100 protein-coding genes, 2 tRNA genes and 6 pseudogenes (2 of these 108 running past the window's edge) are annotated in these 114423 nt (G+C 70.2%); 68 read left to right on the top strand and 40 right to left on the bottom strand.

The window, feature by feature from the left end; translation table 11 throughout:
• The 6 genes from ACZ6QQ_RS20885 to ACZ6QQ_RS20860 form a co-directional block, all read left to right on the top strand.
• Positions 1–2441, top strand: the 3' portion of a protein-coding gene (locus ACZ6QQ_RS20885) for a ThuA domain-containing protein (protein WP_465878161.1). It extends 1510 nt beyond the left edge of the window; the window shows 2441 of its 3951 coding nt (coding positions 1511–3951); its start codon lies beyond the left edge, outside the window; its stop codon occupies positions 2439–2441.
• A 123-nt stretch (positions 2442–2564) separates the two neighbouring features.
• Positions 2565–3701, top strand: coding sequence for a serpin family protein (locus ACZ6QQ_RS20880; RefSeq protein ID WP_465878160.1), 1137 nt, complete (start codon positions 2565–2567; stop codon positions 3699–3701).
• 90 nt (positions 3702–3791) lie between these two features.
• A complete protein-coding gene (locus ACZ6QQ_RS20875) occupies positions 3792–4943 on the top strand; it encodes an acyl-CoA dehydrogenase family protein (protein ID WP_465878159.1) in 1152 nt (383 codons plus the stop codon).
• A gap of 53 nt (positions 4944–4996) precedes the next feature.
• On the top strand, positions 4997–5668 hold the full coding sequence (locus ACZ6QQ_RS20870) for an SIMPL domain-containing protein (protein ID WP_465878158.1): 672 nt from the start codon (positions 4997–4999) through the stop codon (positions 5666–5668).
• Positions 5669–5680: 12 nt separating this feature from the next.
• Complete coding sequence (locus ACZ6QQ_RS20865) at positions 5681–6319, top strand: nucleoside/nucleotide kinase family protein (RefSeq protein ID WP_465878156.1); 639 nt, start codon at positions 5681–5683, stop codon at positions 6317–6319.
• Between the two features lie 206 nt (positions 6320–6525).
• The gene (locus ACZ6QQ_RS20860) at positions 6526–9627 is read left to right on the top strand and encodes a putative bifunctional diguanylate cyclase/phosphodiesterase (protein ID WP_465878154.1); all 3102 of its coding nucleotides are present in this window, start codon (positions 6526–6528) and stop codon (positions 9625–9627) included.
• Between the two features lie 139 nt (positions 9628–9766).
• On the opposite strand, the gene ACZ6QQ_RS20855 is transcribed toward ACZ6QQ_RS20860, so the two are convergent.
• A complete protein-coding gene (locus tag ACZ6QQ_RS20855; RefSeq protein ID WP_465878152.1) occupies positions 9767–10324 on the bottom strand; it encodes a sugar O-acetyltransferase in 558 nt (185 codons plus the stop codon).
• A 275-nt stretch (positions 10325–10599) separates the two neighbouring features.
• Between ACZ6QQ_RS20855 and ACZ6QQ_RS20850 the strand changes: the two genes are divergently transcribed.
• On the top strand, positions 10600–13965 hold the full coding sequence (locus ACZ6QQ_RS20850; RefSeq protein WP_465878151.1) for a S8 family serine peptidase: 3366 nt from the start codon (positions 10600–10602) through the stop codon (positions 13963–13965).
• Positions 13966–14027: 62 nt separating this feature from the next.
• Here ACZ6QQ_RS20850 and dapD read toward each other — a convergent pair whose 3' ends face one another.
• Complete coding sequence (dapD, locus tag ACZ6QQ_RS20845) at positions 14028–14987, bottom strand: 2,3,4,5-tetrahydropyridine-2,6-dicarboxylate N-succinyltransferase (RefSeq protein ID WP_465878150.1); 960 nt, start codon at positions 14985–14987, stop codon at positions 14028–14030.
• 105 nt (positions 14988–15092) lie between these two features.
• On the opposite strand from dapD, the gene dapE reads away from it, so the two are divergent.
• On the top strand, positions 15093–16166 hold the full coding sequence (dapE, locus tag ACZ6QQ_RS20840) for a succinyl-diaminopimelate desuccinylase (RefSeq protein ID WP_465878148.1): 1074 nt from the start codon (positions 15093–15095) through the stop codon (positions 16164–16166).
• A 68-nt stretch (positions 16167–16234) separates the two neighbouring features.
• On the opposite strand, the gene ACZ6QQ_RS20835 is transcribed toward dapE, so the two are convergent.
• Positions 16235–16417, bottom strand: a complete 183-nt coding sequence (locus ACZ6QQ_RS20835; protein WP_465878147.1) for a hypothetical protein — start codon at positions 16415–16417, stop codon at positions 16235–16237.
• A gap of 170 nt (positions 16418–16587) precedes the next feature.
• Between ACZ6QQ_RS20835 and ACZ6QQ_RS20830 the strand changes: the two genes are divergently transcribed.
• From ACZ6QQ_RS20830 to nudC, 13 genes are all read left to right on the top strand, one after another.
• Positions 16588–17433 carry an LOG family protein gene (locus tag ACZ6QQ_RS20830; RefSeq protein ID WP_465878146.1) on the top strand — a complete coding sequence of 282 codons (846 nt, stop codon included), beginning with the start codon at positions 16588–16590 and terminating at the stop codon, positions 17431–17433.
• A gap of 4 nt (positions 17434–17437) precedes the next feature.
• Positions 17438–17983: an LOG family protein gene (locus tag ACZ6QQ_RS20825; RefSeq protein WP_465878142.1), complete on the top strand. Its 546-nt coding sequence runs from the start codon at positions 17438–17440 to the stop codon at positions 17981–17983.
• A gap of 95 nt (positions 17984–18078) precedes the next feature.
• The gene (locus tag ACZ6QQ_RS20820; protein WP_465878141.1) at positions 18079–21513 is read left to right on the top strand and encodes an ATP-dependent helicase; all 3435 of its coding nucleotides are present in this window, start codon (positions 18079–18081) and stop codon (positions 21511–21513) included.
• A complete protein-coding gene (locus tag ACZ6QQ_RS20815) occupies positions 21510–24971 on the top strand; it encodes a UvrD-helicase domain-containing protein (protein WP_465878138.1) in 3462 nt (1153 codons plus the stop codon). Before ACZ6QQ_RS20820 ends, ACZ6QQ_RS20815 begins: the two co-directional genes overlap by 4 nt.
• A 225-nt stretch (positions 24972–25196) precedes the next feature.
• Positions 25197–25400: a transcription antiterminator/RNA stability regulator CspE gene (gene cspE / locus ACZ6QQ_RS20810; protein WP_326562658.1), complete on the top strand. Its 204-nt coding sequence runs from the start codon at positions 25197–25199 to the stop codon at positions 25398–25400.
• A 194-nt stretch (positions 25401–25594) separates the two neighbouring features.
• Positions 25595–26902, top strand: coding sequence for a DEAD/DEAH box helicase (locus tag ACZ6QQ_RS20805; protein ID WP_465878137.1), 1308 nt, complete (start codon positions 25595–25597; stop codon positions 26900–26902).
• Positions 26903–27083: 181 nt separating this feature from the next.
• Positions 27084–27293 carry a hypothetical protein gene (locus ACZ6QQ_RS20800; RefSeq protein ID WP_465878135.1) on the top strand — a complete coding sequence of 70 codons (210 nt, stop codon included), beginning with the start codon at positions 27084–27086 and terminating at the stop codon, positions 27291–27293.
• Positions 27294–27374: 81 nt separating this feature from the next.
• Positions 27375–28283 carry a hypothetical protein gene (locus tag ACZ6QQ_RS20795; RefSeq protein ID WP_465878134.1) on the top strand — a complete coding sequence of 303 codons (909 nt, stop codon included), beginning with the start codon at positions 27375–27377 and terminating at the stop codon, positions 28281–28283.
• A gap of 166 nt (positions 28284–28449) precedes the next feature.
• Positions 28450–29985 carry an FAD/NAD(P)-binding protein gene (locus ACZ6QQ_RS20790; RefSeq protein ID WP_465878133.1) on the top strand — a complete coding sequence of 512 codons (1536 nt, stop codon included), beginning with the start codon at positions 28450–28452 and terminating at the stop codon, positions 29983–29985.
• Between the two features lie 187 nt (positions 29986–30172).
• Complete coding sequence (locus tag ACZ6QQ_RS20785) at positions 30173–31303, top strand: LLM class flavin-dependent oxidoreductase (RefSeq protein ID WP_465878131.1); 1131 nt, start codon at positions 30173–30175, stop codon at positions 31301–31303.
• Positions 31304–31312: 9 nt separating this feature from the next.
• Positions 31313–32623: a M16 family metallopeptidase gene (locus tag ACZ6QQ_RS20780; RefSeq protein ID WP_465878130.1), complete on the top strand. Its 1311-nt coding sequence runs from the start codon at positions 31313–31315 to the stop codon at positions 32621–32623.
• A complete protein-coding gene (locus ACZ6QQ_RS20775; RefSeq protein WP_465878129.1) occupies positions 32620–33942 on the top strand; it encodes a M16 family metallopeptidase in 1323 nt (440 codons plus the stop codon). The genes ACZ6QQ_RS20780 and ACZ6QQ_RS20775 overlap by 4 nt, the downstream gene beginning before the upstream one ends.
• A gap of 11 nt (positions 33943–33953) precedes the next feature.
• Positions 33954–34889 carry an NAD(+) diphosphatase gene (nudC, locus tag ACZ6QQ_RS20770; RefSeq protein ID WP_465878403.1) on the top strand — a complete coding sequence of 312 codons (936 nt, stop codon included), beginning with the start codon at positions 33954–33956 and terminating at the stop codon, positions 34887–34889.
• A gap of 144 nt (positions 34890–35033) precedes the next feature.
• Here the strand turns inward: nudC and ACZ6QQ_RS20765 are convergent, their stop codons facing one another.
• The 3 genes from ACZ6QQ_RS20765 to ACZ6QQ_RS20755 form a co-directional block, all read right to left on the bottom strand.
• The gene (locus ACZ6QQ_RS20765; protein WP_465878128.1) at positions 35034–35333 is read right to left on the bottom strand and encodes a hypothetical protein; all 300 of its coding nucleotides are present in this window, start codon (positions 35331–35333) and stop codon (positions 35034–35036) included.
• A gap of 327 nt (positions 35334–35660) precedes the next feature.
• A complete protein-coding gene (locus tag ACZ6QQ_RS20760) occupies positions 35661–35936 on the bottom strand; it encodes a DUF397 domain-containing protein (RefSeq protein WP_465878127.1) in 276 nt (91 codons plus the stop codon).
• Between the two features lie 70 nt (positions 35937–36006).
• Positions 36007–36960, bottom strand: coding sequence for a helix-turn-helix domain-containing protein (locus tag ACZ6QQ_RS20755; protein WP_465878125.1), 954 nt, complete (start codon positions 36958–36960; stop codon positions 36007–36009).
• Between the two features lie 257 nt (positions 36961–37217).
• Here ACZ6QQ_RS20755 and ACZ6QQ_RS20750 point away from each other — a divergent pair, with 257 nt between their 5' ends.
• Positions 37218–37865, top strand: coding sequence for a winged helix-turn-helix domain-containing protein (locus ACZ6QQ_RS20750; protein WP_465878123.1), 648 nt, complete (start codon positions 37218–37220; stop codon positions 37863–37865).
• 33 nt (positions 37866–37898) lie between these two features.
• The gene (locus tag ACZ6QQ_RS20745) at positions 37899–39158 is read left to right on the top strand and encodes an MFS transporter (protein ID WP_465878122.1); all 1260 of its coding nucleotides are present in this window, start codon (positions 37899–37901) and stop codon (positions 39156–39158) included.
• A 140-nt stretch (positions 39159–39298) separates the two neighbouring features.
• On the opposite strand, the gene ACZ6QQ_RS20740 is transcribed toward ACZ6QQ_RS20745, so the two are convergent.
• Positions 39299–39544: a mycoredoxin gene (locus ACZ6QQ_RS20740; RefSeq protein ID WP_465878121.1), complete on the bottom strand. Its 246-nt coding sequence runs from the start codon at positions 39542–39544 to the stop codon at positions 39299–39301.
• Positions 39545–39620: 76 nt separating this feature from the next.
• On the opposite strand from ACZ6QQ_RS20740, the gene ACZ6QQ_RS20735 reads away from it, so the two are divergent.
• The 3 genes from ACZ6QQ_RS20735 (at position 39621) to ACZ6QQ_RS20725 (ending at position 42671) form a co-directional block, all read left to right on the top strand.
• Entirely contained in the window at positions 39621–41789 is a 2169-nt protein-coding gene (locus tag ACZ6QQ_RS20735) for an ATP-dependent DNA helicase UvrD2 (RefSeq protein ID WP_465878120.1), read from the top strand.
• 126 nt (positions 41790–41915) lie between these two features.
• Positions 41916–42173 (top strand): hypothetical protein, encoded by a 258-nt coding sequence (locus tag ACZ6QQ_RS20730; RefSeq protein WP_465878118.1) that lies wholly within the window; start codon positions 41916–41918, stop codon positions 42171–42173.
• Between the two features lie 132 nt (positions 42174–42305).
• Entirely contained in the window at positions 42306–42671 is a 366-nt protein-coding gene (locus ACZ6QQ_RS20725; RefSeq protein ID WP_396815825.1) for a WhiB family transcriptional regulator, read from the top strand.
• A 411-nt stretch (positions 42672–43082) separates the two neighbouring features.
• Here the strand turns inward: ACZ6QQ_RS20725 and ACZ6QQ_RS20720 are convergent, their stop codons facing one another.
• From ACZ6QQ_RS20720 to ACZ6QQ_RS20710, 3 genes are all read right to left on the bottom strand, one after another.
• Positions 43083–44486: an ABC1 kinase family protein gene (locus ACZ6QQ_RS20720; RefSeq protein WP_465878117.1), complete on the bottom strand. Its 1404-nt coding sequence runs from the start codon at positions 44484–44486 to the stop codon at positions 43083–43085.
• Positions 44487–44621: 135 nt separating this feature from the next.
• Positions 44622–45695: a ThiF family adenylyltransferase gene (locus tag ACZ6QQ_RS20715; protein ID WP_465878116.1), complete on the bottom strand. Its 1074-nt coding sequence runs from the start codon at positions 45693–45695 to the stop codon at positions 44622–44624.
• A gap of 240 nt (positions 45696–45935) precedes the next feature.
• On the bottom strand, positions 45936–46103 hold the full coding sequence (locus ACZ6QQ_RS20710) for a DUF5679 domain-containing protein (protein WP_165436864.1): 168 nt from the start codon (positions 46101–46103) through the stop codon (positions 45936–45938).
• Between the two features lie 513 nt (positions 46104–46616).
• Between ACZ6QQ_RS20710 and ACZ6QQ_RS20705 the strand changes: the two genes are divergently transcribed.
• A complete protein-coding gene (locus tag ACZ6QQ_RS20705; RefSeq protein ID WP_465878115.1) occupies positions 46617–47147 on the top strand; it encodes a M48 metallopeptidase family protein in 531 nt (176 codons plus the stop codon).
• Positions 47148–47176: 29 nt separating this feature from the next.
• Positions 47177–47776, top strand: a complete 600-nt coding sequence (locus ACZ6QQ_RS20700) for a hypothetical protein (protein ID WP_465878113.1) — start codon at positions 47177–47179, stop codon at positions 47774–47776.
• Between the two features lie 25 nt (positions 47777–47801).
• Here the strand turns inward: ACZ6QQ_RS20700 and ACZ6QQ_RS20695 are convergent, their stop codons facing one another.
• Entirely contained in the window at positions 47802–49103 is a 1302-nt protein-coding gene (locus ACZ6QQ_RS20695; protein WP_465878112.1) for a zinc-dependent metalloprotease, read from the bottom strand.
• 112 nt (positions 49104–49215) lie between these two features.
• Here ACZ6QQ_RS20695 and ACZ6QQ_RS20690 point away from each other — a divergent pair, with 112 nt between their 5' ends.
• From ACZ6QQ_RS20690 to ACZ6QQ_RS20665, 6 genes and pseudogenes are all read left to right on the top strand, one after another.
• Positions 49216–50232, top strand: coding sequence for a YlbL family protein (locus tag ACZ6QQ_RS20690; protein WP_465878111.1), 1017 nt, complete (start codon positions 49216–49218; stop codon positions 50230–50232).
• A gap of 109 nt (positions 50233–50341) precedes the next feature.
• A complete protein-coding gene (locus tag ACZ6QQ_RS20685) occupies positions 50342–53371 on the top strand; it encodes a UPF0182 family membrane protein (RefSeq protein ID WP_465878110.1) in 3030 nt (1009 codons plus the stop codon).
• Positions 53372–53609: 238 nt separating this feature from the next.
• A tRNA-Met gene (locus ACZ6QQ_RS20680) sits at positions 53610–53683 on the top strand.
• A gap of 849 nt (positions 53684–54532) precedes the next feature.
• Entirely contained in the window at positions 54533–54808 is a 276-nt protein-coding gene (locus ACZ6QQ_RS20675; protein ID WP_465878108.1) for a hypothetical protein, read from the top strand.
• 6 nt (positions 54809–54814) lie between these two features.
• A complete protein-coding gene (locus tag ACZ6QQ_RS20670; RefSeq protein ID WP_465878106.1) occupies positions 54815–55072 on the top strand; it encodes a hypothetical protein in 258 nt (85 codons plus the stop codon).
• A 107-nt stretch (positions 55073–55179) separates the two neighbouring features.
• Positions 55180–55266, top strand: a pseudogene (locus ACZ6QQ_RS20665) (acyl-CoA dehydrogenase family protein); the annotation flags it as partial.
• Positions 55267–55459: 193 nt separating this feature from the next.
• Here ACZ6QQ_RS20665 and ACZ6QQ_RS20660 read toward each other — a convergent pair.
• The 11 genes and pseudogenes from ACZ6QQ_RS20660 to ACZ6QQ_RS20610 all read right to left on the bottom strand — a co-directional run bounded on the left by ACZ6QQ_RS20660 (position 55460) and on the right by ACZ6QQ_RS20610 (position 68648).
• Positions 55460–58150 (bottom strand): helix-turn-helix transcriptional regulator, encoded by a 2691-nt coding sequence (locus tag ACZ6QQ_RS20660; RefSeq protein ID WP_465878105.1) that lies wholly within the window; start codon positions 58148–58150, stop codon positions 55460–55462.
• A gap of 210 nt (positions 58151–58360) precedes the next feature.
• Positions 58361–59161, bottom strand: a complete 801-nt coding sequence (locus tag ACZ6QQ_RS20655) for an MBL fold metallo-hydrolase (protein ID WP_465878104.1) — start codon at positions 59159–59161, stop codon at positions 58361–58363.
• Positions 59158–59958 carry an alpha/beta hydrolase gene (locus ACZ6QQ_RS20650; RefSeq protein WP_465878103.1) on the bottom strand — a complete coding sequence of 267 codons (801 nt, stop codon included), beginning with the start codon at positions 59956–59958 and terminating at the stop codon, positions 59158–59160. The genes ACZ6QQ_RS20655 and ACZ6QQ_RS20650 overlap by 4 nt, the downstream gene beginning before the upstream one ends.
• Before the next feature lie 2 nt (positions 59959–59960).
• Positions 59961–60794, bottom strand: a complete 834-nt coding sequence (locus ACZ6QQ_RS20645) for an alpha/beta fold hydrolase (protein WP_465878101.1) — start codon at positions 60792–60794, stop codon at positions 59961–59963.
• A gap of 64 nt (positions 60795–60858) precedes the next feature.
• On the bottom strand, positions 60859–61617 hold the full coding sequence (locus tag ACZ6QQ_RS20640; protein ID WP_465878099.1) for an alpha/beta fold hydrolase: 759 nt from the start codon (positions 61615–61617) through the stop codon (positions 60859–60861).
• A gap of 310 nt (positions 61618–61927) precedes the next feature.
• On the bottom strand, positions 61928–65026 hold the full coding sequence (locus tag ACZ6QQ_RS20635; RefSeq protein WP_465878098.1) for a helix-turn-helix transcriptional regulator: 3099 nt from the start codon (positions 65024–65026) through the stop codon (positions 61928–61930).
• Between the two features lie 22 nt (positions 65027–65048).
• Positions 65049–65267 (bottom strand): annotated as a pseudogene (locus tag ACZ6QQ_RS20630) (IS701 family transposase); the annotation flags it as partial.
• A 360-nt stretch (positions 65268–65627) separates the two neighbouring features.
• Positions 65628–67205 (bottom strand): multicopper oxidase family protein, encoded by a 1578-nt coding sequence (locus ACZ6QQ_RS20625; RefSeq protein WP_465878097.1) that lies wholly within the window; start codon positions 67203–67205, stop codon positions 65628–65630.
• On the bottom strand, positions 67202–67588 hold the full coding sequence (locus ACZ6QQ_RS20620) for a hypothetical protein (protein WP_465878096.1): 387 nt from the start codon (positions 67586–67588) through the stop codon (positions 67202–67204). Before ACZ6QQ_RS20620 ends, ACZ6QQ_RS20625 begins: the two co-directional genes overlap by 4 nt.
• Positions 67589–67614: 26 nt before the next feature.
• Positions 67615–67902: an antibiotic biosynthesis monooxygenase family protein gene (locus ACZ6QQ_RS20615; RefSeq protein WP_465878095.1), complete on the bottom strand. Its 288-nt coding sequence runs from the start codon at positions 67900–67902 to the stop codon at positions 67615–67617.
• Between the two features lie 65 nt (positions 67903–67967).
• Entirely contained in the window at positions 67968–68648 is a 681-nt protein-coding gene (locus tag ACZ6QQ_RS20610; RefSeq protein ID WP_465878094.1) for a DUF3159 domain-containing protein, read from the bottom strand.
• 103 nt (positions 68649–68751) lie between these two features.
• Here ACZ6QQ_RS20610 and ACZ6QQ_RS20605 point away from each other — a divergent pair, with 103 nt between their 5' ends.
• Positions 68752–69228 (top strand): MarR family winged helix-turn-helix transcriptional regulator, encoded by a 477-nt coding sequence (locus ACZ6QQ_RS20605; protein ID WP_465878092.1) that lies wholly within the window; start codon positions 68752–68754, stop codon positions 69226–69228.
• Between the two features lie 48 nt (positions 69229–69276).
• Positions 69277–70527, top strand: coding sequence for an FAD-dependent oxidoreductase (locus ACZ6QQ_RS20600; RefSeq protein WP_465878091.1), 1251 nt, complete (start codon positions 69277–69279; stop codon positions 70525–70527).
• Positions 70528–70886: 359 nt separating this feature from the next.
• Here the strand turns inward: ACZ6QQ_RS20600 and ACZ6QQ_RS20595 are convergent.
• Positions 70887–71045 (bottom strand): annotated as a pseudogene (locus ACZ6QQ_RS20595) (IS982 family transposase); the annotation flags it as partial.
• Between the two features lie 28 nt (positions 71046–71073).
• On the opposite strand from ACZ6QQ_RS20595, the pseudogene ACZ6QQ_RS20590 reads away from it, so the two are divergent.
• Positions 71074–71160: pseudogene (locus tag ACZ6QQ_RS20590) on the top strand (acyl-CoA dehydrogenase family protein); the annotation flags it as partial.
• Between the two features lie 487 nt (positions 71161–71647).
• On the opposite strand, the gene ACZ6QQ_RS20585 reads toward ACZ6QQ_RS20590, so the two are convergent.
• Positions 71648–72646, bottom strand: a complete 999-nt coding sequence (locus tag ACZ6QQ_RS20585) for a hypothetical protein (RefSeq protein WP_465878090.1) — start codon at positions 72644–72646, stop codon at positions 71648–71650.
• 309 nt (positions 72647–72955) lie between these two features.
• Here ACZ6QQ_RS20585 and ACZ6QQ_RS20580 point away from each other — a divergent pair, with 309 nt between their 5' ends.
• Positions 72956–74806 carry a hypothetical protein gene (locus tag ACZ6QQ_RS20580; RefSeq protein WP_465878089.1) on the top strand — a complete coding sequence of 617 codons (1851 nt, stop codon included), beginning with the start codon at positions 72956–72958 and terminating at the stop codon, positions 74804–74806.
• A 272-nt stretch (positions 74807–75078) separates the two neighbouring features.
• Here ACZ6QQ_RS20580 and ACZ6QQ_RS20575 read toward each other — a convergent pair whose 3' ends face one another.
• The 4 genes from ACZ6QQ_RS20575 to ACZ6QQ_RS20560 all read right to left on the bottom strand — a co-directional run bounded on the left by ACZ6QQ_RS20575 (position 75079) and on the right by ACZ6QQ_RS20560 (position 76596).
• Positions 75079–75237 (bottom strand): hypothetical protein, encoded by a 159-nt coding sequence (locus ACZ6QQ_RS20575; RefSeq protein ID WP_465878088.1) that lies wholly within the window; start codon positions 75235–75237, stop codon positions 75079–75081.
• Between the two features lie 72 nt (positions 75238–75309).
• Positions 75310–75480, bottom strand: coding sequence for a hypothetical protein (locus ACZ6QQ_RS20570; RefSeq protein ID WP_465878087.1), 171 nt, complete (start codon positions 75478–75480; stop codon positions 75310–75312).
• Positions 75458–76009 carry an RNA polymerase sigma factor gene (locus ACZ6QQ_RS20565; RefSeq protein WP_465878085.1) on the bottom strand — a complete coding sequence of 184 codons (552 nt, stop codon included), beginning with the start codon at positions 76007–76009 and terminating at the stop codon, positions 75458–75460. Before ACZ6QQ_RS20565 ends, ACZ6QQ_RS20570 begins: the two co-directional genes overlap by 23 nt.
• 356 nt (positions 76010–76365) lie before the next feature.
• The gene (locus ACZ6QQ_RS20560; protein ID WP_465878083.1) at positions 76366–76596 is read right to left on the bottom strand and encodes a hypothetical protein; all 231 of its coding nucleotides are present in this window, start codon (positions 76594–76596) and stop codon (positions 76366–76368) included.
• A gap of 307 nt (positions 76597–76903) precedes the next feature.
• Between ACZ6QQ_RS20560 and ACZ6QQ_RS20555 the strand changes: the two genes are divergently transcribed.
• Positions 76904–76978 (top strand) — tRNA-Met (locus ACZ6QQ_RS20555).
• 491 nt (positions 76979–77469) lie between these two features.
• Here ACZ6QQ_RS20555 and ACZ6QQ_RS20550 read toward each other — a convergent pair.
• Positions 77470–78069: a TetR/AcrR family transcriptional regulator gene (locus tag ACZ6QQ_RS20550; RefSeq protein WP_465878082.1), complete on the bottom strand. Its 600-nt coding sequence runs from the start codon at positions 78067–78069 to the stop codon at positions 77470–77472.
• An 86-nt stretch (positions 78070–78155) separates the two neighbouring features.
• Here ACZ6QQ_RS20550 and ACZ6QQ_RS20545 point away from each other — a divergent pair, with 86 nt between their 5' ends.
• Positions 78156–79172: an aldo/keto reductase gene (locus ACZ6QQ_RS20545; protein WP_465878081.1), complete on the top strand. Its 1017-nt coding sequence runs from the start codon at positions 78156–78158 to the stop codon at positions 79170–79172.
• Between the two features lie 417 nt (positions 79173–79589).
• Positions 79590–79939 (top strand): annotated as a pseudogene (locus tag ACZ6QQ_RS20540) (IS21 family transposase); the annotation flags it as partial.
• Positions 79940–80074: 135 nt separating this feature from the next.
• Here the strand turns inward: ACZ6QQ_RS20540 and ACZ6QQ_RS20535 are convergent.
• Complete coding sequence (locus tag ACZ6QQ_RS20535) at positions 80075–80566, bottom strand: ISAs1 family transposase (RefSeq protein ID WP_465878080.1); 492 nt, start codon at positions 80564–80566, stop codon at positions 80075–80077.
• Between the two features lie 677 nt (positions 80567–81243).
• On the bottom strand, positions 81244–81693 hold the full coding sequence (locus ACZ6QQ_RS20530) for an SRPBCC family protein (protein WP_465878079.1): 450 nt from the start codon (positions 81691–81693) through the stop codon (positions 81244–81246).
• A 92-nt stretch (positions 81694–81785) separates the two neighbouring features.
• Here ACZ6QQ_RS20530 and ACZ6QQ_RS20525 point away from each other — a divergent pair, with 92 nt between their 5' ends.
• A complete protein-coding gene (locus ACZ6QQ_RS20525) occupies positions 81786–82319 on the top strand; it encodes a TetR/AcrR family transcriptional regulator (protein ID WP_465878402.1) in 534 nt (177 codons plus the stop codon).
• A 203-nt stretch (positions 82320–82522) separates the two neighbouring features.
• Here the strand turns inward: ACZ6QQ_RS20525 and ACZ6QQ_RS20520 are convergent, their stop codons facing one another.
• On the bottom strand, positions 82523–82708 hold the full coding sequence (locus tag ACZ6QQ_RS20520; RefSeq protein ID WP_465878078.1) for a hypothetical protein: 186 nt from the start codon (positions 82706–82708) through the stop codon (positions 82523–82525).
• A gap of 500 nt (positions 82709–83208) precedes the next feature.
• Positions 83209–83790 (bottom strand): NADPH-dependent FMN reductase, encoded by a 582-nt coding sequence (locus tag ACZ6QQ_RS20515; RefSeq protein ID WP_465878077.1) that lies wholly within the window; start codon positions 83788–83790, stop codon positions 83209–83211.
• 90 nt (positions 83791–83880) lie between these two features.
• Here ACZ6QQ_RS20515 and ACZ6QQ_RS20510 point away from each other — a divergent pair, with 90 nt between their 5' ends.
• The 6 genes from ACZ6QQ_RS20510 to ACZ6QQ_RS20485 all read left to right on the top strand — a co-directional run bounded on the left by ACZ6QQ_RS20510 (position 83881) and on the right by ACZ6QQ_RS20485 (position 90173).
• On the top strand, positions 83881–84372 hold the full coding sequence (locus ACZ6QQ_RS20510; protein ID WP_465878075.1) for a MarR family winged helix-turn-helix transcriptional regulator: 492 nt from the start codon (positions 83881–83883) through the stop codon (positions 84370–84372).
• Positions 84373–84893: 521 nt separating this feature from the next.
• A complete protein-coding gene (locus ACZ6QQ_RS20505) occupies positions 84894–85388 on the top strand; it encodes a (2Fe-2S)-binding protein (protein WP_465878074.1) in 495 nt (164 codons plus the stop codon).
• A 1-nt stretch (position 85389) separates the two neighbouring features.
• Positions 85390–86400 (top strand): FAD binding domain-containing protein, encoded by a 1011-nt coding sequence (locus ACZ6QQ_RS20500; RefSeq protein WP_465878072.1) that lies wholly within the window; start codon positions 85390–85392, stop codon positions 86398–86400.
• Positions 86397–88607, top strand: a complete 2211-nt coding sequence (locus ACZ6QQ_RS20495) for a xanthine dehydrogenase family protein molybdopterin-binding subunit (RefSeq protein ID WP_465878071.1) — start codon at positions 86397–86399, stop codon at positions 88605–88607. The genes ACZ6QQ_RS20500 and ACZ6QQ_RS20495 overlap by 4 nt, the downstream gene beginning before the upstream one ends.
• 427 nt (positions 88608–89034) lie before the next feature.
• Complete coding sequence (locus tag ACZ6QQ_RS20490) at positions 89035–89232, top strand: hypothetical protein (RefSeq protein ID WP_465878070.1); 198 nt, start codon at positions 89035–89037, stop codon at positions 89230–89232.
• 794 nt (positions 89233–90026) lie between these two features.
• Positions 90027–90173, top strand: a complete 147-nt coding sequence (locus tag ACZ6QQ_RS20485) for a hypothetical protein (protein ID WP_465878069.1) — start codon at positions 90027–90029, stop codon at positions 90171–90173.
• Positions 90174–90257: 84 nt separating this feature from the next.
• Here ACZ6QQ_RS20485 and ACZ6QQ_RS20480 read toward each other — a convergent pair whose 3' ends face one another.
• Genes ACZ6QQ_RS20480 through ACZ6QQ_RS20465 form a run of 4 tightly spaced genes read right to left on the bottom strand, consistent with a single transcriptional unit; the run spans position 90258 to position 94541 of the window.
• Complete coding sequence (locus ACZ6QQ_RS20480; protein WP_465878068.1) at positions 90258–91265, bottom strand: PDR/VanB family oxidoreductase; 1008 nt, start codon at positions 91263–91265, stop codon at positions 90258–90260.
• Positions 91262–92128, bottom strand: a complete 867-nt coding sequence (locus tag ACZ6QQ_RS20475) for a fumarylacetoacetate hydrolase family protein (RefSeq protein WP_465878067.1) — start codon at positions 92126–92128, stop codon at positions 91262–91264. The genes ACZ6QQ_RS20480 and ACZ6QQ_RS20475 overlap by 4 nt, the downstream gene beginning before the upstream one ends.
• A 2-nt stretch (positions 92129–92130) precedes the next feature.
• Positions 92131–93225, bottom strand: a complete 1095-nt coding sequence (locus ACZ6QQ_RS20470) for a cupin domain-containing protein (RefSeq protein ID WP_465878066.1) — start codon at positions 93223–93225, stop codon at positions 92131–92133.
• 17 nt (positions 93226–93242) lie between these two features.
• On the bottom strand, positions 93243–94541 hold the full coding sequence (locus ACZ6QQ_RS20465; RefSeq protein WP_465878065.1) for an FAD-dependent oxidoreductase: 1299 nt from the start codon (positions 94539–94541) through the stop codon (positions 93243–93245).
• A 151-nt stretch (positions 94542–94692) separates the two neighbouring features.
• On the opposite strand from ACZ6QQ_RS20465, the pseudogene ACZ6QQ_RS20460 reads away from it, so the two are divergent.
• From ACZ6QQ_RS20460 to ACZ6QQ_RS20415, 10 genes and pseudogenes are all read left to right on the top strand, one after another.
• Positions 94693–94836 (top strand): annotated as a pseudogene (locus tag ACZ6QQ_RS20460) (helix-turn-helix domain-containing protein); the annotation flags it as partial.
• Between the two features lie 74 nt (positions 94837–94910).
• Complete coding sequence (locus ACZ6QQ_RS20455; protein ID WP_465878401.1) at positions 94911–95216, top strand: IclR family transcriptional regulator domain-containing protein; 306 nt, start codon at positions 94911–94913, stop codon at positions 95214–95216.
• Positions 95131–95442: an IclR family transcriptional regulator domain-containing protein gene (locus ACZ6QQ_RS20450; RefSeq protein ID WP_465878400.1), complete on the top strand. Its 312-nt coding sequence runs from the start codon at positions 95131–95133 to the stop codon at positions 95440–95442. Before ACZ6QQ_RS20455 ends, ACZ6QQ_RS20450 begins: the two co-directional genes overlap by 86 nt.
• Before the next feature lie 142 nt (positions 95443–95584).
• Positions 95585–96709 (top strand): Rieske 2Fe-2S domain-containing protein, encoded by a 1125-nt coding sequence (locus tag ACZ6QQ_RS20445; RefSeq protein ID WP_465878064.1) that lies wholly within the window; start codon positions 95585–95587, stop codon positions 96707–96709.
• A gap of 96 nt (positions 96710–96805) precedes the next feature.
• Positions 96806–97906, top strand: a complete 1101-nt coding sequence (locus ACZ6QQ_RS20440) for an ABC transporter substrate-binding protein (RefSeq protein ID WP_465878063.1) — start codon at positions 96806–96808, stop codon at positions 97904–97906.
• Positions 97907–97924: 18 nt separating this feature from the next.
• A complete protein-coding gene (locus ACZ6QQ_RS20435; protein ID WP_465878062.1) occupies positions 97925–98722 on the top strand; it encodes an ABC transporter ATP-binding protein in 798 nt (265 codons plus the stop codon).
• Positions 98719–99573 carry an ABC transporter permease gene (locus ACZ6QQ_RS20430; protein ID WP_465878061.1) on the top strand — a complete coding sequence of 285 codons (855 nt, stop codon included), beginning with the start codon at positions 98719–98721 and terminating at the stop codon, positions 99571–99573. The genes ACZ6QQ_RS20435 and ACZ6QQ_RS20430 overlap by 4 nt, the downstream gene beginning before the upstream one ends.
• Complete coding sequence (locus ACZ6QQ_RS20425) at positions 99570–100361, top strand: alpha/beta hydrolase family protein (protein ID WP_465878060.1); 792 nt, start codon at positions 99570–99572, stop codon at positions 100359–100361. Before ACZ6QQ_RS20430 ends, ACZ6QQ_RS20425 begins: the two co-directional genes overlap by 4 nt.
• A complete protein-coding gene (locus ACZ6QQ_RS20420) occupies positions 100358–101077 on the top strand; it encodes an alpha/beta fold hydrolase (RefSeq protein ID WP_465878059.1) in 720 nt (239 codons plus the stop codon). Before ACZ6QQ_RS20425 ends, ACZ6QQ_RS20420 begins: the two co-directional genes overlap by 4 nt.
• Positions 101074–101358 carry a muconolactone Delta-isomerase family protein gene (locus ACZ6QQ_RS20415; RefSeq protein ID WP_465878058.1) on the top strand — a complete coding sequence of 95 codons (285 nt, stop codon included), beginning with the start codon at positions 101074–101076 and terminating at the stop codon, positions 101356–101358. Before ACZ6QQ_RS20420 ends, ACZ6QQ_RS20415 begins: the two co-directional genes overlap by 4 nt.
• A 17-nt stretch (positions 101359–101375) precedes the next feature.
• Here the strand turns inward: ACZ6QQ_RS20415 and ACZ6QQ_RS20410 are convergent, their stop codons facing one another.
• Positions 101376–102059 carry a GntR family transcriptional regulator gene (locus tag ACZ6QQ_RS20410; RefSeq protein WP_465878057.1) on the bottom strand — a complete coding sequence of 228 codons (684 nt, stop codon included), beginning with the start codon at positions 102057–102059 and terminating at the stop codon, positions 101376–101378.
• Positions 102060–102249: 190 nt separating this feature from the next.
• Between ACZ6QQ_RS20410 and ACZ6QQ_RS20405 the strand changes: the two genes are divergently transcribed.
• The 7 genes from ACZ6QQ_RS20405 (at position 102250) to ACZ6QQ_RS20375 (ending at position 108383) form a co-directional block, all read left to right on the top strand.
• Positions 102250–102975: a PIG-L deacetylase family protein gene (locus ACZ6QQ_RS20405; RefSeq protein ID WP_465878056.1), complete on the top strand. Its 726-nt coding sequence runs from the start codon at positions 102250–102252 to the stop codon at positions 102973–102975.
• Complete coding sequence (locus ACZ6QQ_RS20400; RefSeq protein WP_465878055.1) at positions 102972–103661, top strand: 4-carboxy-4-hydroxy-2-oxoadipate aldolase/oxaloacetate decarboxylase; 690 nt, start codon at positions 102972–102974, stop codon at positions 103659–103661. The genes ACZ6QQ_RS20405 and ACZ6QQ_RS20400 overlap by 4 nt, the downstream gene beginning before the upstream one ends.
• Before the next feature lie 10 nt (positions 103662–103671).
• Entirely contained in the window at positions 103672–104805 is a 1134-nt protein-coding gene (locus ACZ6QQ_RS20395) for a DODA-type extradiol aromatic ring-opening family dioxygenase (RefSeq protein WP_465878054.1), read from the top strand.
• 606 nt (positions 104806–105411) lie between these two features.
• The gene (gene pcaH, locus ACZ6QQ_RS20390) at positions 105412–106167 is read left to right on the top strand and encodes a protocatechuate 3,4-dioxygenase subunit beta (RefSeq protein WP_465878052.1); all 756 of its coding nucleotides are present in this window, start codon (positions 105412–105414) and stop codon (positions 106165–106167) included.
• A complete protein-coding gene (gene pcaG, locus ACZ6QQ_RS20385; RefSeq protein ID WP_465878051.1) occupies positions 106167–106745 on the top strand; it encodes a protocatechuate 3,4-dioxygenase subunit alpha in 579 nt (192 codons plus the stop codon). Before pcaH ends, pcaG begins: the two co-directional genes overlap by 1 nt.
• Before the next feature lie 360 nt (positions 106746–107105).
• The gene (locus ACZ6QQ_RS20380) at positions 107106–107255 is read left to right on the top strand and encodes a hypothetical protein (protein WP_465878050.1); all 150 of its coding nucleotides are present in this window, start codon (positions 107106–107108) and stop codon (positions 107253–107255) included.
• 33 nt (positions 107256–107288) lie between these two features.
• Positions 107289–108383, top strand: coding sequence for a maleylpyruvate isomerase family mycothiol-dependent enzyme (locus tag ACZ6QQ_RS20375; protein ID WP_465878049.1), 1095 nt, complete (start codon positions 107289–107291; stop codon positions 108381–108383).
• A gap of 660 nt (positions 108384–109043) precedes the next feature.
• On the opposite strand, the gene ACZ6QQ_RS20370 is transcribed toward ACZ6QQ_RS20375, so the two are convergent.
• Positions 109044–109493: an alpha/beta fold hydrolase gene (locus tag ACZ6QQ_RS20370; protein WP_465878048.1), complete on the bottom strand. Its 450-nt coding sequence runs from the start codon at positions 109491–109493 to the stop codon at positions 109044–109046.
• A gap of 30 nt (positions 109494–109523) precedes the next feature.
• The gene (locus tag ACZ6QQ_RS20365) at positions 109524–110906 is read right to left on the bottom strand and encodes an FAD-binding oxidoreductase (protein ID WP_465878047.1); all 1383 of its coding nucleotides are present in this window, start codon (positions 110904–110906) and stop codon (positions 109524–109526) included.
• A gap of 258 nt (positions 110907–111164) precedes the next feature.
• Here ACZ6QQ_RS20365 and ACZ6QQ_RS20360 point away from each other — a divergent pair, with 258 nt between their 5' ends.
• From ACZ6QQ_RS20360 to ACZ6QQ_RS20350, 3 genes are all read left to right on the top strand, one after another.
• A complete protein-coding gene (locus ACZ6QQ_RS20360; RefSeq protein WP_465878046.1) occupies positions 111165–112070 on the top strand; it encodes a helix-turn-helix transcriptional regulator in 906 nt (301 codons plus the stop codon).
• A gap of 339 nt (positions 112071–112409) precedes the next feature.
• Entirely contained in the window at positions 112410–113582 is a 1173-nt protein-coding gene (locus ACZ6QQ_RS20355) for an ice-binding family protein (protein ID WP_465878045.1), read from the top strand.
• Positions 113583–113726: 144 nt separating this feature from the next.
• Positions 113727–114423, top strand: the 5' portion of a protein-coding gene (locus ACZ6QQ_RS20350) for a DUF695 domain-containing protein (protein WP_465878044.1). 329 nt of this gene lie beyond the right edge of the window; only the first 697 of its 1026 coding nucleotides appear in the window; its start codon is at positions 113727–113729; its stop codon lies beyond the right edge, outside the window.

Below are 114423 nucleotides of genomic sequence, written 5' to 3'. Positions count from 1 at the left end.
AGGCCACCGGCGTGGTCTACCTCGGCGACTACGGGCCGGACGCGGGCACCGCCGACCCGAACCGGGGACCGGCGGGCAACGTGGAGTTCGCCCGGATCGCCCAGCCCGGCTTCTACGGCTGGCCGTACTGCACGGCGCGCAACGACGCGTACAACGAGTACACCTTCCCGAGCGGCCCGTCGGGTGCGAAGTACAACTGTGCCGGCGGCCCGATCAACAACTCGCCGAACAACACCGGCCTCACCCAGCTGCCGCCGGCCATCCCGGCCTGGCTGCCGTACGGCGGCTCGGGCAGCCCGCCGGAGTTCACCGGTGGCGGCCTGTCCCCGATGGGTGGCCCGGTCTACCGGTACAACCCTGCCTCCACCTCGGACGTGGCGTTCCCGCAGTACTACGACGGCACCTACTTCGCCGGTGAGTTCGGCCGCCGCTGGATCAAGAACATCAAGCTCGACGCGGCTGGCGAGCCGCTGAAAATCAACCCGTTCCCGTGGACCGGCACCCAGGTCATGGACATGGAGTTCGGCCCCGACGGCGCCCTCTACGTACTCGACTACGGCACCGGCTGGTTCAACGGCGACGCGAACTCGGCGCTCTACCGGATCGAGTACGCCCGCGAGGGCCGGGCACCCATCCCGAAGGTCACCGCGACCCCCACCAGCGGGGTGGCACCGCTGACCGTGGCATTCTCCTCGGCCGGCACCCTCGACCCCGACGGCGACCCGTTCACCTACGCCTGGGACTTCGACAACAACGGCACCACCGACTCCACCGCCGCGAACCCGACCTTCACGTACACCACCAACGGCGTACGCAGCCCCACGCTGACGGTGCGGGACACCACCGGCAAGACGGGCACCGCGAGCGTGGTGGTGACCGTCGGCAACAGCGCCCCGGTCGTCACCGTGAACACCCCGCTCAACGGCTCGACGTTCAGCTTCGGTGACGCGGTGCCGTTCAACGTGACCGTCACCGACGCCCAGGACGGTGCGATCGACTGCGCCCGGGTCAAGGTGAACTACGTCCTCGGCCACGACTCGCACGGTCACCAGCTCGGCAGCGTGCAGGGCTGCACCGGGGTCATCCAGACCTCGGCCGACGGCGAGCACGACACCGCGGCGAACATCTTCGGCATCATCGACGCCGAGTACACCGACCTCGGTGGCGGCGGCCAGGCACCGCTGACCACGCACACCCAGGCGGTGCTGCAACCCCGTACCCGTCAGGCCGAGCACTTCGGTGACTCCAGCGGCATCCAGGTCACCGCACCGGGCAACGCGCAGGGCGGCGGCGCGATCGGGTACATCGACAACAACGACTGGATCTCGTACACCCCGTACAACCTGGCCGGCGTCCAGTCGTTCAGCGCCCGGGTCGGCGCCCCGGCCGGCGGTGGCGGCACCCTCGAACTGCGGGTCGACTCACCCACCGGACCGCTGGTCGGTTCGGCCACGGTGGTCCCGACCGGCGGGTACAACACCTGGGCGACGGTCACCGGCGGCGTCACCGCGCCGACCGGCACCCGGACGCTCTACCTGGTGTTCAAGGGCACCGGGCCGTACTTCGACGTGGACGAGTTCACCCTCTCCACCACGCCGGGCGGTCCCGGACCGGACCCGGACCCGGATCCCGAACCGGAGCCGGGCGCCAACCTGGCGCTGAACAAGCCCGCCCGGTCGTCCAGCGTCCAAGACGCCTTCGTCGCCGCAGGCGCCTTCGACGGGGTCGCCGGCACCCGCTGGGCCAGCGCGTTCAGCGACCCGCAGTGGATCGACGTCGACCTCGGCGCCTCGTACAACATCAACCGGGTCAAGCTGACCTGGGAGGCGGCGTACGGCAGCGCGTACCAGATCCAGACCTCGCCCGACGGGGCCACCTGGACCACCATCCGGAGCGTGACCGGCGGTGACGGCGGGGTCGACGACCTCACCGGCCTGACCGGCACCGGCCGGTACGTACGCCTCAACGGCACCACCCGGGGCACCGGCTGGGGCTACTCGCTGTTCGAGTTCGAGGTGTACGGCAGCACTGGCGGTTCCAACCCGCAGCCCACCACCAACCTGCTGCTGAACAAGCCGACCCTCGTCTCCAGCAGTGAGGGAGCCGGCATGTCCGGCGCCCAGGCGGTGGACGGCAGCCTCACCACCCGCTGGTCGTCGCTGTTCGCCGATCCGCAGTGGCTCCGGGTCGACCTCGGCACGCCGACCGCGATCGGCCGGGTCAAACTGACCTGGGAAGCGGCGTACAGCAGCGCGTACCAGATCCAGACCTCCAACGACGGCACCACCTGGACCACCGTGCGCTCGGTGACCGGTGCCAACGGCGGGGTGGACGAACTGACCGGCCTCGGCGCCAACGCCCGCTACATCCGGGTCAACGGCACCGCGAGAGGCACCGGCTACGGCCACTCCCTCTGGGAGTTCGAGGGGTACGCCAGCTAGCTCAGCACCACCACCGAGCATGTGGCCGGTACGGGATCTCCCGTACCGGCCACATTCGGTTCCCGGCCGGTGGCGGCGAGCGGGTACCGTGCGGGATCGCCGTCCGATGACCGGGGAGCCGTTGTGAGTGTCCGAGCCGCCAACACCCTCACCGCCCGATGGACGTCCCGGCTCGACGGGCGGCAGACGGTGCTCTCCGGCGCCGGTGTCTACCCGCTGCTGGCGCTGCTGGCCCCGTACGCGACCGGTCCCGCCCGTACGGAACTGCTCTCCGTCGCCGCCAGCCCGGCCGACTTCGACCTCGACGACTCACCGACCACCCGGCTCGCCCTCGGCTTCTGGTCCAGGGCGGAGCTGCCGTTGACCGAAGAGTGGCTGCGCGCGGTGCCGGAGCCGCTGCGCGGGGAGCTGACCGGTGATCCCGAGGTGGATCAGCCGGTTCTCGACCGGTGGGCGGCGGAGCAGACCGAGGGACTGATCCCGACCATGCCGGTCGCCGTGGACACCGAGACCCTCATGTTGCTGGCCAGTGCGCTGCTGGTGGTGACCGACTGGGTCGAGCCGTTCGATGAGGACCCCTGCACACCGCAGGCGGGCCCGTGGCGGGGCCGGAGCCTGGTCGGACTGTATCGCACGACGCACGACCTGAGCCTGCTACGGGTAGTCGACACCGAGGCCGGACCGGTGACCCTGTTGACTGTCGCCGGCCGCGACGACGTCGACGTGGTACTTGCCCTCGGCGACCCGGCACGTGCCGCCGCGGAGGTGCTGCCGGCCGCGATCACCGCCCTCGCCGGACCGTCGGCGCCGGCCGTCGAGGCCGGACCCGGTGTACGGACGGAGATCGTGTCGGCGGACGATGACCGACCTGAGCTGGTCACGTCGACGGTCGCCTTCACCGTCACCGGTGAGCACGATCTGTCGGAACACGCCGCGCTGTTCGGTCTGCGCAGCGCCATGGACGGAAACAACGGACACTTTCCCGGAATCAGCCCGATGCCGGTGGCCGTGTCGCAGGCTCGGCAGAGCGCGACGGCAACGTTCAGCGGCACCGGGTTCAAGGCCGCCGCCGTCACCGCGATCTCCTGGCTGTGCGGGTCCGCCAGGCCGGTGGAGACCAAGCGGAAGCAACTCGTACGCGTCGACTTCGACCGTCCGTTCGGGTTCCTCGCCGTGCACCGGGCCACCGGCCTGGTTCTCGTCGCCGGCTGGGTGACCGACCCCGAGCCGTACCCGGACGAAGCCGTTTTCGACAGCTGACGTCCTCGCTGCCGGTGCCGACCGGGGCGCCGCGCGCCGCAGCCGGCGTCGATGGCTTCGGCCGCCGAGCCCGGTTCTATGCTGGCGGCCATGCCGCAGGCGTCGATCGACGAGGTTCGTGCTCTCTCCACCCGGATCGCGGCGCTCGCGCCGCAGATCGAGAACGACCGGGCGCTGCCGGAGGAACTGCTCTCCGAGCTGACCGCGCTGGGGCTGTTCCGGCTCGCCGTGCCGCAGGAGGCGGGCGGGACGGAGGCCGACCCGCTCGCCATGTTCGAGATCTTCGAGGAACTGGGCCGGGCCGACGGCTCGGTGGGCTGGTGCACGATGATCGCCGCGATCACCGGATTCACCCTCGGCTACCTGGACGAGCCCACGGCGACGGAACTGCTCGCCGACCCACGGTTCGTGATCGCCGGGGTCGCGGCGCCCTCCGGCCGGGCCACCGTCGTGCCCGGCGGCTACCGGGTACGCGGCCGCTGGTCGTTCGCCAGCGCCAGCCGGCACGCAACCCACCTGGTCGGCGGATGCGTGGTCGTCGACGACACCGGCCCGGTCCCCGGACCGGGCGGGATGCCACAGGTACGGCACGTGATCATGCCGGTGGCCGACGTGACCATCCACGACAACTGGGACGTCGTCGGGCTCGCCGGCACCGGCAGCCACGACATCGAGGCGGTGGACGTCTTCGTCCCGGAGGCGTACTCGATCTCGCTCTTCGGGCCGGCGCGGGTCGACCGGCCGCTCTACCGGTTCCCGGTGTTCGGGCTGCTGGCGTACGGCATCGGCGCGGTCGCGCTCGGCATCGCCCGGGCCGCCCTCGACGAGTTCGCGCGGTTGGCGGGGGAGAAACGCGACCCGTTGACCGGGCAGCCGCTGGCCGGCAAACCGATGAGTCGGGTCGTGCTGGCCGAGGCGGAGGCGATCCTCGGCGGCGGGCGGGCGTACCTGGTCGGCGAGATCGCCGAGTGCTGGCGACTGGTGTCGGCCGGCGAGCAGGTGCCGGTGCACCGGCGGGCCCGGCTGCGACTGGCCATCGCCCACGCGACCGGAAGCGCCGCCCGGGCCGTCGATCTGGTCTACCACGCCGGTGGCGGGACCTCGATCCGCCGGGCCAGCCCGCTGCAACGCTGCTTCCGGGACGTGCACGTGGCGACCCAGCACGCACTGGTCGGCTCCGACGTGTTCGAGATGGTCGGCGGGGTGCTGCTCGACCAACCGGTTCCCACCGTACGGCTGTGATCCGCCGAGCCGATCGCTCGCCCGATCGACCGGCGACGCCTAGGGTTGGGGACATGGTCGATGGTCCGGTGGTCGCGGTACGGGGCGAGGCGTTTCGTGAGGTGCCGCCGGAGCTGGCGCGCTTCCAGGTGACCGCGACCGCGCGGGACAAGGACCGGCAGGCCACCCTGACCCGGCTGGCCGAACGGGCCGAGGGCGTACGCGCGCTGATCGACTCGTACGGCGCCGCGATCGAGCGTCGGGAGAGCGGCCAGTTGCAGGTGTACCCGGAGGTCAAACGTTCCGGCGAGCGGGTGGTGGCGTACCACGGCAGCGTGAGCACGACGGTGACCGTCACCGACTTCACCGTGCTCGGCGAACTGATGCTGCGCCTCGCCGACCGGGACCAGACGCAGATCGCCGGGCCGTGGTGGGAACTGCGGCCGGGCAGCCCGGTGTACCGGGAGGCGCGTCGGGCCGCGATCGGCGAGGCCGTCGAGCGGGCCCGGGAGTACGCGGACGCGCTCGGCGCGCGGGTGACCGCCCTGGTCCAGTTGGCGGATGCCGGTTCCGAGCAGCCCCGGCCGATGATGATGGTCGGCTCGACGCAGAGTTTCCGGGCCAAGGGTGCGATGGACGGTGTGCCCGAACTCGACCTCGACCCGCAGATGCAGAGCATCCAGGCCAGTGTCGAGGCGCGGTTCACCATCAGCGAGCCGACGGTGCTCGCGCAGCCGCGCGACTGAGCGGGTCCGGTCGTGGCGGTACCGGCGCAGCCGTACACCTTCGAGGAACTTGTCGCGCGGGCCGGTGCCCTCGTCGGCGCCGGTCCCCGGCGGCTGCTCGGCATTACCGGCGCACCGGGCGCCGGTAAGTCCACCCTGGCCGGTCGGTTGGTGGCCGCGCTCGGCCCGACGGCCGCGCTGGTGCCGATGGACGGGTTCCATCTTGCCGAGGCCGAACTGCACCGCCTCGGGCGGCACGGCCGCAAGGGCGCGATCGACACCTTCGACGGCGCCGGTTTCGTGGCCCTGGTGCACCGGCTGCGTACGGTCGTCGACACCACCGTGTACGCGCCGGAGTTCCGCCGCGACCTGGAGGAGTCGATCGCCGGGGCGATCGGGGTGCCGCCGGAGGTGCGGCTGGTGGTCACCGAGGGCAACTACCTGCTGGTGCCGACCAGGCCCTGGGGTGAGCTGCGCGGGCTGCTCGACGAGGTGTGGTTCCTCGATCTCGACGCGGGCGAGCGGCTGCACCGGCTCACCGAACGGCACATCGGCTTCGGTCGCCCGGTCACCGAGGCGGCCGCTCGGGCCCGTGGCACCGACCAGGTCAACGCCGACCTGATCGAGACCACGGCGGTCCGCTCCGATGTGGTCGTACGACTGTCGGACTGACCCCGCCGGGCCGGGTCACCGGGCGTCCGATGCTCTGCAAGGCGAATATTCCTCTCGTAGAGTCGGGTACCCGACGCTGAGACCCATCGTCGTGAACCACTACCCGGCGGGGTGATGGCGAAGCGGATCGAGGACTGGTAAACCGGGCGCACAACGGCGTTTCGGCGGGTTCGGGACGTTGACATTCCATCATCGACAGGAGGCTCGTGTCCGCACGGAAGGTATTGGCCTGGTATGCCGTCGTCATGGGCGTACTGGTCGGCTGTTTCTTCGTCGTGCCGGTGCTGCGTACCGTCCTGTTCGCGGTGGTGGGACTGGGTGGGGCGGTGGCCGTCGTGGTTGGCGTACGGTGGCACCGCCCGCGCCGTGGATACACCTGGTGGCTGCTTTCCGCCGGCATGGTGCTACTGGCCGTCGGCGATGTTCTTTACAGTGTCGGCACGGATCTGCCGAGCGACGCGCCGGCATCGGCGGCAGATGTTTCCTATCTGTTGATGTTCCCCCTGATCGGCGCGGGACTGCTCGGCCTGACGAGATCAAACATTGTCGCCCGTGACCGCTCCCAGTTCCTCGACTTTCTGATCTTCAGCACCTCGGCCGGATTCCTTCTGTGGATCTTCGTCCTCGCTCCCCACCTGACCGGACCCGGAGTGAATCCGTTCAGCAGCTCGACGCTGGCCGCGTTCGCCCTGGCCGACCTGCTGGTGCTGGCCACCACCGTCCGGCTGCTGACCGCCACCCGGACCAACCCGGCCGCCGTGCTGCTGGTGATCGGTGCCGCCGGCATGCTCGCCGCCGACATCGGCTACGGCATCGCCCTGCTCGACGACGGCTGGCAGCCGGGTGGCCCGATCGAGCTGGGCTGGTTCACCTTCTCCGCCTGCTGGGGTGCAGCGGCCCTGCACCCCGCGATGCCCCGGCTCACCGAACCGGTGCAGCCACGGCACAACGAAATCGGGCGGCTGCGGCTGGTCCTGCTCGGACTGGCCGCCGTACTCGCCCCGGCGGTGCTGCTGTTGGAGGCCGTCAGCGGCGACGTACGCGACGGCACCGTGATCGCGGTGGTCTCCGGGGTGATGTTTGTGCTGGTGCTCAGCCGGCTCGGCGACGCCGCCGACGCGCACCGGCTGGTCGTGGCCCGCGAACGCAGCCTCCGCAAGGCCGCCGCCGACCTGGTCTCGGCGACCGCCGCCCGCGAGGTCGACCGGGCCGTACGCGCCGCCGTCGCCCAGTTGGTGCCGAAGCACGCCGCACACCGGGTGGTGTTCACCGTCAACCGGGCCGACGGGGTGCCGGCGGTGGCAACGAGCATCTGGGGCCCCGCCGTCACTGAGCCGTCCGCGTACTACCCGGCGCCGAGCGCGGCGACCGCGCGCCGGACCCGGGTGCTGCGCGTCGGCGCGCTCCAACCGGCCCTCGCCGAGCAGTTGGGACAGTTCAAGACCGCCGTGCTCTGCCCGCTCGTGCTCGACGAACGGGCCACCGGGCTGCCCCGGGTCGGTGCCCTGCTGGTCGCCGCCGACGCCGACGTGCTCGCCGGGCTGCGCGACTCGCTGGAGGTGCTGGCCGCACAGGTGGCGCTGGCCCTGGAACGGATCGGGCTCAGCCAGGAGATCAGCCGGCGGGACAGCGAGGCGTACTTCCGCAGCGTGGTGCAGAACGCCACCGACGTCATCCTGGTCGTCGACGACGACCGGTCGATCCGGTACGCGAGCCCGTCGGTCCGGACCGTGATCGGCATCGAGCCGACCGACTGCACCGAGCTGACCTCGGTGGTGCACCCCGACGACCACGAGATGCTCGACGACCTGCTCGAACCGGCCCGCGCGGCGGCGGGGGAGTGGGCCGACTGGACCGTACGGCGCCCCGACGGCGAGCGGATCCACCTGGAGGTGAGCTGCCGGGACCTGCGCCGGGACCGGACCGTCCGGGGGCTGGTGGTGACGATGCGGGACATCACCGAGCGGCGCCGGCTCGAACGCGAACTGACCCACCGGTCGATGCACGACGTACTGACCGGGCTGGCGAACCGGGCGGCCTTCCAGGACCAGGTGTACGCCGCGGTCGGCCACGCCCGGCGCAGCGGCCGTACGGTCGGGGTGCTCTGCGTCGACCTGGACGAGTTCAGCTCGGTCAACGACGCGCACGGGCACGCGGTCGGCGACGGGCTGCTGATCGCGGTCGGCCAGCGGCTGCGGGAACTGGTGGGGTCCACCGGGCTGGTGGCCCGGCTCGGCGGTGACGAGTTCGCCGTCCTTGTGCCGGATGCGGAGAACCCGGAGCAGGCCGAAGCCCTCGCCGACGAGATCATCCGGGCGCTCGCCGAGCCGCTCGCCGTCGGCGACACCCTGGTCAACGGATCGGTCAGCGTCGGCGTGGCGACCAGCGCCGACGCCACCGACGCGGGCGAGCTGCTCAAACACGGCGACCTGGCACTGTACGTGGCGAAGGGCGCCGGGAAGGGCCGCTGGTGCCGCTACCAGTCCGAGCTGCACACCGCCATCGTGCAGCGGCTCGAACTGCGTACCGCGCTGGCCGAGGCGGTGCAACGACGCAGCTTCGTGGTCGAGTACCAGCCGATCGTCGACCTATACAGTGGCGCCGCCGCCGGCTTCGAGGCGCTGGTCCGCTGGCACCATCCGGGCCGGGGAATGGTCCCGCCGGACCAGTTCATCGCGCTGGCCGAGGAGACCGGCCTGATCGAGCAGATCGGCGACTGGGTGCTCCGCCAGGCGGTCGCCGCCGTCGGCCGCTGGCGCCAGGACCGGCCACCGGCCACCACGCCGTACGTGAGCGTCAACGTCTCCGCCCGGCAACTGCGCGCCGGTGGGTTCGTCGACCGGGTACGCGACGCGTTGTCGACCGCCGACGTACCGCCGACCCTGCTCATGCTGGAGATCACCGAGAGCCTGTTGCTCCGCGACGACGACCGGGTCTGGGCGGAACTGACCGAGCTGCGGACCCTCGGCGTACGGGTGGCGATCGACGACTTCGGCACCGGGTTCTCGTCCCTGAGCTACCTGCAGCAGATGCCGGCCGACGTACTCAAGATCGATCGGTCGTTCACCGCCACCGTGACGTCGTCCCGCCGGCAACTGCTGCTGCTGGAGGGCATCATCCGGCTCGCCGGAACGCTGAGCCTGGACATCGTGGCCGAGGGAGTGGAGACCGAGGAGGTACGCACCCTGCTGATGGACCTGGGCTGCGTCTCCGGCCAGGGCTACCTCTTCTCCCGTCCGCTGGCCGAGGACGCCGCCAGCCGCTGGGCCCCGCACCTGCGTACCCCCGCCCCCACCCAACGCGCCTGACCGCCGTACCCACGTCGGCCGACCCCCTCGTTGATCTAGGGCAAATACGTGCTAGTTGATCTCCAGTCACCACCATTCGCCCTAGATCGACGGGTGGGGGTGGGTGGGGTGGGGGCGGGGTGGGGGCGGGGTGGGGGGGTTAGGGGAGGGGGCGGAGGGGGTGGGTGGGGTTGCCGGTGGCGATGATGTTGGCGGGGAGGTCGCGGGTGACGACCGCGCCGGCGCCGACCACGGTGTTCTCGCCGATGGTGACACCGGGCAGCACGATGGCGCCGCCGCCGAGCCAGACGTTGTCGCCGATCACGATCGGTCGGGCCGCCTCCCATTTGGCCCGGCGCGGCTCCGGTTCGGTCGGATGGGTCGGGGTCAGCAGTTGTACGTTCGGGCCGATCTGTACGTCGGCGCCGATCGTGATCGACGCGACGTCGAGCATGATCGCGCCATAGTTGACGAAGGTGCCGGGACCGATGGTGATCCGGTAGCCGAAATCGCAGTAGAACGGCGGGCGTACGCCGACCCCGTCGCCGACCTGGCCGAGCAACTCGGTCAGCAGTTGGTGGCGCAGTTCCGGTTCGGCGGCGCTGCTCGCATTGAAGCGTTCCATCAGCAGTGCCGCCCGCTGCGCGTCCGCGACGATCTCCGGATCGTCGGCGAGGTAGAGCTCGCCCGCGAGCATCCGTTCCTTCTGCGAGGTCATGGCCTTCCTTCCGGGCGAGCGCCCACCGGCGATGCCCGGAGGGTGCGGACCACCGTCGACGCGTCGGAGATCGTATTGGTGCGTCATGAGCAGTGCCTGGGGTGATCGACTCCGTCGAATGTGGGTGGAGTGCCGGAAATGATCACTAGCTATGAGATGGTCGAATTGTCGATGGTCTCAGGGGTATCAGATGCATACCCAGTATGCAATGCTGACCGGTGTCCATGCAGGACCTGGCATCCGTTGGATGTCGACCGGGGAGGTTTGCGTTGCACATGCCGAGGAGATTGACCGCGGTCGTACTGGGGGCGGGGTTGGTGCTCGGCACCGGCTCGGCCGGCCTGGCGGCACCCGTACCGACGGCGGCGAAGCCGCAGCCGGCGGCGCCGACCGCACGGGCACAGGCCCAGCCCGTCACCGTGACCCTGCTGACCGGTGACCGGGTCACGCTCGCGTCGCCCGAGGCCCGTACCGGTGCGGTGCAGCCGGGCAAGGGACGCGAGAAGATGCAGTTCGTCGCGAACTACGAACCGGACGGGCTGTACGTGATTCCGCGGGACGCGTCCCGGCTGATCCGGTCGGGACAGCTCGACCGGCGCCTGTTCAACATCACCGGGCTGGTGCAGGCCCGCTACCACGATGCCGCGCGGGACAATCTGCCGCTGATCGTGACCTACCGCGCCGGAGCCGTGGCCTCCGCCACCGGCACGCTGCGCGGTGTCGGCGCCAGCGTCACCCGGGAACTGCCCGCCATCGGCGGGGCCGCGGTCGCCGCCACCAAGGCCGGGGCCGGTGCCTTCTGGGCCGGCGTCACCACCGGTCAGGGCAGCGCCGCCCGCGCCGACACCGCCGGTGGGATCGAGAAGATCTGGCTGGACGGCAAGCGGCAGCTGAACCTCGACCACAGCGTGGCGCAGATCGGCGCGCCGGCCGCGTACCAGGCCGGTTTCACCGGTCGGGGCGTCACCGTCGCGGTGCTCGACTCCGGGGTCGACGTGAACCACCCCGACCTGGTCGGCAAGGTCGCCGAGGCGCGGAACTTCAGCGAGGAGGCCGAACCCGGCGACATCGTCGGCCACGGCACCCACGTCGCCTCGATCATCGCCGGCACCGGTGCCGCCTCCGGTGGCAAGTACCGGGGCGTCGCGCCCGACGCGACCCTGGTCTCCGGCAAGGTCTGCGAGGCCTACGGCTGCACCGAGTCGGCGATCCTGGCCGGGCTCCAGTGGGCGGCCGTGGACAAGCAGGCGGACGTGGTCAACATCAGCCTCGGCGGCTACGACACGCCCGAGATCGACCCGCTCGAAGAGGCGGTCAACACCCTCACCGCGCAGACCGGCACGCTGTTCGTGATCTCCGCCGGTAACGACTACTCGGACGCCTCGGTCGGCTCGCCGGGCAGCGCGGACGCCGCCCTGACCGTCGGGGCGGTGGACCGCGACGACAAGCTCGCCGAGTTTTCCAGCAAGGGCCCCCGGGTCGGCGACGACGCCGTGAAGCCGGACATCACCGCGCCCGGCGTCGACATCGTCGCGGCCAAGGGCGCCGGCACCGAACTCGGCGCCCCGGTCGGCGACCACTACGTGAGCCTCTCCGGCACCTCGATGGCGGCCCCGCACGTCGTCGGAGCGGTCGCGCTCCTGAGCCAGCAGCACCCGGACTGGAGCGCGGCACAGTTCAAGTCGACGCTGATGGCCTCGGCCAAGCCCGACCCGACGCTCACCGCGTACCAGCAGGGAGCCGGCCGGGTCGACGTGGCCCGCGCCATCACCCAGCCGGTGACCACCGACCCGGCCAGCCTCTCGTTCGGCCGCGCCAGCTGGCCGCACGCGGACGACGAGGCGGTCACCCGGACCGTCACCTACCGCAACCCCGGCAGCGCCGAGCTGACCCTGGAGCTGGCGCTCCAGATCGCCGGCCCGGACGGGGCGACCGCACCGGCCGGCCTGTTCCGGGTCAGCGCGGACCGGGTCACCGTGCCCGCCGGCGGCCAAGCGGCGGTCACCGTGACCGCCGACACCAGCGTGGCCAGCGCGGACGGCTACTGGTCCGGCCGGCTCACCGCCACCGCCGGATCGACCGTGGTGACCACGCCGGTCGGGGTGCACAAGGAGGTCGAGAGCTACGACCTGACGCTCACCCACATCGACCAGGTCGGCAACCCGGCCGTCGAGTACAGCACCCTGCTGGTCGGTCTCGACCGTTACCTCTTCACCAGCCTGTACGAGGAGGACGGCACCCTGACCGTACGGCTGCCCAAGGGGCGGTACGGGCTGAACGCCAACCTGTTCCGCGAGCGGGCCGAGGAGGAGTACGACACCACGATGCTGGTGCAGCCGGAGTTGGTCGTCAGCGGGAACACCTCGATCACGCTCGACGCCCGCCGAGCCCGGCCGGTCCAGGTGACGGTGCCGAAGCGGTCCGCCGCACCGGCGCTGATCGACCTCACGGCGAACTGGCTGACCGACGACGGCGGCTTCGGCACCAGCACGCTGGCCTTCTCGTTCGAGAACCTCACCGCCGGCCCGATCGGTAGCGGTACGGGGCCGGAGGGCTTCAGCGCCCAGATCGGTCACCAGTGGGGCGAGCCGGGTCCGGACGAGGACTTCGCCAACAGCCCCTACCTGTACGCGCTCGCCGACTTCTTCCCCGGTCGGTTCCCGAACGGGTACGTCCGCCACTACCGGGACCGGGACCTGGCGACGGTGCGCAACGACTTCCGGGGCACCCTGAACGGGCAGGAGGCCTACCGTCTGGTGTTCCCGGAGTTCGAGGCGAACACCGGGGGCTGGGCGATCGTCCTGCCGGTGAAGGTGCCGGGGCAGCGGGTCGAGTACGTCAGCACCGACCCCGGCATCCGCTGGGAATCGGCACTGGAGTTCACCGTCCCGAGCGACGACGGCTTCCCGCAGACCCAGGCGGTGCTGGAGTCGCGGCCGACGGCGTACCAGGCCGGGCGGGACTACCAGCGGGTGTGGAACTCCGCGCCGTACGGGCCGTCGTTCCCCGAATCGCGGTGGCCGGGCGAGGGTCTGGTCCGGCAGGGGAACCTGATCGGGGTCGGCGTGTCGATCTACAGCGACGCCGCTGGGCACGGCGGCGGTTCGCTGACCAGCACCGCCCGGACCGCGCTCTACCGCAACGGCAAGCTGGTCGGCGAGAGCCCCGATCCGGGCTACGGCGAGTTCGAGGTGCCGGCCGGTAAGGCCGACTACCGGTTGGCCGTGTCGGCGACCCGGACGGTGGCGGAGCTGGCCACCTCGACCGAGGTGGCGTGGACGTTCCGCTCCGGGGAGGTGCCCGGTGACGAGTTCGCCAAGCTGCCGGCGATGGCGATCCGGTACGCGCCGAGGCTCGACGTGACCAACGCGGCTCCGGCCGGTCGGCAGTTCGACATCCCGGTGACCGTGCAGCGGCAGCCCGGTGCGCCGGACGCGCAGGTGCGGCGGCTGACCGTCGAGGTCTCGTACGACGACGGGCGTACCTGGCGGGACGCGGATGTCCGGTCCGTGAGGTCCGGTTGGGTGGCGGGTGTACGGCACCCCGCCGGGGCGACGTACGCGTCGCTGCGGGCGAAGGCGACCGACTCGGCCGGTAACACGGTCACCCAGCAGGTCATCCGGGCGTACAAGCTGAAGTAGGCGCTCGGCGACGAGGGCGGGGTGTCGGCTCGGTCGAGCCGGCACCCCGTACCCGTCGGGTGTCAGTCGTTGGCGTGCAGGGCGGCGTTGAGTTCGATGCCGTGGCCGGTGCGGGGCCGGGCCTCCAGGGCGCCGGTCACCGAGTTGCGCCAGAACAGCAGCCCGGCCACGCCGGAGAGTTCGCGGGCCTTGACCACGGTCCCGTCCGGCAGGCTGATCTTGGAGCCGGCGGTGATGTAACAACCCGCCTCGACCACGCAGTCGTCGCCGAGCGAGATGCCGATTCCGGCGTTCGCGCCGAGCAGGCTGCGTTCGCCGATGCGGATCTTCTCCTTGCCGCCGCCGGAGAGCGTGCCCATGATCGAAGCACCGGCGCCGACGTCGGAGCCGTCGCCGACGACCACCCCGGCCACGATCCGGCCCTCCACCATCGAGGTGCCCAGGGTGCCGGCGTTGAAGTTGCAGAAGCCCTCGTGCATGACCGTGGTGCCGGGCGCCAGGTGGGCGCCGAGCCGGACCCGGTCGGCGTCGGCGATCCGGACCCCGGACGGCACCACGTAGTCGGTCATCCGGGGGAACTTGTCCACCCCGTACACGGCCAGGTGGCGGCCGGCGGCCCGTTCGATCACCCGCAGCTCGTCCACCCGCTCCGGCGGGCACGGCCCGGCCGAGGTCCAGGCCACGTTCGCCAACTGCCCGAAGATGCCGTCGAGGTTGAGCTCGTTGGGCCGCACCAGGCGGTGGGAGAGCAGGTGCAACCGCAGGTACGCGTCGGCGGCGTCCTTGATCGGGTCGGCCAGCGAACCAATTTCCGTGATCAACACCACCGTACGCAGACCGGGCAGCGCCCGTTCGCCGACCGCTCCCGGCGGCAGGTCGAGTACGTCCGCCTGCTCCTCGCCGGGGACCAACGGCAGGGCGCCCAAGCCCAGCTTGCCGGTCGGGTACCAGGTGTCGAGCACCTGGTCGTCGGCGGTGACGGTGGCCAGTCCGATACCCCAGGCGGGCTGCGCGGAAGTCATCGAGTCATCCTTCGTCTCGGAAGCTGCGGGGCCCTGCGAGTCATGGACAGCACAGCTCGGCCGCTCGGTCCGCGCCCGCACAATCCTGACGGTACCGTGCCGGACATGGAGAACCCGCTGACCCCCGAGGTGTTGGCCGATCCGGTCGCGTTGACCCGCGCCCTGGTCGACATCGAGTCCGTCTCGCTCAACGAGAAGGAGATCGCGCACCACGTCGAGGAGGTGCTGCGGTCGGTTCCCCACCTGGACGTGCGACGGCACCAGAACACGGTGATGGCCCGTACGGAGCTGGGCCGGTCGCAGCGGGTGGTGCTGGCCGGGCACCTGGACACGGTGCCGTTGAACGACAACTTCCCGTCGACCCGGGAGGGCGACCTGATCTACGGCTGCGGCACCTCGGACATGAAGTCCGGCGTGGCGTACGCCCTGCACCTGGCGGTGAGCCTGGCCGAACCCCGGTACGACGTGACGTACCTGTTCTACGAGGCGGAGGAGATCGAGAGCCGCTACAACGGGCTGAACCTGGTCGCGAAGGAGCACCCGGAGTGGCTCACGGCCGACTTCGCGGTGCTGCTCGAACCGACGTACGGCGTGGTCGAGGCGGGTTGCCAGGGCACCCTGCGGGCGATCGTGGCGACCACCGGCCGGCGGGCCCACTCGGCCCGGTCCTGGCGCGGGCACAACGCCATCCACGCGGCCGGTGCGGCGCTCGACCGGTTGGCGGCCTACCAGGCCCGCACGGTCACCATCGACGGCTGCGTCTACCGGGAGGGTCTGAACGCGGTCGGCATCCACGGCGGGGTCGCCGGCAACGTGGTGCCCGACCGGTGCGAGATCGAGGTCAACTACCGGTTCGCGCCGGACCGGTCGCCGGAGCAGGCGGAGGCGCACGTACGCGAGGTGTTCGCCGGTCTGGAGGTGAACCTGGTCGACGTGGCCGCCGGGGCGCTGCCCGGCCTCGGTGCCGCGCCGGCCCGCGAGTTCCTGACGGCGGTCGGCGAGGAGCCGGTGGCGAAGCTGGGCTGGACCGATGTGGCCCGGTTCGCCGCGCTCGGCATCCCGGCGCTGAACTTCGGTCCGGGTGACCCGAACCTCGCACACGCGCCGGACGAGCACGTCGAGATCGGGAAGATCCGCGACGGGGCGGCCACCCTGCACCGCTGGCTCGCGCCGGTCTGATCGGGCGGCTCGTCGGCGCTGGCCGGGCCGGATCGGGCCCGGCCGGCCCAGCCGCTGATCAGTCCGACCTAGCCGCCGACCAACGAGTTGTCGGCGGAACCGGTGGGCGTTTCCGACGGCACCGTCGAGTGGTCGAACGTGTTGTCGTCGGCCGGGTCCTGCTGGCGGGCCACGCGGCGTTCGGCCACCACGGCACGGATTCGCTGGTGCATCTGTCGCCGGAGCCGGATGATCTCGTTATTGTTGATCACGGTGCGCCTCCCCCAAAGGCGTCCGACGGCGCTGCCGGACCCCCTGCATACCCGGTATGTGAATAGTAAGACGCATCCGAGCGCGGTTAGGTTGCACTCGGGCCCGTGCACTTTTCCGACAGCCGGGGTGAGTTGCCGACGGGGCCGGGCCGCCCCACTACCGTGGACGCATGAGCCACAGCAAGGGACGTAGCGGTCGGGTCCGGGGGCCGGAACGGCACGGCGGCGGGGTCACCCTGCGCCGCGACGCCATCCCATCCAGTACGGCCGACCAGCGCCTCCTCGACTCCCGCAGCCGGGCCGACTGGAAGACCAAGGACGCCTGGCGGGCGCTGCGGATCCTCTCCGAGTTCGTCGAGGGCTTCGACACCCTGGCCGACCTGCCGCCCGCGGTGAGCGTCTTCGGCTCGGCGCGCAGCCTGCCCGACAGCGACGAGTGCAAGCTCGCCGAAGAACTCGGCGCCGCGCTCGCCCGCGCCGGGTACGCGGTGATCACCGGCGGCGGCCCCGGCGTGATGGAGGCGGCGAACCGGGGCGCCACCGACGCCGGCGGTCTCTCCGTCGGGCTCGGCATCGAGCTGCCGTTCGAGCAGGGCATCAACGACTGGGTCGACATGGCGATCGACTTCCGCTACTTCTTCGCCCGCAAGACCATGTTCGTCAAGTACGCCCAGGCGTTCGTGGTACTGCCCGGTGGGTTCGGCACCATGGACGAACTCTTCGAGGCGCTGACCCTGGTCCAGACCGGCAAGGTGACCCGGTTCCCGGTGGTGCTGATGGGCGAGGCGTACTGGAGCGGGCTGCTCGCCTGGCTGCGGGACACCCTCGCCGCGACCGGCAAGATCGGTGCCGCCGACCTCGAATTGATACTGGTCACCGATGATGTGACGACCGCGGTCGGGCATATCATCGACGCAGACGCCGCGCTCGCCGCGGAGCAGGAAGCGCTCCAGGAGACGGCCATCGCCCAGGCGGGTGCCGACCAGCAGGCAGCTTCCACCACTCGCGAAGGGTAAGTCGATGGCCGCCATCTGCGTTTTCTGCGCCTCCTCCCGTACCCTCGACCAGCGCTGGCTCGACCTCGCCACCGAGACCGGCGGTGAACTCGCCCGACGCGGCCACACCCTGGTCTCCGGCGGCGGCTGCGTCGGCATGATGGGCGCGGTCGCCGACGGCGCCCGCGCCGCCGGTGGTCACACCCTCGGCATCATCCCGCAGGCCCTGGTCGACCTGGAGGTCGCCGATCGCAACGCCGACGAACTCGTGATCACCGACGGCATGGCCAGCCGCAAGATCGCGATGATCGACAAGTCGGACGCGTTCCTCACCCTGCCCGGCGGGCTCGGCACCCTCGACGAACTCTTCGAGGTCTGGACCCTGGGCACCCTGGCCGTGCACCACAAACCGGTGGTCCTGCTCGACCAGGACGGCTTCTACACCGGGCTGCTCGACTGGCTCACCGGGCTCGCCCCCACCCACTTCGCCCACCAGCGGGCGATGAACCTGCTGGTCGTGGTCGACTCGGTGGCCGCCGCGCTGGACGCCATCGAAGGCCGCCTGCACTGACCGCAACCACCCGGTCACCCGGTCGGGGCGCCTGACGTCAACAGGCGGCCCCTACCTACCCGGCAGCGTCGGGGCGGCATGGTGTGATGGGCGGCGTGCAGGCGTACCAGCTGGTTCGTCGGCCGGCCGAGGCCGTGCCGGCGCGTGTCGCCGACCCCCGGCAACAGCAGGTCGTCGAGCACGTCGACGGGCCGCTGCTCGTACTCGGCGGGCCGGGCACCGGCAAGACCGGCACCCTGGTCGAGGCGGTGGCCGCCCGGGTGACCGGGGGAGTCGACCCGGAACGGATCCTCGTCCTGACCTTCGGGCGGCGGGCCGCCACCGCGCTGCGCCACCGGATCGAGGCCCGGGTCACCGGCATCGGCGCCCGGGTGATGCACGAACCCCTGGTACGCACCTTCTCCGGTTACGCCTTCGGCCTGCTCCGCCGGGCCGCCGCCGAACGCGGCGAGCCGTCACCACGGCTGCTCACCGGTCCCGAGCAGGACCTGATCATCCGTGAACTGCTCGACGTGGTCGGCGAGGACGGCCCGGCCGACCCGGACCCGTCGACCGACCGGATCGGCTGGCCCGAACAACTCCGGCCGGCGCTGCGGACCAGGGCCTTCGCCGGACAGCTGCGCGACCTGATGCAGCGGGCCGCCGAACGCGGGGTCGGACCGGTCGAACTGGCCCGGCTCGGCGAGCGCCTGGGCCGGGCCGACTGGCCGGCCGCCGCCCGCTTCCTGCGTGAGTACGTGGCCGTCCTGGCGCTGCGCGACGCGACCGGCCGGGGCTCGATCGCGTACGACCCGGCGGAACTGGTCCGGGCCGCCAGCGGGCTGCTCGCCGACGACCCGGAGCTGCTCGCCGCCGAGCGGCGCCGGCTGACCCACGTGTACGTCGACGAACTCGCCGACACCGACCCGGCCCAGCTTGAACTGCTCACCCTGGTCGCCGGGGGAGGCAAGCCACTGGTCGCGTTCGGCGACCCGGACTCCTCCACGTACGCGTTCCGGGGTGCCGACCCGGCCGGCGTCGCCGCCTTCCCGCACCGGTTCCGTACCGCCTCCGGCGCCCCGGCCCGGACGATCCTGCTCGGCACCGGTTACCGCAGCGGCGCCGGACTGCTCGGTGCCGCCGCCCGGGTGGCCCGCCGGCTGCGCGGACCGATCGCGCACCGGCAACTCGCACCGCTGCCGGACACCGAACCCGGCACCGTCGAGGTCCGTACGTTCCGCTCCGCTACCGGCGAGTCGGCGTACCTGGCGCACGCGTTGCGCGCCGCCCACCTGATCGACGGGGTGCCCTGGTCCCGGATGGCGGTGCTGGTCCGTTCGGCGCCCCGGCAACTGCCCTCGTTGCAGCGGGCACTCCAGGCCGCCGGGGTGCCGACCGTCGTACACGCAGAGGACCTGCCGCTGCACCTGCAACCGGCGGTGGCGCCGCTGCTGCTGTTGCTGCGCTGCGCGCTGGAGCCGGACCGGCTGGACGAGGAGGCGGCGGTCGCGCTGCTGCACTCGCCGCTCGGCGGGGCGGACCCGCTGGCCGAACGGCGGCTGCGGCAGGGCCTACGCGCCCTCGCCCTAGCCGCCGGAGACCGCCGGCCCTCGGGGGAGCTGCTGGTCGAGGCGCTGCGCGACCCGGCCGAACTGGCCGCCATCGAACGACGCTGGGCGGCACCGGCTCAGGCGGTCGCCGGGCTGCTCGCCACCGCCCGGACCGCCGCCGCCGCTCCCGGAGCCACCGCCGAACAGGTGCTCTGGGCGGTCTGGCAGGACAGCGGGCTGGCCGAGCGGTGGTCCGGCGCGGTCAGCCGGGGCCAGACCGCCACCGGCGAGGGGGAGAACGCGCCCCGCTGGCGGGCCGCCGCCGCCGATCGGGACCTGGACGCGATCGTGGTGCTCTTCGACGCCGCCGCCCGGTTCGTCGACCGGCTGCCGGGTGCCCGTACCGAGGTGTTCCTCGACCACGTGCTGGGGCAGCAACTGCCCGCCGACACCCTGGCACCGAGCGCCGATCCCGGCGAGGCTGTCCGGCTGCTGACCGCACACGCGGCCAAGGGGCTCGAATGGGACCTGGTCGCGGTGGCCGGCGTACAGGAGGGGACCTGGCCGGACCTGCGGTTGCGCGGCAGCCTGCTCGGCTCGGAGCGGCTGGTCGAGGTGCTCGCCGGCCGGTCCGACGGCAGCGGGCTGGCGGCCAGCCTGGTCGGGCAGACCTCGGCGTTGCTGGACGAGGAGCGGCGGCTGTTCTACGTGGCGGTCACCCGCGCCCGGCGCCGGCTGCTGGTCAGCGCGGTCGCCTCGGCGGCGGTCGGTGGGATGGACCACGAGGAGCAACCGAGCCGGTTCCTCTACGAGCTGGCCCCTCCCGCCGACCCCGGCTCCCGCCCGGTCGGTTCCGACCCGGACCCCACCCCGCCCCCCGATCCGCACGGCTCGCCCCCGCACAATCCGGCGGAAGCCGGGCCGAGCGGAGACGAGCCGGCGGAGGAGGAGTCGACGGAACTGCCGGTCGAACGGGCACCCCGGGCGCTCACCCTGCCGGCGCTGGTCGCGGAGCTGCGTACGGTGGTGATCGACCCGGCCGCGTCCGACCAGCGGCGCCAGGGCGCGGCGGCCCAACTCGCCCGGCTCGCCGTCGCCGGGGTGCCCGGCGCCCACCCCGACGACTGGTGGGGCCTGCGGGCCCTCTCCGACGACCGGCCGCTGGTCGACGAGGGCGAACCGGTCCGGGTGACCCCGTCCAGCATGGAGAGCGCACTGCGGTGCAGCCTGCGCTGGCTGCTGGAACGGCACGGCGGCGCGGCCCCGGCCAGCGGTGCACAGGGGGTCGGCAACCTGGTGCACGCCGCCGCGATGCTGGCCGAGGACGCCAGCGCCGACCGGTCCCAACTCATCGAGTACGTCACCGCCCGGTTCGACGTGATCGACCTGGCCGCCCGGTGGATGGCCGGTCCGGAGCGGCAGCGGGCCGAGGCGATGGTCGACAAGCTGCTCCGCTGGCTGGCCAGCAACCCGCGCCGGCTGCTCGCCATCGAGCACGAGTTCGCCGTCCGGCTGGACGACCCGGTCCGGCCGATCGAGCTGACCGGCCGGGTGGACCGGTTGGAGGTCGACGCCGACGGGCGGCTGGTCGTGATCGACCTCAAGACCGGCAAGTCCACCGCCGTCACCGGCACCGAGCTGGCCGAACACCCGCAGCTCGGCGCTTACCAGGCCGCGGTCGAGGCGGGCGCGTTCGCCGAGTTCGGCGAGGAGTCCGGCGGGGCGGCGCTGGTGCAGCTCGGCACCGGCGCCAAGGACGCCAGGGAACAGGGGCAGGCCCCGGTCGGTGCGGGCGACGAGGCCGGCTGGGCGCGGGCGATGGTCCGGCGTACCGCCGATACGATGGCCGCTTCGACCTTCGCCGCGGTCGCCAACAGCAAGTGCCGGGTCTGCCCGGTCCGGACCAGTTGCCCGGTCTCCGGCAAGGGCCGCCAGGTGGTCGAACCACCCGCCCGGCGGCCGGGGATGACGCCGCCGACCCAGCGTGGAGAGCAGGATTGAGCCAGTCGTCGCTGTTCGCCGCGCCGGCGCCGCCGCCGTCGCGGACAGCCGACGCCGGCCCGCGCTACACCCCGGTCGAGCTGGCCAAGCTGCTGCGGTTGCACGCACCCACCCGGGAACAGGCGGCGATCATCGCCGCGCCGGTCGAACCGCTGCTGGTGGTGGCCGGTGCCGGCTCCGGCAAGACCGAGACGATGGCCGCCCGGGTGGTCTGGCTGGTGGCGAACGGGTACGCCCGACCCGAGCAGGTGCTCGGGCTCACCTTCACCCGCAAGGCGGCAGGGGAACTCGCGCACCGGATCCGTACCCGGCTCGACCAGTTGGTCCGCCGGCTCGGGCGGGACGGTCGGGATCCCGACGGCGACCAGTTCGGCGGTGAGCCGACGGTGGCGACCTACCACTCGTACGCGGCGCGGATCGTCACCGAGCACGGGCTGCGGGCCGGGTACGAGCCGTCCACCCGGCTGCTCACCGAAGCCTCCCGGTGGCAGCTCGCCGACCTGCTGGTGCGCACCTACGACGGGGACATGTCCGACGTCGACCGGATGCCGAGCACCATCACCGACGCGGTGCTGGCCCTCGCCGGTGAACTGGCCGAGCACCTGGTCACCCCGGACGAGCTGGCCGCCTGGACCGGGCGGTTCTACGCCGAGGTCGGTTCCCGGCCGGGCCGGATCTACGCCGACGTCCGCAAGGCGCTCACGATCCAGCAGATCCGGCTCAAGCTGATGCCCCTGGTCCGCGCGTACGACCAGCGCAAGGACGACTTCGAGGCGATGGACTTCGGCGACCAGATGGCTCGGGCGGCGCGGGTGGCCCGGGACCACCCGGAGGTCGGGGCGATCGAACGCGAGCGTTACCGGGTGGTGCTGCTCGACGAGTACCAGGACACCAGCCACGCCCAGGTGGTGCTGCTGCGCGCGCTCTACGGCGGCGGGCACCCGGTCACCGCCGTCGGCGACCCGTGCCAGTCCATCTACGGCTGGCGCGGGGCGAGCGCCGGCACCCTGGACCGGTTCCCGAGCGAGTTCACCCACGGCGGTGGCCGTCCCGCCCGCGCCCTGACGCTCACCACGAGCTGGCGGAACCGGCCGGAGATCCTCGGCGTGGCCAACGGGCTCGCGGTGCCACTGCGGGCCGCCGGGGCCCGGGTGAGTGAACTGGCCGCGGCGATGCAGGTGAAGGACCCGATCCCCGGTCGGACGGCGCGCGGGGCGGCCGGCGGGACCGTGCACTGCGCGCTGCTGTCCACATACGAGGAAGAGGCCGACTGGATCGCGGACAGCCTGCTCGCCGCCTGGCGGGGGGCGGCCCGGATGCCGTCGGCGCTGCCCGAGCACATCCCGGTCGAGCGGCGGCCGACCAGCGCGGTGCTGGTCCGGGTACGCAGCCAGATCCCGGCGATCGAGGCGGCCCTGCGTGAGCGGGGACTGCCGGTCGAGGTGGTCGGCCTCGGCGGCCTGCTGGACACCCCCGAGGTACGGGACGTGGTCTGCACCCTGCGCGTGCTGGCCGACCCGACCGACGGTGCCGCCCTGCTCCGGCTGCTCACCGGTGCCCGCTGGCGGATCGGCCCGCGTGACCTGGTGGCGCTGCACAAGAGGTCCCGGGCCATCGCGGCCGCCCGCCGGGAACTGCCCCGCAGCGACGGCGAGCCGGAGATCAGCACCGACCGGTTGGACGACGCCACCCTGGTCGAGGCGTTGGCCGACCTGGGCCCGGCGCAGTTGTACTCGGCCGAGGGGTATGCCCGGCTGCGCGCGTACGGCCTGGAACTCGGCCTGCTGCGGCACCGCCTGGACCAGTCCCTGCCCGACCTGGTGGCGGACGTGGAGCGGACCATCGGCCTGGAGGTGGAGGTCGCCGTCCGGGCCGGTACGGACGGCCGGGGCGGTGACGCCGGCCTGGCCCGAGGCCACCTGGACGCCCTCGGTGACGTCGCCGCCCGGTTCTCCGGTGACTCGACCAACGCCTCCCTCTCCGGCTTCCTGGCCTTCCTCGCCGCCGCCGAGGAGGAGGAGCGGGGGCTGGCACCGGGCGAGCTGGAGGTGATGGAGGGCGCGGTGCAGATCGTCACCGCGCACGCCGCGAAGGGCCTCGAATGGGACGTGGTCGCGGTCGCCGGGCTGACCCGTGGCGTCTGGCCGGGGCCGGTGCGCAACTCCGACCACTACCTGCTCGGCCTGGGGGTGCTGCCGTTCCCGCTGCGCGGTGACGCGGACGGGCTGCCGGTGCTGGACCTCGACGAGGTGGCCGACCAGAAGGGCGTGATGAAGGCGCTCACCGCCTTCACCGAGCGGTGGCGGGCGCACGACGAGCGGGAGGAGCGGCGGCTCGCGTACGTGGCGGTGACCCGGCCCCGGCGGCTGCTGCTCTGCTCCGGTTACTGGTGGGGTGACGGGGCGAAGCTCGCTCGCGGTCCGTCGGTCTTCCTCCGCGAGGTGTACGACCGCTGCCTGGCCGGCGACGGATACGTGATCGACGCCTGGGCGCCGGAGCCGGCCGGTGACGCGGTCAACCCGACCACCGAGGTGGTGCTGAAGGCCGAGTGGCCCGCCGATCCGCTCGGCGGTCGACGCCCGGCGATGGCCGACGCGGCGGCCCTGGTCCGCCAGCAGATGGCCGCCGGCACCGCCCCGCCGCCACGACTTGGTCTTCCGGCTGTCGGTGGTGGTGTCGACGGAGAATCCACCGCCGATTCGGATCCCGGTCCGAGTGCCGGTCCGAGTGCCGGTCCGAGTGCTGGCCCGGCTGCCGGTCCGAGTGCTGACCCGGATCTGGACCGGTGGCGGCGGGAGGCTGATCTGCTCCTCGCCGAGCGGGCCGAGCTGGCCCAGCGGGTCGGGCCGATCGAGGTCGCGCTCCCCGGACACCTCTCCGTGTCGCAACTGGTGGCGCTGCGTCGCGACCCGCACACGCTGGCCCGTACGCTGCGCCGGCCGATGCCGAACCGGCCGGACCCGTACGCCCGCCGGGGGACCGCCTTCCACGCCTGGCTGGAGCAGCGGTTCGGGGCCGGTCGACTGCTCGACATCGACGAGCTGCCCGGCGCGGCCGACGAGGACGCCGCCCCGGACGAGGCGCTGGTGGAGTTGCAGCAGCGGTTCCTGGCCAGCGAGTGGGCCGACCGGGTGCCGGCCGAGGTGGAGGTGCCATTTGCCACAGTGGTCGCCGGGGTGGTGGTCCGGGGGCGGATGGACGCGGTGTTCAGCGGGCCGGGCAGCCGGTTCGACGTGATCGACTGGAAGACCGGGCGGGTGCCGGAGGGACCGGCGGCGGATGCGGCGGCGGTGCAGCTGGCGGCGTACCGGCTGGCCTGGGCGGAGCTGGCCGGGGTGCCGTTGGAGCAGGTCCGGGCCGCTTTCCACTACGTACGCGAGGGCGCCACCGTACGTCCGGTCGACCTGCTCGACGCCGACGGTCTGGCGGCTCTGATCACCGCACTGCCGGTGGCTTGATAGCCGTTGCGTCAGGTACGTGCTAAGCTGACCAAGTTGCAGTTTTGGTTCCCAGAGACTCTGTGTGCGCCTGCGGGATTGTAACCCAGGCGCTCTTTGTTATGTCCGGAGTTCTCCGGGCGGGGCGACCAGGGGGCGACACCGATCCGCGCCTGCCGGGCGCGGGCGATTCTCTTCGGCCCGCAAAAGTGCGGGACCGATCGTTCCGTCAAGGAGACGAAACAAATGGCAATTGGCACCGTCAAGTGGTTCAACGCTGACAAGGGCTTCGGCTTCATCACCCCGGACGGCGGCGGCGCCGACGTCTTCGCCCACTTCTCGGCGATCCAGTCCTCCGGCTACCGGAGCCTGGACGAGAACCAGCGGGTCGAGTTCGAGGTGACCCAGGGCCAGAAGGGCCCGCAGGCCGAGAACATCCGGCTGATCTGAACCCAGTTACACCCCACTGCGCCCGCCGGGCGCGGTGACGTGACCGGCCCGCGCCATGACTGGCGCGGGCCGGCCCCGCGTATTCCCATCGGTTCGTGCTTGCGATCGCTGGTGGAGCCCCGACGGGCTCCCCGCGGCCAGTGCCCCACGGGCACCTTCCTCGACACGTGCCGCCCTTGAGGAAGGTGCTACCCATGACCCATGCCATCGCGTCGTTCACCGACGCCCTCGCCCCCGCGCTGCGTACCGCGCTGGTGGCCAACGGCATCACCGAGCCGTTCCCGATCCAGTCCGCCACCCTGCCCGACTCGCTCGCCGGGCGGGACGTACTCGGCCGGGGCCGCACCGGATCCGGCAAGACCCTCGCCTTCGGGCTCCCGCTGCTCTCCCGTACCGCCGGTCGCCGGGCCCGCCCCGGTCAGCCGCTGGCCCTGGTCCTGGTCCCGACCCGCGAACTGGCCCAGCAGGTGACCACCGCGCTGGCCCCGTACGCCCGCGCCGTCAACCTGCGCTGCGTCACCGTCGTCGGTGGCCTCTCCCTCCAGCGCCAGGCGGACGCCCTGCGCGCCGGTGCGGAGGTCGTCATCGCCACCCCGGGTCGGCTCGCCGACCTGACCAACCGGGGTGACTGCCGGCTCGACCAGGTCACCATCACCGTGCTCGACGAGGCCGACCAGATGGCCGACATGGGCTTCCTGCCCCAGGTCACCCGGCTGCTGGAGCAGGTCGCGCCGAACGGGCAGCGGATGCTCTTCTCCGCCACCCTGGACCGGGGCGTCGACCGGCTGGTCCGTCGCTTCCTGACCGACCCGGTGTCGCACTCGGTCGACCCGGGCACCGCCACGGTCACCGCGATGACCCACCACGTGCTGCACCTCGACGCGGCCGACAAGGCCGCCACCACCACCCAGATCGCCGCCCGCGAGGGCCGGACGATCCTGTTCACGGGTACGAAGCACCGCGCCGACCGGCTGGCCCGGCAACTCCTGGCCAGCGGCGTACGCGCCGCCGCGCTGCACGGGGGCAAGTCGCAGCCGCAGCGGACCCGGGTGCTGGAGCAGTTCCGCAACGGCCAGGTGACCGCGCTGGTCGCCACCGACGTGGCGGCCCGTGGCATCCACGTCGACGGGCTGGACCTGGTGGTGAACGTGGACCCGCCGACCGAGGCGAAGGACTACCTGCACCGTGGCGGTCGTACCGCGCGGGCCGGTGAGTCCGGCGCGGTCGTCACGCTGGTCACGCCCGACCAGCGCCGGGACATGGCCCGGTTGATGGCGACGGCCGGGATCCGGCCGGAGTCGGCGCAGGTCCGACCGGGTGACGCGGAACTGGTCCGGGTGACCGGTGCCCGCGTCCCGTCCGGCGTACCGGTGACCGTCGCCGCCCCGAAGCCCGCCCAGCCCGCCCCGGCCCAGCCGGGTGGCGCGTCGCCCCGAGCGCAGCACCGCGGCTCGGGTCGTACCCGCCGGCCTCGCCGCCCCACCACTGCCCGCCCCGCCTGAGCCGTCTCGTTCATCCTCCCCGGGGCCGCAGGGTCCCGGGGAGGCCCTTCGGGGAGGGGATGGGAACGATCGGGTGTGGATTGCGTCCGATGGATGACTGTGTTGTTTCCGGTCATGGGTGATCCTGTTCCCTGGGGAGCTGGCGGGTTGGTCGACGGGTTCCCCGATGGGGGAGGTCGTCATGATCTTGACTGCCGGTCCGGGGGCGGTACGGGAATTCCTCGTCGTGCTCGCCGTTGCCCTCGGTGGACTGCTCCTCGCCCTGATCGCCGCCTTCACCCCGTGGTACGACGCGTCGACCGGACCCGGCCGCCCGCACGTGGTCGAGTTGCAGGCCCCGCCGCCCCGCGCGGCTGACAGCGTCGAGCCGAACCTCGTCGGCTCCGGCTGAGCAGCGGGAGCCCGGCTCCGATCCGACTCGAAGGCCGGGGCTGGTCGGCAACCGGGCCGCCGCTGGTGTTCACTAGAGGAGATGCCTGCCCCGATGCCACCCGAGCCGCCGCCCCGGCCCACACCGGGTACGGCATGGGCCGCCGGTCCGGTGACCCGGCTCGGTGGTCCGCCCGTCCTCGACCAGCCCGCGACGGCACTGCCGGCACCCGCACAGCGGGCACGGCAGGAGCGGCAGCGACTCTGGTGGTTCGGTGGAGCAGCCGGCGCGGTGCTGGTGACCGGCCTGGTGGTGGTCCTCACGATGACCCTCGGCTCGGACCCGCAGCTGTTCGGTGACGACTTCTCCGCCCCGGCCGACACCAGGCCGCAACTGGCCCGCAGGTGTCCACCGTCGACCGCCGCGCCGTCGGCGATCACCCCGGCGCCCCAGGTCAGCCCGCCCCCGGTGACCGCGTCACCGTCGACCGGTCCGCGCACGGTGGACGAGGAGGCGGGCATCTCCTACACCGCGTACGGGGCGCCCTGGCTGCCGTGGGAGACGGTGTGGAACGCCGGCACGCTGGAGGTGCCGTACCGGACGGGGCAGCACTTCGTCACCGAGACGGCGTACGACGGGTTCAGCGACTACCACGCGTCGATCCTCTCCGCCGCCGTACCGGCCGCCGAGAACGATGCCCTCACCTTCGACCTGGAGTGCGTCGGCCGGCAGGTGGCCGCCGACGTACGGGCCGAGTACTACCCGCAGCCGAGTCGGATGGAGCTGTTCCGCGACGAGCGGACCACGTTGGGCGGCCGGCCGGCCTGGGTGACCGTGTTCCGGTTGCACTTCAGCCGACCGGGGCTGCGGGCGACCGACGAGTTGGCCGCGGTCGCCTGCATCGATGTCGGCCGTTCCACCGCCGCGATCTTCTACGTCTCCATCCCAGGCACCCACCGACAGCTGGACTGGGTGGTGGACGACGCGCTCGCCTCGGTCCGCCCGACCTGACCCCGCGCCGTCGTCGACCCGCCCGAGGGAACGACGCGCCGCCGTCCGGAGTGTCCGGCATTCGTCTTCGGATCCCGCCGAATATGTCACGTCCGCTAGCGGACGAGGTCGATGATCTCCTACTTTCATCATAGGATTTTGCGGATCAACAGCGAGGGGCTGCGGGATGGGCCGGACGGTGCTGGTGGTGGGCGGCGGCTGTGGCGGCGTGCTGGTCAGCCGGGAACTGCTGCGGCACACCGCCGCGTCGGTGACGCTGGTCGACCCTTCGGCGTCCCCCGGTACGGGGGTGGCGTACGGGCCGGCGGCCCGACCGTGGCACCTGCTCAACTCCCCGGCCGGGACGATGAGCGCCGACCCGGACGCGCCCGGCGACTTCCTCGACTGGTGTCGGAACCGCCGCCCCAGCGTCGCCGCCGGTGACTTCATGCCCCGCAGCTGGTACGGCGACTACCTGCGGGACGTCCTCGACGCGACGGCCCGGTCCGCGCCCGGACGGCTGCGGATCGTCCGCGACCGGGTCACCCGGATGGTCGGCACCGGTGCGTGGTCGGCCCGGGAACCCGAAGCCCCCGGTCCGGTCCGGATCGAACCCGAGCCCGGTGAACGGGTCCAGGGCGAACCCGAGGCCCGTGAACGCATCCAGCGCGAACCCGAGCCCCGTGAACGGATCCAGGGCGAACCCGAGCCCCGTGAGCGGGTCCGGGCCGAGCTCGGGTCCGGCGAGTGGTTGGTGGCCGATCGGGTCGTACTCGCGATCGGGCCGCCCGCCTCGGCGGACCCGGTGGCCCGCTGGCCCGCCGCGGGTGGGCCGGGCTCGGGTTACGTCCGCGACCCGTGGCTGCCCGGCGCGCTGGACGCGGTCCCGGTCGACGAGCCGGTGCTGCTGGTCGGGACCGGTCTCACCGCGGTCGACGTGGCGCTGAGCCTGGCCGCCGCCGGGCAGCGCGCGCCGATGGTCGCCGTCTCCCGGCACGGTCTGCTGCCGAACGCCCAGCACCGGCCGGGCCCGCCGGTGGCCGTGCCGACCGCGCTGCCGCCCTCGGCGGAGTCGTTGCGCCGGCTGGTCCGGCAGGTACGTGCCCTGGTCGAGGCGGGTGCCGACTGGCGGGCCGTGGTCGACGGACTGCGCCCACGGCTGGACACCTACTGGTCCGGCCTCTCCCCGGCGGACCGGGACCGTTTCCTGCGGCACCTGGCCCGGCACTGGGAGGTGCACCGGCACCGGATGGCTCCGGAGATCGCCGACGAGATCGGGCGGCTGCGGGCGACCGGACGGCTGACGGTACGGGCGGCCGTGGTCGAGGCCGTCGAGCCGAGACCGGAGGGCGGCCTGGACGTCCGGCTCGGGCACCGCAACCCGGGCGACGGTGACGACCGCCCCGTCGGGTACGGCGCGGTGGTCAACTGCACCGGTCCCGGTCGGCTGCCCGGTTCGGCGGACGCCCTGGTGGGGCAGTTGCTGGCCGACGGGCTCGCCCGGCCCGGCCCGTACGGGCTTGGGCTGGACGTGGACGACACCGGTGCGGTACGAGGCCGGGACGGTACGTGCACCGCGCCGCTCTGGACCCTCGGGTCACCGCGCCGGGGCCGGCTGTGGGAGACCACGGCCGTACCGGAGATCCGTGCCCAGGCCAGGCAGATCGCGACCCGGTTCGCCGCGCTCGACGGCGAGACCAGCCCACTCGTCGCCACCGCCTGATCCGCGCCGCCTCTTCCGGCAACCCGGCGGTTCGCGCCGCCCGGTCGCCGCCCCGGTCGCCGGCCGGGTGCCAGCCGGGTCCGACAGCACGAATGAGTCTGGACAAGATCCCTATCGAACCAGTAGGACTTAGTGGGACAGGGATCCGACCACCGAGCGCGCCCCGAGCGCGGGAGGCGAGCAGACCGTGACCTTCCACTGGTTCCTCCCCACCTCCGGTGACGGCCACCAGGTCGGCGCCGCGACCGTACGCGCGGGAGCCGCCCGGCACGACCGGGTCGCGACCGTGGACTACCTGAGCCGGGTTGCCGCGGCGGCGGAGGAGTCCGGCTTCAGCGCCGCCCTGACCCCGGTCGGCTCCGGCTGCCCCGACCCCTGGATCGTCTGCGCCGCCGTCGCCCGGCACACCAGCCGGCTGCGGCTGCTGGTCGCGGTCCGCGCCGGCTTCGCCCTGCCGACCCTGCTCGCCCAGCAGGCCGAGGCGTTCCAGGCGATCTCCGACAATCGGCTGGCGATCAACATCGTCACCGGCGGCGACCCGGCCGAGCAGCGGGCGTACGGCGATTTCCTCGACCACGACGCGCGCTACGCCCGGACCGCCGAGTGCCTGGAGGTGCTCCGGCTGGCCTGGCGGGGTGAGCCGTTCGACTACTCCGGCGAGCACTACCGGATCGAACGCGGTGGCCTCTCCACCCCGCTGGCCGAGCCGCCGCCGATCTACTTCGGCGGTGCCTCTCCGGCCGCCGAGGCGGTGGCCGCCCGGCACGCCGACGTCTACCTGATGTGGGGCGAACCGCCGGCCGCCATCGCCGACCGGGTCACCCGGATCCGAGAGCTCGCCGCCCGGCACGGCCGGGTGCTCCGTACCGGTCTGCGGCTGCACGTCATCGCGCGGGAGAGCGCCGAGCAGGCGTGGGCCGAGGCGGACCGGCTGCTCGCCGGGATGTCTCCGGACCGGATCGCCGCCGCGCACGCCCGGTTCGCCCGGATGGACTCGGTCGGGCAGGCCCGGATGGCGGCCCTCAACGCCGGGAACACCACCGGGCTCACCATCGCACCGAATCTGTGGGCCGGGGTCGGCCTGGTCCGCGAGGGCGCCGGGACCGCGCTCGTCGGCAGCTACGCCGAGGTCGCGGCCAGGATCGACGAGTACGCCGCGCTCGGCGTCGACGAGTTCGTGCTCTCCGCCTGGCCGCACCTGGAGGAGGCGTACCGGGTCGGCCGGGAGGTGCTTCCGCTCACCCGCCTCGGCGCGGCGGCCGATCCCCGGCCCCCGGTCGGGGCAACGGCGCCGCACGCGGGTGTGGGGACGCGCTAGGGTCGGGTCGTGGCGGCGCGGAGATCAAAGATTCCAGCAACGAAGTATCCGGTCGAGCGGTTCACCCTCGACAACGGTCTGCGGGTGGTGCTGACGCAGGACCGCAGCGCGCCGGTGGTCGGTGTGGCCGTCGTCTACGACGTCGGCATCCGATCCGAACCGGAGGGCCGGACCGGCTTCGCCCACCTCTTCGAGCACCTGATGTTCCAGGGCTCGGCGAACCTGGAGAAGCTGGCCCACTTCAGGTACGTGCAGGGTGCCGGCGGGACCTTCAACGGCTCCACCCACCTCGACTACACCGACTACTTCGAGACGTTGCCCAGCAACGCCCTCGAACGCGCGCTCTTCCTGGAGGCCGACCGGATGCGCGGTCCCCGGCTGACCGAGGAGAACCTGCGCAACCAGGTCGACGTGGTCAAGGAGGAGATCCGGGTCAACGTGCTCAACCGCCCGTACGGCGGTTTCCCCTGGCTGCGACTGCCACCGATCATGTTCGACACGTTCCCGAACGCGCACGACGGCTACGGCTCCTTCGACGACCTGGAGAGCGCCACCGTCGAGGAGGCGGCCGACTTCTTCGACCGCTACTACGCCTGCGGCAACGCCGTGCTCGCGATCGGCGGGGACCTGGACGTGGCGCAGACCCGCGAGCTGGTCGCTCGGCACTTCGATTCCGTACCGGCGCGACCGGCGCCGATCCGGCCCAGTTTCGCCGAGCCGGACCTGACGGCGGAACGGCGGCAGTCGTACGCGGACCGGTTGGCGCCGCTGCCCGCGGTCGCCGCCGCGTGGCGGGTGCCGGACCCGGTCGCCGACCTCGCCGGCTACCTGCCGTACGTGGTGCTGGCCGAGGTGCTGACCGACGGCGACGCCTCCCGGCTGGTCGAGCGGCTGGTGCTGCGCGACCGTACGGTCACCAGCATCGGCGGCTACCTCGGCTTCATGGGTGAGCCGTTCGGCGTACGGGACCCCACCGCGCTGCTGGTGGAGGCACACCTGCCGCCCGGCGGTGACGTGGAGAAGGTGCTGCGCACCATCGACGAGGAGACGTCGCGGGTGGCCGTGGACGGGCTGGTCGACGGTGAGTTGGCCCGGACCCAGGCCCGGATGGCCACGCACCTGCTGCGGGGCACCGACGCGGTGCTCGGCCGGGCGTTGCAGATGGCCGTACTCGAACAGCAGCGCGGCGCACCCGACCTGCTCAACGACCTGCCCCGGTTGATCGGCGAGGTCACCGAGGAGCAGGTACGCGCGGCCGCCGCCACCCTGCGGCCCGAGCGTCGGGCGGCCGTCGAGGTCATCCCCGGAGGAGCGAAGTGACCCTCACCCTGCCCGCGTTGGGCCCGACCCGCAAGCTCAAGGTGCCGACCCAGGGGGAGCGGACGCTGCCCAACGGGCTGACCGTGATCGCCGTCCGGCGGCCCTCGGTCCCCCTGGTCGAGGTGCGCCTCTGGGTGCCGTTCGGGCGGGCGCCGCTGGCCCGGGCGGTGCTGCTCTCCCAGACCCTGCTCGCCGGCACCGGCACCATGTCCAACCTGGACATCGCCGCCGAGTTGCAGAAGGTCGGCGGCGGGCTGGCCGCCGGTGCCGACCCGGACCGGTTGATGGTTTCCGGGAACGGGCTGGTCACCGGCCTGGACCGGATTCTGGAACTGCTCGCCGAGGTGCTCACCGACGCGGCCTACCCGTCCGACGAGGTGGCCAACGAGCGGGACCGGATGATCGACCACATCCAGGTCGCCAAGAGCCAGCCGTCGCACGTGGCCCGGGAGGCGCTGCTGCGCCGGATGTACGGCAAGCACCCGTACGCGGTGCAGACGCCGGAGCCGGAGCAGATCCGGGCGGTCCGGCCGGGCCAGTTGCGTACGCTGCACGCCGACCGGGTGCACCCGAACGGGGCGGTCCTGGTGATCGTCGGTGACGTACGCCCGGAGCGGGCGCTGGACGCCGCCGAGGCCACCCTCGGCCGGTGGAAGGGTGCGGGGCGGGCACTCGAACTGCCACCCGCTCCGCCGCTGGCGCCGGGGCCGTTGGTGCTGGTCGACCGCCCGGACTCGGTGCAGTCGTCGTTGCGGATCGCGTTGCCGGCGGTGCCGCGTACCCATCCGGACCATGCCCCGCTGCACCTGGCGAACCTGATCTTCGGCGGTTACTTCTCGTCCCGCTGGGTGGAGAACATCCGGGAGGACAAGGGCTACACGTACGGGCCGCACTCGGTGATCGAGCACGGTGTCGCCGGGTCGGCGCTGATCGTGGCGGCGGACGTGGCGACCGAGGTGACCGGTCCGGCGCTGCTGGAGACGATCTACGAGTTGGGCCGGCTGGCGTCGTTGCCGCCGAAGGACGACGAGCTGGAGCAGGCCCGCCAGTACGCCCTGGGCACCCTGCAACTCGGTGTGTCGACGCAGGCCGGGTTGGCCGCCGTGGCGAGCGTCTACGCCGGTTACGGGCTGCGGCTGGACTTCCTGGCCGAGCACTCGGCCCGGTTGGCGCGGGCCACCCGGGACGAGGTTGCCGCCGTGGCGGCGAAGTACCTGGCCCCGGCGGGCGCGGTCACCGTCGTACTCGGTGACGCGGCGCGGATCGCCGGGCCGCTGGCGGCGCTGACCCCGGTCGAACCGGCGGACGCACCGTCGTGACCTGGATGGAGATGGCCGACGGGCCACCGTTGGCGCGTACGACGTTGGACCGGGCGGCGCACCGGCGGGCCGATCCGGAGTGGTTGGCGTCCGCGTGGGAGCGGGCCCAGGTGCTGGTGGTGGACATCGCCGGTGGTGGACGGGCGCTGGTCGGCCCGGATCCCGGCCGCCCGGCGCTGGTGCTGCTGGCCGCCTCGGAGGTGCCGGAGCACGCGACCGGTCGGCTCTTCCTCGGGGTGGAGCCGGACGGCACCCCGGTCTTCGCGGTCGACGCGCCGCTGCCGGTGCTGCCGGAGACCCGGGCGGTGTCGCTGCGCGACGTGGGGCACCTGCTCGGTGACTCCGACGCGGGGCTGTTCACCACGGCGGTGGCGCTGGGCAACTGGCACGCGCGGCACGCGTACTCGTCGACCACCGGGCTGCCGACGGCGGTGATCGAGGCGGGCTGGTCCCGGGTCGACGACAGCGGCAACCACGTCTGGCCGCGTACGGACCCGGCGATGATCGTGCTGGTGCACGACGGCAAGCCCGGTCCGGAGGGGCTGTGCCTGCTCGGCAACAACGCTGCCTGGCGTCCCCGCGACGGGGTCCGCCGGTTCTCCTGCCTGGCCGGCTACGTGGAGCCGGGGGAGTCGGCCGAGGCGGCCGTGCACCGCGAGGTGACCGAGGAGGTCGGCATCGGCCTGGACCACGTCGCGTACGCGGGCAGCCAGGCGTGGCCGTTCCCCGGCTCGCTGATGCTGGGCTTCCTGGCTCGGGCCGATCCGGCGCAGCCGGTGCGGGTGGACCCGACCGAGATCGCCCAGGCCCGCTGGTTCAGTCGGCGGGAGATCACCGACGTGATCGCCGGTGGGCTGGTTCCCGCCGATGCCGATCTCCGGGTGGGGCTGCCACCGGCGTCGTCGATCGCCCTGTACCTGATCCACCGCTGGCTGGAAGAGGCCTGAGGCTGGTCCCGAGCGCCCGGTAGCACAATCTTGGCCCGTGACCGTCGTTGCCGCGGCGGTCACGGGCCAAGATCATGAACCGTCGAGGCCGGTTGTGGCGTGATGCACGGCGGGGGAGCCGGACCGGCGTACGACGGTCGTCCATCAGGTGGGGCGTGGTGGTTGGCCGATCGCCGGCCGCTCCCGCCACTCGGTGTGGGACGTGCGCTCGGCGTCGCGCAGCGGCACCACCTTGACCCGCTGCCGGCCGGAGCGGACGGCTCCGACGGTGGAGAGCGCGCGGGCCAGGATCAGGGCGGCGTCGAGGTCGTCCGCGCGGACGATCTGACGGCGGTGCTCGGGCGAGGTCTGTTCGTCGCGGAGCCGGCCGCCGCCGGCCCAGATCGTGGCCAGGTCGTCGTCGGCCGCGGTACGGATGTCGGTGCGAACGATCAGAAACCGCATGGGCGTCTCCGGATGAACCGTGACGGATGAGGATCGTATAACTACTGTGTGGAGTCGATCCGTGGAACTTCCACGTAGTTCCACTCGTCATGTTACGCACCGGAGCGCTCCCGGCAAGTGATACGCGCTGATTGGTTTGGCGGGTCATCCGAACGGGTGATGCCTGCTCAGTGCCGGTGTCACTGTGGATCGACGAGGGGCCGGGACCCCCCGGGGCCCGGCCGGAAGCCGGATTCGTTGCCGTGGAAGGTGACTCAGCGCTCCGGAGACACCGAGGGCCGCCGGCTTGCGCGGTTACGCAAGCGGGCGGCCCTCGGCGACGGGACTTCAGTTCAGGTCGAACTCGCCGTCCTTCGTGCCCGCGATGAAGTCCAACCACCGGGTACGGGCGAACACCAGCACCGGCCCGCCGCGGTCCTTGCTGTCGCGCAGTGCCACCGGTGCCCGGTCATCGCCGAGCGGCGCGACCTCCACACAGTTGGACGTCTGGCTGCGCGAACTGGTCCGCCAGGCGGCGCCGGCCAGGTGCTCGACGCCTTCCGGTACCCGCCGGGCGCGCTCGCCGAGCGGGTCCGGCACCGGGAACGAACGGACTGTGTCCATGGTCAGCTCCTACCTGACAGGTGCATCGTGACGGGTGGCCGTCCCTCCAACGGCGTCCGGCCCCGATGGGTCACTGCTCGGTCAGGCGTTCGGTCCGCCGACGCTGGATCGGCGGCGTCGGGCCACGGGTCGAGGTGGACCGACTCGGCTCGCCTGATCCCCGCCCAGCCGCCTCGGCCAGCCAGGACAGGGTGTCCTCGGCGGTGAGCGCGGCCGACTGGAGCCAGTCGAAGACCACTGTGTAGCGGTCCAGTTCGTCGCGGTCGGTGAGCACCTGGTTGGTCGAGTGGCCCTCGATCGCCAACGTCTCCGGGTCCTGCGGATCGGCGAACCGGTAGAGCGAGAAGCCGGTGTGCGGCAGGTACCAGTTGGCGATCCGCGCCTCGCGCGGCAGCACCTGCAACGTCACGTGCGGCAGCGCGGCGAGCTTGCAGAGTTGGTTGAGCTGGCCGCGTACGACCTCCGGCGGGGCGGCCCGCCGGCTCAGCGACGCCTCCTCGATCACGGCCGAGTAGCGGGGCGGGTGGGTCTCCTGGATGAGCCGCTGCTGCCGGGCCATCCGGGCCTCGACCTCGGTCTCCGGATCCTCCACATCCGACTTCTCGGCGTCGGTGGAGTGGCTGCCGAGCGGACGGAACGAGATGATCCGGGTCCGGGCGTACTCCCTGGTCTGCAACAGGCCCGGCACGACCACCGGGCTGTACTCGCGAATGTCGGCGCAACCGGCCTCGAACTCCGCGAAACTGCGCTGGCGCGGTGTCATCACCGGGTACGAGCGCAGCCAACTCCGTACGTCTCCGGCTTCGCGGGTGATGCCGGCGAGTTCGTCGCGCAGGGGTCCGGTGACCCCGTAGAGCTCCAACAGGACTTCGACGTCGTGCGGGTCGGGTCGGCTGCGGCCGTTCTCCAGCCGGGACAGTTTCGATGCGGACGCCCAGCCGATCTGTTCGATGACCTGGTCCCCGGTGAGCCGGGCAGACTCACGCAGGCGGCGCAGTTCGGCACCGAGCCGGCGGCGTCGCATCAGCGGGCTGGGTGTGGGCGACTTGGATTCGGCCGAGTTGGACTGAGTTGGAGGCAACGGGTCCTCGCTCTCGATCGTTTCGAGCCCGGCGGGTGCCGGACACCGTGTCGAGCCCGGCGATGCCGGGCGATGACCGTTTCAGACTGCCCCCCACGGTCAGTATGCCGTCCGTCGCACTCCGGCGTGGAATTGGGTCCCGGCGTGTTCAACAAAGGATCTCTTTCCAAAGAAAGCTTTCGAAAGCTACGCTTCCGGCCATGCCGCAACCGGCCGTCCGGGACATCCGGGATCCACGGATGCTGCGAGCCATGGCCCATCCGCTGCGGCTGCGCATCCTCGACGCGGTCGCGATCTCCGGCCCGGCCACCGCGACGGAGATCTCCGGACAGGTCGGCGAGAGCCCGGCGAACTGCTCCTGGCACCTGCGCCAGCTGGCCCGCTACGGCTTCGTCGAGGAGGCCGGTGGCGGCACCGGCCGGCAACGGCCCTGGCAGATCGTGCTCCAGCGGTACCGCTGGGGACCCGGCGGTGCCGAACACGCTGTCGTCTCCGGCGGTGGCGACCCGGAGTCGGCTCGCGGCGCTTCCGGATCGGACTCGCGGATCGGTGCCGCCGCCCACCAGGTACTGCTCGACCTGGAGTACCGGGCGTTGCGCGAGTGGCTGGGCGTACGGCACGAGGAGACTCCGCAGTGGCGTGAAGCGGGCTTCCTCGCCCAGTCGATGGGCTGGTGCACCCCCGCGCAGCTCGCCGAGATCGGGCAGTCGATCAGCGAACTGCTGGCCCGCCGTCTGCCGAGCCTCACCGACCCCGAAGCCCGACCTCCCGGTTCGCGACCGGTCCGCTTCATCGCCTGGGGCGTGCCGGCGCGGCCAACCGAGCGGTTCGTCGCCGACGACGGCTAGCGCCGCTCCCCGCGCACGAAGGGACCCCTCGCCATGCGTGCCATCCTCCGCCGACCCGACTTCCGACTCCTCTTCGGAGGGCTCGTCGCCAGCATGGTCGCCGAGTCGATCCTGCTCCTGGCCCTCGCCATCTGGGTCAAGGACCTGACCGGCTCCGACGGCATGGCCGGGGCGACCATCTTCGCGATCGTCGCGCCGATGGCGCTCGCGCCGCTGGTCGGGTGGATGGTGGACCGGTTCCGACGACGCGCCTTCTTCGTCGCCGTCAACCTGGGCACCGCGGCACTGCTCACACCGCTCTACGCGGTACGGGACCGGGGCGACGTGTGGATCATCTACGCGGTGAGCGCCCTCTACGGCCTCTCCTACGTCGCGCTCAGCGCGACCCTGATCGGGCTGATCAAGGAGATCGTCCCGGTCGACCTGCTGGCCGAGGCGAACGGGGCGTTGCAGACCGTCAAGCAGGGGCTACGCCTGGTCGGCCCGCTCGCCGGGGCGGCCCTGTACGCGGGTGTCGGTGGCTGGGCCCTGGCCACGCTCGGTGGGCTCGGATTTCTCACCGCGGCCGCCGCGGTCAGCCGGATGCGCGTACGCGAGAACGCCCCCGCCCCCGCCCAGCCGGGCTGGCTGGCCGAGATCGGAGCCGGCGTACGGCACATGTTCGACGACCCGGCGCTGCGACGGGGCGTACTCGGCACCGCCCTGACCATGCTGGTGCTGGGGTTCAGCGAGTCACTGATCTTCGCGTACGTCGACCGGGGGCTGGGTCATCCGCCGGCCTTCGTCGGCGTGCTGCTGACCGTGCAGGGGGTTGGCGGTCTGCTCGGTGGCCTGTCGTCGGCGACGATCGTCGGGCGGCTGGGCGAGGTTGGCGCGCTGGCCACCGGTGTGGCGATCTTCGCGCCGGCGGTGCTCGCCCTCGTTCAGCCGCATCTCCTGCTCGGGTTCGTGGCGATGGTGATGGCCGGGTTCGCCCTGCCGATCGTGATCGTCTCGCTCAACACGCTCACCCAACGGCGTACCCCGGTGCCCCTGGTGGGTCGGGTCGCGGCGGCGTCCGAGGCGCTGATCAGCGGCCCGCAGTCGCTCTCCATCGGGCTCGGCGCGGTGCTGGTCGGCGTGGTGAACTACCGCCTGCTCTTCGCCCTGATGGCGGCGGCCCTGCTGGCCGTGGCCCACTTCCTCTGGTCCGGTCGTCACCTCTCGCCACCGTGCGGAACCGCCCCCACGATTCCCCTCGACGCCCTACCCGACGTCCGCGTCCCCACCCCCACCCCCGGCCCCACCACCTAACTGCCCCGCCCCCCGCCCCCGCCCCCCGGCGCCCCCGCCGGGACCTTCGTTGATCATGAAGTTGGCGCACCGCCGATCGGCGTATCGTGTCGCCAACTTCATGATCAACCGCGTGATCGGGTGAGGGGGGAGGGGGAGGGTCAGGCTGAGGCGGGGGTGGTTAGGCGTTGCTTGACCTGGGTGATGGAGGGGTTGGTCAGGGCGCCGCCGTCGGGGAAGAGGATGGTGGGGACGGTGGCGTTGCCGTTGTTCACGCTCATCACGTACTCGGCGGCCTTGGGGTCCTGCTCGATGTCGACCACCTGGTAGGCGATCCCCTCGCGATCGAACTGCGACTTGAGCCGGTGGCAGTAGCCGCACCAGGACGTCGAGTACATGGTCAGCATGATCAGGTCCTCCAGTAGTCGTCGATCGACAGGCTAATCGCTGTAACGCCGAAGGCGGCTGCGATGATTCCTAGCTGTGGCGGTTGACTCAGGCGCGGAACGGGTGCTGGCCGGGCTGGATCCCGAGCAGCGCGCCGCCGTCACGGCAGCCGCCGGTCCGGTCTGCATCCTGGCCGGCGCCGGCACCGGCAAGACCAGGGCGATCACCCACCGGATCGCCCACCGTGCGCTCTCCGGTGAGATCTCCGCCCGGCACGTGCTCGCGGTCACCTTCACCGCCCGCGCCGCCGCCGAGATGCGGGCCCGGCTGACCGCGCTCGGGGTGGGCGGCGTACAGGCCCGCACCTTCCACGCGGCGGCGCTGCGGCAGGTCCGCTACTTCGCGCCCCGGCTGCTTCAGGGCCGGGCGATGCCGGAACTGCTGGACAGCAAGGTGCGGCTGGTCACCCTCGCCGCCGCCCGGTCCGGGCTGCGTACCGACCGGGCCGCCGCCCGGGACCTCGCCGGTGAGATCGAGTGGGCCAAGTCCTCCCTGGTGGAGCCGGGCGAGTACGTGGTGGCGGCGGCCAAGGCACTGCGCGAGACACCGCACGAGCCGGCCCGGGTGGCCGAGGTGTACGCCGCGTACGAGCAGGTCAAACGGTCCAACGGGGTGATCGACTTCGAGGACATGCTGCGCGCGGCGGTCTGGGGGATCGAGGAGCACCCGGACGTCGGCGAGCAGGTACGCGCCCAGTACCGGCACTTCGTGGTGGACGAGTACCAGGATGTCAACCCGTTGCAGCAGCGCCTGCTCGACGCCTGGCTCGGCGGGCGGGACGACCTGACCGTGGTCGGCGACGCCAGCCAGACGATCTACTCGTTCACCGGCGCGACCTCGGCGTACCTGGTCGACTTCCCGCGCCGGCGGCGGGACGCGGTGGTGGTCCGGCTGGTCCGGGACTACCGCTCGACCCCGCAGGTGGTCGGGCTGGCCAACGCGGTGATCCGGCAGGCGCGCGGCACCGAGGCGCAGCTGCGGCTCGAACTCGTCGGCCAACGACCGCCCGGCCCCGAGCCCGACCTGCGCATCTTCCCCGACGAACCGGCCGAGGCCGCCGCCGTGGCGGCCCGTTGCCGGCAACTGGTCGCCTCGGGCACACCGGCCCGCGAGATCGCCGTGCTGTTCCGTACCAACGCGCAGTCCGAGGCGTACGAGAAGGCGCTGACCGAGGCGGAGGTGCCGTACCTCGTCCAGGGTGCCGAACGGTTCTTCGAGCGGACCGAGGTGCGTCAGGCGATGATCGCGCTGCGGTCCTCGGTCCGCTCGACGCCCGCCGACACCCCGCTGGTCGAGGCGGTCGTCGACGCGCTCGCCGCCGTCGGCTGGGCCCGCGACCAACCACCGCCGGGCGGCGCGGCCAGGGAACGCTGGGAGGCGCTGGCCGCGCTGGTCCAGCTCGCCGAGGAGTACGCGAGCACCCCGAACCTGCTGCCGATCGGTGAGGCGGCGGTGGTGGAGCGGGCGGTGTCGCTGGCCGACTTCTGCACCGAGTTGCAGCGCCGGGCGACCCAGCAGCACGTGCCGACCGTGGACGGGGTGACGTTGGCCTCGCTGCACTCGGCGAAGGGGCTGGAGTGGGACGCGGTGTTCCTGGTCGGGCTCGCCGAGGGCACCCTGCCGACGACGTACGCGAAAACGGCCGAGCAGGTGGAGGAGGAGCGGCGGCTGCTCTACGTCGGGGTGACCCGTGCTCGGGAGTGGCTCTGGCTGTCGTACGCCTCGGCCCGTTCGCCCGGTGGTCGGGCCCGGCGGCCGTCGCGGTTCCTGCCGCAGCTCGACCGCTCCGGCGGTGAGCGGGCGACGGCCCCGACCGGTGCGGCCGTCGGTCGGAAACCCGACCCACGACGGAATCGGGTCATCTCGTGCCGGATCTGCGGGGCCACCCTGCTCGCCGGGGTGGACCGCAAGCTGGGGCGCTGCTCGGACTGCCCGTCGGATCTCGACGACGAGCTGTACGCACGCCTGCTCGACTGGCGTGCCCGCGTCGCCCGTGTGCAGAAAGTCCCTGCGTACGTAGTGTTCACCGACGCCACGTTGACCGCGCTCGCGGAGCGCAAGCCCGGTGCGGTCGACGGGCTGCTGGCGATCGCCGGGATCGGCCCGCGCAAGCTCAGCCTGTACGGCGACGCGGTGCTCGCCCTCGTGGGGGGCGCGACGGTGGACGAGTTGGACCCGGAAAAATCTTCGACAATTGAGCCGTAAAACCGTTTGCCCTCGCCCCCGGATGAGGAATAGCCTCAAGGCACACCTCGCGAGCAGGGGCTAAAGGCCTGCTCAAGAGGGGTAATGACGATGTTGGCAACGAGTGTGAGACAGGAGGCGAGTCCCATGGAGATCTACCGCTACGAGCGACCGTCGGCACTGCTGACTGTTCTCGCACCGGTGTCGACGGCCAGGACTCTGCTGACCGTCTGCACTCCGTTGGTCCCACAGACGCACCAGGCTGCTCCGGCTCAGGCCGAGCTGGTCCGGGCTGCCGCGTCCGCGGGAATCAATGGCACGAGTGGCTTCACGGGCGAAGGCATCCAGCTGGCCAAGAAGCGGATGGATGTCCGCGGTGTTCCACCTCGAGGAAGGCCGGTCTGATCCACAGACCACCGGCTCACCTCGAGGCCGCGGAACCCGCTACCGGGATCCGCGGCCTCAATTTTTGTTTCGCCACGAGTACTGGAAACAGCGATCCACGAGATCGAAGCGCGAGAGAGAGGTGACCGGGCGATGAGTCTGGCGTTGGCCCCCCTTGACCTGAGTGTCGAGCTGGAGGCGAATCTGCCCTGCCGGAAGTTCGACCCCGACCTGTGGTTCGCCGACTCGCCCACCGAGCTGGAACTGGCCAAGTCGCTCTGCGGGGACTGCCCGCTGCGCGTCGAGTGCCTGGCCGGTGCGGTGGACCGAGCGGAGCCGTGGGGCGTCTGGGGCGGCGAGATCTTCGAGCGTGGCGCGGTTGTTCCGCGTAAGCGGCCCCGTGGTCGTCCGCGCAAGGAGGACGTCGCGCGTGACGTGATGCTGCGGGTCGAGGCCGAGGCGCGGTTGGCGGCCGATGGGCTGTCCGAGTCGCGTGGCGCTGTCCGGCTGGCGGCCTGACATGAACCCGATCCAGTCGTACGCCGGCACCCTGCCGGTACCGAACGTTTTCCCGAACACCGCGATCCAGAATCCCAACGGAGTCGAAGAGATGCATCTCATCCACGAAGCGTTGTCACGTGCCCGAATGCGACTGCCTCAGGCCGGTCGTAGTACCACGCGCACTGAGGCAACCCGATCCGCCCGTGTCATCGCAGCGGAGGCCCACCGCCGGGCCGCCCGTGAGCTGGGCCTCTAGTAACCACTCGGCGAGCCGCCCGCTGACCTGCGGGCGGTCCCGCTGATCGTCCCGCCGGTCGGCACCGACCGGACCGAATGGCCGAGGGCGGATCCGAGAGTGCTCTTCCAGCACCCGGATCCGCCCTCGGCTCGTTGTCGTCCCGGTTCGTTGTCGTCCCGCCGGACGTGTACCTAGTCGGCGTCGACCGCCGTGGGGTCCGGCGGCGCGAAGCCGGGCAGCCAGCGTTCCACGATGGCCCGGTACGGGGCCTTCGCCTCCAACTGGCTCAGGATCCCGATCGAGCCGAGGGTGACCCGGTGGATCAGCAGGTACGACGGCGGCAGGTTGAGCTGCCGGCTCAGCTGGTACGCCGGTGACCTCGGGTTGGTCAGTCGCCCGGCCTCGACCCGCAGCCAGGCGCGGGTGAACCGGAACTCCTCGACCGAGAGGGGTTCGAGCACCGGCATGATGAAGTCGAGTACGGCCTCGGCGTCGATCACCTCGGTCGGCTTGATGAAGCCCTCGCCGCGCAGCCCCTCCACGACGGCTTCGGCCTCTCCGGCGAGCGCGAGCCGGACCAGCCGGCCGACCGGCTCGGGGTGGCCGCCCGGTAGCCGCGCCACCGCGCCGAAGTCGATCACGCCCAGTCGTCCGTCCGGCAGCAGCCGGAAGTTGCCCGGGTGCGGGTCGGCGTGCAGCAGCCCGGCCCGGCCGGGGGCGGAGAAGTGCAGGGTGGCCAGGTGCCGGCCGGCCTGGTTGCGCTGTTCCTCGGTGCCGGAGGCGATGATCTGGGACAGCGGGATGCCCTCGACCCAGTCGGTGACCAGCACCCGGGGGCTCGCCGCGACCACCTCCGGCACGAAGATCTCCGCGTCGCCGGCGTACGCGGCGGCGAAGGCCCGTTGCGACTCCGCCTCCAACTCGTAGTCGAGCTCCTCACTGATCCGGTCGCGCAGTTCGGCCAGCAACGGCTTGATGTCCAGTCCGGGCTGGATGGCCCGGAACATGGTGCCGAGCCGGGAGAGCTGTTTGAGGTCGGCGAGCAGGGCGTCACCGGCTCCGGGGTACTGGACCTTGACCGCGACCGGGCGGCCGGTGGCGGCGGCCTTCGCGGACGCCTTGGTGCCACGTCGACGGGTACCGGCCGGGACGACCGGGGGTCCGTTCCAGATGGCCCGGTGCACCTGTCCGATACTCGCCGCGGCGGCCGGTTTGTCGTCGAACTCCAGGAAGTACGACCGCCAGTCCGGTCCCAACTGCTCGGCCAGGACCTTGTGCACGCTCGCCACCGGCAGCGGCGGTGCCGCCTCCTGAAGCTTGGTCAGCGCCTGCCGGTACGGTGCCGCGATCTCCTCCGGCAGCGCCGCCTCGAACACCGACAGCGCCTGCCCGAACTTCATCGCGCCGCCCTTGAGCTGCCCGAGCACGCTGAAGAGCTGTTCGGCCGTACGCTGCTGGATTTCGGCCGAGATCACCTCCGAGGCGAGGCCGGTGACCCGCTTCCCGACGCCGAGCACGGTCCGGCCGGCGAAGCCGAGCGGCAGGGCGGCTAGCTTGGCGGTCCGGGAGACGGCCCGGCGTGGGATGTCGGTCACCAGATCATTGTTACCGACTTTCGGTGGTCACGACCGCCGTCGGCGGGTGGCTCGGGCCACGCCGGCCCCGGTTGACCGTTATTCGGTCCGCCGGGGCCGGGACATCTGCCCTCCGCAGGGCCGCCGGAGCCGTCGCTACGCCGCCGGGGATCGTGGTGCGCGTCGGCGGGTGCCGCAGCCGCAGTCCGGGTGCGGGGGCCAGGTCCGGCGCCGGAACCGCCCCGGTGTCCGGATCTCCACCGCTGCCCCGATCGTCTCCGGCGTACCGCCGTCGAGGAAGGCGAGCACCTCGGCGGCGGCGTACCCGACCGCGGCGATCAGGGTGGGGGTGCTGCACGCCTGCGGCGGGGAAACGCCCGCGAGTTGCGCGGCGAGTCCGGGCCATCCCGGGTCGCGGTCGCGCCGGTGCAGGTCGCGGCAGTTGAGGCACGGGGCACCGGTGGCCCGGACCAGCGGCCCGACCACGGGTACGCCGTCGTGCAGGCTGAGCAGCAGGTGTGCCTGCCGGCGCTGGGCGTAGCCGGCGGCGAGCAGGCTGGCCGGCCGGTCGGTGCCGACCTGGATCACCAGGCTGGCCCGGTCGCGCCGGACCGGTCGGGTTTCGGTGCCCGGAGCGGCGCGGGTGATGGCGTCGGCGATCGCCTCGGCTCGGGGTCGGTTCACGTCCGCTGCGGTCAGTCCGGCGCCGGTCACGTCGTCGGGTCCGATGCGTCCGTCGAGGTCCGGCCGTACGTGGCCGACGCCGGCCTGGGCGAGCGCGACGGCGACCGGAGCGCCGAGCCGGCCCTGGCCGGTCACCACCACTCGGGCGGCGCGGCGGCGGCGCAGCAGCTGGGCCGGGGTGGCGGGCGCGTCCGAGCCGCGCAGGGCGATCGCCGCGGCCTCGCTGGAGAGCCGTTGGCGGGCCGGTTCGGGCAGGTCGGCGGGGAGCAGGGTGTGTGCCCCGACGACCAGGCCCGCGGCGCGCAGGGTGTCGATCAGCGTACGGGCGTCGTCGCGGGCGACCCGCAGGCGTACGGCCTGGTCCAGGATCGCCCGTTCGCTGCGGGAGCCGTCGAGCAGGTCGAGCAGTCGGGCTGCTCCGGGATCGGCCACTTCGAGCAGGACGGCGCGGCTGGGATCGAGGCCGAGTTGCAGGGTGTGCCGGTCGCGCCAGAGGCGGGCCAGGCCGGGCAGGAGGGTGGGCCGGGGAAGCGTGGTCCGGGTCATGGGTGACACGCTGTCATCGTTGCCGGACGGTCGGTCGATCGTTATCCACAGGCGTGCCCGGCCCTGCCGTGCACTATCCACAGGACTTCGTGGGTTATCCACAACTGGCGGGTAACTTCTGTCGTGGTCGGGACATGACAACGGGTGTCCGTACCCCGACAGCACCCGTCCCCGGGCGGTACGGGAAGGGGCGGCCGGACGGCCGCCCCAACCCCGCGTGTGGGTGTCGTCCGAGGTCGGTCAGACCTTGGCCTTGCCCAGGATCCGGTTGACCGTGGTGCCGCAGACGGGACACTTGCCCTTGGCCATGTTCATGCCCGTCTTGGACACCTCGACGTTGCCCTCGAAATCGCGCTTTTCCTTGCACTTCACGCAGTACCCGTTGTAGGTCTGGGCCTTTTCGGCCACGGTGCCCCTCCTCGTCTTTAACCGTCGGTAACCAACCCGACGTGTGCCCGGCGGTGGGCCTCCAGGCCCTGGCGCTGGGGTTTCTCCGCGATCACCACTGTGTGACCGCCGGTTCGGCGGACCCTACCCAGGTGCGGGCGGTTCCATGTCAGCAATGCGCCGGCACTGTGAGTAAGCCGACGACGAGAGTGTGCATGCCGGAATAGGTCGGATAAGTCAGTTTCGCAGGGACACGCCGGATGAACGCCCTCAGAACGTCATTCCGGGGGTGCCCGTGAGAAGCGCTCAGGTTGATCGTTTACCGTGGAGTCGCCTGCCGGTCGCCGTCGCGTACGCACCGCTGGGTGGGGCGGTACAGGCCCCACCCGGGGGCTCGCCAAATAATTTTTTCGGACGGTAGGCCGCTAACCGGGATTTTCCTGGCGCGTGTTGCCGGGTTGACCCTTGCGGTCCCCTGGTCACTACGCATTAGTTTTCCTTCGTGAATGAAACCCGGGCTGTCGCAAACCGGTAATGGCTGTGGCGCGCAAGCCGGTCGTCGAGGTACGGCGCAGTGAGCGCCGGCGCCGAACGGTGTCCGCCTATCGGGACGGCGAGCGCGTCGTGGTGCTCATCCCCGACCAGTTCTCCCGCGCCGAGGAGAGCGAGTGGGTCGACAAGATGCTCGCCCGGCTGGCGGCCCGGGAGGAGCGCAGCGGTCGCTCCGACGACGACCTGCTGCTCCGGGCCCAGCGGCTGATCGACCGCTACCTCGCCGAACACGGACGGATCGCCGTCCCGGCGAGCGTCCGCTGGGTCACCAACCAGAACGGGCGGTGGGGCTCGTGCACACCCGCCGACCGGACCATCCGGATCTCGCACCGGATCCAGGAGATGCCCGACTGGGTGATCGACTACGTGCTGCTGCACGAGCTGACCCACCTCGTCGTACCGAGCCACAACGCCCGGTTCTGGGCGCTCGTCGGCCGCTACCCCAAGGCCGAGCGGGCCCGGGGATACCTGGAGGGGGTCGCGGCCGCCGCCGGGGTCAACCTCACCGACTGAGCGCTCCGGCTCCGGGCTAGGGTCACCGGATGGCCCGACGTCTGCTCGTAACGCTGCTGGGGCCGGTGCGCTGGTCGCCCCCCGGAACGGACCCGAACCGCTGGCAGACCGCCCTGGCCGAGGACGTGGTCGACCTGATCGCCACGCTCAGTGAGGTGGAACCGGCGATCGCGGCCACGGCCGCGCAACGGGAGCTGGCCGACGCGGTCGTCTGGCCCGGCATGCCGATCTACGACCTGCCGGCCCGTACCGTGGGTGCGGCCCTCGCCGCGGCCGCCGCCGACGGCTACGACCAGGCGGCGGTGATCGTCGCCGACGCACCCGACCTGCCCGGACTCATCCTCGGCAAGCTGCTCCGGCCGCTGGGCAGCCGGAGTGTCGCGATCGCGCCGGCCACGCCGGGACCGGGGCTGTTCGGGGTGGCCGCGCGGCTGCCCGCGCCGGACTGGCTGTCGGAGGTCGACCTGGACACGGCGGACGCGGACGCGCTCCGGGCCGCCGCGCCGGACCCGGCCCAGGTGGCGGTCACGCCCGGCTGGCGCCGCCTGCGCGGCCCGGCCGAACTGGCCACCCTGGATCCCGCCGTCGAGGGCTGGGACACCACCAGGGCGCTGCTCTCCGCCCCCTGACGGGGGCGGAGAGTCACCGTCGGGGTCAGGACGGGTTCTTGTCCCCGGGCTGCTCCGGGCCGCTGTCGGAGGCGTCCCCGCCCGGCTCGCCGCCCTTCGGGCCGCCGGGCTGGGTGAAGTCGAAACTGTCCAGCTCGTCGAGGTCGAGCTGGGCGCGGGCGAACGCCTCCGGGTCGGCGAACTCCTCGCCGGAGGGGAGCAGGTCCGGGTGACCCCAGATGGCGTCCCGGCCGGCGATGCCCCGGTGCTCGGTCAGCGCCGACCAGAGCGCCGCCGCCTCGCGCAGCCGGCGCGGGCGCAGCTCCAGCCCGACCAGGGCGGCGAAGGTCTGCTCGGCCGGCCCGCCGGCCGCCCGACGCCGACGGAACGCCTCACCGAGCTTGACCACGTTCGGCAGCCGCTCGGCGGCGGCGGCGTCCACGACATGGCAGACCCAGCCCTCGACCAGGGCCAACGCGGTCTCCAACCGGGCCAGCGACGCCTTCTGTGACGGCGTGTCCTCCGGGGTGAAGATGCCCTCCAGGGCCAGCGCCTGCAACGACTCGGGATTGGTCGGGTCGACCCGACCCATCGCCTCCTCGATCGCCTCCCGGTTCACCGTGATGCCCGCGGCGTACGTCTCCACGGCGGTGAGCACGTGCCCGCGCAGCCACGGTACGTGACCGAACAGTCGCTGGTGGGCCGCTTCACGCAGGGCCACGTAGAGGCGTACCTCGTCCTCCGGCAGCTCCAGGCCGGTGCCGTACGCCCGGATGTTGGCCGGGACCAGCGCGGCCGTGCCCGCCGGTCCGAGCGGCAGGCCGATGTCCCCCGCCGAGAGCACCTCGGCGGCGAGCGAGCCGAGCGCCTGGCCGAGCTGGCCGCCGAAGAGGGCGCCGCCGAGGCTGGCGACCATCGACTGCATCGGGCCGAGCTGGGCCCGCTGCTCCGGCGGCACCAGGTCACCCATTGCCGCGACCATCCGGCCGGCGACCGGGTCGCAGAGCTTGCGCCACACGTCGAGGGTCCGGAAGATCCACTCGTTCCGGTTCCACGCGACCGAGGTCTGGATGCCCGAGGGCAACGCCGAGGCGGGCTCCAGCCACAGGTCGGCGAGGCGCAGGGCCTCCTCCACGGCGTGTCGCTCGAACGGGGTGACCGCCGGGTCCCCGGACGAGGCGAGCTGGCTGGCCGCCACCTGACGGGCCAGATCCCAGTTGACCGGGCCACTGCCCGGTGCGGCGAGCAGCTGCTGCAGCTGAGCCATGAACTGCTGCATCTGCTGCGGGTCGTTGGGGTCGGGCGGTTGACCACCCGGGAGCGCGAAGCCGAACGGAATATCAGGCACCCGTCCACGGTACGCGCGCGGAAGGGCCGGATGCCGTACCCGGCGTTGCGCTCAGGGAGAACTAAGGGGTTCGACCAGCGGACCCCCCGGGGCACCTCGGTACGCTCTGGCCATGAGACGTCGCGGGGTCACAGTCCTGCTCGGTGCGCTGCTCACCGCCCTGCTCAGCCTCGGCGTGATCGGGGCACCCATCCCGTACGTGGTGCTCGGCCCCGGACCCACCGTCAACACGCTGGGCAAGGAGGACGGCAAGGAGGTCATCCAGGTGACCGGCCGGGAGACCTCCACCTCCGCCGGACAGCTGCGGCTGACCACGGTGGGCGTGCAACCCGACGTACGGCTGCTGTCGGCCATCTCCGGCTGGCTGTCCGGCTCCGAAGCGGTGGTGCCGCGCGAGCTGATCTACCCGCCGGGGCAGACCCAGCAGCAGGTCGACGAGCGCAACGCCGAGGACTTCACCGCCTCGCAGACCAGCGCCGAGACCGCCGCCCTGCGGGAGCTGGGCTTCCCGGTGCAGGTCACGGTCAAGGCCGTCACGGCGGGCGGGCCGTCGGTGGACCGGCTCAAGGTCGACGACGTGATCACCTCGGTCAACGGCGAGCCGGTACCGACCGCCACCAGGCTCACCGAACTGGTCCGGGCCCAACCGGCCGGCAGCACCCTCACCGTCGGGTTCCTCCGCGCGGGTACGCCCGGCACCACTGCCGTCACCACCACCGCGGCCAGTGGCCAGCCGCCCCGGATCGGGGTGGAGATCGAGCAGCGGCAGCCGCACCCGTTCGAGCTGAAAATCGACCTGGGCGACATCGGCGGACCGAGCGCCGGTCTCATGTTCACCCTCGGCATCATCGACAAGCTGACCCCCGAGGACCTGACCGGCGGAAAGATCATCGCGGGCACCGGCACCATCGACGACGAGGGCAACGTCGGACCGATCGGCGGCATCCCGCAGAAGCTGGTCGGTGCCAAGCAGGCCGGCGCGGTGTCGTTCCTGGTGCCGGCGGACAACTGCGCCGAGGCGGTCCGTAACCCGCAGCCGGGCCTTCCGCTGTACCGGATCGCGACGCTCAAGGACGCACTGAACGCGTTGAACCTGTTGCGTACCGGAGGCCAACCGCCACGCTGTTGAACCGACGCGCTCACCTTCGGCTCACCTTGGGCTCATCCCACTCAGGTGGACCCCGTACTCTGGGTGCCTGGTCGGAGCCGATCACCGTGGAGCGGAGCCAACAGTGGTCATGCGTAGCAGTCCCCTACCGAGAATGAGCCGGCGCGGACGCGTCACGGTCGGCGTACTGGTCGGGGTGTTCCTGCTGTTCACCCTGCTGGGCTGGGGGGTCCAGGCCTGGACCGACTGGCTCTGGTTCGACGAGGTCCAGTACACCCAGGTCTTCACCGACGTCCTGGTCACCCGGATCCTGCTGTTCGCCTCGGTCGGGGCGGCCATGGCCCTGTTCATCGGCGGCAACCTGTGGCTGGCCTACCGGCTGCGTCCGGTCCTGCGCCCGCACTCCGCCGAACAGGCGACGCTGGAGCGCTACCGGATGGCACTGGCACCCCGGATCGGCGCCTGGATCAGCGCGATCGCGGTGGTGGTCGGCCTGTTCGCCGGGCTGTCCGCGCAGAGCCGGTGGAGCCAGTGGCTGCTGTTCCGTAACGGCCAGAGCTTCGGGGTCAAGGACCCGGAGTTCGGCATCGACATCGGGTTCTACGTCTTCCAGTTCCCGTTCTGGCGCTACCTGCTCGGCGTCGGCTTCACCGCTGTCGTGCTCGCGGTGATCGGCGCGCTCGCCGTGCACTACATCTTCGGCGGGGTCCGGCTACAGGGCGTCGGCGACCGGATGACCAACGCCGCGCGCGCCCACCTGACCACCCTGGTCGCGGTCTTCGTGCTGCTCAAGGCCGTCGCGTACGTGCTGGACCGGCGGGCGATGCTGCTGGAGTTCAACGAGGGAGTCAACACCTACGGTGCCGGTTACGCCGACATCAACGCGTTGCTGCCGGCCAAGGAGATCCTGGCCTACATCTCGATCGTGGTCGCGATCGCGATCATCGTGTTCTCCAACGCGGTGATGCGCAACCTGGTCTGGCCGGGCATCTCGCTCGCCCTGCTCGGCGTCTCGGCGGTGGCGATCGGCGGCATCTACCCGTGGGCGGTGCAGACCTTCGAGGTCAAGCCGAGCCTCCAGGACAAGGAATCGCAGTACATCCAGCGCAGCATCGAGGCGACCAGGGCGTCGTTCGGCCTGGCCGGCACCGAGCCGACGCCGTACGGCGCGGGCAACCTGAAGCCGCCGCCGTCGCTTGCCACCGACACCTCGGTGGTGCCGAACATCCGGCTGCTCGACCCGCAACTGATCTCCGAGACCTACACCCAGTTGCAGCAGGTCCGGGGCTTCTACGACTTCGGCCCCAAGCTCGACATCGACCGCTACACGGTCAACGGCGCCACCCAGGACTACGTGGTCGGCATGCGCGAGATCAACTATGGCGAGCTGACCACCCAGCAGAGCAACTGGATCAACCGGCACACCGTCTTCACCCACGGGTACGGACTGGTCAGCGCCCCGGCGAACCAGGTCGTCTGCGGTGGGCAACCGTTCTTCGTCTCCGGCTTCCTCGGCGACCAGGCCCAGCAGACCTGTTCGGCGTCGACCGAGCAGATCCCGGCGCAGCAGCCGCGGATCTACTACGGCGAGCAGATGGACGACAGCGACTACGCGATCGTCGGGCAGACCGACTCGGAGCACAACGTCGAGTTCGACCGCCCGACCGGAAGCGACGCCGAGGGCGGTCAGACCTACACCTACACCGGCACCGGTGGGGTGGAGATCGGCTCGTTCACCCGCAAGCTGCTCTACGCGATCAAGGAGCAGGAGAGCAATTTCCTGCTCTCGGCCGCGGTCAACGACAACTCCAAGCTGCTCTACGTGCGTAACCCGCGCGACCGGGTGGAGAAGGTCGCCCCCTTCCTGACCCTGGACGGCGACCCGTACCCGGCCCTGGTCGGCGGGCGGATCCAGTGGATCATCGACGGCTACACCACGTCGGCCACCTACCCGTACGCGGAGCAGGTCAACCTGCAGACCGAGACGGCCGACGAGCTGACCGGACGGGGCACCTTCCAACTCGCCCGGGAGAACGTCAACTACATCCGCAACTCGGTCAAGGCCACCGTCGACGCGTACGACGGCACGGTCAAGCTCTACGAGTTCGACGAGGCCGACCCGGTGCTCAAGGCCTGGAACAAGGCCTTCGGCGGCAACCTGGTGACGCCGAAGTCGGAGATCCCGGCCGACCTGGCCGCGCACTTCCGCTACCCGGCCGACCTGTTCAAGGTGCAGCGCAACCTGCTGGCCAAGTTCCACGTCACCGATCCTCGGGAGTTCTTCTCCGGCCAGGACTTCTGGGAGGTGCCGAACGTCCCGGACGCCCCCGACACCAACCAGCGGCAGCCTCCGTACTACCTCTTCACCCAGCTGCCGGGCCAGGAGACCCCGAGGTTCCAGCTCACCTCGGCGGTGACCCCGGCCAACCGGCAGAACCTGGCCGCGCTGATCTCAGGCTCGTACGTGAACGGGCAGCCGCAGTTGCAGGTGCTGGAGCTACCGGACCAGACGGCGGTCTCCGGGCCGGTGCAGGTGCACCAGAAGATGACCAACAACGCGGCGATCCGGCAGGAACTCAACCTGCTCTCGTCCAACCAGGCCCAGGTGCAGTACGGCAACCTGCTGTCGTTGCCGTTCGGCGACGGCATGCTCTACGTCGAGCCGGTCTACGTGAAGAGCAACCAGCAGAACGCGTACCCACTGCTGCAACGGGTGCTGCTCTCGTACGGCGACGGCGGCGAGTACGTGGTGCTGGCCAACACGTTGCAGGACGGCATCAAGCAGCTCGTCGAGCAGGGCAAGGCGGCCGGGGCCACCGATCCGCAACCGCCCGGCACGTCGCCGCCACCGCCGAGCGACAATCCGTCGGCGACGCCGAGTCCCGGCGCCACGCCGACCGCACCGCCGGCACTCGCCGGTGAGCAACTGGCCGCCGCGGCAGCCAAGGTGCAGCAGGCGATCGCCGAGGTGGAGGCCGCGCAGGCGTCCGGTGACGTGGAACGGTGGGGCAAGTCGCTGAAGACGCTGGACGCCGCGCTGACGGAGTTCCAGGCGGCCCAGCGGGCGGCCGGGGTGCCGGGTGCCAACCCGACACCGGCGGGTTCGCCCGCACCGCCTCCGGCCACACCGAGCCCCCCGGCCGGTACGCCGAGCGGCTGAGCACGACGCACGAAATGCATGACCTCGGCTCGGGGTACGGGAAGCAGATCGCTGATTCCCGTACCCCGAGCCCTTTTTTGTTGTATGCGGACCTGGTCGGTGCGGCGCTTTCTAGCGCCGACACGTTTCGACCGGCCCGCGCGATGCGCGCAAACGGCCTGGTCAGAGCCGATGTGGCGGCCTTGTGCCGGCTCGTTTTGCGGGCGCGCGTGCCAGTGCGCTAGTGTTAACGAGTCGACGCGGGGTGGAGCAGCTCGGTAGCTCGCTGGGCTCATAACCCAGAGGTCGCAGGTTCAAATCCTGTCCCCGCTACAAGTGAAACACCAGGTCAGAGCCCGTCCCCGATTTTCCGGGGGCGGGCTCTTGATCTCTATTCCGGGCACAGTCCGGGCACACGAAAGACCACCAGGCGGCACGGGATAGCAGACTATCGATCTTCGCTGTATCGGTCGTCGGATCGACGTCGAGCCCCCTCTATCTCAGGGGGACGCTGATGTTCTGCCTAGGGTCATCCCTGAAATCATGGCCATCGATCCCACATCGACGGCAGCCCGAGCCTGCCGACCCATGCCCCGGCTGCCTTGCGGTCGATCAGGCCCCCCTCGTCGCTTGGCAGGTTCGGGAGCGGAGGCGGCCGAAGCTGTCGTACTGGTGGGGGATGATGGTGCGGTCGTGGCTCTGGGCGGTCACTCGGTGCTGATGGGGATGGGTCACTTCGACTCGTGATGTCGGTTGATAGTGGGTTCGCGATACGCCACGGGTGGCGGCGGGACGGTCCTGGAGCATGCGTGCGGGGCGGTGCTCCTAGCTGCGTTGTTGCAGGGGCAGCCGGTTTCCGGGTTGGGTGACGAGATCACGCCACGCGAGGTGCGGTTTCAGCAGAGTGCGTCCTGCCCTGTTGATGACCTGGTCGTGCTGGGGATTGCCCCGCTGGTTTCCGGACGATGTTCATCGGGGTACGTCGCTCGCCGACCGTCGGCGTCAGTAGCGCCCCTTTTGTGAAGCTGTTGGCGGACTACCTCCGGGTAGTGGTCGATCACGGTGCTGCGCGCCATCGCCCGCGAAGCCGGCGTCCCAGCAACATCAACCGTCGCCGTCCTGCTGCGCCTGGCCAAAACTGGCGTCATCACCCCCGAGCAGCACGAAAGCTGCGCCAGAACGTTGATCAAGGCACGCGTCGGCGACATGCCCCTCGACGAACCGCGACTCCTCGAACTCGCCGAAGACGACAAGTGGCGCCCCACCTGCGTCGCCGCAGCCCTCGCCCGCCCCGCCGCCTGGACCCACCCGCACGACGCCCTAGCGCTCTACCGACGGCTGATCACCCAGGCCCGCACCCACGCACCCCGCACTCTCCCGCAATGGCTCCACTCCGCCGTCCAAGGGGCCGCCGCCCTGCCCGCTGGCCCGGACGCGGCCACCGGCAGGGCCGCCTGACTGCTCGTGATCACCATCGGGACGACGGCGGCGCAGGGCCAACTCGCGGCGGACCTGGTCTTCGTCACGCGCCAGGCACTCGCCGAGATCGATGATCCTGACTCACCACCAACGGCGGATCCGCTGCAGCACACCACGACACTGCTGAGGGATGCCTTTGCGGAGGCGTTATCGCATGAACTCGCCGCTCGCCTTGTTCTGAGTATCTTCTCGACACTGTCCGAATCCGATAAAAGCACGGTTGTCCAGGCGCTGCTCCGCTGACCCCTCACGGCACCACAAAAGTCTCCCGGCAGCCGATCGCCACCGGCGCGGACCGGAATCGGATTGCTGGGTGCCCACCGACGAAAAGCATCGCAGGTCAGGGCTTTGATGCGAAGATCACCCAGATATACGAAGGTACGAACCAGGTCCAGCGCATCATCATGGCAAGGCAACTGCTGGGCGGCGTCTCCTAGGCTGTTTCCCCAGCTCGGTGAGGTTCCCCCGACAGCTCGGAGAACATCATCACCTCCACGTTGTCGGGGGAACCTCACCGAGCCACGGTGGTGGCGGAGTTAATCTATGGGTTGGTGGTCGGTCGTCTTGGGTGCCGCGGTTCCTAACGCTGCCGGGAGTCTGTGAGACAGGCCGCCACCGGCCAGCTCCCGGTCAGCGGAGAGTACCGAGGGTGCGGTTGAGCTCGCCGCGGGAACGGATACCCAGCTTGGGATAGATCCGCGACAGATGGGTGGTGACCGTCCGGGGCGACAGGAAGAGCCGGGCGGCGATGTCTCGGTTGCTCAAACCCTCGGCCGCCAGCCGGGCGATCTGCGTCTCCTGCGGCGTCAGGCTAGACGTGACGTCGATGGTGGGCCGGCGCAGCGTCTCGCCGGAAGCGCGGAGTTCGCCCCGGGCTCGGTCCGCCCAGGCGGTCGCGCCGAGCGCGTCGAAGGTGGCCACGGCGGCACGCAGCATCGGACGGCAGTCGGCGGCTCGCCGCTGGCGGCGCAGCCACATCCCGTAGGCGTGCTGCAGCCGTGCCTGCTCGAACGACCAGTCGGCGAAGTCCTCGGCCAGCGCCGCCTCGTACGCCTCTGCGGTGTCGGCCAGCGCAGTGCGGGCGTACCGCAGCCCGGCGAGCAGGGCCGGCGATGGGCACTGCGCTGCGATCGGCGTCATCTCGTCGACCAGCCGCTGCAGCGGCGCCAGCGCGTTGCACCGCACCGCCGCGTCGGCGAGGTGCCCGAGCAGGCTGAACCGGGTGTACGGGTGATACGCCTGATCCGTCGGGTCGAAGACCCGGTGCAGCTCCCGGTACGCGTCCTCGGGACGTCCGGCGGCGAGCGCGGCTACACCCCGGATCTGCTGCACCAGGCTCAGCATCGTGAGCTGGCGGGCCGGCACCAGCACCGCCTCGGCCTGATCGGCGATCTTCAACGCGGTCGCGGTCTCACCGCGCAGCGCCTCGGCGAAGCCGGTGGCCAGGGCCAGCGACAGCCGCCAGGTGGTCTCGCCAGTCTCCGCCGCCAGCAGGTCACCCTCCACCGCAAGGGTCGAGGCGGTCCGTACGTCACCGAGGTAGGCCGCGGACATCACCTGCGTGATCAGGGCTTTGCTGAGCATGCCCAGACGACCCTGTTCACGCAGCCGGACAGCGGCGGCCTTCTGGATGGTGACGGCGAGTGTGTGGGCGCCCAGCGCGTAGGCGGAGATGCCGAAGAGCCACTCATGGTGCGGGCTCAGATCGCCCCGCTCGCGCAGTTCCACCATGCTGCGCAGGCACCACGCACCGTGGGTCATCGGCGAGATCTCACCCAGGATGAACACCAGCCGCGGGTCATCCGGGGGCACGTCCAGGCTTTCGGCGACAGCGACCAGCCGTTCGGTGACTTCGGGTTCCGGTACCGACCAGTAGACACGCAGCGCGATCGCCGCCAGCGATTCCAGTACGGCGCTGGGGTCACCGTCGCGGCCCAGCGTTTCGACGGCGTCCGCGAAGGCGGCCATCCGGCCTGGTCCGCTCCAGCCGGTGCCGAGGTAGATCTCCCGGATGAGGCCGTACAGCGCTCGGTCGGCGGGGGCGAGTTCGTCTTCCCGGACCTCCTTCAACAGCCGTACCGTGTTTTCGGCGTCGCCCTGCGCGGCGGTCGCGTCGATCGCCGACACCAGCCGGTTGCCCCGGGCCAGGGTGTCCTCGCTGAGGCGTACGGCTTGTTCGAACGCGGCCAAGGCCGTGCCGATCGTCTGCCGGTGGCTGGCTCGCCGAGCCGCGTCCGTCAGCTCCCGGGCCAGCTGCTCGTCCGGGCCGGAGGCGGCAGCGGCGCGATGCCAGATCCGGCGCTCCGGATCCCCGGACAGGGAGTCCGCGAGCGCTGCATGCACACGACGTCGCTGGGTCGGGGTTGCCGACTGGTACAGCGCAGAACGCAGCAGCGGATGCCGGAACCGCAACCTGAACCGGTCATCGACCTGCACCAGCCGCGTCATCACCGCTGGCTCGACGTCGTCCGGGCTGACGCCACCACGTTCGATCCGACGACACGCACCGACAATCTCGTCCAAGTCGTCGCCGTCGTCCAGTGCGGCCACCAGCAACAACGAACGGGTAGCCAACGGCAGTTCGGCCACCAGGTTGGAGAACATGCGCTCCACCCGAGTGCTCAGCGGCAGCCAGGAGGGCAGCAACGCACCGGCGCCGGACCGCATCGCCGCCCCACCCAGCTCGACCAGGCCGAGCGGATTACCGGCAGCCTCATCGAGCACACGCTGACTCAGCGCGGCGCTCAGGCCCGGAGCCACCTCGGAAAGCAGGACCACCGAGTCATCGGCAGACAAGGGCTCCAGTCGCAGTTCCGGCAGTCCGGCACCGCCCAGCCGCCGGTCCACGTCATCCCCGTCGCGGATGGTGAACACCATCGCGATCCGGTCCGAGCCCAACCGGCGAGCCACGAACGTCAGGGCATCCCAGCTGGCAGTGTCCAGCCAGTGGGCATCCTCGACGGCCAGCATCAGCGCCGTCTCGGCGGCACAGTCGCTGAGCAGGTCGAGCACCACCACCGCCGCTCGGTACGGCAAGGTGTCCGGGGACTGCAGCACCGCGTTCGCCGCTCGGCCCACCTCCGGCGCAGCACGCAACAGCCGATGCAGGCCGGCGTACGGGACATGCACCTCCGCCGTCACTCCCGCGGTCGACAGCACCCGCATACCGAGCTGCACGGCCCGGTCGACGGCATGCTCCAGCAGAGCCGACTTGCCGATGCCGGCCTCCCCGCGCAAGACGGTTACGCCACCCTCGCCACCAGCTACGCCCGCGAGAAGATCATCCAACGTTCGTAGTTCCCGCTGGCGCCCCGTGATCACGTGGACATGCTAGAGGACGTCTGGAATGGATTGACCTGATCCAGCGCCGCAACGGTGGGATTCGCTATCGATGGTGATCTGGCCGCGCGGGATTGCCGGTATGAGCGTGCGCCTGATCCTGCCTTCTGAGCCGGCACTTGATGCGCCGAGGGCAGTCCCGCCGGCGCCCTGGTGGACGTCGGCGGGACTGCCGGGTGGTGGGACGGCCGATCAGGTGGAGATCTCGGTGCTGACGCCGGGCTCCAACCACCGGATGCTGCGCTGGATGTCGGCGGCGGCGTTGGCGAATGCGCGCTCGATCGCCGCTCGGGGTTGCTGGAAGTGTCGCCATCCCTCGTAATGGACGGGAATGACGGTGTGGGGCCGGATGGCCTGGCAGAGTTCGACGGCGTCATGCCCGGTCATCGTGTACCGGATGGGCCCGGTGACCGGAAATCGGACGCCGCCGAGGTGCAGCAGGGCGGTGCCGATCCGGAGCCGTTCGGCGGCGGTACGGATCCCGTGGTACAGGACCGTGTCCCCGGAGATCCACAACTGGCCGTGGTGCTGGCCGTCCCACCGCAGCGCGAATCCGATGACGTCGCCGACTATCGGCCGGCTCAACGGCGGGCCGTGTCGGCATGGTGTCGCGGTGACCTCGATCGTCGGCCGGCCCTCGGCGCTGAGGGTCGTGCTGGCCCACGGTGCGAGTCCGATGGCGGTGCTGCCCAGCCGTCCGGCGCCCGGTTCGGTGGTGAGGACCGCCGCGGCTTCGGGCAGCAGGGTGCGCCCAAGATCGTCGAGGTTGTCGCCATGGTGGTCGTGGGTGAGCAGGACGGCGTCGATATTGCCTAGCTCGGCCAGGTTCACCGCTGGGCCGGTCACCTTCGTCGACGAGGTTCCCCAGCCGAAGTTGTAGCGGCGGCCGGGAGGGTCGAACGTCGGGTCGGTGAGCAGCCGCCACCCGCCGACCTCGATGAGGGTGGTGGGTCCGCCGATGTGGGTGATGCGGGTCTGCGGTGCGGGGTTCATCGGGCGTGGCGCAGGGCCCAGTCGAGGGCGAAGTCGGCGATCTCCTCCCAGCCCTTCTGTGCCGGAAGCAGGTGGGCGTAGCCGTCGTACTCGACGTGTTCGGTGATGGTGTTCGACGTGTAGTGCTTGACGTTGGAGCGTTGCACCGCCGGGGGCATGATGTGGTCCTCGCTGCCGGAGACGAACAGCAGCGGTGCCCGGTTGTCGTTGCGGTAGTCGACCCAGGTGTCCTGGTGACCGGGCTGGAAGTTCGCCAGGACACTGCCCCACAGGATCCGGCCGTTGGCCGGGATGTGGTACCGCTCGTACAGGGCCTTGGCCTCGTCGTCGTTGAACGTGTTGGTGAACGCGTACTTCCACTCGTCCAGGGTGAGGCCGATGGACTTGTGCCGGTTCGCTGGCGACCGCAGCACCGGCAGCGTCGACCTCACCTGGGAGAACGGCACCACGTGGACGCCTTCGGTGGGGGCGGAGTTGAGCGCGACGGCGCAGGCGCCGTAGCCGTGGTCGAGCAGGATCTGGGTGAACGCGCCGCCGGCGGAGTGGCCCATGATGATCGGTGGTTTCGGCAGCGGCCGGATGACCGCTTCGAGGTGTTCGATGATGGCCGGGACGGTGAGTGCGGTGATGATGTCAGGGTTGGCGTTGAGCGCCTCGACCTCGACGTCGAAGCCAGGGTAGCCGGGTGCGAGGACCCGGAAGCCCTTCTGCTCGTAGTGGGTGATCCAGTGCTCCCAGCTGCGCGGGGTGACCCAGAAGCCGTGGACCAGGACGATGGTGTCAGGTGCGTTGCTCACGGTCAGGCTCCGTAGGTGTTGAGATAGGCGAGCAGGTCAGCGCCGAGTTGGGCCTTGTGGGTGTCGGTGATGCCGTGCGGCGCACCGGGGTAGACGATCAGCTCGGCGCCCTTGACCTGCGTGGCGGAGGACTTGCCGCCGACCTCGAACGGGACGACCTGGTCGTCGTCGCCGTGGATGACCAGGGTCGGCACGTCGAACTTGGCGAGGTCGTCGCGGAAGTCGGTGGCCGAGAACGCGGCGATCGACTCGTACGCGTTGCGGTGCCCGGCGGCCATGGACTGGAGCCAGAACGCGTCGCGGATGCCCTGGGAGACGTTCGCACCCGGGCGGTTGTTGCCGAAGAACGGCCCGTCGGCGAGATTCTTGTACAGCTGTGACCGGTCGGCGGCGGAGCCGGCGCGGATGCCGTCGAACACCTCGACGGGCACGCCGTGCGGGTTGTCGTCGCGGCGCACCATCAGCGGCGGCACCGCGGAGACGAGGACGGCCTGCGCGACGCGGGCGGTGCCGTGCCGGCCGATGTACCGGGTGATCTCGCCGCCGCCGGTGGAGAACCCGACGAGCGTGACGTCGCGTAGGTCGAGGTGCTCGATCAGGGCGGCGAGGTCGTCGGCGTACGTGTCCATCTCGTTGCCGTGCCACGTCTGGGTGGAGCGGCCGTGGCCACGCCGGTCGTGGGCGATGGCCCGGTAGCCGTTGTCGGCGAGGAACAGTTGCTGGGCCTCCCAGCTGTCGGAGTTGAGCGGCCAGCCGTGTGAGAGCACGACCGGACGCCCGGTGCCCCAGTCCTTGAAGAAGATGTCGGCGCCGTCGGACACGGTGACGAATGGCATGGTGAGGTCCTTTCGTAGGCTGCTCGGAAGCGAGCACCTGATCGGTTGCGGGAGTGACGGCCGCTCAGGAGCGCGGGTCGGCACTCGCCCGGGCGGCGAGCGCGATGAGGTCGGCGGTGAGCTGCGGCTGCGACATCATCGCGACGTGCGAGGCGCGCGCCTCCACGATGCGGGACCCGGCCCGTTGCGCCATGAACCGCTGGGCGGCGGCGGGGATGAGGTTGTCGTCGCGGGCGATGAGGTACCAGGACCGGATCCGCTTCCAGGCCGGTGGTCCGGACACCTGGTCGAGGGTGTGCACGTCGCCGGGCCGCTGCGTGGCGGCCATGACCTGGGTCGTGGAGCGGGGCAGGTCACCGGCGAAGATGTCGCGGAACAGGTCCTGCTTGACGTAGCCGTCGGTGCCGCCGCCGGGCAGCGGGTACGGCCGGAAGTCGAGGGCCTGCTCCGTGAGCTTGGTGCCGGGGAACTTCGTCTGCAGGCCCAGTACGGTGTCGCCGGCGTCCGGTGCGAACGCGGCCACGTATACGAGGGCTTTGACGTTGGGGTTGCCGGTGGCCGCGTTGGTGATGATGACGCCGCCGTAGGAGTGTCCGACCAGGACGATCGGACCGGGAATCGTGGCCAGGATGCTGGCCAGGTATGTGGAGTCGGTGTCGACGCCGCGCAGTGGGTTCGCCGGCGCCAGGACCGGGTATCCGTCACGGACGAGCCGGCGGATGACGTCGTTCCAGCCGGAGGCGTCCGCGAACGCGCCGTGGACCAGCACGACAGTCGGCTTCGGCCCGGACGCTCCGTGGGCGTGGGCGGGTGCGGCCGTCACCGCGGTGACGACACCCGCGGCGACGACCGCCGCAGATCCGGTCAAAACAGTGCGGCGGGAAACTGAGGACATGACCTGCTGGTTCCTTTCGGGATGGGGTACTGCTGACCCTGCTGGTGCCCGGCGACGGGCAGGCGGCATCGGCCCACGCACTGGTGGGAGTCATGCCTTTCGGAGCCGGCCGCGGCGCTGTCTTCGCGGCCGTGCCGTGAACGTTACGGTCGCGTCGTCGAGCCGTCGTGAGTCAAATGACTGCGGATTCGGACGCGGATCCGGACCTGATCGAGCGGCTCGACCGGTCCGGGGCGGCTCAGCGGTCGTGTTCGGCGGCCATCCGCTGCAATTCGCTGCGCGAGGTGATGCCGAGTTTGGGGAACATCCGGTACAGGTGGCTGCCGACGGTCCGGTGGGAGATGAACAGGCTCTTGGCGATATCCCGGTTGGTCAGCCCCTGGGCGACCATCGATGCGATCTGGATTTCCTGGGGGGACAACGCTTCCCAGACGTCCGCGACGGGCGAGTCACTGCGTTCCCCGGCCGCCCGCAGCTCCGCCCGGGTGCGCTCGGCAAGGGGGCGCGCCCCGAGGCCGTCGAATCCGTCGCGGGCCTTGCGCAGATGGTCGCGCGACTCACGTACGCGCCGCCGTCGGCGCAACGACTTGCCGTACGCGAGGAGCAGGCGGCAGCGCTCGTAGGGCCACACTGTCATGTCCATCGCGAGGGCTTCGGCGAACCTCGCCTCCGACTCGTCGTCGTCGGCGAGCACCGCCGCCGCGAAGGCGAGGTTCATCCGGCCCGTCGGTGAGATCGTCCGACGTACCTCCAGCGGAAGCCCTTCGACGAGTGATCGGGCGGCGGCGACCTCGCCGCACGCGGTGGCCGCCTCGGTCAGGCTCGCCAGGGACCACAGGGCGTGTGCCGGGTGGTAGGCGCTGTTGGCCGGGTCGTGCAGCTGGGCGAGGCAGCCGAATGCCTGCTCGTAGTGGCCCTGCCCAGCCGCGATGGCTGCGCGCGCGATCAGTATGACGGCCTCGATGGTGGCCGACCGGCGGGGATTCAGGCGGTCGGCGCCGGCGAGGAGGTCCTCGGCGGACGCGAAGTCGCCACGGAACGCCGCCACCGCCGCGTGCGCCACGAGCGAGGCAGCCTCCCAGAACGGCTGGCGGGTCTCGGCGCACAACCGGGTGCTCTCCTCGGCGGCGGCCACCGCGTGCGACCAGTTCCCGCGACGCATGGCGGACCACGAGAGCAGCGACAGCGTCCGGCCGAGGGTGTGCAGGTGTCCCTCGGAACGCAGCCGGTCCGCCGCCTCGACGAGCAGACCCTCGGAGACGTCGGACGCTCCCGCGCACGCAGCCGCGTGGGCGAGCCGGTAGGTGGTCATCGTGTCGCGGCTACCGGTCGGAATCCGAGCGATCAACGCCCGTAACGTCTCGTCGCTGTCGAACGGCGAGCAGTACGCCAGCAGCTGGGCGCGCATCGGCAGGTCGACGGCTGTCAGCTGGTCCGCCGCGGCGATCACCTGCCTGCCGACCGGGCGGCCGGGCGAGAGGTTCCAGCATCGCAGCGCCGACGCGCGGAGCAGGTCGGTTGCTAGCGTGTTGTCGCCGATCATCGTGGCCCGTCCGGCGAGGTCGACGAGCATGGTGATGCGCTGCTCACCGCCACGGTCGCCGTCGGCCAGCTCGTTCAGCCACTCGTAGCGGAGCTCGTCGTGCTCATCGTCCACGAGGTCCCGGTAGTGCCTGCGCAGCCGCTCACCGTGCTCGGGCTGCCCGACCGCGTAGGCAAGTTCAGCCGCCCGGTAGGTGCGCGCCGCCTTGTCACGCCTGCCGACGGAGAGCTGGGCCGAGCGCTCCAATGCGCGTACCGCGTTCGTCGACGCACCGCGTTTGATGGCCTGCTCGGCGCGATGTTCGAGCTCGGCCGCCAGCGTCGCGTCCGGCCGCAGCGCCGCAGCCGCCCAGTGCCACACGGACCGCTCCGGTCGGTCGACCAACACCTTGGCGAGAGCGGCATGGCAGGCTCGTCGCCGGTCGGGTCCGAGACGCTGCAGGATCGCTGACCGGATGAGCGGATGCCGGAAGCGGACAGCGACGCCGTCCACCACGATCAACCCGGCCGACACCGCCGGATCGAGCGCCGGGATGGCATCCCGGCCCGACAACAGCTCGGCGGCGGCGACGATCTCCGCGACGTCGTCGGAGTCGCTGAGCGCCGCCACCTCCAGCGTCGTCGTGGTCGCCGCGTCGAACTCGCCGATCCGGGCCAGGAACGAGCTCTCCAGGCGCGCGGTCAACGGCAGATGGTCGATGTGCGAGCCGGCGTAGGCACCCACCGCGCGAGGCAGCTCCAACAGCGCGAGCGGGTTGCCGCACGCGGCCTCCAGCAGCAGCGACCTGGTACTTTCGTCCAGCGTGCCGGCCACGCTGTCCAGCAGCGCCGCTGCGGACTCCGTGTCGAGGGGCGCGAGGCCCATGGAGGGTACGGCCGCGTCGAGCAGAAATCCGGGCTCGTTCTCCCGGTGCGTCGCCAGCAGCACGACGCGATCGGACGCGACCCTGCGTGCGACGAACGCCAGGGCCTGCTGACTGGACGGGTCCATCCACTGGGCGTCGTCGACCAACAGCAGGACCGGCCGCCCCACCGCCACCTCGGCCAACAGTTCAAGCGCCGCCATCGCCACCGTGTACAGGTCCGGCGCCGCGGCCGACGTACGGCCGAACGCGACCTCCAAGGCCTGCCGGTAGTGCGCGGTCAGCCGGTTGCTGTGACTGAGGACGGGACGCATCACCTGGTGCAGTGCGGCGTATGGCAGCCCGAACTCGGTGGCCGAGCCGAGAGTACGCAGCACCCGGAATTTGTCGCCGGCCGTCGCGGCGGCCCACTCCAGCAGCGCCGACTTGCCCACACCGGGGGTACCGCGAATCACCAGTGCCGCGCCGCCATCGGCGGCGCCGTCCAGCAGCCTGCCGATGGCCGCCTGCTCCGGCGCCCGACCGACCAGTGCACGTTGCGTGTCCACGCTCACCTCCGCCGTCCACTTCGATGTCGCGCCAGGCTGGCCCGACGCTAATCGCAGGATCGAGTCCAACCACGATGCTGTCAGGTCTTCGTCAGCAGGTGAGACGTGCGGACTATCCGGCACCGTTTGCGGCAGCGGCGCAGACACCGACCGCACTGCCAGTGCTCCGCCCGGCCCGGCCAGCGCCTGCCGCAACAACTTGTCGACCAGCGCGACCTCGGCGTCCCGGCCGTCCCCAACGTACTGATCATCGTCGATTTCCATCATGAGTGACGGGTTTCTTGGTTCACACTTGCAATCTAGGAACGCGGGGCTGTGCTTCGCGTACGTACGAATACGTACCACTCCGCATAGCGCCGCCGATGCGAACCAATCCGGGATCACGTCTGATCGGTTGCGGGACGGTCGCCGCTTCCCGGGCGGCGATTACCGTCAAGATCGCCTGGGTGAGCATGGCGAGGGTGACGTGTCGGTGCCAGGCGTGCCAGCGGTTGACCTGGGGTTCGTCTAGGCCGATGGTTCCGCCGGTCTGGAAGCAGGTCTCGATCGACCAGCGGGTCCCGGCCACCCGCACCAGCACTCGCAGTGGTACGGGTTGGGGTGACCAGCAGCGGTAGAACGCCAGTGCCGGCCCCGTTCCTGCTCCTGCAACGGGGCCGGTACGCCGATACTCGTACCCGCGCACAAACGCGGCGCAGGCGCCTGGATGTCGGGATGGCGTGGCGGTCGTGCAGGTCCCGGCGGAACGCCAGCCACGTCTGCCGGGCCTGCGCCCACACATCGGGCCGCGGTTGCAGTCAGGTGAACGTGGTCAGCCCAGCCTCGGTGGAGCCGGAATCGTCGATGTAGTGCGGCCGGAACGGGATCTCGCGAATCGGGGTGGCTCTTGTTTCGGACGGCTGGTCGGGGCCGGGGTCAGTCAGCGGTGAGGATCTTGTCGGTTCGGCACGGTCATCGGAGGGATCTCCCTTCGTGGCGCAGGCTGTCAGCTGACGATGAAGTTGGCCATCATGGCCATGTCTTCGTGTTCGAGGTTGTGGCAGTGGAAGACGTATTTGCCTCGGTAGCCGTCGAAGTGGATGAGGATTTTGGCTTGTTCGCCGGGGCGTAGGTCGATGGTGTCTTTCCAACCGGCGTCGAAGGGTCCGGGTCCCTCGCTTCCCCGGGCCAGGACTTGGAAGGGGCTGAGGTGGATGTGGACGGGATGGTGGAAGTCGGCGTTCAGTTGCCAGATTTCGGTGGTGCCGAGGCGGACCTGTGCGGCGACGGAGTCGGGGCTGAACGGGGCTCGGGAGATGAGCCAGCCGTGGTGGTCGTTGACGTCACCGGCCCGAAAGTCGAACTTGCGGGTGGTGACCGCGTCGGCCGGCCGCAGGGCGGCGATGGCGGAGAGTCGATCTGGGATCTTGAATGGCTGTGGTTGGCCGTCTCTGACGATGAACCGCATGACCTGTCCCATTGTTGCGGCGTCGAAGTCGTTGATCAGGGTGACTTCGGTGCCTGGGGTGTAGTGAGAGAAGTCGACGAGGACGTCGAACCGTTGTGCGGGAGCCAGTTCGAGGTGATCGTGCCGGATGGGCTCGGTGAGGAGTCCTCCGTCGGTACCGATCTGGGTGAAGGCGGACGGGGGCGCCGGGTCGAGGCGCAGTGACAGCTGGCGAGCGTTGCAGGCGTTGAGCAGGCGTATCCGGTAAGTGCCGCGCTCGACGGGTGTGATGGGCCAGGGTGTGCCGTTGACGAGCATGACGTCACCGAGGACCCCGGCGACGTAGTCGCCGTGGACTCCGTGCTGGTTCACCAGGGTGGGGTCAAGGCTGGGGTAGAGCAGTGATCCGTCGGTGTCGAAACTGCGGTCGGTGATCATCAATGGCAGGTCGCGGTCGCCGGCCGGCAGCTGTAGAGCCGCCTCTTCGTCATCGTGGTGCAGGTGGAAGCCGGCAAGCCCTCGCCAGACGCTGGGGCCGGTGAAGTCCATCCGGTGATCGTGGTACCACAGGGTTGCTGCCCGCTGCTGAAGCGGGAAGGTGTAGGTCCGGTCGCCCTGCCGAATGTCGCCGCCGGTCGACATGTGACCGTGGCTGCCGCCCGTGTGGCGCTGGTGCTGGGCGTAGTAGCTCATGTCGGTGGGGTAGACGTAGTCGGTCGGGTAGCCGTCGCTGTCCGGTGGCGTCTGTCCGCCGTGCAGGTGGACGACGGTGGGTAGCGGCAGGTTGTTGGTGTGTCGGACCTTGGCGGTGCGGCCTCGTCTACTGCGGATCGTCGGTCCCGGGAAAGAGCCGTTATAGGTCCACAACTCGGTCGGCAGCCCAGGCAGGATCATGGCCCGCGTGACGCTCTGCACGATGTCGTAGTAGTCGGTGGTCGCGTCGGAGTGGGTCGGGCGCAGTACGGGTGGGAGGGTGAGCCGCCGTCGGAATGCCGGTGGGAGCGGTGCGCGGCTGGGCAGGACCTTCCCGGTGGAGCTGGTTCCGGCGATGCCGCTGACGAAAGGGATGCCGATGCCGGCGGCGGTTATTCCGGCTCCGGCGATGCCGAGGAAGCTACGGCGGCTGATGGTGGTCATGGGGTCGTCCTCCATGCTGCGGCGGTGAGGGCGATCAGCAGCACGATGACGGTGACGCCCAGGGGGATGTGCACGGCCAGGATCAGTTGGTAGCCGAGCCAGGTCTGCAGGGCGGTCAGGACGAGCAGCACGATCGAGGCGGGCAGTGGCCAGCGGGGGCCGCCCCCGATGAGGCGCCACAGGATCGCGGTGACGATGCTGGCCGCGGTCGCCGCGACGGTGTAGGTGGCCGTGTCCCGGTGGAGGTGCAGTGCCGGGTAGCTGCCGGATAGGAACTGGCCGGCGAAGACGGCCTGGTCGAAGGCCAGGACTGCCGCGGTGGTGATGGTGAGCCGGAACAGCCAGGCCGGCCACCGCCGCCTCGACGAAGTGGTGTGAGGCATCGGGGACGGCGTGATCCGTGTGGTCGTCATGATGCTTCGAACACCTGGGTGTGATGGGAACGGAAGACTTGCACGTCGGCAAGCAGACGAGAAGCCGCCATGCTGGAACGCGCAGCCGGGCTGGTCAGCATTGCCGCCAAGGCATCGTCGTCGCGCCAGCGCGCGTGGTGGATGACATGCCGTCCGTCGTCGGACCGGGTCAGTGTCGAACCGAGGAAGCCGGGCGTGTGCTCCAGCACGTCGTGGCCGGTGGCGGTCAGTAGGGCGTACAGCTGAGTCTGGTGTTGTTCGGTGACGGTGAAAACACTCGTCACGGTCAGCCCGCCGTACCTCGTTTCAGGAGCATCGGGCGGGCTTGCCGGAGCCGGGGTAGGAGCGGTCATCGCTGAGCCGCCAGGGTTTTGCGGACTGCGACGATCGTGACCGCGACGAGGGTGGCGAAGATCGGTCCCGTGGCCGCGTGAGCGACTGCGAGCACGACGACATCGCCCCGGTCGTAGAAGATCGCCTGCACGGTGGCGTTGATGATGTTGATACCGATCGCCGCACCGGTAGCCGTCAGGTGGACACGGCGCAGCGCGGTATTGCGGTACCAGTCGCGAGGGCCGCCGCTGACCCGGTTGAGTAGCAGTCCGGTCAGCGGGCGGCGCGCGATGATGGTGGCCAGACACACCATGATCACGGCGAGCGGGATCAGGGTCGGTACCAGGAAGAAGTCCCGCGCCTCGCCGGTGACGGCGGCGACCACCGCGCACACCGCCACGACCAGGATGCCGATCAGTGCCGACCATGGCGACCGCCGGTGTGCCAGCCGGTAGCCCAGGCCCGCGACAGCGGTTACAGCGGCGGCGGTGATCGCCGGGTACAGGGATGCCACGACGTTCGTCGTCACGAACACCAGGCCAGGAGCTGCGGCCACGACGATCCCGATCCAGCGGTCCGGGTCGGTCCAGGTCTGCCTGATCGCCGCCCATCGCGACTCTGGTTCCTGGTCGCGGCCCTGCCGAGGCCGGGGTCGTGGTTGTGGCTCGGGGCCGTGGGTGACGTCGTCGTCAGGCATTGGGTCACCGATCGTGAGGGTCGCTCGTTGATCGTTCATGGTGAGATGGTTGCATGCGAAACGGTATCTTGCAAACCTGTCGCTGGCGAGATAGTGTCTTACGGTGCCTATCGAATCAGCTTCCGCCAGTCAGTCAGCTACGTCCGGCACTCCGGAGAATCCGGCGGAGGGGTCGCCCTTCGCGATCGGGTTGCTGCTGCGTCAGGCGCACGACCACGTGGCCGCGGCGATGGACGGGGCGTTGGCGCCGTTCGGCATCGAGCGGCGCCACCTGATGGTGCTGATGCGGCTGCACGCCTCGGGCCCGCTCAGCCAACGCGACCTCGTCGCGCAAACGAACCACGACAAAGCCTCGATCGTCCGGATCGTCGACGACCTCGAGCGACTCGACCTCGCCTCACGCCAACTCGTGCCCGGCGACCGGCGACTGAGGGCCGTCACCCTGACCGAGCACGGCCGTGACGTCTTCGCCCAGGCCCACCAGGCCGCCGAACCCGCCGCCGCGACAGCAACCGCCGCCCTCACCCCAGCGCAGACGCAGCAACTGCAACAACTTCTACGCGCGATGGTCGGCTCTTGAGCCCGCCCCGGCCTACCACCAGCTCAATGGCATGAAAGGCCTCAACCCATGCGTGTTCTCATCATCGGCGCCGGCCTCGGTGGCCTCACCCTCCTACACGGACTACGCAACGCCGGGATCGACGCCCGAGTGTTCGAACGATCCACGCACCACGCACACCAGCCCGCCAGCTACGGGATCCACCTCAACGCCGACGGCCTGCGCGCACTGCACGCCTGCCTCCCTGACCAGAACTGGAAAATGATCGACGGGGCCGGAACCCCCGCGCCACTGGTCATCCGCTTCCGCGACCCCCACCGCGGCATCCTGGCCACCATCGACAAACGGTTCCCCGAACACACCACCGATCCGATCACCAAACGCCGCGCGATCACCCGCGGCAAGCTCCACGAAGCCCTCCTACACAACACCGCTACCGAAGACGACACGGAACCCCACGTGTACTGGAACAAGAGGTTCACCCACTACCAACTACGCGGCGACAACGTCCGGGCATACTTCGCCGACGGCTCGCACACCGACGGCGACATCCTCGTCGGTGCCGACGGCAGTAACTCCCGCGTCCGCCACCAATGCCTCCCCAACCTGCAACGTCAGGAGCTCGGCATCATCAACATCGCCGGCCGCGTCCCCCTGACAGGCGCGGTCGCCGCCGCCCTACCGGCCGACTTCACCGATGGCGGCATCAACAACGTCGTCCCTGCCCGAAACGGATGGATGTTCCTCTCCACCTGGGCCAGCGGCGATCCCGACCACACCGACGTCAGTAGCGGGGACACCCAATACCTCGTCTGGGCCTGGGCCGGACCGGAAAACTCGTACCCGCCAGGAGTGAAAGAGCTCGACGGAATCCAGCTCAAGCAACTCGTCACCGAACGCGTCCGCGACTGGACAGCAGCTCTACGGACCATGGTTGACGCCACAGATGCCGCCACCGTCAGCACCGTGCCGCTACGGACCATGCCTCAGCTCCCCGGGTGGGCACCCTCGCGAGTCACACTCCTCGGCGACGCCATCCACAACATGACGCCGATGGCAGGCATCGGCGCCAACACCGCCCTACGAGACGCCGACCAACTCCGCCAAGCCCTCATCACCGGCACCGAACCGGTGAGCAGCATCGGTGTCTACGAAACCGCCATGCGACACTACGCCAACCAGGCACTAGCCCTCTCCACCAGGAACGCCACCAACGCCGCCCTCGCCACACCAACGAACCGGACCATGTTCCGTGCGCTCCTCCGGGCGAGTGCGGCCATCCCCGCCCTACGCCGCAAGATCTTCGGGCCGTCTATCTAATCGATCAGACACCGGCTCGTAAGCATGCGCCTCTCGGGCAGGGGTATTACCGGGTCGTTGTCGGTGCCGTCGGCCGTCGGGCGTCGCCCCAGCTTAAGGTGATGGCGGGTCACGGCTCGGTACGTGGTGTAGGTGAACATCTGCGCTCGGGGCGGTCAAAGGACAAGCCCTGTTCAGCCGCCCGTGCCGCGGTCGGGAGTTGGTGTGGCGGAGCTGCCGGTATGACCTGACCGGTACATTGGTGCTCCGTTCTGTTGGGCCAGCGCGGATCGATCATGTTCGGTGGGCAGGTGACACGTCACGGTGTGGCATGTCGCGGCAGCGGGTGATCGCCGCCCAGGCCCAGACGAGCGAGTCCGAAGTCGGGTCTGTGGTCGGGCGGCTATCTCTTCGATACGTCGGCCGCTTCGTAGCTCAATGTCGATTTGGCCCTTCGACGTGTGGTTCACCGACTCGATGAGCTGCCGAATCGGCTTCAGCAGGGATTCTGGGCAAACGTTGGTTCGACCAGGCCTCAGAGGGTGTTGTCGCAGGTCAGGCCGCTTTGATGCAAAGATCACCCAGATCTACGAGGGTACGAATCAAGTGCAGCGGATCGTCATGGCAAGACAGCTGCTCAACGGCATTGCTTAGGCTGTTTTGCCAGCTCAGGGCCGTGGCGGCGGCTGAGTTGATCTTTCGGTTGACTTCGGCTGATCATGGCTCGTTTCGGATGTCATGCTGGGCAAATGCTGGCCTGCGTGCTGACAAATGTCGATTAATCGATGTTGGCTGTCCCCGGTGGACCCCGGAATCAGTGATCGGCGCCGATGGGTGCCGGAAGCTGCGAAATTACTGTGAGTGGATTCGCCCTCGCGTTGGGTCAATGCTTCGCTTTCGCTGGACTGGTACTGAGGCCCGGGCGACCTGCCGGCCTGATCCAGCCAGTTCCCGGTAGGCGCCGATTCATCCATCGGCGCCTGGGCGGCTACGCCGGACTCGCTGGTCAGGGCTGGTCCTGACTGCGAAACGGATCTAACCTCACGAACCGCCCTCTCAAGGCTGGCACCCCTGACGGCGTGGCCCGAGTTGGTTGCACGCGGTGGTGACCGCTCACGCCCGTGCCAGTAGGCTCCGGCGGTCATCTTCCTAGTAGTTCGATGAGCGTGTGGTCGGCCTGGGCCAGGGTCGGTGGGCCGGACATCGGTCTTGTCAGGATTCGCCGGCAGTGGTCGAGTTCGACGTAGACCTCGCCGCCGGTGTTGTTGGAGGCCCGCAGAACGGCGAACCGGTCTGCCGGGCCCGAGCACTCCTTCGCCGGGGGCATCGAGGCCAACGTGCGCGCGATGACCTCGCGTCGCTGCTCCGGAAGGAGCAGACCGTAGTCGAAGGTTCCGGCGACGTCGGGTGTTCCCTGTCGATCGGCCGGTACCCGGAACACACACAGACGCATCTGTGACGTGGGCTCGAACGGAAGCGATACGTGGCCCGGGAGCGCGCGGGGCGTCGGGCTGGTTTCGATGGCAACCATGTCTTGCCACTCCTGGGTGCAGCCGGAGACGGCGGCCCCGGACGAAAGGATCTCTCGTATGACCTTCTCTTTGATGGTGGTCAGCCGCAGGGCGCGTACGGCTTCCTCTACCTCGGTACGTGCCTTGCCGCAGCCGGTCGTGGGGAGCCCCGGCCGGATCCAGCGGCCGTGGACGTCGAGTAGCAGCAGGTTCGGCACCCAGGGCATATCTGCGGTGCAGGCGTCGGGGATGAACGTGTCGTCGGGTAGCCGCAGCGCGGCGAGCAAGGCGGTCAGGTCGGTGGCCCGGCCCTCGGTCAGGACCAGGTCCTCACCACGGTCGGCGCGTCGTTTGGGTTCGAGTTGGCAGTGGACTGCGACGGTGGCCACGAAACCGGTGTCGAGGCGCGGCAGGATGAGGGCGTCCGACGGGGGCCCGCCGATCTCCATGGGCGCGTCGGTCTCACACGAGGTCCAAGCCTTCTGAACGGCCGGAGTGCCGGTCACAATCGGGAAGGGCCGCCCCTGCAGCTCGTCGGCTGGTGGCTCGGCGATCCTGCCTGTGTTCTCGCAGGCGGCCATGACGGCCAGGGCCGCCAGCACGGTGAGCCCTTTGGCGATCGCGCGCATATCACTCCTCTACCAGCACCGGGCACAACTCGTCCCGGGCTCGACGACGTTGGTCGCGATCCGCATCCCACCTGTCGTCACGCTGCCAACCGTCGGCCCATCGCCTGTAGCGATGGCAGACATTGACGAACCTGTTGTCCATGGTTCAACGAGCGCTAGGGCTTCAGGTGGCGTCCGCGCACCGACCGCCCTGCCTCATGGACGCCGGAACGCGTAGCTGTCGATTGGTTGGTCGCAGGCCCAGTGCTGTTGACCTAAAGCAAAGTGTGCATGACTATCTGTGACCTGTGTGCCGGTTTGATGAGAGGGGTGCGTGTGGCCGGCTCAGGCGTCGACAGCGAGGACCCAATCTGTGAGGCTGAGCAGAACGACTCAAGCCACCATGATTCGACCCCGTCGGCTTTGTCGGAACTGACCGCCGCAGTGCGACAGCTCTTGCGGCACATGTGGGTGGAGGCTCGGTCGCGCGATCGTGACGACTGGCCGCCTGGTTGGCTGATCGCGATTGCTGTCGTGGTGGGCTTGGCGTTCGTGCTGGGGGTGGTGATCCCCCTGATACGTGCAGCGCTGCTCTGGGCAGGTGACGCCACGGCAGCCTTGGGGAGATGGTCGGACGAGCAAGCACTGGTGCGGGTTGTCTCAGAACCGGTGCGTCACTACATCGAGGGCCATGCTGCCGGACTTCCGGTTCCTGCGGTCACGTTGTGGTGGACCTGGTGCGGTGTCGGGGTTGCCTTGTTGGTTTCTGCCTTTCTTCGGTCGGGGGGTGCACGAGCGGGCTGGGCGTTGTACGGCGCGGCGACGGTCGCGATGGTCGCCGCAGAGAGTCCAACTTCCTCCCGCTGGGTCGCGGCAGGGGTCTGCGGCGCGTGGTGGACGCTGTTGTCGATTCCCGCCTACCGACGGCGTAGGCCCACCGACATTGTTGTCACCCCGGCCAGAGGGCCGGTAGCGCTCGAAGCGCCCTCCGCTGTGTCCACGCCGACACACGGGAACGTCGCGGCGGAGCCGATCCTGGCGGACAACGGTCCCCGCGATGACGCGTCGTGGGCTGCGGGCATTTACGAGCTGCTGCTGCGCCGAAGCGCAGCACTCGGTACCGGCACCGCAGCACGTGCATCGTGGACCGCGACGACCACGGGCACCACCGCCTTCGCGGCGATGGACTCCCAGGGCAGGCGGGCGAGTGGAGTAGCCATCAGCGGCGAGGCCGTCCGGGAGCTGCTCGCCGGATTGTCGGTACCCCCTGGCATACCGCCCAAGATGCAGTGGACAAACACGCCAATCAGCCCACCACGAAGCCGCCGTCTCGTCGACGACGGTTACGATGGCCCACCACCGATCGCCGAGTTCATCCGTGACAGCACGGATGTTCTCGCCAGTCTGGCAGAGGCGATCGAGGAGCTGCGGACGCGCTGGCCGCTCGCCGATGCCGACACGCGGATTGCCCACCGTGCCAACATTCTGAACAAGACCCACCCCTTGATCACGGGCGTCAGCGACTACCTTCCTCGCCCACAACGAAGAGACCAAGAGATTGGCTGGGTGTCCCTGAACGACTGGGTGGAGACCCAGACAGTGGTCGGCGGCAACGCGGGCTACTGGAACGACTTCGCGGACCATCGACCCAGGGTGGTGGGGCTGATCGTACGGAAGCTCCTGACCGCTGCTGATCCAGCGACGGCTCTCGCGGAGATCCTTCACGACCTCGGGCACGTGTACCTACAGCGGCTACACGGACCTGCCGGGCCGATCCATCGCGTCACTACCAACGGGACGCACCGCACGCACGCCCTCCGCATACTCGGCGTTCCGCTCATCGCTGCCGAGGTCGAGGTACCGCCTCTGCCACTGCGGATTGATGAGGTGTCTGGCTGGGGTGAAGGCGCATGGGGTGACAGCCACATCGGACCCACGGAAAGTCTCTGGCGCGCGCTGATGGACCGGGGCCTGCTAGCTGGCGACATAGTGAAAACGACTTCCGGGCCAGTGCTGGAACCATACCGCGTCGCGGCGCCGTGGCTGCTGTGCAATCCGCAGGAAGCGGCCACGATCAGCGCGGCGTATGATCGGATATACCCCGGCACCCTCGGAATTCCGGCCGTCGCGATGCAGGGCGCCAACCAGTGGCGGCGATGGCTCCTCGAAAAGGGGATCTGAAAAAGCGCGTGGCTGTAATGACAGCGTCCAATCTTGTCCGTGATTGACGACCCGGATTGGCCGGATAGACAAGCCTCAGCGTTGACTACGTCCTGCTGCCGGAAGACATGGGTTGGCGCTTCCCGGCGGCCCCCGGCTGTCACCACAGGGCGAGCTGATCAATGATCTCGACATCAGATGCCCCGAAGCCGCTCAGAGATGTTGTGACCGAGCGCCTTGTGGATACAGATGCCCACGTTCAGAAGGATGGCTATGCGGAGCGGGAGCGGTCGCTAATGCCGGTGATTCTCGGCGCGGAGACCGCTGTCAGCGTCGCTGCCCTCGGCCTGGTGGTCGCGATCCTGGCTGGCCCGTAGGACCAGGGGGAGTACGGCGGCGTCCACGGCCTGGCGCAGCATCAGGAGATTCCGGGGGTACTGCTTCTCCGTCACGCCTGGCCTTGGGGATGATCAACCACTTGGCCCCCCGACTAGTCGGTCGGGGGCCCAGATGGTGGAGCGCTGTTATCGGGTCTGGCTGCGGCGTTCTGGAACGAGTTCGGGGTCGAGCCCGGCCTCTCGGAACAGGTCACGCAGTCGCTGCTCAACGTCGATCGTCGTGTCCAGGGACCTCAGCGTGGCTGCGGAGGTTCGCTCGATGAGCTGGTCGAGTTCAAGGTCCTTGTTTGGGTCCATCGCTTGCCTCCCTTCTGGCTGCATCGCTCCGCTGCTGGTCGAGCTTGCGGATGAGAGCCTGCCGGGCGTGGCGCAGGTGTGAGCGCACTGTCCCGGGGTCCTGTCCGGTCACGCCGGCGATCTCGGTGGGCGTGTAGCCCTCCGCGGTCCAGGCCATGACGTCTCGCTGTTTGGTGGGCAGGTCCTTCACCATGCGGTGGAAGTGCTGCGCCTCGATATCGAAGATCTGTTCGGTCGCGTCGTCCTGGGGGCCCTTCCGCAGCCACCACTCGCGCTCTCGCCGAGACTTCTGCCGGGTGCGGATGATGATGGAGGTTGCCGTCTGGCGCACCCACGCTCGTGGGTGCTCGATTGTTCGCCACTTCAGCAGCGCGCACTTCATGGCCTCTTGGGCGACGTCCTCTGCCTCGCTCAAGGACGCACCTTTGCGGATCAAGAAGCGGATCAGGCGCGTGAAGTCATCGCGGTAGTACTCCGCGAAGCCTTCTACGTCGACCTGCGCCCTCTTCGCCTCCACCTGCTCAGACATTGATCCACCCTTCGTTTGGTGCGGGGATACGGCGATGCCGTGGTAGATGTGCGGGTCATAGTGGCTCCCTTTTTGAAAGGCGCGGTGCCGGCCCGATGCCGGTACTACGCGTGGACGTTCTCTGGTCACCCGGGTTGGGTGGCCAGTCGTGCAATTTTGCGGCACTACCTCTCTGGTCGGTCCCTGCGCCGACGCTCGGTCCGTCGATCCCTCAAGGGCGGGGTTGTTGCTCCTCCTGTCTCCTCCTTGCGGCGTCGCCCCGCTGGCGCCGCCTGCTCTTACGGTAGGTGAGTGCATGGGCGACGGCTGAGCGTGCAAGCCGTCGTCCAAGATTTTTCCGGGGATTTCGGAACCGACTACCGGCGCCAACGCACCAGGCAGGCGAGGATCACTGCGGCCACCGCAGCGACCAGCGTGACCAGTACCGACTGAGATACGGCATACGCGCTCGGCACGCCGACAAGCGCCAGGTTGGCGACTGTCACGAGCTTCGCGGTGTCGTCGCGGCTGCTCGGCTTCTCTGAGCGTGAGTCCGCGTTGATGGCCTTGACCTTCGGCTCCATGGCTTTGGTCGTCTCGTCAGGCACCGGGCACTCCTTCGTCACGCCGTACGTGGCCCGTCCGGCTCTGACTGGTAAGTGCTGGCGATGGCGCCGGCCGTGCAGTCGATGTGGCGATGCCGCGGAATCAGAAGGTGTCCGCGTCAGGAAGCTGGGCGAGCACTTGCGGCGGCGCCGGCTCGACGGGTAGCGGCCGGGGCTCGCTGTGTTTGTCGGGTCCGCACCGGTTGAATGGCCCGTACTCAGCAGCTACGTAAGAGCCCGTAGCACTGGGTCTCGCCCGATACGTATGGGCTCATCAGAGCGGGCCGGACGGTTCGCGCCGAGAGCTGAGGGTGGGGCGAAAGCGGTTGGGTAGCTCGCTGGGCTCATAACCCAGAGGTCGCAGGTTCAAATCCTGTCCCCGCTACAAGTGAAAGTGCAGGTCAGAGCCCCGCCTCCAGATTATGGGGGCGGGGTTTTTGATCTCCTTCCGGGCACCGTCCGGGCAGACGAAACACCACGAGGCGACACGGGATAGCGGTCCATCGATCTTCGCTGTGTCGGTCATCGGTTGGACGTCGGACTTTCTCTATGTCAGGCGAAGTTGGTGTTTCGTTCAGGGGCATCCTCGAACTCAAGTCCATCGATCACATGTCGACGGCAGTCCGAGCCTGCCGGCCAATGCCGTGGCCGGCTGCCTTGCGGTCGAACAGGCTCCCTCGTCGTTCGGGTCGGTATACCGCCGCGTGGGCTGTCAAATCCGGGGATGAAGGATCAGGAGTTGAACGAGCGACTGCCCCAGTTGCCCGCCTCTTGCGGGCCGCGGGTGCTCGCTGCATGGCGCGCGCCGCAGCCGCCACTGTTCTCCAGCTGCAAAGAGTTCCTGCGCCTGCCGTCCGTCCACGGGCGCGGAGAAGGTCATTTCTCGCCGTGCCCCGGGGGCGTGGGTGAACGGGTAGGTGGTGTGGCCGCGATGGCATCCAAAGCCGCCCGCAGGTAGGGGGCGGCGATATCTGCGTCTACGTTGACCAGGGCGCTGTTGCCGAGCACGTTACGCATGAACTGGACGCCCGTGCAGATCGCGACCAGCAGCGCGGCGCGGACGACCGCGTCCGGGCCAGCCAGTTCCTCGGCCAGCGCGCGCTGGAAGTTGCGTTCCAGACTCTCACCCATGATCTGCGCGGCGCGCGGGTTGGCGGCCGATCGCAGCGTCAGCAGCATCCCGTCGGCTCGATCCTGGGTCGGGGCGGTGACCAGTTCACGGGCCACCTCGGCGTTCATCCCCGGGGTCATCAGCAGGTGGTCGCCGTAAATGTCCTCCGCCACCTGGGCGAAGAGCTGCTCCTTGGAACCGAAGTAGCGGCCGATGAGCCGAGGGTCGACGCCGGCCCGCCCGGCGATGTCCCGCATGCCCGCCGCGTCGTACCCGGCGTCGGTGAACACCTGCCGGGCGGCCGTCAGGATCGCCTCCTTGGTGGAGGCGGAGTCGCGCTTGCGCGCTGGCGAGTCGTCGATCACACCATCCAGAATAGGCGGCACTCTTGCGTGTCCACGGCTGTGGACATAAGTTGTCCACAGCCGTGGACAAACGGAAGGACGATCATATGACCATCCCAACCCGCAAGATCGGCCCTGAGGGTCTCACCGTCGGCGCCGTGGGCTTCGGTGCCATGAGCTTCGGCGACTTCTACGGCCAGAGTGGCTACGACAAGGATGCCGCCGTCCGCGCCATCCTTGACCGGGCCGCCGGTCTCGGCGTCACCCTCATCGACACGGCCGACGTGTACGGGCCAAGTGAGGAAATCCTGGGCCGTGCGCTGGTAGGCCGCCGGGACGACTTCGTGGTGGCCACCAAGTTCGGCATCGTCGTACCCGCCGGCCCCGACCACCCAGGCGGCATCAACGGCACCCGGCAGTATCTGCGTGGGCAGGTCGAGCAATCTCTACGCCGACTCGGCACCGACCACATCGACCTCTACTACGCCCACCGCATCGACCCGGACACCCCGATCGAGGACACCGTCGAGGCGATGGCCGAGCTCGTCGCCGAAGGTAAGGTCCGCCACCTCGGCCTGTCCGAGGCCGGGGTCGATACGCTACGCCGGGCCGTCGCCGTCCACCCGATCACCGCGCTGCAAACCGAGTGGTCGCTGTGGCAGCGCGGCATCGAGGACGAGGTGCTGCCGGTCGCGCGCGAGCTGGGCATCGCGGTGGTGCCGTATGCGCCGCTCGGGCGGGGCGCGCTCACCGCGACCATGACGAGCCGCGCCGATCTGGCGGAGGGGGACTCTCGGCGGGACATTCCGTGGTTCTCCGAGGAGAACTTCAAGGCCAACCAGGCTGCACTCGCCGCGGTGCGGGAAATCGCCACCGAGGTCGGGGCGGAGCCGGCCCAGGTCGCCCTGGCCTGGCTGCTGCACCAAGGCCCGGACGTGGTACCGATCCCGGGCACCCGCAAGGTCAACTATCTGGAGCAGAACGCCGCAGCGGCCGATGTGGCGCTGACTACCGAACAACTGGGCCGCCTCGATGCGATCCACGTCGACGGCGAGCGGGAGAGCCCCGACAAGGCATCCATCCCGAACTGGTTCGACGGTGTCACCCCGCTCCGCCGCGGATGACTGGTCGGCCGCGCAGGGGCCGCGCTACGTCCCGCGCAGCCATTGTGCGCGTGTTGAAACACCCTATCGAGTCTGCGTCAACCGGCGGCTAATCAGCTGAGGGGTGCGTCGAAGGGCAGCTGGCCACCTCGCGACGAACGAGCGGGATGGTCAGCTGCGTTCGCGGCAGACGGCCAGCATGGTGTCGTCGCTACGGGTGAACTCGCAGCTGATCTGCTGACGGGCTGCCAGCGACGAACCAGCTGCGTTGGCTTCGGGGAGCGCCGGACGAGGTGTACGCGCCGAAGTGTCGGCGGCCGATGAATACTCCCCGTAGGCGGTCATTTATCGCCCCGCCGGTGGCCAGGGATCTTCCCGTGGGTGGCCAGATACCTCCCCGCTGACGAGGTCAGAGTGCCGGTGGGCGAGGGTCGACCGGTGAAAAGCGGCAGGGAGATCGTGGAAATTTTGGAGGCGTTCGACCTCACGGGTAGTTACCGTGCGGCGGCAGAGTTGGCCGGGTGTGACCACCACACGGTTGCCCGGTATGTGAAGTTACGGGAGTTCGGGTATAGCCCGCAGACCCGGGCGCACCGGGCCCGCCAGATCGACGAGTTTCTAGCGAAGATCGAAGAACTGGTGGTTCGGTCGGGGTGGGCGGGTCCGCGCGGATGTGGTGCATCCGCGGATCACCGCGATGGGCTTCGCCGGTGGCGAGTGGACTGTGTTCTCGATCGACCAGTGACCGCGGATCTAGGCGGCGAGTTGCGCCGATTTGGCTTGGTGAACGAGCAGGTCGGTGATCGCGTAGACCGTCTCGGTCCTGAAGCGTTTCGGCTGATCGAGTCGGCGTCGGCGGCGTCGGATCTGGATGGCTTGGGCGGCGTTCGGGAAGGCGATCCCGGTGGAGACGGACAGGATTTTCAGGGTGCGGATCTCCCGGCGGCCGTGGCCGCGCGGCAGGTGCTGCGGTCTGCGTCGGCGACTGCCCGCCAGGGTAGGGCAGCCAGCTGGGCGCGCAAGCTGGGCTGGTTGCCCTTCACGGTGAGAATCCAGCGGGCGCCGCGTTCGACGAGGTAGGCGACGTGCTCACGTTGACAGTGCAGCGCGTCGGCGGTCACCACGACCTCGCCGAGGTCGCCGAGCTGGTCGAGCAGGGGTGCGAAGCGGGTGATCTCGTTGGTCTTGCCATCGACGTCGGTGTTGGCCAGCACGACACCAGTGGCCTGGTCGGCGGCGGCGAGGACGTGCCGGGTGACAGTGTCGCCGGTCCGGGAGCCGCGTAGCGTCTTGCCGTCCACGGTGATCGCCCGGCGTGTTCCCGCTGGCGGCGCGGGCAGCTGCCCGGCGAGCCAGGCGCCGATCACCATGGCCAGCCGGTCGGCGTCCAGGGCCTGCAACAGCCTGCGGATCATGGCCTCTGACGGCCGCCGGTCCGCGTCGATGCCGAGGGCAGCCGCTGTATCAGCAGGTAGGTCTGCGACCCACTCACCGATCGCCGCGTACGAGCGGTAACCGGGCAACGGCCTCGCACACCGCCGCCGCGACCACGGTTACCAGAGCATGTCGGACTCCACGTCGGGCACGCGGATCAGGCAGGGAACCCAACGCGGCGAGCAGGCCGGCAGCCGACTCCACGGCAGATGACCCGGGTGGCGCAGTCGACAACGATGAGATCAGCGATGATGACAACGCGGGCATAGCTCACTACAGATAGATCAACAGGCCCTCGAGAACCTTGATGATCTTCTGGAACAGTGTAGATGCCGAAATTAGATTCCGGTTGCTGACCTGCGGTTTCGAGGATTCGTTCAGGCGGCTCGGTGGTACTCGTTGATGGTTCCTTTCAGTCGCCTCCGCAAGACCCTGCTGACCTTGACGCCCACGGCGGGCGAGCAACCGCAACGCGATCAGGTGTCGGGGACGCAGTCCGCCGGGCCCATGTCGTTGAGGTAGGCCCGTTGCCGACGCGGGTGAGATGCTCCAGCGGCGGCAGGACACCCTGACGCACGGAGACGGCACCCTCAGGCGTTCGATCGGCCATCCGCCAAGAGCAGCGGGACCACCGCATGTGGAACCGGGCGCGCGACTGTCACCGGGGCGGTGCGATCCGCGCCTCCGCTCGGCGCTTGAGTGCGCCGTTGAGAGCCTCGAAGCCCGAGCGGCTCTTGAGGACGAGGTGGAAGACGGTTGCGGTGAGTAACCCGGAGACCCGCTCGCCCTGCACGAGTCGGCTGCGTCGCTCGCTGATCGCTTCGACCCGGAAGTAGTGCACGGCGTGGATTAGGCCCGGGATGGGGAGCTTCGCCTCCCAGCTCAACTCCGGGAACGTAACGCCAGCCAGGCGTGCCTTGAGAGGACGCTGCCCCATCTGCTCGGTGTAGGTCTCCGCCACCACCGGCCCACCCACCACTAGGGGAGCCTCGATGGACCTGATGTAGCCGTTCCACCCCTCTCGCCCGTAACTCGGGAAATCGGTGAGCACGTCCCAGACATCCCGGGCCGGCGCCTCGATCTCCACCCGCGTCTCCACAACCTTCATGTCGGACCCTTCTTCCATCAGAAACGAGAGCATTACCCTCGTTTCAACCTAGCGGAAACGATAGTGATACCATCGTTTCCATTGGGGTGACGATGGCAACAGCTCGCAAGGACCAAGTACGCAACAGGGCACGGATCGTCGACGCCGCTCTCGCCGCGTTCGTCGAGCGCGGCCCGGACGTCAGCCTCGAAGACGTCGCGCAGCTCGCCGGGGTCGGCCAGGCCACGCTGTACCGGCACTTCGGCGCCCGCGACGATCTGGTCGAGGCGGTGCTGGATCAGATGGCCGCCCCCATCACGGCGAAGTGCGCGCCATTGGCGACGATCGGTTCGCCCCGCGATGCCTTTCGCCGCACCATCCGCAGCCTCTGCGATCCGGAGGACTCCGCGATGGGCACCTTCGCGCGGCTCGCCGCGACCAGTCTCCGGGCGGAGCGGTGCGCACGAGCGATCGTCGCCGGCATCGTGGGTCCCGTGACCATCCGGCTCGCCGACGCCGGGGGCCTGCGTCCCGGCGTTGATGTCGATGCGGTCGTCACATTCGTCCACATGGTCGAGGTTGTTCCGGCCTCTCCCGACCAGCGGAAACTCGCCCTCGAGGTAATCCTGGACGGCCTGATCCGGTAACCGCGCGCCGGCCGGGGACGGCTGAACACAGCGGACGCGCACTTGAGCCCGATGCCTTCATGCCGCCACTCCGGCCCCCGGCCTCCCGACTGTCGGCGCTCGTCGGAAATGGTGACGCCGGCGCGCTCAGCGCAGTAGTCCAACAAGGCATCCTGCAGTTTCGACGCGTGCACCTCGTCCGGCGCGCCCCGAGCCCGCCGATGTTAAAAATGCCGTCCGGTAACCAGATCAGCAGGTTCGTCGCTGGTGGCTAGCCATGCCTGATTCACCGGCGCAAGGTTGATGTCGTCGGGCACGCCGCGACCGCCCATCTTCGCCGGCACCCAGCCCGGCTCGACCGAGTTCTCCAGGACGTGCGGCCACTGCCGCGCGACCCCGGCAGAGAGCATCGCATCGAAAAGCTTGCTGTCGCTCTACGCCTGCATGCCGCTCCAACTGCGCCGCGTCCACCGCGGGTCCGACAGATCCGCGTCTCCGCTTCTTGTCATCCCCGCGCTGACATAGAGGTGACATAGATTAGCCGGTCCGGCCGCCTGATAAGCCCGGTCAAGAGGTACGGGGCCAGCACGTTGACGGCGAACACATGGGACAAGCCGTCCACGGTCTTGACGTACGACTCCCGGTACTCGACGCCGGCGGGGCGCTGGCATCTGCGGCACGCCGATCCTTGCGAGCGTGCAGGGTCACGTCGTGACCCTCAACCACGAGCAGCCGGGCGGCCATCAGGCCGAGACCGTCTCCTATTCGGGTGGGCAGCAGGCCCCTGAGGACTGCCGCCCACCCGGGACCCACCATGCCGCTTCGCGGCCGCCGCCGTGCGTGCGATGAGGCGCCGCTACGTGCAGCGCAGACGCGGCGCGTCAGGGTAGATCCTCATTGCCTGCGCCTATCAGGCGACCGGCGTCAAGCTGCGCACGCCGCGCATCGCGGCGGCCCAGGTCTCGAGCTGGCCGAACATGATGCCGGCGAAATTGCCGTGCGCCTCGGCCGGCTTGAAGATCGAGTAGTTCTCGAAGTCGGTCAGCATCGAGAAGCTGATCTGCTGCTGTACGTGGGCCACCTGCAGCTCACTCAGTACGCCCCGCAGGTGCTCGATCGCCCGCGCGCCGCCGACGACGCCGTAGCTGACGAACGCCGCCGCCTTGTTGTTCCACTCCGCGTACAGGTAGTCGATCGCGTTCTTGAGCACCCCCGACGTGGAGTGGTTGTACTCCGGGGTCACGAAGACGAATGCGTCGTACTCCGCGATCTTGGATGCCCACGCCTTGGTGTGGTCGCCGGCCGGCTCCAGTCCGGCGCGGGGGGACATCGGCTCGTCGAAATGGGGCAGCGGGAAGTCGAGCAGGTCGATGAGCTCGTAGTTGGCGCCGTCGCGACCCTCAGCCTGAGCGAGGACCCAGTCGGCGACGGCCTTACCGTTGCGGCCAGGCCGGGTGCTACCCAGGATCACGGCGATCTTGAGATTTGACATGGTGTCGTTCCTCCACGGATGACATGAACGTTCATGCGTCACCATAGCGCGAATGACATGAACGTTCATGTGATCAGTTACACTCGTGTCATGGCCGGGTTGAACGAGGAAGAGCTGAGCATCTGGCACTCGATCCACGCGGTGCTGCTGCTCCTGCCGACCGCCCTCGACCGCCAGCTACAGCGCGACTCCAATATCAGCTATCTCGAGTACTATGTCCTCGCCGGCCTTTCCGAGATGCCTGGGCGCACCGGACGCCTCAGTGACCTGGCGGTGCTCACCAATGCCGAGCTGTCCCGCATCTCCCACCTCATCGCCCGGCTGGAAAAACGCGGCCTCGTCCGCCGCCACCCCGACCCGGACGACGGCCGCTACACCAACGCCATCCTCACCGGCCAAGGCTGGGAACTGGTGCGGGCCGCCGCACCCGGCCACGCCGAGACCGTACGCCGCTTGATCTTCGGTGGCCTCGACGAGCCTGCCCGCCGCGCCCTGCGGCTGAGCATGGATCGCATCGTCAATGCCCTCGCCCACTCCGGTACGGACCTGCCCTGGCCCAAGTCTCCACAGGCCGGCAAGTAGCCGATCGCTGACTCGGTAGTTTCCGCCAATCACGACTTCACGGCACCGAACAGTCGACAAAGGTGATGTGGCCCAACGTGGAGCCCCGCGACGTGGTCTCGGCCGGCCTAGACCACCTGACTCACGCTGACCACGGCCTTCACTCCGGCGCGGCGGGCCCCGTCGGTCGGCACAACGGTATCCACGCCGTGCGGTGCGCCTCGCACCACGCCGCTCTGGTGACCGGGGTGGTCGCCACATCAGCCGGGGTGGATCTCGTTCTCCACGGACCCTTGGAACCACTCCCACAAGCTGGATCCTGGCGAACCCGACACGAGGCCTCCAGTCGGTAGCTAGAGCGGCCACCCCGTCGATCCCGGGCGGCGACACGGTTCGACAGAAAACTGGCAAACAGGATTCAGGGGGCCTTTACGGTGAATATCGTGAGGTGGCGCCGGCTGGTTCACCTCAGCCGTCAGCTCACGAGACGCGTTCGAGCGCGAGCAGGTGCTCGTGTGGCGTCGACACCGGCGGGAGAAGGTGTGACCAGGGTTCGGCCAGATGATCGAGACGCGTGGCACGTACGTGTCCGGTTGCGGGTCAACGACGTCGAGCATGATCAAGTTGTCGAGCCGCGCGTGACGTTGCTGGACTTTCTCCGCGAGCGGCTCGGGCTCACCGGTACCAAGAAGGGATGCAACCGGGGAGAGTGCGGTAGTTGCACGCTGCTGGTGGACGACCGGCGGGTGAACGCGTGCATGATCCTGGTGGCGTCCCTGTCGGGGCGGCGGGTGACCACGATCGAAGGACTCGCCGACGGCGACGCGCTGCACCCGGTACAGCGGGCTTTCATCGAGCACGACGCGTTCCAGTGCGGATTCTGCACACCGGGCCAGATCATGTCGGCCGTCGGGTGCATCCGGGAGGGACACGTCCGCGACGAGGCGGAAATTCGCGAGTGGATGAGCGGCAACATCTGTCGCTGCTCGGCGTACCCGCAGATCACGGCAGCGGTACGGGCCGCGGCCCAGGTGTGACGTGCGTCCGTTCCAGTACCAGCGGGCGTGGACCGTCGACGAGGCGACGACGAGTGTGGCCGAGGCCGAGGCCGAGGCCGTGCTCCTGGCCGGCGGCACCGAACTGCTCAACTGGCTGCGCCTGGGCATTCAGCGCCCGTCGCTCGTCGTCGACATCGGCGGGCTCACCGGTCTGGCGGAAATCGAGTCATGTGGCAACGGGGTGCGGATCGGCGCGCTCGCCCGACTGAACGACGTCGCCGCGCACGATCTGGTGCGTACCCAGATCCCGGTGCTGGCCGAATCGATCCACCAAGCCGCCTCGGCCCAGCTTCGCAACCTGGCCACCATCGGCGGGAACCCGCTCCAATACACCCGTTGCCCGTATTTCCGGGCGGAGGCACCGACGCCCTGCAACAAACGACAACCGGGCTCCGGCTGCGCGGCCCGGCACGGCCTGAACGACCTGCACGCGATCTTCGGCTGGACGGACGACTGCGTCGCGGTGCAGCCCTCGGACCCGGCGACAGCGCTCGCCGCGCTGGACGCCGTACTGATCACCGAGGCACCGAGCGGCGCCCGGCGGATACCCATCCGGGAACTGCACGTCCTGCCCGCCGACGACCCAACGGCGCACCACCTGCTGCGGCCGGACGAGATGGTGACCCACATCGAGGTGCCCGGCCCCGCGCCCCGGTCGGCGTACGTCAAGGTACGCGGACGCTCCAGCTACGAGTACGCGATCGTGGCCGCCGCGGTCGCCGTCAAACTCTCCGCCGACGACAAGACGATCACCGCAGCCCGGATCGCGCTCGGCTCGGTGGCGATGCGGCCGTGGCGGCTGGACAGGACCGAGGAGTTGCTGGTCGGTACCTCGGTGGGCTCGCCGGAGGCGGAGGCGGCCGTCGCGGCCGGATTCACCGACGCCCGGCCGCTGGCGCACAACGCCCACAAGGTTCCGTTGGCCCGCAACGCTGTGCTGCGAGCCCTCGCCACGGCGGCGTCGATGCCGGACCCGAGGACCACACGATGACCCACATAGGTGCCGGACTGCCCCGCCTCGACGGGCCCGCGAAGGTCACCGGCGCCGCCCGCTACGCCGCTGACCACCACCTCGACGGCGAGTTGCACGCCGTCTTGGTCGGTGCGCCGGTGCCGGCCGGGCGGATCATTCGGATCGGCCCGGAGGCCGCCCGGAACGTGCCGGGAGTCGTCGCCGTCCTCATCCCCGGTGACCTACCCCCACCGGCCGACGCCTTGGCCCAGGCCCCGATTCCGCCGCTGGCCACCCGGCATCTCGCTCTGCAGGACGATCGGATCCTCTACCAGGGGCAGCCGGCGGCCATGGTGCTGGCCGAGACGTTGGAGGCGGCCGAGGAGGCCGCGACTCAGATCGAGATCGACGTCCGGTCGGGGCCCTTCGTGAACCCGGAGACCGCGCCAATAGTCTCCCCGGCACCGCACGTGCTCAACGTGGGATACGCCGAACTCGCGCCGGTGCAGATCGAACTCGGCGACATCGAGGCCGCCGAGCGCGCGGCGACGACGACGGTCGAGGCCCGATACGTCCAGCCGGCGCGGCACGGCAACCCGATGGAACCCTCGGCAGTTCTGGCAACCTGGTCGGGCGACGAACTGACCGTGTACGACTCGGTGCAACACATCTTCGGAGTCCAGTCCAGCCTGGCCGCCGCGTTCGGAATCGAACCCTCCCAGGTACGCGTGGTCTCACCGTTCACCGGCGGCGGTTTCGGGACGAAAGCGTACGTCTGGCCGCATGAGATCCTCGCCGCCATGGCCGCACGGCTGCTCGACCGCCCGGTCCGGCTCGTGCTCACCCGGGCCCAGATGTACTCGATGGTCGGCTACCAGCCGCTGATGCGCCACCATGTCGTCCTCAACGCCGATGAAAGCGGTGCGCTCACCGGCGTCCGCCACGATGTCGTGAACACCACCGCGCTCACCGAGGACTACGTCGAGTTCGGTACCGTCACGGCAGGCGCTCTCTACGCCACGCCCGCGATCAGGACCAGCCAGCAGGTCCAACGGGGCAACGTCAACCTGCCGACATTCCTGCGCTCCCCAATCGACGGCCCCGGCACGTTCGCCCTCGGCGTCGCCATGGACGAACTGGCCCGCGCGACCGGCACCGACCCACTCGACCTCAGACTGATCAACCACGCCGATCGGGAGCCCGGCAGCGGGAAACCCTGGTCGTCCAAAAAGCTCGCCCAGGCGTACGGGGAGGCCGCACGCCGTTTCGGCTGGCGTACCCGACCGGCGGGCGGCACCCGCGACGGGCACTGGCTGGTCGGCTGCGGCCTGGCCGACGCCAGCCAGGGCCAGTACCGGTTCCCGGCCCGAGCCCGGCTCCGCATGACCCGGGAGGGGCGACTGACCCTGGAGGGCGGCTTCGCCGACCTGGGGCAGGGACCGCACACCATCTTCCCGCAAATCGCCGCGAGCGTGCTGGGCGTCGCGCCGGAAACGATCCGGCTCCGCAGTGGCGACAGTTGTCAGCCGCTGGCCGGGCCGAGTTACGGCTCCGCCACGACCATCGGCGTCGGCGCGGCCGTACTCGACGCGGCCACCCGGCTACGCGACCGCCTGGCCGAGCTGGCCGGGTGGCCGCCCGACCGTGTGCGCTGCGTCGATGGTGAACTCCAGCACGTCGCCGACCGGGTACCGGTGGTCGACCTCCTCGCGAGGCATGGCACGGACCTGGTGGTCGAGGGCGAGTTCAGCCTGCCCGGCGATGCCGTCGTAGACACCGGACCGCCCGACATCGCGGTCCGGACCTTCGGGGTGGTCCTAGTCGAGGTCGGCGTCGACCCTGGCCTCGGTCTGGTACGGCTGCGGCGCGCCACCGGCGTCTACGGGGCAGGGCGGATAATCAACCTCCGGACGGCGCGCGCCCAGATGATCGGCGGCATCGTGTGGGGCTGGGGCAAGGCCACCATGGAGGCGAGCCACTACGAGCCCACACTCGGTCGCTGGCACTCGCAGAACCTCTCCGGAGTCGCCCTGCCCGTCAACGCCGACATCCCCCCGCACATCGACGTCGCCTTCATCGAGGAACACGATGAACATGCCGGGCCGCTCGGCGCCAAGGGAATCGGTGAACTCAGCGCGACCGGCGTGGCCGCCGCCGTCATCAACGCCGTCTACGACGCGATCGGCGTACGCATCCGCGAACTGCCCATCACCCCTGACAAGATCGTTCGCGAGCGGCCGACTTGATGGCCTCGGTGCCCGGCGCTGAAGTCGTCAGCCGGCTGCCATTTCGCACCACGGCGGGGGAGCGGGCGGACCACTACTGGTCGGCTGCTGGACGGCCGCACGCCTTCACCGACGCCGCCGACCGCCTCGCACACGCCCGGTCCCGTCAGAGAGAACTGGAAACCAGGCTGGACTCGCCGCCGCAGACCCTTCTGTTCATGCTGTACCACCAGATCTACCGCGACGCCCTGCAGGACTTTCTCGCACTGCTGCCCGAGGTTTGGCGGCACTGGGACCCGAAGACCGTAAGGGCCCGCGGCAAGGACGCGTTTCTGCAATTCCGCATGGACTTCCTCATCCACGCGCCGGCCGGCGTGAGGATCGTCCTGGAGGTCGAGGGCCAGACGCACTACGCGAGCGAGCGCGAGGTAGCGCCGAAGCAGTGCCGGTGGTTCCCGATGGTGACCGCTATGCGCACACCATGTCCCAAACCCGTGACCTCACCCTCGCCGGGTACGAGGTGTACCGGTTCGGCGCGAACGATCTACGGGGAGAGAACAAGGGTGAGGTTCGGGCGATGCGTACTACCTTCTTCGACGACCTTTTCCGCAGCCATCGCATCACATCGCCGGGCCGCCCGACCTGATGGGCCCGGCCATACAGAGGCTCGGCACGATAGCCCTCCGGCTGCTGGCATCTATCGAGTCGCCGGTCGCGTCCATCATCGATGCCGTTCCCGCGAATCGCCAACTTTCGATCGATCAGGTCGAGATGATGATGGACTATCTTGGTGATCTTCGATATTGATAGACATGTCCCAAGGTCATCCTCCGGGCAAATTCCGGGCAGACGTCCCACCACGAGGCAGCGTCAGGCATCATGAGGGATCATCGAACAACAGGCTTGACCTGCGAAAATCGACCGGAAGCAATCGGGTTTCGGCTCCTTCGCCGGGCTCATAACCCAGAGGTCGCAGGTTCAAATCCTGTCCCCGCTACAAATGAAACACCAGGTCGGAGCCCGCTTTCTGCAAGTCGAGGAAGCGGGCTCTTGCTTGTTCGGTGGGCAATGAGTGGGCAAACGACGCGTCACGACGTGGCATCTCGCGTCAGCAGGCGATCGCGGCCCTGCCCGGCCTAGCGCTAGGCACCGTCTCGGGACACGTCCTCCTCTCGTAGACAGGGTCGCTCCGGCGTGGGCACGGGCGGCCACCACTTCCGGGAACCCTGGGGTGGCACCGGGGCCGCGCTGCCCCCCGACGCGCACCGCCCCGATGCCCTGCAGGCCAGGGCTGGCGCCTGGGCGGCGGGGAAGTCCGCGCGGGCGCTGCCCGTGTCGGTGGGAACCTTGTGGCTTCGTGGCACGACGCGGACCCGGCAGCGCAGAGTGGGGACGGACGTCTGACGACGGCTCACTTCGACCGCAAAACACCGGAAGGGAGTGATCGACCTGCTGATCGAGACGGCCGCCGAGGGCCGCCCCGAGCAACGTGAGGTCACCGTCGCTCAGTACCACCGCTCGATCGACGGGATCCCGGCGTCCCTGGGTGCGCGTGATCGGTCGTGTAACGGCAAGCCGGGCAGGTGAGGGCGGCCACGCCCGAGCCGGTGTCCGCGGGAGCGACGGCGAATGCGCCCGGCGAACCGTGGCAATCCGCATCTTGATTTTGTCCTAGAGGTCTAGTTTGAGGACCTCCGAGGTTGATCTGCTCACGCAGATCATCACCAGGTCGCCTTCCGCACGTTGGGCGAGGCTCAGGATGTCGTCCCGGTGGTCGGGTTGGCCCTCGACGACCCGGACTTCGCAGGTGCCGCAATAGCCTTCTTCGCACGAGTACGGCACGTCGGGTAGCACGTCGCGGATGACCTCGAGCATGCTGCGGTCCGGTGGGACGGGCAGCCGGATGCCGCTGCGGCAGAGTTCGACCTCGAAGCTGCCGGACGCCGGTGGCGGCGCCGACAGGCCGGGGTTGCCGGCCGCGCCGAAGCGTTCGATGCGCACCGGGCGCCCGACGGCGTCGCCCGCGGACTGCGCGGCGCGCAGCATCCCTTCCGGGCCGCAGGCGTAGATGCCGGCGCCCTCCGGCGCGTCGGCGATGATCGCGGCGAGGTCGAGGAGGCCGACCTCGTCCTGTGGGGCGACCGTCAAGCGGCCACCGCTCGCGGCCGCGAGGTGGTCGAGTTCGTCGACGAACGCCATGCTCCCGCGGTTGCGGCCGCCGTAGTGCAGCCGCCACGGGACGCCGGCGCGGACTGCGGCCCGTACCATCGCCATGATCGGGGTGACGCCGATGCCGCCGGCGAGGAAGACGTATTCGGGGGCCGGGTCGAGGGCGAAGTGGTTGCGCGGGCCGCGTACGTCGAGGGTGCGGCCGACCAGCGCGGAGTCGTGGATCTCGACGGAGCCGCCGCGCCCGGCGCGTTCGCGCAGGACGGCCACCCGGTAGGAGGTGCGATCGGTGTGGTCGCCGCAGAGTGAGTATTGCCGGATGAGTCCGCTCGGCAGCACCACGTCGAGGTGCGCGCCGGGTTCCCAGAGGGGCAGGTCGGTGCCGTTGGCGGCGCGCAGCCGCACCGAGACGACACCGTCGGCCTCCCAGGTCACCTGGTCGACCAGGAGGCGCATGGCGGTGGGGCCGGCAGGGGTGACCGACTGGCTCGGCGGCGTCGTAGCGGTCATCGCACATGGTGGCGCATCGCGCCGAGGCCGGTGATCGAGGTTTCGAGGACGTCGCCGGGACTGATCGGGCCGACTCCGGGCGGGGCACCGGTGAAGATCACGTCACCGGGGAGCAGGGTCATCATCCGCGAGGCGTAGGAGACGATCCGGGGGATCGAGGTGATCAACGTCGAGGTGTTGACCTCCTGGCGGATCTCGCCGTTGCACGAGAGGCGGATGTCGAGGTCGGCCGGGTCGGCGATCTCGTCGGCCGTGGTCAGCCAGGGCCCGAGAGGGCTGAACGTGTCGTGGCTCTTGCGCCGCGACCGGTCGGCGGGGCTGCGGACGGTGATATCGAGCCCGATCGTGTAGCCGCGGATGTACGCGGCGGCGTCCTCCTCCGCGATGTCGGTGCCGCCCGCGCCGATGACGATGACTAGTTCCGACTCGTGGTGGATCTCGTGGCCGGCGGTGACGATCGCCGGCGGGAGGCGGATGTCGTCGGTGGGGCCGATGATCGACGACGGCGCCTTGAGGAAGACATCGAAGTCCATCATCCAGCTCTCCACCCGACCGAGCGTGCGCTCCTGCACGCCGTGCATCTCCTGGACGTGCGCGGCGTAGTTGCTCGCACAGGCGACGATCTTGGAGGGGTTCAACGCCGGGGCGCGGAGCTTGACGGTCTCCTGGGCGATCGGCTCACCGTCCGTGGCGGCCTTGCGCAGGTCGTCGCTGACCTCGTCGAAGTCCCGGCACAGGCGCCGCCACCAGCCCGCCATCAGCGGGTCGGGGTCGAGGCCCCAGGGCAGGGCCGCAGTGACATCGACGACGCCGGCTTCGGTGACCGCGCCGAGGCGGTAGTCGTCGAAGATCGCGAGACGCATGCTCAGGCTCCCCGTGGGGTGAAGGTGGAGGTGACCGACTGCGGCCCGTAGAGCCGCAGCTCGCGGTGCAGCCCCAGCGCCCGCAGGACCGGGGTGTCCGACAGCGTGAACAGGTCGCCCTGGTCGTTGGCGTGGTGTTCGACGGCGGACCAGGACGGCACCACGAAGATGTCGCCTGCCGACCAGTCGAAGCGGACGCCGTCGACGACGCTGTGGCCGCTGCCGGAGAAGACCACGAAGATCGTGTTTCCGGTACGGCGAACGGGGCTGGTCGACGCCCCGGCCCGAATGCGGTGCATCGCGCAGGCGAGTGTCGGGAGCACGCTGGCGCCGTTGAGCGGGTTGACGAACTCGAGGCTCACCATCGGCTCGTCGCCGGCCGCCGCGAGCGCGGTGAGTCGGGCGTCGGTGTCGGTCCACGGGTAGACCAGCAGCGGCGAGTGGTCGGGGTGGAGGGCATCGCTGACCTCGCCGGTGACGAAGCGTTCCCGGTCGCCGTACTTGTCCAGCGACACGTTGTGCTTCTCGGGCGCGGGCTGGCGCAGCTTCGGGTAGGGCTCGAAGAAGATCGCGTCGAGCGCGTGGACGATCGGCAGGTCGAGGCCGTCGAACCAGAGCATGCCCGACTCCCCGCCCCCGGTGTGCTCGTGCCAGTTCCACGACGGGGTCAGCACGAGGTCGCCGGCCCGCATGTCGCAGGCGTCGCCGTTGACGGTGGTCCACACGCCCTCGCCCTCAAGGACGAAGCGGATCGCGCCGGGGGAGTGGCGGTGCGCCGGGGCGAGTTCGCCGGGGCGCAGGCACTGGACGGCGCCCCAGAGGGTGCCAGCGGCGTACGGGGTACCGCCGAGCCCGGGGTTGCCGAGACTGAGGACCCGACGCTCGCCGCCGCGCTCGACCGGGATCAGCCGCAGCGCCCGGTCGGCCAGCTCCCGCAGCGCCTTGTTGGACCAGAGCCACGGCTTGGCCTTCGGCTCCGGGCTGGGCGTGAGCAGCTCGTCGGTGATCGTCCAGAGCGGGTAGAGATCGGCCCGGCGGAGATCGGCATAGAACTCGTCTAGCTCTTCTTCGCCTGGCTGATCGTCGTCCCTCGTCATGCTCGTGTTCCTCTCGATCACTGTGCTGGGGCCGAAGCCGTCGGCTGGGGGGTCGGGGCGGGTGGGTGGCCGATGCCGAACCGGCTGACGCTCTCCAGCAGCGACGCCCGGCGGCACCAGGCGCGGGCCTGCACGGGGTCGGCGGCGGTGGCGCGCAGTTCGGCGTAGTTGGCCGCGCGCCGCGTGGGGTCGCGTTCCATGAGCCGCTCGGTGTTGCGTTTGGTGTCGGCCTGGACGTAGTCGATGGCGACCCGGCGGCGGATGCGGTCGAACTCGTCCAACTCGGCGTCGAGTTCCGAGACGCACGGCCCTGCGGCGTCGAGTTCCGCGGGCCTGCCGCCCGAACGGAGCCGGGCGATGCGGCGGGTGACGTCGATCGCGTCGTGGATGCCGCTGTTGAGGCCGACACCACCGAGCGGGCTGTTGACGTGCGCGGCGTCGCCGACGAGCACGACCCGGCCCACCCGGAAGGTGGTCGCCACCCGCTGGTGGACGTTGTAGATCTGGAAGTCGTCGATCGGGTATCCCGCCGGGTTGGCCGCGATGCCCTGCAGGTGCGCCTGGATCCGCACCGGGTCGGTGGCTTCCTCGACGCTCTGCTCGGGCGGCACCGGGTAGACAGCGCGCCACGACTCGGGCGTGCGCAGGATGAAGATCCACTCTTCGGGGTCGGCGACGTAGTTGACGTCGGCGATCCCGGGGAGCAGCGCCCGCAGGTCGGCCGAGGTGCTGGCGATGACGAACCGCTGCTCGTAGGTGAACCCCTCGAACGGCACGCCGAGCAGGCCCCGCACGGTGCTGCGGGCGCCGTCGGCGCCGATGACGAACGAGCCGTGGATCTCCTCCCGCCCCCGTTCGGTCTCGATGCCGACGTACACGCCGTCGGCGTCTTGGCGCAGGTCGACGGCGCGGGCGCCGAAGCGCAGCGTCACCCCGCCCCGCCCGGCGAGCCGTTCGGCGAGGATCCGCACGAGCCGCTGTTGGTTGAGCTGGAGCCGAAAGGGGAACGGCGTCTCGTCGGCGAGCAGTCCGTAGTCGAACTCGGCGACGAGGCCGTCGGCCCGGTCGCGGAACTGGTAGCGGGGAACCGGCAGCCCCTCGGCGAGCATCTGGTCCGCGACCCCGAGCTGAGCGAGCAGTTCGAGGGTCGGCGGGTGGAACGTCGAGGCCCGCCAGTCGGTCATCACGCTCGGCGTGGATTCGACCAGGACGACGGGGACTCCGGCGTCGGCGAGGGCGGTGGCCGCGGTCATCCCGACAGGTCCGCCGCCCACGATCACGACCGGCGACGGGAGAGTGACCTGGGATGAGGGCATGGCGCCGAATGTAAGCAGGGATTTCGTTAATGAGAAGAGTTTTGGTAAACAATTCCTTCATGTCGAACGTTAGCGGTGCCAACGACAGAATCCCGAGGGTCCGAGCGCCGTCTCCGGGCCCCGCCGCTGGGCGTGCCCCACCGACGCGGCCATGTCCTCGGTCGACAACGCGTTGGTGCTGCTGCGGCTCGTGGGCCAGCGCAATGCCATCCGGGTCGCCGGCGCCGCCGAGGAGCTGGGCGTGGCCCGTTCGACGGCCCATCGGCTGCTCGCGACGCTCAAGAGCCGGGGGTTCGTGATCCAGGACCGGCCCAACGGCACCTACCGGCCGGGACCCGCGCTCTACGAGATCGCGCTGGCCGCGATCGGATGCACCGACATCCGGCGATCGTGCTGCCGGCGCTCCAGGCGCTCAGCCTCACCTCGCGGGAAACCGCGAGCCTGCTGTTCCTGGAGGGAAACCGGGTGCGGTTCGTCGACTGCGTGGAGAGCCCGCGGTCGATGCGGGTCGGCGGCCGCACCGGGGTCGTGCTCCCGGCGCACTGCACGGCCGGCGGCAAGGCGATCCTCGCCGCGCTGCCCCTCGGAGCTGGAGCGCCGCTACCCCGGGCGGGTGCTGGAGACCCGCACCGCCAACAGCATCGGCGCGTGGGACGAACTGCTGGGGGAGTTTGACGCGGTGCGGGCGGCGGGGCACACGTTCGACATCGGCGAGGGCGAGTCCGTCATCAGCGCGGTCGGGATGGCAGTGCCGGACCTCGCTGGGGTCCCGCTCGCGGCGATCGCGCTGGCGGTGCCGGCCAGCCGGATGGCCACATCGAAGGCGGGCGAGGAGTTCGCGCCGAGGATTTTCGCGGCCCGAAACGAGATCGTCCGGCGGCTCCGCCAAGAGGAGGTGTGACCAGGGCTTGGGAGATCAATGATCAACGATTTAGGTGACCCAAACGTCAACTGAAATGTCAACAATCTCTTGACCAATCGCTGAGTCGCTGCTTAGCGTGGGCACCCGAGCCTCTGGTCGGCATCGGTCAAGGAGACAAGCGATGGTCTATTCGATTCCAGTGACGGGCGTCGGTCCCGGCACTCCAGGCGGCCAGGTTCTCCGGCAGCACTGGCATCCGATCGGCGTGTCCGCGGATCTTGAGCCCGGCAAGGCCCGGCCGCTGCGCGTCCTGGGCGAGGAGTTCACTCTTTACCGTGGACACAGCGGGAAGCCGTTCATCGTCGGCTCACGCTGCGCCCACCGCTACACCTGGCTGCACACCGGCTGGGTCGAGGAAGACAACATCCGGTGCTTCTACCACGGGTGGAAGTACGACGGCTCCGGCCAGTGCATCGAGATGCCGGCCGAGACCGAGGCGTTCGCCAGGAAGATCAGGATTCCGCGCTACCGGGCGGTCGACTACGCCGGCCTGATCTTCGGCTACTTCGGCGACGAGGACGTCCCGCCGCCGATGTGGAAGTTCCCGGCGTTCGAGGACCCGGACAACGTGGTCGTTTCCGCCATCCGCCCGCCGGGCGTGTGGCCGATGAACTACTTCCAGGCGCTCGAGAACGGTGTCGACCCTGTCCACACCGCGTTCGTCCACAGCAAGAGCGAGCCGCACTGGCACGGCGTGCCCGAGGTCGAGGGCATCGAGACCGACGAGGGCATCGAGGTCACCGCGACCCGGGTGGGTCACGACGGGGCCAAGGACGTGCGGGTCACGCACTACTTCTTTCCCAACCTCTTCCGCATCACCATCTACCTCGTCGCCGGTGAGGACCACGAGTTCCCCCACCACATCTGGTTCGTCCCGGTCGACGACGAGAACACCCTCATGATCAGCAACACGGTGATCCCCAAGCACCTGGTGGAGCGGGTGCCGTTCTTCATGAAGGGTGCCGGCCGCGGCTGGACCGAGACCTCCCACCAGGAGTTGATGAACGCCGACCGTGGCCCGGAGAGCGTCACCGAAGAGGACTACACCGCAATGGTCGGCCAGGGCCGCGTCGCTGACCGCACCAACGAGCGACTCGGCCGTTCCGACCGGGTCGTGATCAAACTGCGGCACCTGTGGGCCCGCAGGATCGAGTCGATCGAGCTTCGCGGCGCCGGCGTCCCCGACCTCAGCACGGTCCAGTCCCGTCCCCTGACTGGGCAGCACGAGATCCCCCACAACGAATAGGCGGCTGTTGCGTTCCCGCGGTCCGGCGTGTTGCCGTACCGCTGGACGACCCTGCGCCGCCGCACCCCACCATCACCGAAAAGCAAAGGTCGTTCGATGAGAGCGAAGAACGCACTGAAGATATGTGCCGCGGCGGTGGCGACGGTCCTCATCGCGGCCGGCTGCGGCGGCGGGTCCGACAACGGTTCCGGGTCCGGTGACGCCGCCGGCGTCGACCTGACCAAGCCGCCCACGTCCGCCACCACCGTCAAGGTCGGCGTCCTCGGCCTGGTCGCCGACGCCCCCTTCTTCGTGGCCGACACCCTCGGCTACTTCAAGGAGCAGGGCATCACCGTCGACTTCCAGACCTTCCAGTCCGGCGCCGACATGATCCCCGCCATCGCGAGCGGCCAGATCGACGTCGGCTGGGGGCAGTACACCGCCGGCCTGTTCAACGCCTTCGGCCGCGGCATCGACCTCAAGCTCGTCGCCAGCGCCGGCAGCGTCGACACCAGCACCACCAGCGGCCTCTACGTGAGCACCAAGTCCGGCCTCGCGCCGGGCGACGTGGCCGGCCTGGCCGGTAAGAAACTGGCCGTCAACGGCCAGGGCCTCGGCGCCCAGGCCTACCTGCACATGCTGCTCAAGAAGAACGGCGTCGACGACAAGTCGGTCAAGGTCGAGATCCTCTCGCTGCCCAACCAGGTCGCGGCGCTGGCCAGCGGCGCCATCGACGGCGCCTTCCTGGTCGACCCGCTCACCGGGGCGGTCGTCGGGCAGGGCACCGCCAAGCGCTTCGCCACCAACTACGCAATGGCCGGCGACACCGAGCACCAGATCGCCGGCGTGCTCTACTCGCCGAAGTTCTCCGGCCAGACCGAGACCGCCACCCGGTTCCTGATGGCCTACCTCAAGGCCTCCGACCTGGTGAACAAGGCCTTCGGCGACAAGGACGCCACCGCGCTGCAGGACGTCGCCAAGGCTCTGATGGCCCACGTGCAGACGGTCAAGAGCGCCGACGCCCTCAAGGGTTACTACGTCACCGGCGGCTCGGCCGACATCGACCCGAAGTCGATCGAGATGTTCCTGACCGCGTTCCAGGAGCTCGGACTCGTCAGCGCACCGAACGTCGACTACCAGAAGTACATCGACACCTCGTTCGGCGAGGCCGCGCAGAAGGCGCTGGGCGCGACCGCCGGCGCGACCACCGGAGGCTGAGAACCTGTGGAAGGCACGATGAGCGGGTACGCGATCGAAGGGACCGGTCTCGGCAAATCCTTCGCGGTCGGCCGGCGTGAGGTCAAGGCGTTCGCCGGCATCGACCTGAAGGTCGGCCACGGCGAGTTCGTCGCGATCCTCGGGGCCTCCGGCGGCGGCAAGACCACGCTGCTGCGGGTGCTCGCCCGGCTGGAGGAGCACACCGAGGGCCAGCTTGTCGTACGGGCCACGAACAGCGGCTCGGGAAGGCCACCTTCGGCGACGGTGTTCCAGGAGCCGTCGGCCTTCCCATGGATGTCGGTGCGCAAGAACATCGCGTACGGCATGTGGGCCGTCGGTGTGGGCAGAGCCGAGCAGCGCAGGGAGGTCGACCGGCTCATGGAGATGGTCGGCCTCACTGCCTTCGCCGACGCCTACCCGCACGAGCTCTCCGGCGGCATGAAGCAGCGGGTCGCCGTGGCCCGGGCGCTGGCCGTCGGGTCGGAGATCCTGTTCATGGACGAGCCGTTCGGTCTGCTCGACGAGCAGACCCGGCTCGCCCTGCAGCAGGACCTCATCCGCATCTGGGAGCAGACCCGCAAGACGATCGTCTTCGTCACCCACTCGATCCAGGAGGCGATCCTCCTCGCCGACCGGGTGCTGGTGCTGAGTTCGCGCCCCGGGCGGATCGTGCTGTCCCGGCAGGTGGCGTTCGAGCGGCCGCGCAACGCCTTCGACCTCGGCCGTGATTCCGCGTTCGCCGAGTTGGCCGCCGAGCTGCACGAGGCGCTCGTCGACGGCGGACACGACAGTGCCAAGCAGGGGAGCCACGCATGACCCGGGCCAAGGCGCCCTCCGCGCAGCCGACCGACCTCCGCGAGGTCGCCTACCCGGCCAAGCCCCTGGACCTCCGCGAGGTCGCCCGCCGCTACCGGCGCACCCAGTACGTCAACCTGTTGATGCCGTTCGTGATCCTCGCGTTCTGGCAGGTGCTCGTGGAGACCGGGGCGTTGGACTCCCGGTTCTTCTCCGCGCCGACGGCCATCGTCAAGACGCTGTGGACGATGGCCGGCGACGGGGCGCTGTGGGAGGCGACCGGCGCGACCGGCCAGCGGGCACTGATCGGGTTCGTCATCGGCGCTCTCGCCGGCGCCCTCATCGGTGTCGCCGCGGCCCGGTCGTGGATCGTGCGGGCCGTGGTCAACCCGATCGTCGCGGCCACCTATCCGGTGCCGAAGATCGCGCTGCTGCCCGTCCTCCTGCTGATCTTCGGCACCGGCGACACCAGCATCTACCTGGTCGTGGCCATCTCGGTCTTCTACGTGGTGCTGATGAACACCGTCGCCGGGGTCAGCAACATTCCGATGATCTTCCAGGACGTCGCCCGGACGCTGGACGTCAAGGGCTATCGCTACCTGCGCACGATCGCGATCCCCGGCGCGCTGCCGGTCATCTTCGCGTCGCTGCGCACCTCCTGGGGCATCGCGCTGGTCATCGACGTCGCCGCCGAGTTCACCAGCTCCGACACCGGCCTCGGCCGGCTGATCCTCAACTCGTGGCAGGTCTTCGACATCGACTCGATGTACGCCGGACTGGTCGTCACCGCCCTGCTCGGCTGGCTCAGCTTCCTCGTCATCGACCTGCTCGAGCGGTGGCTGATCCCGTGGCGGCGCGGGGTGGAGGGATGACCGTCGAGTTCCCGGGCGCCGATGGCCGGTCGGTGCCCGCGGACCTCGTCCTCCCGGTGGGCACCGGAAGGCCCCCCGTCGTCGTTCTCGTCCACGGTGGCGGGTGGCGGCTCGGCTCCCGCACCGACTACGCCCGCTGGGCGGAGGCGCTCGCCGACGCCGGGTTCGCGTCCCTGTCCGTCGACTACACGCTCGCGACCCCGGGCGCGCCGTCGTGGCCGGCGGCGTTCGACGACGTCGCCGGGGCGTTCGCGTTCGTCCGCGCGCACGCCGACACCCTCGGCGTCGACGGCGACCGGATCGGCGTGCTCGCGACCTCGGCCGGCGCGCACCTCAGCGCGACGGCCGTGCTCAGCACCGACACCGGGGTCGCGGCGGCCGTGCTCGTCAACGGGGCCTACGACCTGCGCACCCACCACGCCACCTCGGCGGCGGTCGACGGCCTCATGGGCGCGACGCCCGAGGCGGCGCCCGGCCGGTACGCGGCCGCGTCACCGACGACGCTGGCCGCGACCTCGCCCCGGGCCGCGACCCTGACCTGGACCCTGATCTACGGCGAGCGCGATCCGGTCGTGCCGCCGAGCCAGTCGGAAGGGCTGGCGGCGGCGCTGCGCGTGGTCGGCGCTGACGTGCGCACCGTGCCGGTGCCGGAGGAGACCCACCACTGGAACACCACCACGCCGGTCGACGAGGGCGCCAACCGGTCGATCCGCGACGTGGTGCTGGGCCGGTTGCGCGACGCGCTAGATCCACAGTCGACCTTCGAGATGGAGCGAACCCCGCGATGACGACTTACGTGCTGGTCCACGGGGCCTGGCATGGCGCATGGTGCTGGCGTCCGGTGGCCGAGCGGCTGCGCGCCGTCGGCCACGAGGTGGTGACGCCGACCCTGACCGGCCTCGCCGAACGCGCCCACCTCACCGCGGGCGTGGGCCTCGCCACGCACGTGCAGGACGTCGTGTCGGTCATCGATTTCGACGACCTCGACGACGTCGTGCTCGTGGGGCACAGCTACGCCGGCATGGTGGTCACCGCTGTCGCCGAGCGGATCCCGCACCGGCTGCGTCGCCTCGTCGTCGTCGACGGGTTCCTGCCCGACCGCGACCAGTCCGCGATCGAGTTGCTTCCCCCGCACGCCGCCGCGCACTATCGGGAGTCGGCCGCGCCGAACGCCGAAGCGATCTGGCTGATCCCGCCGCGTCCGCTGGCCAACCTCGGGGTCACCGATCCGGCGATCGTCAGTTCGGTCACCCCGCGCCTGACCCCGCACCCGCTGAAGACCTATGTGGACGGTTCGCCCGGCGACGCCGCGGCGTTGACCGTTGCCGGCGCCTATGTGCTGTGCGCGGGCTGGAACACCCCGTTCGGCATTTTCGCGGAGAAGGCCGAACGGCTCGGCTGGCCGGTCGAGCGGATCCAGGCCGACCACGAGGTGCCGGTGACCGACCCCGATCTCCTCACCACGACCCTGCTGGCGGTCGAGAACACCGGAGTGCCCGCGTGAACGAGTTTCTGGTCCGCCAGTCCAACAAGCTCCCGGCCACGCCGGAGGGGGCGGAGATCCGCAAGCGCCTCCAACCGCTCGAGCGCGAACGCGCGCAGCAGTTGCGCGACGCCGGCATCCTCGTTCGACTGTGGAGGGTGCCCGGCAGCCGGGACTCCATCGGGCTCTACCAGGCCGCTGACGCGACCGCGCTGCACGACGCGCTGTCGTCGCTACCGATGTTCGCCTGGATGGAGATCACCGTCGAGCCGCTCGCGACCCATCCGCAGGAGCAGCGCTGACGCCGACCAGGCCGGTCTCAGATTACCCGCAGCGTAGGCAGGCTCTCCGGCAGTTCGCTGATCGCCTCGACCACGCTCTGCAGGTGTTCGCGCATGAGGCGTTCGGCCAACTCGGACTGGCCGGATACGACGGCCTTGATGACCCCGAGGTGCTCCTTGAGGCCGACGGCCGGCCGCCCGGGCAGCAACGCCACGCTGAACTGGTAGCGGACGCTGCGGAACCGCAGCCGGTTGAGGACGTCGGCGGCGGTGCTCTGCCCGGAGATTTCCCGGATTTGCAGGTGCACGTCCTGGCTGGTCTGGCTGTAGGTCATCACGTCGCCACGCTTGACGGCGGCCTGCATGGCGATGCCGAGCTCGCGCAATGCCTTGCGCTCGGCCGTCGTCGCCAGGACGGCGGCCCGGCGCGCGCACAGTCCTTCGAGGACGGCGCGAACTTCGGTGATCTCGATCGCCTCGTCCTTGGAGACCGGCCGCACCCGCGCGCCGCGGTTGGCCTCGCGCATGGCGAGGCCTTCGTTCTCCAGCAGTACGAGCGCCTCGCGGACGGTGCCGCGGGAGGCCGCGAACCGTTGCGAGAGCTCGCTTTCGATGAGCCGCTGGCCTGGGTTGAACTCGCCGACGAGGATCGCCTCGCGGATCGCGTGCACCACAGAACCGGTGTCCTGCGGCCGTTCTCCTTGGCGTGGCGTCGTCGTCACGTTGCGTCCTCCTCGGTGGCGCCTCGCGGCCCATGTCTATCCGTTGCGTTCAGCGGAATTGCTAACGATTCTATTGTCAATCTTGGGAGCAGTCGATACCTTCAGTGTTAACTCGTCGTTGCTGTCCGGCGCCTTGGCTGGTCAAGGCAGCGAAACGGGTTAAGGCCGCGGGCCGAGGCAAGGAGGAACCGTGACCGACCAATCCGCCATGCTTGTCGTCAGCGCGCATGCCGCCGACTTCGTGTGGCGCGCCAGCGGAGCCATCGCTTCGTTCGTCCGTGAGGGCGGCCGGGCGCACGTGCTCTGCCTGACCTACGGCGAGAAGGGCGAGTCGCAGGGCCTGTGGAAGCAGCCCGGCATGACGCTTGAGACGGTCAAGGCCCGCCGACACGAGGAGGCCAGCACGGCCGCCGGGGTGCTCGGCGCCGACATCGCGTTCCTCGACCATGGCGACTATCCGATCCGGGCCACCGACGGCCTCTATGACGCGGTCGTGGCGACGATGCGCCGGGTGCGACCCGACATCATCCTCACCCACCCCGCCCACGACCCCTACAACCCCGACCACTCGCTGGTCCACGAGGTGGTGCTCCGCGCCCGGATGATCGCGCAGGCCGAGGGCCACGACCGCGACACCCGGCCGATCGGCGCGCCGCAGGTCTACCAGTTCGAGCCGCACCAGCCGGAGCAGTGCGGGTTCAAGCCCGACCTGCTGCTCGACATCACCGGCGTCTTCCCGCAGAAACGGCAGGCGATGGAGTCGATGGAAGGCGCTCAGGGGCACCTCGTCGCCTACTACGACGAGCTCGCCACGCGGCGCGGCGTGCAGGCCCGGCGCAACGGCGGCGCGGGCACGATCACCCACGCCGAGGCGTTCCAGCGGGTCTTCCCGACCGTTTCCGGAGGTCTGCTGTGAGCGGCGTGGTCGTCCGCAACATCCCCGGCCCCGACCCCGATGCTGTCGCGACGCTCGCCGCCTCCGGCGTCTCGACCGTCCACGAGGCGCAGGGCCGCGGCGGCCTGCTCGCCCCGTCGATCCGGCCGATCTACCCCGGCCGCCGGATCGCCGGCCGTGCCGTCACCGTGCTGTCCCAGCCGGGCGACAACCTCATGATCCACGCGGCGGTGGAGCAGGTCACCGAGGGTGACATTCTCGTCGTGGCGTTCACCTCCGCCACCACCGACGGCGCGCTCGGCGAGCTGCTCGCCACCTCACTGCGCGCACACGGCGCGCTCGGTGTCGTCATCGACGCCGGCGTGCGCGACGTCGCCGAGCTTACCGAGATGGACTTCCCAGTCTGGTCGAGAGCCGTCTCCGCACAGGGCACGGTCAAGGCCACCGGCGGCTCGGTCAACGTCCCGGTCGTCGCCGCCGGCGCGCTGATCCACCCCGGCGACGTGATCGTCGCCGACGACGACGGGGTCGTCGTCGTGCCCAGACTCGCCGCCGCCGACGTCGCCGAGAAGTCCCACGCCCGCGAGGCCAACGAGGCCGGCAAACGTGCGAAGCTCGCCGCCGGCACGCTCGGCCTCGACCTCTACAATCTGCGCCCCCTGCTCGCCCAGCTCGGCGTCGTCTACCGCGACGCGGAAACCCGATAGGAGCACCCACGTGGCAGAGATCGTCGCGGCCGGCGCCGCCGTCCACGCTCCGCAACTGCTGAGCCGCCCGCCCCACGAGGACGCCAGCAAACTCGACGCCAGCACCGACGGGCTGCGCGCCTTCGGCAAGGTGCTCGACGACACCATGCCCGACGCGATCATCCTGATCGGCCTCGACCACCTGGAGACGTTCTGGCTCGAGGCGGTTCCGGCGTTCACGATCGTGCTCTCACCCGAGGTCACCGCGCACTACACGACCCAGACCCGCACCGCCCGCGTGCACACCGAGCTGGCCACCCACCTGCTCCGCGGGGCGATCGCCCGGGACTTCGACCTCACCTACTCACAGGACGCGCTGCTCGGCCACGCGTTCCTGACGCCGCTACGGTTCATCGTCGGTGACCGCGACATCCCGATCGTCCCGCTGCTCGTCAACACCTACCTGCCGCCGATCCCGAGCCCTCGCCGGGCCTACGCGCTCGGCAAGGCGCTGCGCGAGTCGCTCGCCGACCGCGACGAGCGGATCGCGGTCATCGCCAGCGGCGGCATGTCCCACTTCCCGGGCACCGCGAAGTACGAGGCGCCCATGTTCGCCTTCGACGAGTGGGTAATCTCCGAGATCACCCGCGGCAACTACGCCGACCTGCTCGCCCTCACCCCGGTCAACCTCGACGAGGTCGGCGAGAGCGAACTGATGACCTGGTTCCTCATGCTCGGCCTGATCGGCGAGGTGCCCGGCCGCCTGCTCACCTACCAGGAGCTGTCGCACCACGGCCACGGCGTCGTCCAGTTCCTGCCCCAGCTCCCGGTCGACCAGGTGGTGCTCGACCGCGAGGTGCCGAAGTTCGGCGGTCACCAGTTCGCCCAGACCGAATACAAGTACTACCGTTTCCCCGAGCCGGAGAGCCTCGAACTCAACCGCCTCCTGCACCGCATTATCATCGAGGCCGACTATCGCGCCGCGTTCGTCCGCGACCGCGCGACCGTCATCGCCGAGGCCCCGCTGCGCGACGTCGAACGCAAGGCCCTGCTCGACAGCGAGAGCTTCGACGCGCTGACCGCCGTCGGCGCCCACCCGCTGCTTGCCTTGTCGGCCCGCCAGGTCACCGCCCTGGAGAAGGACCGACAAGCAAAAGAGCTTTAAACCATTCCGCGGGTACGCTGGCCGGCGCGCACCCTGTGCCCGGGCCCGGTCGGCGTGTGTGTGGGGAGCGGGCGGGTCAGTTGCCGAAGGCCCCGGCCAGCCCGAGTTCCTCGCGGGCGGCGATGAACGTGCGCTCGGCCGCCCAGAGCGCGTCGAAGTCGGCGGCGGGCAACTCGCCGGGCCCCACGTCGCCCTGCTCGCGCCCAGCGCTCGCGCGCGGCGCACAGGTCCGACGACGAGGTGACGACCTCGGATCGGGCCGTGACGAGTCGCAACACGTCTTCGTGGTCTCCAGCCGCTGCTTGAACCGGGCGCCGCCCTCGTCGAAGAAACGGCATCAGGTCGCCCGGTGATCGCGACCGCGGCACCGCGACGATCCGGGCCGCCGGACTCGTCACGAACGTCACGTATTCGCGACCGCGTCACAAAGTCGGTGTATGTGGTCAACCGGATGTCGCGCCACTGCCGATCGTGGTCGCGCCGCCAGAGCCGGTCCTGTGCCAGGACGGTCAGCCATCCCCCGAGGACCACCGCCATCATGGTTGCCGCCGCCGTCACGAGAACGTCGACCATACCCGCCGCCCACAAGGTGAAGGAGAACGAGGAATGACCGCCGAAGCCCGGCTGCCGAGCCAGGCAGCAATCGACGAGGAGATTCGGGCTGTCCACACCGCGGCTCCCGATCTCCGGCAGCCCCCGCGCGACTACGGCCCCTACCGCAGCACCGCCCTCCGGCATCCCACCCACCCGCTGGTCACGCTGAAGGACCCGGAGGCCGTCGAACTCACCGGCCCGGTCTTCGGCGTCACCGACGTCGGCCCCGCGGACGCCGACCTGACCCGCCGCCACGGCGGTGAGCCGCTCGGCGAGCGGATCACCGTCTCCGGGCGTGTCGTCGACCGGTCCGGGCGTCCGGTGCGCCAGCAACTCGTCGAGGTATGGCAGGCCAACGCCTCCGGGCGCTACGCCCACCTGCGCGACGACCATGCCGCGCCGCTGGATCCCAACTTCACCGGCTTCGGTCGCTGCCTCACGGACGACGACGGCCGCTACCACTTCACTACCCTCAAGCCCGGCGCCTACCCGTGGCGTAACCACACCAACGCGTGGCGTCCCGCGCACATCCACTTCTCGGTCTTCGGCACCGCGTTCACCCAACGCCTTGTCACCCAGATGTACTTTCCCGGCGACCCCCTTTTCGCCTACGACCCGATCCTGCAGTCGGTCACTGACGAGCGGGCCCGCCAACGGCTCGTCGCCGCCTACGCCCACGACCTGTCCCGGCCGGAGTGGTCGCTCGGCTACCGCTGGGACATCGTGCTCGACGGGCCGGCCGCGACCTGGATGGAGGAGGGACGCTGATGACCACACCGTCACAGACCGTCGGCCCGTTCTACGGCTACGCGCTGCCGTTCCCCGGCGGCGGCGACGTCGTCGCGCCCGGTGATCCCGACGCGATCGTCGTCCGCGGCGTCGTCCTCGACGGCGAGGGTGTCCCGGTGCCCGACGCGCTGCTCGAGGTCTGGCAGGCCGCGGCCGACGGCAGCCTCGACGGCGCCCCCGGCACATTGCGGCGCGACCAGGTCACCGGCGCGCTCCAGGGCCGCACCGGGCTCGACTTCACCGGTTTCGCCCGGGTCGCCACCGACGCCGACGGGCAGTGGTCGATCCGCACCCACGCGCCCGGACCGCACCGTGACGGCGCCACGCCCTACCTCTCCGTCTGCGTGTTCGCCCGCGGCCTCCTGCACCACCTCTACACCCGGATCTACCTGCCGGAGCACGGGTCCGCACTGGCCGCGCACCCCGTCCTCGGCGAGTTGCCCGAGTCCCGCCGATCAACTCTCGTCGCCCGCCCGGAGCGGCCCGGGGTCTACCGCTTCGACATCCGACTGCAGGGCGGCGTGGCCGAGGAGACGGTCTTCCTTGACCTCACCTGACTGGAGCCAGGCGAGCCTGATGGGCAAACGTGTGCACTCGTTCGCTGCTATCTGACGGTTTCTCCGCCCGGCGGCCGCACGAGCACAGGTTCCTGGTCGAGCGAAGCTCTGTCGTGGTGTCCAGCCTGGGAGGGGTAATCTGTCGGGGACTCGGCAGTCGCCAATCGGTGCTGGCGGTCGTCCGAGCGGCACTATCGGTCGGATGCGTAACCGACTCGCCATCACGGCTCTCGCCGCCGCTGCGGCCCTTACCGTGGGCGCGGCTGCTCCAACGACACCAGCAATCCGGGTTCGGTGCACCCGGTCGCGCCGTCCGGCAGCAGCCCGACCGCCGCCCCGTCGCCGGCTCCTGCCCCGCCGATGGACGCAAAGGCCGTCCTCGACCGGCTTGCCGCCGCGAAGGTGGGCCTCACCAACGGGGTAGTCCAGGACGAGAACACCGATCCCAACAACCTGCTGGGCCGCCCGGCGGTTACCTTTCCGCGTTTCGGCGGACGCCCCTGGGGGTGACAAGGAGTCGGACGAGCATGGCATCGACCGGGCTTGGCCATTGAGGTGTTCCCGACGGTCGGTGATGCCGATCGCAGGTCAAGATTCATCCAGGACGCGCTGAAAGAGCTGCCGATCCTGGGCACCGAATACCACTACCGAGCCGACGGTGGCCGGGTGCTGGTGCGGGGTTACGGGGAAGGCGAAGCCGTCGCAGGCAAGAAGATCGAGGCGGCTGTCGCGCACGTGCGCCACTGGTCACTGATCCATTGGCATGATCATGGTCAACCGGCGGGCACCGGGCAACGGGTTTCTCGGAGACCGCCGCCGGTGAAATCCGCTGTCGGTTGTCGGAGGGGGTGGTACAAAGCCGCGGTGGAAGAGACTCTGGAGTTCGCCGACCTGTTGCGGCTGATGGACGAACGATCGACTGCGTTCCGGGCGGCTGTGGCCTCCGCGCCCAGCCTCGACGTGCGGGTGCCGACCTGCCCCGAGTGGACGTTGTTTGATCTGGTGCAGCACCTGGGCGAGGGGCGGCGCAAGTGGGCCGCCATCGTGGCGGCGGGGCCCGCCGACGCTCCTGCGGCCGTGCCCGCGCCGGTGGTGCCCCGGGAGCGTGCGGTCCTGCTGGACTGGTTCACCGCGTCGACGGCGGAGCTGCTGGACGCTCTGCGGGAGGCGGGGCCCGACCGTGGTTGCTGGACGTGGTGGGGTTCGTCGCAGTCGCCGCAGACCAGCGGTGCCGTCGCCCGACATCAGCTCCAGCAGGTCGCTGTGCACACCTATGACGCCCAGGTCGCCGTGGGCGCCCCGCAGCCGCTGCCGGACGAGGTAGCGCTCGACGGTGTGGACGAGTTCCTGACCACCTGCTGTGCGACGACGGCCGCGTGGCCGCACAAGCCCGCCGTCGTCGATTACCACGCCACCGAGGGCCGTTCCTGGAGGCTCTGGCTGTCCGCCGACGGCGCCCGGACCGCCTGCCTGCCCGAGTCCGGCGGCGAGGGGTCGGAGGCGGCCGACGTCTCCGCCCGGGGCACGGCCAATGAACTGGTCATGTTCCTCTACGGCCGCATTCCGATGGATTCGCTGCAGCTCGATGGCGACCGGGGCATCTTCGACCAGCTGATCGCCTGGGAGCCGGACGAGTAGGGCGGGCGATCGCTTCCGGGCGGTGCCGATGGTGGGGAGCATCGCAACAGCTGCTCCGCTTCTTGGCCGGATGGGCTGGACGGCGCCGGGTGTGTCGAGAACTTAGCGTCTGCTCCGTCCCCCGGACGCACCGGCCGCATGGCCGCGATCGAGTACGACTCCGAGGAGGAACCGCCGTGCCACGGCCCGATCGGCGGGCTCGCCCACGTCGGGCCGGACCACACCGTACGGCTATGCGGCGCCGTCCACAGTGCCCGACGGCTCCAAGCAGGTGACCGCCACCGAGCAGGGGCCAGCCACAGAAGCTACGGAGCTCGGCCACTGGGTCGCCGACAAGCTCCTGGCCACGGGGGCCCGCGAGCGGATCAACTCTGCCGCCACTCGCTGATCACCCGCCGGCCGAGCGAACGGCCGTGGGGGACGAACGCCCGCAGTCATCTGCTGTCGATGCGCGGTGCATGTGTCGACTTTCGACGGTCATCCAGGGAAGTTCGTCGATGTGGTGCTTGTGTGCCTCCCGGTCGTGCCGGTTGGCCCGGCGTTCGAGCCGGCCGTCGAGGAGGGCACCACTCACGCCGCGTGTCGGGTCTGCACTCCCGGGGGTCGTGACGCGCCGCGTACGCCGAGGTCGGTCTTGCCGTTCGCCCTCCGGGTGAACGGTTACGAGTTGACGCCGCCGACCACGTTGTCGCCGCCCAGCGCGATCGCGCGGCGGACATCGGCGGCATACTGCTCGGGCTGTTCCCAGGCCGCGAAGTGTCCGCCGACGGGGTGCTCCACGTATTCGCGGATGTTGAGGAATGTCTCGGCGTAACTACGCGGTGCCGGGAGGAAGTCGTCGGCGAACACGGACAGCACGGTCGGCGTGCCGATGTAGGGGGCGAGGGTCGGCGGTTCGACGTAGGTGGCGAACGAGGTGGCGATCGCGCCAGTGGCCCAGTAGGCGGTGACCCAGGCGAGGATGTCCTCCGGGGTGAAGGCTCCCTCGCTTTCGATCAGGCCCCGGTTCCGCCCGCTGCCGGGGGTCGTGTTGTCGCCGCCCGGTGTCGACGCAACCGATGTGCCCCCATGCGGGGGCGCGGTCTGACCGACCGTGCCCCCGCACGTCACGCAGTCAGGGCGACGTACGCCGCGCCGCGCTCAGCGGATCGGAATCTCGTGGTTGGCCTGGAAGAGGCCACCGGGGTCGACGGCCCTGCGGATCCTGACCAGCGCCTCCCAGACCGAGGGGGCAAAGCCGGTCGACGGGTCCACGGGCTCCTCCTGGAAGTTGAGGTACTGCCGCCCGCGCGAGTAGGGGGCCATCGCGTCGACCACCCGTTCGCAGTCGGCGATGGTCTGCTTGGCCATCTCGCCCACGAACATGCCGCCGCAGATCAACTGGAATCGGCCGTCGATCTTGGCGGTCACGCCCGCCCCGGTCTGCGGGCGTCCCATCGCCCCACCGAGCTGCCGCAGCTCCGCCATCAGAAATAGCGAACTGCCGGAGTCGGCGCCGGCGACCTCGACCAGACGGTCCACCGCGGCCGGCGGCAGCTCGTCGAGCAGGGCGGACCGTCCGCCGCCCGGGGTTGGCTGTTCCGGGTCCAGGTGCAGCCGTACCAGTGTCGCGGCGGGCACCCGGGCGAAGGTGTCCAGCTCGGGTCCGAGTTCCCGCAGCGGCGCCAGGATCCGTTCGGCCTCGGCGTCGTCGCCCAGTACGGCACCGTCGATGATGACCAGTTGGCGGCCCCGGAACGGCTCCGGGATCTCGGGGATCGGCGGGAAGTGCATGTGCCGGTACGACGTGGTGACCGCGTCGGGCGCGTCGGCGGCCCACTGTGCCCAGCGGCTGAGCACCCGGTGCGCGTCGCGCAGGTCCCAGACCAGCATGCCGGCGTACGCGGTCTCGATCGGGTAGAGGGTGAACTCGATCGCCGTCACCACACCGAAGTTTGCGCCCCCGCCGCCGCGTACGGCCCAGAACAGGTCCGGATCGTGCTCGGCGTCGACCCGGACGAGCGAGCCGTCGGCGGTGACCAGTTCCACGGCGGTCACGCTATTGGTCGCCAGGCCCAGCGACCGGCCGTACCAGCCGATGCCTCCGCCGAGGGAGTAGCCGACCACGCCGGTGTCCGGCGACGATCCGTGCAGCGCGGCGAGGCCGTGCGCGGCGGCCGCCTCCACCACGGTGGCCCAGAGGACGCCCGCCTCGGCCCGGGCCCGCCGAGCGTCGGGGTCGATCGTGACCCCGGTCATCCCGGACAGGCGCATCAGTACGCTGTCGCGCAGGTCGCCGAGCGGGTGCGCGTTGTGCCCGCTGCCCAGCGGTGCGACCCGCAGCCCGGCCGCCGCAGCGGCGCGGACCACCGTCGCCACCTCGTCCGTGTTGCTGGGGAAGGCCACCGCGGCTGGTCGCAGGTCGACGGCGAGTGCCCAGGTGGTTCTGGCCCGGTCGTAGTCCTCGTCGCCCGGCAGGTGGACGCCTCCACTCGCCAGCCCCCGCAGCGACGACAGGGCACGTCCGGTGTTCTCGGTTGTCACGTGCTGTTCCCCCTGAAATTGCATCAATAATCATCAATCAGCCGAATACTTGGACTAATGCCGCATTCGGTTGTCGCGCGTCAACTGTTACCGACCGTGTCCGGGGTTAACAGGGGAGAAGCTTTCCCCGGTTGACGTCTCCGGACGGCGGCGCACCGACCGGCCGTCGCCAGGTTGTGAGTCCCGTTCACACCACCCCCCCCGGCCCCGTACGCGGCCGGTCGGTTGACCAGGGAAAGCGGCGGTAACAATGGTGGTGTGAGCTCCGACGAACTGGCCCGATTCCTCCGTTCCCGGCGCGCGGCGATCCAACCCGAGGACATCGGTCTGGACGCCCGGTCGCGTCGGCGTACGCAGGGGCTCCGGCGCGAGGATGTGGCCGGGGTCGCCGCCATGTCCACCGACTACTACCGGCGACTCGAACAGGCCCGTACCGGGCCGCCGTCGCCGCAGATCCTCGACGCGATCGCGCGGGCACTGCGCCTGACCGCCGACGAACGTGACTACCTGTACCGGGTCGCCGACCAGGAGCCGCCGCCGGTGCGCACGACCAGCCGGCAGATCGCACCCGCCCTCCAGCAGGTCGTCAACGGGCTCACCGATTCACCGGCCCAGGTCATGACGTTGCTCGGCGAGACGATCGCGCAGAACCCGATGGCCGTGGCGCTGCTCGGTGACCACTCGATCTACACCGGCGATGCCCGCAACAGCACCTACCGCTGGTTCACCGACCCGACCTCGCGGTCGGTCCACCCCGCCGAGGAGCACGAGGAGGAAAGCCGCGCCCGGGTCGCGGAACTCCGGGCGAGGTCGGCCCGCTTCGGCGACCCGGCGGCCGACCGGCTCATCGGTACGCTGCGCGCCCGCAGCGCCGAGTTCGAGCGGATGTGGCAGGAAGAGCGGGTGGCAATCTGCCGGTCCGGCACCAAGACCCTGGTGCATCCCGAAATCGGCATGATCGACCTGGAGTGTCAGATCCTGCGGGCCGAGGGCCCCGAGCAACTGCTCGTTGTGTTCACCGCCGCCACCGGCAGCCGCGCCGCCGAACAGCTGCGCCGGATCTCGGCCGTCCGCCTCGCACCGGTGGTCGGGCGGCCCCGGCGCCCTGTCGCATCGGGCAGGTCGTACCCCCGCACTCGCCTGACGGCCCGCGCCTCGGGCTGACGGCCCGCGCCTCGGCCTCGCCGGATACGGCCGAATCTTGCAGAGGTCAAGCCACGGACCAACCAGTACGCCGACAGCGGCGACTGCGCCATGCTGGTGGCCAAGCTGCGTACCGTTGCCCGGCTGCACCGAACGCGCGGTCATGCTCGACTTCGCCGGCGAGGCGCTCGGCTGACCGACCCCCGAAACTCTGCCGATCCCGGGTCGCCGAGTGGTCGATTGTCGGAGAGCGCCTGTCTGGCGAGCACGCATGGATGCCAGAGCCGTGGTTAGAGAGCCTATGGGTGATAAGGGCAGTATTCTCCGATTAATCAGGGTGTCGACTCCGAAGGAGGACCCATGGCGAGTCTCGGCCCGGCGATCACTCGCCGCAGGCTCACCGTGATGGTCGGGGCGCTGGTCCTGGTCTGCGCGACCACCCTGCTGGTCGACGTGGTCGCACCCAGGAGCGCGAGGGCGGAAACCGTGCCGGTGCCGCTGGGCTCCGCCGCCGACTTCGCGATCCTCGCCGGTACGACGGTCACGAACACCGGCCTCTCGGTGATTACCGGCGACATCGGAGTGAGCCCGGGCGACGCCGTGACCGGGTTCCCGCCCGGCCAGGTCAACGGTTCGATCCACCTGGATGACGACCCTGCGGTGCAGGGACAGGCTGACCTGGCCATCGCGTACGACGATGCCGCCGCGCGGACGACCACGGACACCATCCCGGACAACCTTGGCGGAACCACCAGGACCACCGGCGTATACGACTCCGCCAGCGGCACCTTCGGGATCTCCGGCACGCTGACCCTCGACGCCGAGGGCGACCCGAGCGCGGTCTTCATCTTCCAAACCGAATCCACGTTCGTCACCGCCGACAACAGCACCGTGAACCTGATCAACGGTGCCCAGTCGTGCAATGTCTTCTGGCAGGTCGGCAGCTCGGCCACGTTCGGGGCCAACTCCGTCCTGCGGGGTGACGTCCTCGCCTTCACCTCGATCACCTCCGAAACGGGACTGGTGCTCGACGGTCGGACGATGGCGCTCAATGGCGTGGTCACCCTGGACACCGACACGATCACACGGTCGACCTGCGCCGAACCAAGGGAGTTGTCGATCAGCGCACCGGAGGCGGCGGACCTCGGCAGCGCCCCTCCCGGCGGCACCGTCTCCGCCAACCTGGGGCCGGTGACGGTGCGCGACCTGCGCGGACTTGAGGACGCGGCCTGGATCGCGACGGTGCTCGCGACGGACTTCGTCACCACCGGCAGCCCGGTCCAGACCGTCGACAGCGTCAACGTGACGTACTGGTCGGGGCTGGCCACCTCGACCACCGGGACCGGCAGCTTCACCTCGGGCCAACCCACCTCCGAGGACGCTGAGACCCTCGACGTGGAACGCATGGCGTACACCCTCACTGGCGGTCGCGGCACCAACTCCGCCACCTGGGATCCGGTCCTCTCCGTCCAGTTGCCGCTCGCGGCCGTCACCGGTGCGTACACCGGCACGGTGACCTTCTCCGTCGCCTGACACGCCTCCCACTGACGCCTGATCGGCCGTCGCGGGGAGATGTACCTGAACCCACACAGGCGCGGGCAGATATCGGTGAAGATCAGCGAGTCCGGCTGATCGGCCGATCAACAGCCGGGTAGATCGGTCGTACGCTCCGTTGCCATGCTGTTCTCACGCCAGCACAGGAATGTCGGTCCGGCGATCGCGGAATTCTGGCGGTGGTGGCCCGGGGCACGGTCCCGGGTGGAGGCGGCCATCGCCGACGGCACCTGGTCCGACGAGCTCATCGCCGAGGTCAGCGGGCGGGTGCGGGCGATCGACCGGGAGCTGGAATGGGAGTTCGCCGAGGGCTCCCGCGCCGGCCATGCCCTTGTCGTCTCGGCGGCCGGCGCGTCCCGCCTGCGGGCGGTCGCCGAACGCTGGCGCCGGGCGGCGCCGCCAGCCGACGAACGCTGGGAGTACCACTCGACCCGGCAGCCCGATCCGAACTCCCTGTCGGCCGCGCTGACCGTCTCCGGTCACGAGATCAAGCTGCCCGAGCTGCGGTTCGCCTGCCGGATCGACCCCGACCGGTACGAGGTGGACGTACTCGTCCATCATCCGGAGTTCGCCCGCCTCGGTGAGGCGGACCGGATGCGGTTGGCGTTCATGGCCCTGGACTGGCTGCTCGGCGAGGTCGCGGTCGAGCTGTGGGTGGGCGTGGTCGAGGTGAGCGCGACGCAGCCGCCCCGAACCGAGTCGGGTGAGGCGCTCACCGCGGTGGTGGCCCAGCTGGCCCGGCGGCTGCGGGAGACGAGCTGGCTGCTGCTCGAACGCGCTCCGGTCGGCGGCAGTCCACAGGTCGCCGCGGTGCGGCACC

Source organism: Micromonospora sp. NPDC049529 (assembly GCF_055586685.1).
This window is presented reverse-complemented; position numbering and strand designations above follow the sequence as displayed.

What these genes read in the sequence shown, in the direction of transcription:
- ACZ6QQ_RS20875 (WP_465878159.1), top strand. Translation starts at nt 3,792, where the DNA reads ATGCCGCAGGCGTCGATCGACGAGGTTCGTGCTCTCTCCACCCGGATC.
- ACZ6QQ_RS20870 (WP_465878158.1), top strand. Translation starts at nt 4,997, where the DNA reads ATGGTCGATGGTCCGGTGGTCGCGGTACGGGGCGAGGCGTTTCGTGAG.
- ACZ6QQ_RS20855 (WP_465878152.1), bottom strand. Translation starts at nt 10,324, where the DNA reads ATGACCTCGCAGAAGGAACGGATGCTCGCGGGCGAGCTCTACCTCGCC.
- ACZ6QQ_RS20850 (WP_465878151.1), top strand. Translation starts at nt 10,600, where the DNA reads ATGCCGAGGAGATTGACCGCGGTCGTACTGGGGGCGGGGTTGGTGCTC.
- dapD (WP_465878150.1), bottom strand. Translation starts at nt 14,987, where the DNA reads ATGACTTCCGCGCAGCCCGCCTGGGGTATCGGACTGGCCACCGTCACC.
- dapE (WP_465878148.1), top strand. Translation starts at nt 15,093, where the DNA reads ATGGAGAACCCGCTGACCCCCGAGGTGTTGGCCGATCCGGTCGCGTTG.
- ACZ6QQ_RS20830 (WP_465878146.1), top strand. Translation starts at nt 16,588, where the DNA reads ATGAGCCACAGCAAGGGACGTAGCGGTCGGGTCCGGGGGCCGGAACGG.
- ACZ6QQ_RS20825 (WP_465878142.1), top strand. Translation starts at nt 17,438, where the DNA reads ATGGCCGCCATCTGCGTTTTCTGCGCCTCCTCCCGTACCCTCGACCAG.
- cspE (WP_326562658.1), top strand. Translation starts at nt 25,197, where the DNA reads ATGGCAATTGGCACCGTCAAGTGGTTCAACGCTGACAAGGGCTTCGGC.
- ACZ6QQ_RS20805 (WP_465878137.1), top strand. Translation starts at nt 25,595, where the DNA reads ATGACCCATGCCATCGCGTCGTTCACCGACGCCCTCGCCCCCGCGCTG.
- ACZ6QQ_RS20800 (WP_465878135.1), top strand. Translation starts at nt 27,084, where the DNA reads ATGATCTTGACTGCCGGTCCGGGGGCGGTACGGGAATTCCTCGTCGTG.
- ACZ6QQ_RS20795 (WP_465878134.1), top strand. Translation starts at nt 27,375, where the DNA reads ATGCCTGCCCCGATGCCACCCGAGCCGCCGCCCCGGCCCACACCGGGT.
- ACZ6QQ_RS20790 (WP_465878133.1), top strand. Translation starts at nt 28,450, where the DNA reads ATGGGCCGGACGGTGCTGGTGGTGGGCGGCGGCTGTGGCGGCGTGCTG.
- nudC (WP_465878403.1), top strand. Translation starts at nt 33,954, where the DNA reads ATGGCCGACGGGCCACCGTTGGCGCGTACGACGTTGGACCGGGCGGCG.
- ACZ6QQ_RS20765 (WP_465878128.1), bottom strand. Translation starts at nt 35,333, where the DNA reads ATGCGGTTTCTGATCGTTCGCACCGACATCCGTACCGCGGCCGACGAC.
- ACZ6QQ_RS20760 (WP_465878127.1), bottom strand. Translation starts at nt 35,936, where the DNA reads ATGGACACAGTCCGTTCGTTCCCGGTGCCGGACCCGCTCGGCGAGCGC.
- ACZ6QQ_RS20755 (WP_465878125.1), bottom strand. Translation starts at nt 36,960, where the DNA reads ATGCGACGCCGCCGGCTCGGTGCCGAACTGCGCCGCCTGCGTGAGTCT.
- ACZ6QQ_RS20750 (WP_465878123.1), top strand. Translation starts at nt 37,218, where the DNA reads ATGCCGCAACCGGCCGTCCGGGACATCCGGGATCCACGGATGCTGCGA.
- ACZ6QQ_RS20745 (WP_465878122.1), top strand. Translation starts at nt 37,899, where the DNA reads ATGCGTGCCATCCTCCGCCGACCCGACTTCCGACTCCTCTTCGGAGGG.
- ACZ6QQ_RS20740 (WP_465878121.1), bottom strand. Translation starts at nt 39,544, where the DNA reads ATGCTGACCATGTACTCGACGTCCTGGTGCGGCTACTGCCACCGGCTC.
- ACZ6QQ_RS20730 (WP_465878118.1), top strand. Translation starts at nt 41,916, where the DNA reads ATGGAGATCTACCGCTACGAGCGACCGTCGGCACTGCTGACTGTTCTC.
- ACZ6QQ_RS20725 (WP_396815825.1), top strand. Translation starts at nt 42,306, where the DNA reads ATGAGTCTGGCGTTGGCCCCCCTTGACCTGAGTGTCGAGCTGGAGGCG.
- ACZ6QQ_RS20715 (WP_465878116.1), bottom strand. Translation starts at nt 45,695, where the DNA reads ATGACCCGGACCACGCTTCCCCGGCCCACCCTCCTGCCCGGCCTGGCC.
- ACZ6QQ_RS20705 (WP_465878115.1), top strand. Translation starts at nt 46,617, where the DNA reads ATGGCTGTGGCGCGCAAGCCGGTCGTCGAGGTACGGCGCAGTGAGCGC.
- ACZ6QQ_RS20700 (WP_465878113.1), top strand. Translation starts at nt 47,177, where the DNA reads ATGGCCCGACGTCTGCTCGTAACGCTGCTGGGGCCGGTGCGCTGGTCG.
- ACZ6QQ_RS20690 (WP_465878111.1), top strand. Translation starts at nt 49,216, where the DNA reads ATGAGACGTCGCGGGGTCACAGTCCTGCTCGGTGCGCTGCTCACCGCC.
- ACZ6QQ_RS20685 (WP_465878110.1), top strand. Translation starts at nt 50,342, where the DNA reads ATGCGTAGCAGTCCCCTACCGAGAATGAGCCGGCGCGGACGCGTCACG.
- ACZ6QQ_RS20655 (WP_465878104.1), bottom strand. Translation starts at nt 59,161, where the DNA reads ATGAACCCCGCACCGCAGACCCGCATCACCCACATCGGCGGACCCACC.
- ACZ6QQ_RS20645 (WP_465878101.1), bottom strand. Translation starts at nt 60,794, where the DNA reads ATGCCATTCGTCACCGTGTCCGACGGCGCCGACATCTTCTTCAAGGAC.
- ACZ6QQ_RS20625 (WP_465878097.1), bottom strand. Translation starts at nt 67,205, where the DNA reads ATGACCACCATCAGCCGCCGTAGCTTCCTCGGCATCGCCGGAGCCGGA.
- ACZ6QQ_RS20620 (WP_465878096.1), bottom strand. Translation starts at nt 67,588, where the DNA reads ATGCCTCACACCACTTCGTCGAGGCGGCGGTGGCCGGCCTGGCTGTTC.
- ACZ6QQ_RS20610 (WP_465878094.1), bottom strand. Translation starts at nt 68,648, where the DNA reads ATGCCTGACGACGACGTCACCCACGGCCCCGAGCCACAACCACGACCC.
- ACZ6QQ_RS20600 (WP_465878091.1), top strand. Translation starts at nt 69,277, where the DNA reads ATGCGTGTTCTCATCATCGGCGCCGGCCTCGGTGGCCTCACCCTCCTA.
- ACZ6QQ_RS20585 (WP_465878090.1), bottom strand. Translation starts at nt 72,646, where the DNA reads ATGCGCGCGATCGCCAAAGGGCTCACCGTGCTGGCGGCCCTGGCCGTC.
- ACZ6QQ_RS20570 (WP_465878087.1), bottom strand. Translation starts at nt 75,480, where the DNA reads ATGGACCCAAACAAGGACCTTGAACTCGACCAGCTCATCGAGCGAACC.
- ACZ6QQ_RS20565 (WP_465878085.1), bottom strand. Translation starts at nt 76,009, where the DNA reads ATGTCTGAGCAGGTGGAGGCGAAGAGGGCGCAGGTCGACGTAGAAGGC.
- ACZ6QQ_RS20545 (WP_465878081.1), top strand. Translation starts at nt 78,156, where the DNA reads ATGACCATCCCAACCCGCAAGATCGGCCCTGAGGGTCTCACCGTCGGC.
- ACZ6QQ_RS20535 (WP_465878080.1), bottom strand. Translation starts at nt 80,566, where the DNA reads ATGATCCGCAGGCTGTTGCAGGCCCTGGACGCCGACCGGCTGGCCATG.
- ACZ6QQ_RS20530 (WP_465878079.1), bottom strand. Translation starts at nt 81,693, where the DNA reads ATGAAGGTTGTGGAGACGCGGGTGGAGATCGAGGCGCCGGCCCGGGAT.
- ACZ6QQ_RS20525 (WP_465878402.1), top strand. Translation starts at nt 81,786, where the DNA reads ATGGCAACAGCTCGCAAGGACCAAGTACGCAACAGGGCACGGATCGTC.
- ACZ6QQ_RS20520 (WP_465878078.1), bottom strand. Translation starts at nt 82,708, where the DNA reads ATGCTCTCTGCCGGGGTCGCGCGGCAGTGGCCGCACGTCCTGGAGAAC.
- ACZ6QQ_RS20515 (WP_465878077.1), bottom strand. Translation starts at nt 83,790, where the DNA reads ATGTCAAATCTCAAGATCGCCGTGATCCTGGGTAGCACCCGGCCTGGC.
- ACZ6QQ_RS20510 (WP_465878075.1), top strand. Translation starts at nt 83,881, where the DNA reads ATGGCCGGGTTGAACGAGGAAGAGCTGAGCATCTGGCACTCGATCCAC.
- ACZ6QQ_RS20495 (WP_465878071.1), top strand. Translation starts at nt 86,397, where the DNA reads ATGACCCACATAGGTGCCGGACTGCCCCGCCTCGACGGGCCCGCGAAG.
- ACZ6QQ_RS20480 (WP_465878068.1), bottom strand. Translation starts at nt 91,265, where the DNA reads ATGACCGCTACGACGCCGCCGAGCCAGTCGGTCACCCCTGCCGGCCCC.
- ACZ6QQ_RS20475 (WP_465878067.1), bottom strand. Translation starts at nt 92,128, where the DNA reads ATGCGTCTCGCGATCTTCGACGACTACCGCCTCGGCGCGGTCACCGAA.
- ACZ6QQ_RS20470 (WP_465878066.1), bottom strand. Translation starts at nt 93,225, where the DNA reads ATGACGAGGGACGACGATCAGCCAGGCGAAGAAGAGCTAGACGAGTTC.
- ACZ6QQ_RS20465 (WP_465878065.1), bottom strand. Translation starts at nt 94,541, where the DNA reads ATGCCCTCATCCCAGGTCACTCTCCCGTCGCCGGTCGTGATCGTGGGC.
- ACZ6QQ_RS20455 (WP_465878401.1), top strand. Translation starts at nt 94,911, where the DNA reads ATGCACCGACATCCGGCGATCGTGCTGCCGGCGCTCCAGGCGCTCAGC.
- ACZ6QQ_RS20445 (WP_465878064.1), top strand. Translation starts at nt 95,585, where the DNA reads ATGGTCTATTCGATTCCAGTGACGGGCGTCGGTCCCGGCACTCCAGGC.
- ACZ6QQ_RS20440 (WP_465878063.1), top strand. Translation starts at nt 96,806, where the DNA reads ATGAGAGCGAAGAACGCACTGAAGATATGTGCCGCGGCGGTGGCGACG.
- ACZ6QQ_RS20435 (WP_465878062.1), top strand. Translation starts at nt 97,925, where the DNA reads ATGAGCGGGTACGCGATCGAAGGGACCGGTCTCGGCAAATCCTTCGCG.
- ACZ6QQ_RS20430 (WP_465878061.1), top strand. Translation starts at nt 98,719, where the DNA reads ATGACCCGGGCCAAGGCGCCCTCCGCGCAGCCGACCGACCTCCGCGAG.
- ACZ6QQ_RS20425 (WP_465878060.1), top strand. Translation starts at nt 99,570, where the DNA reads ATGACCGTCGAGTTCCCGGGCGCCGATGGCCGGTCGGTGCCCGCGGAC.
- ACZ6QQ_RS20420 (WP_465878059.1), top strand. Translation starts at nt 100,358, where the DNA reads ATGACGACTTACGTGCTGGTCCACGGGGCCTGGCATGGCGCATGGTGC.
- pcaH (WP_465878052.1), top strand. Translation starts at nt 105,412, where the DNA reads ATGACCGCCGAAGCCCGGCTGCCGAGCCAGGCAGCAATCGACGAGGAG.
- pcaG (WP_465878051.1), top strand. Translation starts at nt 106,167, where the DNA reads ATGACCACACCGTCACAGACCGTCGGCCCGTTCTACGGCTACGCGCTG.
- ACZ6QQ_RS20380 (WP_465878050.1), top strand. Translation starts at nt 107,106, where the DNA reads ATGGACGCAAAGGCCGTCCTCGACCGGCTTGCCGCCGCGAAGGTGGGC.
- ACZ6QQ_RS20355 (WP_465878045.1), top strand. Translation starts at nt 112,410, where the DNA reads ATGGCGAGTCTCGGCCCGGCGATCACTCGCCGCAGGCTCACCGTGATG.